Origin of the sequence: Staphylococcus sp. KUGN1 (assembly GCF_045984185.1) — a bacterium.
GTDB lineage: Bacteria > Bacillota > Bacilli > Staphylococcales > Staphylococcaceae > Staphylococcus > Staphylococcus warneri_A.
This window is the reverse complement of the sequence record NZ_JBJQIL010000002.1, coordinates 1-115,343: the sequence shown is the minus strand read 5'-3', so window position 1 is coordinate 115,343 and position 115,343 is coordinate 1. Positions and strand designations below refer to the sequence as shown.

Sequence of the window (115,343 nt, the reverse complement as noted above, 5' to 3'; positions counted from 1 at the left end):
GTGGGGGCTTCAACATCAAACTTATGAATATAAAGAAAAACCATATGAAAAAGATTATGGTCCATTCTATCGCTATGATCCAAACCAATGTATTTTATGCGGACGTTGTGTTGAAGCATGCCAAGATATTGAAGTAAACGAAACAATCAGTATTGATTGGGATCGAGAACATCCTAGAGTTATTTGGGATAATGATGTACCTATTAACGAATCATCATGTGTATCATGTGGCCAATGTGCAACAGTTTGTCCATGTAATGCCATGATGGAAGTCAATATGGAAGGTAACGCTGGCTATATGACTGATACTGAACCAGGTTCATTAGCTGCAATGATTGATTTAACTAAAAAGGCTGAGCCAGGTTACGGTCCATTATTTGCCATTTCTGATTCTGAAGCGGAAATGCGTAAAGAGAGAATCAACAAAACCAAAACAGTTTGTACATACTGCGGTGTAGGTTGCTCATTTGAAGTATGGACTAAAGATAGAGAAGTATTAAAAGTACAACCTTCACATGATTCTCCGGCTAATAAAATTGCATCATGTGTGAAAGGAAAATTCTCTTGGGGACATATTAATTCTGATCAACGTTTAACGAAACCACTTGTGCGTAAAGATGGTCAATTCCATGAAGTTGAATGGGAAGAAGCGTTAGATGTTATTACAAATAATTTCAAACAAATTAAAGACAAATATGACGCTGATCATTTGGCATTCATTTCCTCTTCAAAAGCAACAAATGAAGAGTCATATTTAATGCAAAAACTTGCACGACAAGTCATTGGAACGAATAATGTTGACAACTGCTCAAGATATTGCCAAGCACCAGCGACTAAAGGATTATTCAGAACTGTTGGACATGGTGGTGATTCAGGTAGTATTGAAGACCTTGAAAAAGCAGCAATGACTGTATTAATCGGAACAAATACTGCTGAGGCACACCCTGTTATCGCATCACGAATGAAACGAGCTCAAAAATTATTTGGTCAAAAATCACATGTATTTGATATTAGAAAACATGAAATGGCTGAACGTGCAGATGAATTTTATCAACCGAAACCAGGTACAGACTTAGTATGGTTAGGTGCTGTAACGAAATATATTATTGATCATGATCTGCATGACAAAGCATTCCTAGACGAATGGGTAGATGATTTTGAGAAGTATTATGAATCATTAGCACCATTTACGATGGCATTTGCAGAAGAAGCTACAGGCATCCCTCAATCACGTTTGATTAACTTTGCTAAAGAAGTAGCTAAAGCAGAATCAGTATCTATTTGTTGGGCAATGGGTATCACACAACAAGATATCGGAAGTGATTCAAGTACTGCCATTTCAAATTTATTACTCGTAACAGGTAACTATAGAAAACCAGGTACAGGTGCTTATCCGTTACGTGGTCATAACAATGTTCAAGGTTGTAGCGATATGGGTAGCATGCCTGACCAATTTACAGGTTATCAAAAAGTAGTTGATGATGATGTTCGTGCGAAATTCGAAAGAGAATACGGCGTCGAATTAAATAAGAAACCAGGTCGAGATAATCATCAAATGATTGAAGGTATTCATAATGGTGAAATTAATTCACTATATTTATATGGTGAAGATACAGGAATAGTTGATTCAAATATCAATTTCGTTCAAGCTGCCTTTGAAAAATTAGACTTTATGGTTGTTCAAGACGAATTCTTAACCTATACAGCAACTTATGCAGATGTTGTATTACCAGCAAGTCCATCACTAGAAAAAGATGGCACATTCACAAATACTGAACGTCGAATCCAAAGATTATATCAAGCACTCGATCCTAAAGGTGACTCTAAACCAGACTGGAAAATTTTCCAACTTATTGCAAATCGTTTAGGTTTTAACTGGAACTACAAACACCCTAGCGAAATTATGGATGAAATTGCACGTGTGACACCATTATATGAAGGTGTAAGTTACGACTTATTAGAAGGCTTTAATAGTTTACAATGGCCAGTGCATAAAGATGGCACAGATGAGCCATTACTTTATTTAAATGGATTTAACTTTGATAACGGTAAAGCAAAACTTTATCCGTTAACATTCGATAATTTCTTCAAAGAAGATGAAGTGTATGACTTACATGTTAATAACGGTAGATTATTAGAACATTTCCATGAAGGAAACATGACATATCAAACTGAAATGATTAAATATAAAGTGCCTAATGTCTTTGTAGAAATTTCACCAGAACTTGCTGAAGATAGAGGCATTCACGAAGGTGCACAAGTTAAATTAATTTCTGAAACTGGCGAAGCTACATTAACGGTACATGTTACTGACCGTGTTAGTGGTAAACAAATTTACATTCCATTAAATAATGATGCTTTAGAAAATGGTAATATGGGTGCAATCAACTTACTTACAAATAGTGATGTAGATCCATACACAGATACACCATCGTATAAACGCACAAGTGCAAGAATGGAAGTGATTACTAAACGTGGTAAATCACCACTAAACCCAACCAACTTCCGTGTAGATAAACAACGTAATCCACAATATAGTGTCAGAGTTGATAAAAAATGGGCGCGTCCAGACTATATTTTCCCAGGAAATCAGGTGAATGACTCATGGCAGAAAGAATAACTCAAATTAAACGCATGGAAAAGTCAGATGAACAAGTCAAAGCAGATAATCTCAATGAAGTATTAGATGCAATATCTGAGAATAAAGATAGTATCATGAAAGCAATTCGATTAGTTAAAGTTTTAGACGAAGCGAAATTATTAGATGCACTATCTGGTGGTATTAAAGGTAGACAAGTCATTATTAATAAATTTGCAGTCGAATTAAATAAAGATATTTATACTGGATTATTATCTAATATGGCATCTTTAGTATTTTTACTTGGCGACTTAAATGTTAAAGACTTAAGCGAGATGCTTAATAGACTTAATAAAGGTATGCATGTAGCTAATCAAGCAAGTAGCCATTCCAAAACGAATGTTCGGAGCTTGCTAGGGGTTCTTAAAGATGATGATATGAATAGAAGTATCACATATATGCTTAATTTATTAAAAGGTATGTCTCGAGAAGACTAGAAATAAGAAGAGGTCAGAACAAACAACTTTTGATGAACAGTCTTTGTCAAAAGCGTGTCGGATAAGTCATTTTCCGTCACAAGTTCTGACCTTATTTCTTTATGTCGACATAAACAATTTAAATCATGTATCATGGTAGGATAAGTATTATTATAAGTGAATAGAGGTGTCATATGATTAATCCCAATATATTAAAGGCTATGGCTATCGTATCTAATGTTTTATTAGTAATTGGAATCATCTTTTTAATCATGTTGAAGTTGATATTAGCTATTACATTTTTTGCGGTATCGTTGGCTATTAGTTTAGTAATATTTAATGTGCTATTTCGTGATAGAACAGGTATGAAGATCGCAATTAATGTGTCATTCTTTATTGTTGTCATAGCAATTGTAATCGCATATGTCATTTTATCTAAATAGATATAAATAAATAGGAGCTTTTATTGAATGAAGAAATTGAGTAAAGCCCGATTAAGTACTATTATCATCATCTTACTTTTGATCATTTTCGGTATACTGTATATCATTTTTGATACTAATTTATTTAATAATGATAAACGTGTGTCATTTAATGAAGCAGTCTCACGCCAACAAAATAAAGGTGTACTAAATATGAAAGAAGATCATGGTGAGTTTAAAAAAGCAAATGAAGCGGATATCAAAAAGGCTATGGCGATTCATCATAGCGATAATAAACTCAAATATATGGATATTTCTGAAAAAGTACCGATGTCAAAGGAAGAAGTTAATAAAATGCTTAAAGGGAAAGGCGTTTTAGAGAATCAAGGGCAAAGTTTTATAGATGCTCAAGAAAAATATGAAGTTAATATTATTTACCTAATCAGCCATGCAATTGTGGAAACTGGAAATGGTGACTCTGAATTGGCGCATGGTATCAAAGATGGTAAACACAATTACTATAATTTTTATGGTATCGGAGCATTTGATGAGAATGCGGTGCATACTGGTAAAAGTTATGCTAAAAAGGAATCATGGACATCGCCACGGAAAGCGATTTTAGGTGGGGCAAAATTTGTAAGAAATCAATACTTTGAAAATCAACAAATCTCACTTTATCAAATGAGATGGAATCCGAAAACACCAGGACAGAATCAATATGCTAGTGACATCCACTGGGCTGATAATATAGCAAAAATAATGAAGAAATATTATGAGCAATTTGGAATCAAAAAGGACAAAATTCGCAAAGATTATTACATTTAAACATAGAGAGAGAAGAGTATCTGCTTGTAAGAGAGCAGCATACTCTTTTTATTGTGGCAAACATATCTTTAGGTTACTCAATTTTGTAAATGTATGAGATGTGATAAAATATATAAGAATCACAATGTTGAGGTGGAATCATATGAAAATCGCAATTGTCGGTGCAGGAATCGGTGGATTAACAGCGGCTGCACTACTAGAAGAACAAGGTCATCAAGTTAAGATATTCGAAAAAAATGATGCAATAAGAGAATTAGGTGCAGGTATAGGTATAGGTGACAATGTCATTCAAAAATTACACAACCACGATTTAGCGAAAGGTATTAAAAATGCGGGTCAGAATTTAACATCAATGCAAACACTTGATGAGTATAACAAACCATTGATGACTGCTCATTTAAAGCGAGATACACTTAATGTTACATTATCTCGTCAAACACTAATTAGTATTATTCAATCTTATGTACAACAAGATAGTATTTATTTAAAACATGATGTAACAAAAATAGATAATAGTAATTCCAAAGTTATACTTCATTTTAAGGAACAAGAAAGTGAAGCCTTTGATTTATGTATTGGTGCAGATGGCATACATTCAACGGTTAGAGAAGCTATTGATAGTCAAAGTAAGATTCAATATCAAGGTTATACATGCTTCCGTGGGTTAGTCGATGATATTCATTTAGATGAAACGGATGTCGCTAAGGAATTTTGGGGTAAACAAGGACGCGTTGGTATTGTTCCATTAATTGATAACCAAGCATATTGGTTTATAACAATCAATGCCAAGGAAAGAGATGCTCAATACCAATCATTTGGTAAGCCGCATTTACAAGCACGATTTAATCATTATCCTAATGTTGTAAGACAAATTTTAGATAAACAGAGTGAAACTGGTATTATATTAAACGATATTTATGATATGAAACCGCTAAAGTCTTTTGTCAAAGAGCGTACTATTTTACTAGGTGACGCAGCACATGCAACAACACCTAATATGGGTCAAGGCGCAGGGCAAGCCATGGAAGATGCCATTGTCTTAGCGAATTGTTTAAAATCATATGACTTTAATGAGGCATTAGAAAGATATGATAAATTAAGAGTAAACCATACAGCAAAAGTGATTAAAAAATCACGTAAAATTGGTAAAATTGCGCAATATCATAACGGTTTAATGATTAAATGCAGAAATGCAATGATGAAAATATTACCGAATAAAATTGTTTCAAACCAAACTAAGTTTCTTTATAAATCAAAGGAAAAATAATATGTAAGTAAAAAGGCAATCCAAATCACATTATTGATTTGGATTGCCTTTTTTATTATTGAGGATTAACTATGAATTGCGGCGTTTTACCGTTTAATTTTTTAATCGTATCATTTGCCACAATTTTAGCCATCATATCTCTTGCTTCAAATGTTGCGTTACCAATATGTGGTGTAAGTACAACATTTTTGAATGATTTTAATTCATCTGTAATTTTAGGTTCAAATTCATATACATCTAATGCTGCACCTTCAATTTCTTGCTCTTTTAAGGCTTTGACAAGTGCTTGTTCATTGATAATTGGACCACGACCGGCATTGACAATATATGCCGTAGATTTCATTTTTTTGAATTGTTCAGTATCAATTAAGTGGTGTAAATCAGGATTATAGGCAGCATTAATAGTGATGAAGTCTGCATTTTCAAGTAATGTATCTAAATCCACATATTTAGCGCCGATATCTCTTTCTTTTTCCTCTTTACGATGAGGACCAGTATATAAAACATCCATATCGAATGCACGTGCACGTTTTGCAACTGCGCCACCAATTTCTCCTAAACCAATAATGCCGATGGTTTTCTCAGAAACTTCTCTACCTCTAAAGAATAGAGGTGCCCAACCATCAAAGCCCTTAGTACGAGATAATTCATCACCTTCAACAATACGTCTTGCGACACTTAAGATAAGACCAATGGTTAAATCAGCTGTAGCATTAGTTGAAGCTTTCGGTGTGTTTGTCACGTCAATACCTTTTTCACGTGCATAGTCTATATCTACATTATTAAAACCTGCACCATAGTTCGCAATAATTTTTAGATTTTTACCACTATCGATAACATCTTTATCTACATTAGTTGATAATAAACTTACTAATGCAGTGGCATCTTTGACACCATTAATCAGTGCTTCTTTACTAATTAATCCTTCATCATTGTACATTTCTACTTCGAAATGTTGTTTGAGAAGGTTTAAACCAACCTCTGGAATTGCGCCTGCGATAAATACTTTTTCCATCCTAATCACTCCTTTTATCAACAGTATATATAAAGATAATATACTAAACAATGAATAAACATATTAGATGAATTGCATATTAATTGATTAAACGTAATCCTATGACTGATCCTAGTATAAGTAGAATACAAAGGACTCGCATGATATTTTTTGATTCATGATAAAAAATCATACCAATAATCGTACCTCCAGCTGTACCTATACCTGTCCAAATGGCATAAGCAGTCCCCATAGGAATATCTATCATTGATAGTTTTAATGTACTAAAACTACAAATAAAGGCAATGCCAATGAGTAAAATGAAAATTTTATGTTTAGTTCTAGACCATTCATTCATTAATATAACACCAATCACTTCTAAACAACCTGCTATTAATAGATACACCCAAGCCATTAATTGCGACCTCCTTCAACATCATCCGTTGTAGAAAGTTTCAAACCTATAATACCTAATATTAATAATGTTACTAATAATATTTTCATAAATGTAAAAGGTTGATTGAAAAATAGCATATCAACAATAACTGTACCAGCAGCTCCGATACCCACGAATATCGCATATACCGTTCCAACAGGTAAAGATTTTGTAGCATCGATGACGAGATAAAAGCTTAAAATGATAAAGCTAAGTGTAAATAACCAACTGAATATTGAATCAGCATTATTCAGTCCAGTAACCCATATGATTTCAACTAGTCCTGCTAGAATGACTTTTAACCATTTCAATGTAACGGTCCTCCTTATCAAATAACAATAAGAATATTCTCTCAAATTTAAAGATATAGGGCAAAGTTTGAAATTGATGTCGTTAAGATACATTTTCAAAATAAGCTTTATTATATATGTATTTCAATATTAAGGAAGCATATTCTAAAAAAGAATGTGAATAGGGGGAATAATTTATAGAAAGAAAAAAGCCTGTAAATGCTTAATTAAAAGCATCTACAGACTTTAAATGTCTATTTCATATATGAATTAGATATGAATATAATTATATGAGCTTGCTTCACCTGCAGAAATAGTACGTGTACTTACTGAGAAAGGTCCACCGCTATAGTTCATTTCAGACACTGTAACTGAACCGTCAGAACCAACGCTTTCAACATAAGCAACGTGACCATAGCCACCTGCTGATGATTGTAAAATTGAACCAGCTTTTGGTGTGTGGTTTACAGTGTAACCAGCTTGTTGTGCAGCTGATGCCCAGTTTCTAGCGTCTCCCCAAGTTGAACCAACTTTTCCACCAACTTTGTCATAAACGTACCAAGTACATTGACCAGCTGTATATAAGTTACCAGAAGCAGATCTTTCTGATGTAGTATTGCTAGTAGATGTTTGAGTTGTATTATAATTATATGATTGATTATTAGATTGATTAAATTCTGCAGCATCTGCGTGATGATCAGTTGTACCGAAATATGCAGCGCCAATGCCTGCTGTTAATGTAGTAATAGTTGCGATTTTTTTCATGATAAATATCCTCCCGAATTTTGTTTGGTTTTATTATGTAAGAAGATACGGCGTAGCGAACCGGACATCATCTTCATTTACCAATTTAAGTTTTATCGTTTTTACGACAAGAGTAACTTTAACAGAAAATCATCATCTTGTGCGGAATGTTACATCATCGTAATTAAATTAAAAAAACCATGACGCTCGTTGTAATAATCGAGTATCATGGTAATAAAAGTTTGTAGCGCTTACAAAGTGCATCTACACTGATTTATAATTAATTTAATATATGACCAACAATCATAAATATTACAAAGAGTTGTAATAAATGAATTATAGATTATTTGAAAAATCTAATACTAAGTGGAATTAGGTATTCATTGCCATTATAGTATTTAACACATGCAATAATAGTAAAAATAAATGAAACAAAGGCTAAAATCATCATAATAATAAAGCCAATGAAATAAATAATAAAACCTACAGTCATAGAGGTATCAGTACCCATACTTAATCCGATAAAAAATGGAACTAACATAACAACTAATATAATTATTGTCCAAATTGTATAGGAAATAACAAAGTTTAAGTAATTTTTACCAGCTTTATTGACGAAACGAGATTCTTTATGTTTGATTATCCAAATGATAAGCGGACCAATAAAACCACTGAATAAACTTAATAAATAGATTAACATAGCCATTAATCGAGATTCTTGGTTATCTGAATCAACTACTTCAGATGTTTGATCATGTAAAACATCATTCTGATTGTACTCTGTCATGCTATTACCTCCATTTTATATGTAAAATAAATTTATTACTTCTTTACTATATCAAACAATTATAAATTGATAAATAAGTTTTTAGATTTACTTATAACATGATATACGTTATTGTTCATTTAAAGGTTTAATTCATTTAAAATAAGGATATATAAAATTATTACAAGTTCATGAGTTGAAAGTTAGTGAGACGCTAATCAAGTTGAATTCAAATATTCAAACGTCATTGTCCAATTAAAAATGATTGTTACATCTTCAATTATGATTTTACACGTAGGATTTGTAGCAAGATTGAAAAATAGGGTGGGACTAAGAAATCTTTTTAATAAAAGTCATTTCAGTCCCGCTTTTTTAATGAAAGAAAATGATTAAGAAAGAGAGAGGATTTTAATGAAAATAGCAATTATTGGTTCTGGTAATGGTGCTGTTACAGCTGCACTAGATATGGTTGATAAAGGTCATAAGGTTAAATTATATTGTCGTAACCAATCTCTAGAAAAATTCAATAAAGCAATAGAAAAAGGCGGATTTGATTTTAACAATGAAGGAGAAGAAAAATTCATACAGTTCACAGATATTAGTGATGATATTGAATATGTGATGAAGGATGCAGATATTATACAAGTTATTATTCCATCTTCATTCATTGAATATTATGCAAAAGTGATGTCTTATCATGTCACAAATGATCAACTTATATTCTTTAACATTGCTGCATCAATGGCATCTATACGCTTTATGAATGTGCTTGAAGATAGACATATTGATGTAAGGCCTCATTTTGCAGAAGCAAATACATTAACGTATGGAACACGCGTTGATTTTAATGAAGCACGTGTAGATTTATCGTTGAATGTGCGTAGAGTATACTTCTCTACATTTAATCGAGAAGAATTAAATGATAGTTATGATAAAGTATCACAAATTTATCCCAACTTAGTTAAAGAGGAAAGCTTGCTTAAAACAAATCTCGAAAATGGTAACCCAGAGGTACATCCAGGGCCAACGTTATTAAATGTTGGACGCATTGATTATGCAGATGAATTCTCACTGTATAAAGAAGGAATTACAAAACATACAGTTCGTCTACTTCACGGTATTGAATTAGAACGACTAAATCTAGGACGTAAATTGGGATTTGAATTAGAAACTGCTAAAGAATCTAGAATTCAAAGAGGTTATTTAGAACGTAAAGATGAAGATGAACCATTAAATCGTTTGTTTAATACGAGTCCAGTATTCTCCCAAATTCCTGGCCCAAATCATGTAGAAAATAGATATTTAACAGAAGACATTGCATATGGCTTAGTACTATGGTCTAGCTTGGGACGTGTCATTGATGTACCAACACCTAATATTGATGCAGTGATTGTCATTGCTTCTACTATTTTAGAACGTGATTTCTTTGAAGATGGTCTAACAGTTGAGGAACTAGGATTAGATAAATTAGATTTAGAATAGTGATTTAAAAATAATGAAAGGAAAGAGGTCTTGTTTCAAAAAGAAAAATAAAGGGGTTTAGATATATGAAAAGACAGCCAACTTTTTTAGAGTCTATATCTACAATTATTGTCATGGTCATTGTAGTAACAACAGGATTTGTTATTTTTAATATACCTATTCAAGTTTTATTACTTATCTCTTCAGCTTATGCAGCGTGCATTGCTTATAGAGTAGGCTTACGTTGGGAAGATTTGGAAGAGGGGATATCAAAACGCTTAAATACAGCTATGCCCGCGATTTTTATTATTTTAGCAGTGGGTATTATTGTAGGTAGTTGGATGTTCTCTGGTACTGTACCTGCACTAATTTATTATGGTCTTAATTTTTTAAATCCGAGTTACTTTTTAGTTTCTGCTTTTATCATTAGTGCAATTACGTCAGTAGCCACTGGTACGGCTTGGGGCTCAGCATCAACTGCTGGTATTGCATTAATATCAATCGGAAACCAATTAGGTATTGAAGGTGGCATGGCTGCAGGCGCTATTATTGCTGGTGCGGTGTTTGGTGATAAAATGTCACCACTATCAGATACGACAAACTTAGCCGCATTAGTGACAAAAGTAAATATCTTTTCACATATTAGATCGATGATGTGGACGACGATACCTGCTTCCATTATTGGATTAATCGTTTGGTTTTTTGCAGGATTAAAATATCAAAGTCATACGAATCCTAAGCAAATTAAGCAATTACTTAATGAATTAACACAAGTGTACAACATTAACTTGTTTGTATGGATTCCATTAATCGTGATTATAGTGTGCTTACTATTAAAAATTTCTACAGTTCCTGCGATGTTAATATCAAGTTTAAGTGCGCTTTTAGTAGGGACATTTAACAACCATTTCAATATTGTTGATGGTTTTAAAGCAACATTTAATGGTTTTAGTCATACGATGGTCAATCAAAGTCATGTTTCAAATAGCGTCAAATCACTCATCGAACAGGGTGGCATGATGAGTATGACTGAAATTATCGTGACCATTTTCTGTGGTTATGCATTTGCTGGTATCGTTGAAAAAGCCGGTTGTCTAGATGTTTTATTAAAAACAGTATCAAAAGGTGTGCATTCGGTTGGTACACTTATCTTAGTAACTGTCGTATGTTGTCTTATGTTAGTTTTTGCAGCTGGTGTAGCATCTATCGTTATTATTATGGTAGGGGTACTAATGAAAGAAATGTTCGAAGAGAGACATTTATCCCAAACTGTATTATCTCGAACATTGGAAGACTCAAGTACAATGGTATTACCGCTAATACCATGGGGAACATCAGGTATATACTATGCTCATCAATTGAATGTCAGTGTTAACGACTTCTTTATTTGGACAATACCTTGTTATATATGTGCAATCATTGCCGTTATTTATGGTTTTACAGGAATAGGAATTAAAAAAATTAATAAAAGTGAAGTTTAAATTAATGAAAATGTGGAAAGTATTAAATATGTTAAAACAATTACATAGATATAAATTGTAGCGATTATATCTGAAAGATGTTTTAACTGATAAATATCCTTCTAATTAGAGTAGTGATTGAGTTTTGTAGCGGAATTTAATCGTGAAATATTAGACTAAACGAATTCTTTTAAACAACATTTAATAAATTGCCAATTATTATGTAGAAAAAGCGAATCAAGAAAGATTATTTGAATTTGTTTGTAACCAATGAACCGGGTAAGGTTGTAGCGATGTTACCTGGTTTACTTGGTTATTAACGAGACAGTCTTTTAGATATTTGTCTCAATTAAATCGTTAATATAATAGTTGCAATCATATAAAGAAACCGAGTATAACATTCACAAATTTGTGAATGTTATACTCGGTTTTTGAATGTAATTAAAATATTAGTGAATATAGTTATATGAACCAGCTTGGCTAGCTGAAATAGTACGTGATGTTACAACACCAGGACCATGTCCATAGTTCATTTCTGAAACGCGAATTGAACCGTCACTATTAACACTCTCAACGTAAGCGACATGACCAAATCCACCTTGAGTTGTTTGTAAAATAGCACCTGCTGCTGGACGATTATTTACAGTGTAACCTGCAGCTGCTGCAGCGTTTGCCCAGTTATTAGCGTTACCCCAAGTTGAACCAACTTTTCCACCTACACGGTCATATACATAATATGTACATTGTCCAGCAGTGTATAAGTTACCTCCATTTGAAGTTGCTCTTGATAATGAAATACCATTTGAAGATGGTGCAGATGTTGTAGTTACATGTACGTTATGGCTTGTTGCTGAATAACTTGCACCTAAACCACCTGTACGTTGTGGTGTGTTATAAGATTGAGTGTTATACCCATAATCATAATTATTATAATTGTAGTTATTGTAATTGTTGTAAGCTTGAGTATTGTAACCATAATCGTAGCTGTTATTATGATTTACTTTGTCTGGGCTCCAGTTACCTTGCCAAGTGTAGTGGTAGTTACCTTGTTGATCGATTGTGTATGAATAGCTATATGAAGTTGGATCATTTGGGTTATATCCACCATTATTATTCTCTGCTGCTTGAGCATCATGGTTTGCAAAAGCGAAAGTAGCGATTCCTGCAGTAGCGATTGTAGCTGTAGCGATTTTTTTCATTTGATAAATATCCTCCAATTTATTTTTATAATTTTAATAGCATGTAAGCTATGTTTTTAAGTAATTGAATTCGTTCTTAACGACAAGCAATACTTTACCAAAAAAAATTGGATTTGTGGGCGTTGTTATGGATTTGTAATTTTTTGCTAATATTGTTACACAACTTAAATTAAAAATAATAGGGCAAAGATTTTGTTAAAATATGATGGTTAAGCTATTTATTGAATGAAATTAAAATATTACGAAAAAATGTGTTACATATCTGTAAACTTACAGAAAATTTAAATTGTATTATATTTTAAAGGATGAATAATAAATTAAAGCGTGGGACAACATCATTTAATATTACATGTAAAAAGTTTACTAATCTTGATAATATGATTGGCCTCATCAAGGGATAAAATATATAGAAAAATGGATAAAGTAACAATTAGTCTAAAACATGCTATTTTAATATAAATAAAAATTGATATAATTTTTAAAAGAATTGATACTATAGGATGTTAAATCAGTATAAAATTGACTGTGAAGATAGAGGTTATCTAATTAAGAGATATTTATTAAATCAATACATAAAGTTATATGGATGATGTTATTGTAAGCAGCGTGAGGAAACAACATGATAGAAAACTATTCAGTCCGAATATTTCAGAATTTAATTATAAATAATAGCAAAGAATCAAATATCAAACTTATTTATTGGTTAAAAGGGACAGGTAAAGTGTTCATTAACTTAAAAGAATATGAGTTATGTCCTGGGCGTGTTTTACTCGTTATGATGAATGATGTATATCAAATTAAAAGTGAAAACCAAGCTATAGCATGCTTAATAGAAGTTTCAACTAAGGATTTCTTAAGATTCGTAACCCACCGTACAAGATTAGAAGGTGGAGAAATACAAACGGCGAATTACTCGAAAATTATTGATTTAATAGCAAAGCTAATTGAATTAAAATGTATAAACCAAACAGAAGAAATGATGATTGATAAAGTTATCAAATACTTATGTATTGAATTATGCTCAATCGCCTCAGATATAAAGGAAAAACAAGGCGTGTCACTTATTTCAGAACCTATTCATAATTATTTAGTAGACAACCACTCAAGAAAAATAAATAAAAATGAATTAGTGAATGCAACAAATGTGCCAAGCCATCAATTAACTCAAATGTTTCAACATACACCTTATTATAGTTTTAACCAATATTTAAATCATATTAGACTTAAATTTTGTTTGATTGACATTTTATCAAAAGATCAATCAATCGAGTATATTGCTATAAAACACGGATTTAATCATTATTCTAGGTTTATAAAGCTATTTAAAGATGCTTACGGTCAAACTCCCAAATTAATTAGAAAACAATATATAGAGACATCTATCTCTAATAATCAAACGAAAGAAATTAAATTGGACGAGAGTATATTAAGACTTTTAAACCACGTTAATAAAGATAAACAACATACATCTATGTTCATCGATATTGACTTTCCATTAAATCAACAGTGTAGGGCGGTTCTCCCTTATCACTTGTATATAGAAATAAATAAATTAATGACACTTAGTCATTTTGATTTGTTGAAATTAAAAGAAAAATTGAATTATAGATGTAATCCTATTCATATCATTATAGAAGTCGAATTCAATTTACTTATAAAGCAAATTAAAGTATTTGAAGGTCATTTAAATCAACTTTTGAAGATGCTAAATGATGTTAATATGATTCCCGTTTATAAAATTAAAACAGAACAGTCAGAGAAATTGACTTCATTGGAAAAAATAGCTATCCAGAAATTGATTAAAATATTGTTTAATATAACGAGGCGTTTTAAAAATGAAAAATTAGAATTTTTAATTCAAGGGTGCAATATTGATGGAATTAAAACGTTTAAACAATTATTGCATTTATATTTTGATGATTATCTTTTAATTTGGGCTCCTAATCACCACCACTTAAAGCAGCTTCATAGAGTGGAAAGTCTAGTGGATATGATTATGGTACCTTTAAATCATATGAGAGAGTTAAATTTAAATAACAATGAAAATTTAATGATTAGCAATTTAATACAGGATAATCATACAAGTTTTATCAAACAATCGGATTTTAAACATTTTAAGGAAATTTTTAATCAACTAAAAAATATTAATTCTGTTTATTTACATTGGGATGATATAGACATGAAAGATATACAACCATCTCAAATTACAAGCGCGCTTTCTACTTTATTTTTATTAGATGCATACAATCAATTGCGTGGTAATGTTATTTATGAGAATGATTACTTGATAGTGTCACATTATAGAAATGAATATCAGTGTATTGCACTCTTAGATATACCTATGACTAAAAATCCTAATATTGATGTTGTTCAATTAAATTTCGCAAATATAACTAATATCAATCATGCTGAAATTAACATGATAGACTATCAAACTTTTATGAAGTCAATTAAAGGAGATAGGCAATTAATCACCAGTGAGGTAAAAACAGAAAATTTATATTGGATTGGTGAAATTTGTAAAAGAGAAACAGGCGAAAACATTATACAACTTCCAAGTATAACAATTGTTCATATTAATATTTTAGTTTAGTTAATGACGTATGGCTGGTATGAAAAGGGGAAGGTTTATCATGTCAAATGTAAAAATAGAGCTCTTTATTGCACACTACATGATTATTAAAGGAGCAAATGATTATTTAAAATATTCATACCATTTAACACTTGATCATATTAAATTACTTTATTTCTTAGTCAACGAGAATAACAACGAGAAATATATTGATCTTAACCATCTTACAAAGTTCGAACAGAAAACAAAGATACTACAAATGTTAAAATACTTATACCAACATCATTGGATATTGAAAGAACGTAAGGATGAAGACCAGCGCAAACTGAGTATTACCATAACTGAATTACAAAAAGAAAAAATACATTTTTTGTTTAGTGAACTACTTGAGATCATCAGTTCTAATCAATTAATAATAAATGCTAGAACAAAACATTCTATTCAGTATTATATAACCTGTAATGAAATGATGAGTTATATTAATCAATGCCTAAATGAATATAATCTTACAATAGAAGAACTATATGTGTTAGCGACTTTACTTATTAATGAAAATGAAATGACGATAAAGTATATGAGATATCAAACGCAAAGAGGCGTTGGAGCTTTAAGCCCAAATATAAAAAAATTGAAACAAAAAGGGTATATAATAAAAGAAAGATGTGTTGAAGATGAACGGTCTATCATACTTAAAATAAAACATTGTAATATGAGCTTAGTAGTTTCTATTATCGAATCATGTTACGAAATTTTAAAAGAGGGAATTAAAGATATATAAATAGGTGAGTAAAAGATAGAAGGAGTTTGTGTATGATTTTAGATAATGTCAATCCTAATGATTTATTTCCAACAGAGAAGAAAGGTCCTTCAGTATTAGGAATTATGGATTACCAAGTTCAAGGACAATCTCAATTTGAGGGTGCATTTATAGCTACATCTGAGCGTTTAATTATGAATGTAGATATGAATGGTCAATTCTATTATAGAAATATTGGTTACGATGAAGTTAACAATATTGAATTCGATGGTGAAACAATTTTATTTGAGTTTAATATTGGCCAAATTCCAATGCATGATTTTAAATCTAACGATGTTCAAGCGTTTGTAGATTTCGTAAAAGAAAAAATACAAGCTTAATCGAACATATTTATGAAGTATTTGAATTAGATATTAACAATACTGTTAATTATATATAACGATATGCCATTACAATTCGCATTATTATGGCATATCGTTATTTTTATATTTATATTGCTTGCCAATTTATTATTTTTAAAAAACCAACTAATCAAATAGGAATTATAAAATATTTAAAATATACACTTTCAGAATAAGTGGTAAAATTGTGATATATTTAATTTAATAACCTTGAAAAAAGTTAAATAAATGTTTGAGAAAAGAAATAAATATATAAATGCAAATTCGAGTAATAAAATTATTGAATTTTTAAACTTGTTTGTTTAAAATGAACTTTGTAACATGGGTGGAGATCAATTCAGTAAGATGAAATTATGTGAACCTTGCTACAACAAGATGTGCATCAGAGGAGTGGTTTTAGAATGGCAAAAATAAAAAATATTAATGATTTAGTTGACGCTACATTTCAAGTGAAAAAATTCTTTAGAGATACTAAAAAGCAATATAATCTTAACTATGAAGAAATTTATATTCTGAATTACATATTAAAAAGTGAATCTAATGAAATATCGTCTAAAGAAATTGCAACATGTTCTGAATTTAAACCATATTACTTAACTAAAGCATTACAAAAATTAAAAGAGTTAAATTTATTATCTAAAAAGAGAAGCGTGCATGACGAACGTACAGTAATAGTTTTTGTTACAAAAGAACAAAAGGATAAAATTAAGCAACTCATTGATGAATTAGAACAATATATCTAAGTGACTTGTTTTATTATATTTTATATTTAATGGTTCAAATTCAGATAATTAATTGTGATGGAAAGTAAGTTTTGGAATTGAGTAAGAAAGTGGAGCATTAGTTGTTACGCTTTTATCGTGTAGCTAGGGAATTATAGGTGTTTATCATTATAAACTTATTGGAAAATGGGTGTGTTTCAAGGTTAATGAATGTTTTCTTATTGTAGATACGATAAAAATGATCCATTAACCACAAACTGAATAGCATCTTAATTACATAATTTAGCTTCGCCCCTTATTTTTCAAATAAAGAAAGGCTTGGTTACCAAATGGCAACCAAGCCTTTTTAAATTTTAATCATTTTGACACTTGATTCATATTAATATTTTCTTAAGAAATTTAAATTTCTATCATACAGCATATTAGCGATATAAGCTTGAACTGTTTCAAGGATCTTTTCAATATACTGTGTACGGTTAGATAAAATTCTAATCGATAGCCCGTGTGTTGGTAATTGTGAAATGCCAAGTCGACAATTTAATTCTTTCTCAAAATGTTTAATTTGATCATAAACCTCATCGATAAATCTTTGATTTACATTAGGATGAATAAAATAAGCTGATCCTAAATGAGTATAATTTTCCATATAACCAATAGAATCTATTGAATTTTTTTCGGGATTTAACATAAGGTTATCATAAGTTACTAATTCATCATCAATGTATATTTCATTTACTAAATGCATATATTTATAAGAAAAATTTTTATCTTCTGATGAGTAGCCAGGTGTAAGGATATCGGTATAAAACATGGCACTTGTTTGATCTAAGTCAAAGCGATTGTATTGATAAAATTTAGCATTTTCATATGCAATAATTGGATCTGCAATATATTCCATGTATGCGTTTGGTTTTAAATGGAATGTTTGATATTGTTCAACTCGGTCGTTTAATGTTTTATAAATTTTGGTTGCACCTTGAGAAGTCAACGTGACACTTGCATTATCTTCAATATTGAAATTCATTGAATAACGGTCACCGTCTAGATAACCTCCACCTACGTTAACAATATAGAAAGTAGGGATGTTTGATCCGTTTAAATATACAGGACGAATAACCTTTAATGCTTTTTCAAAAAAGATATCACGTGCAACTGAACGACTGCCATTATTAAATACGGTTAAATCAAGTTGACCTGTCCAAGCTTGTTGAGACATTACGATAATCCTTTAAGTAATGTATCTCGTTCAATCCACTCAATCACTTCATCAAGACCTTCATCTGTTTTCAAGTTAGTAAACGCGAATGGTCTGTCGCCTCTAAATACTTTTGTATCTTCAGCCATTTGTTCTAATGACGCGCCAACATGTGGTGCTAAATCCGTTTTATTGATGATGAAGAAGTCTGATTTAATCATACCTTGTCCACCTTTACGAGGGATTTTTTCACCTTGAGCTACGTCAATGATATAAATTGAAAAATCAACAAGTTCAGGACTGAATGTCGCTGCTAAGTTATCGCCACCAGATTCAATAAAGATTAGTTCAATATCATCATTACGTTCTAATAACTCATCAATAGCAGCAAAGTTCATAGAAGCATCTTCACGAATTGCTGTATGAGGGCAACCGCCTGTTTCAACACCGATAATTCTATCTTCAGGTAAGACACCTGTATTAACTAAGATTTTTTCATCTTCTTTTGTATAAATGTCATTTGTTATAACGCCGATACTCATGTCTTTAGATAAACGTCTGACTACTTTTTCTATTAATTGGGTTTTACCTGCACCAACAGGACCACCAATTCCAATTTTAATTGGTTCAGTCATACTGATACCTCCTATGAAATAAAGATTCTTACATTAACATTTTCATGTTCCATTTGGTTTAATTCTAAACCAGGTGCTGTCATACCAAAGTCGCTTTCATCAAGTGATAAAATATGATTTCTCGTTTCTTCTATATATGACACCATTTGTGTAACCACTTTTTGACCCGCTGTTTGTCCTAAAGGGATAGCTCTCACTGCATTTTGTGTTAAACTTGATACATTTTGATAAAGGTAATAATCAATGATTGTTTCTATATCAACACCTAAGTGATAGCCAAGCATAGTGAAGCAAATAGCTGGATGTAATTTGGCTTTTTTACTTTTCATTTGTTCATGATACCAATTAATCCATTCGCTATTGTATAATTCCATCGCTAATTTCACCATACGAGTTCCCATTTGTTTTGCACCAACACGTGTTTCTTTAGGAATACTTTGTACGAATATAAGTTGATCCATACGTAAAATCTTATCTAAGTCATTTGCTTCAAGAGCTTCATAAACGATTCTCATCGCAAGACCATCCGAATACGTTAGTTGTTCATTTAAAAATAGTTTTAACCATTGCACAAAAGTGACATCATTATTGACTGATTCACGTTGTATATAGGTCTCTAATCCGAATGAATGGCTGAAAGCACCCGTCGGAAATTGTGAATCACAGAACTGAAATAAACGTAAATTTTGATGATCAATCATGAGAATGACCTATATGTCTAAATGCTTGATTTACTTTTCTATCTTCGTGACTATATGGAATGCCTAAAGATTTTAGTAAATCTTCAACAAGATAGTCATATTGAACTAACATTTCAGTTTCTGTGAACTGTGCTGGTAAATGACGGTTACCAAGTTGATGGGCGATATCTCCCATTTCTTTTAAATTACGTGGTTTAATCACTAATAAATCTTCAGAATTAACATCTACGATAATCATATTGGTTTCATCTTGATATAAAATATCACCATATTGTAAGTCGATAGGTTGTTTTAATCGGATACCTAATTCGTTACCGTGATCTGTTTTAACACGTTGAATACGTTTAACTAGATCAGAATTTTCTAGATAAACTTTCTCAACATGCTTATTTTTTTCTTCAGCTGATAAATTGGCTATATTGCCTTGAATCTCTTCGATAATCATTAATTTGCATCCTCCTAGAATAAGAAGTATCTTTGAGTTAATGGTAACTCAGTTGCTGGTTCACTTGTAATTTTTTCCCCATCAACATAAACTTCATATGTTTGTGGATCAACATCTAATTTAGGTGTCGCACTGTTATTCTTCATATCTGCTTTAGTCAAGTTACGGATATTTTTAACAGGTCTTACCATACGTTGTAAATTAAGTTGTCTGTAAATACCATTTTCATAAGCAGTATTAGAGACAAATGTCATAGCTGTATGAGTAATATTACCGCCATATTGTCCATACATTCTACGATATTTCATAGGTTCTGAGGTTGGGATAGAACCATTAGCATCACCATTAACTGCTACATTTATTAAACCGCCTTTTACTACAAGCTCAGGTTTAACACCAAAGAAAGCAGGATCCCATAATACTAAGTCAGCTAATTTACCAGATTCAATTGAACCAACATAGTCAGAAATGCCATGTGTAATAGCAGGGTTAATTGTATATTTCGCAATATAACGTTTAATACGATTATTATCGTTATACTCTGAATCGCCTTCTAATGGACCACGTTGTTCTTTCATACGATGAGCAGTTTGCCATGCACGCGTGATGACCTCACCGACACGTCCCATCGCTTGTGAGTCAGAACTAATCATACTGAAAACACCCATATCTTGTAATACATCTTCAGCAGCAATGGTTTCTTTACGAATACGTGAGTCTGCAAATGCAATATCTTCTGGAATTGAAGCATTTAAATGGTGTGTAATCATAACCATATCTAAATGCTCATCTACAGTATTATGTGTATAAGGTAGTGTAGGGTTAGTAGATGAAGGTAAAATATTTGAATAAGAAGCTGATTTAATTAAGTCTGGTGCATGTCCGCCACCAGCGCCTTCAGTATGATACATGTGTAAGACACGATTATTGACAGCTTTCATTGTATCTTCCATAAATCCAGATTCGTTTAATGTATCGGCATGAAGTGCAATTTGAACATCGAATTCATCTGCTACGTCTAACGCATGACTTAATGCTGATGGTGTAGCACCCCAGTCTTCATGCACTTTTAAGCCAATGACACCCGCGTGTATTTGTTCGATAAGTGCTGTATGATTGACTGCTTGACCTTTACCTGTGAAACCAACATTGATAGGTAATGCTTCTGCAGCTTCTAACATACGATGAATATGCCAAGGGCCAGGTGTTACAGTTGTTGCTTTTGCACCTTCTGAAGCACCAGTACCACCACCGATATGTGTTGTAATACCGCTTTCTAAAGCAACTTCGGCTTGCTCAGGATTGATAAAGTGAACATGAGTATCGATACCACCAGCTGTTACGATTTTTCCTTCAGCAGAAATGATATCTGTTGTACTACCGATGATGATATTCACATTATCCATAATGTCTGGATTACCCGCTTTACCGATTGCAAAAATATAGCCGTTTTTAATTCCGATATCCGCTTTAACAATCTTGTCATAATCGATAATCATTGCGTTCGTTAAAACTAAATCGGCTACATTTTTATCATCACGAGTTACGTTAGGATTCTGTGCCATACCATCACGAATAGATTTCCCACCCCCGAAAGTAGCTTCGTCACCATAATTAGCATAATCTTTCTCAACTTCTGCAAATAGGTTAGTATCACCTAATCTTACAGCGTCACCAACGGTTGGACCGTATAAACTTGTGTATTGTGATTGTGTCATTTTAAAGCTCATTATTTCGTACCACCTTTTTTATTGACATTATCATGGCCTTCGTCATTGAATACGCCTGCATATTTATCGTCTTCGCCAGTTGGACGATATACACGGGAACCATCGATTGGACCATTTACAAATCCGCGGAAGCCATAAATTCTACGATTACCTGCATACTCTACAAGTTGGACTTGTTTGACATCTCCAGGTTCAAATCTGACAGCTGCACCAGCAGGAATATCTAAATGTTTACCGTAAGCTTTGTTGCGTTCAAAGTCCAAAGCTAAGTTAGCCTCAAAAAAGTGGAAATGTGAGCCTATTTGAATAGGGCGATCTCCAGTGTTTTTTACTTCAAGTACCGTTTCTGGTGAATTTGGATTAATTTCAATATCTGTATTTTTAATTCTAATTTCTCCAGGAATCATATTAACGTCCTCCTTAAACTATTGGATGATGGACAGTGATTAATTTAGTTCCATCTGGGAATGTTGCTTCGATTTCGATTTCAGTAATCATACTTGCAACACCATCCATTACATCTTCTTCATTTAAAATTGTTTTACCAAAGCTCATTAATTCAGCTACTGTTTTTCCATCTCTTGCGCCTTCTAATAATTCGTCACTAATTAAAGCCAGTGCTTCTGGATGGTTTAGTTTAAGGCCTCGTGCTTTTCTGCGACGAGCAACTTCTGCAGCCACAACAATCATTAATTTATCTTGCTCTCGTTGTGTAAAATGCAAAATAATCCCTTCTTTCAAATATTTATAATTGCAAAATAAACTTGCAAATTTTATATTAGGACGATTTTTAATAATTAACAAGTATAATGAGTCGATAAGTTTCAAATTTTAAATAAAAGGCACAAAATATTTGATTTTTAGAATGCAATTATAAAAAACATTTAATTTTATTTATACGTATATTATATAAAAAGAGTAAATAACATATTTATACACATTTTTTAAAAAGTGATGTATCATGATAATTATGAAATTAGGGGGCATATGTCATGAAAGCAGTAAGTATTATTTTAAAGAATATATCCCAAGTGTTATTAATTAATAATCATTACACAGGATTATTAGTGTTAATTGCTTTATTTATTGGTAATTGGAAAGTGGGATTAAGTGCACTCGTTGGAAGTATAATCGCATATGTATTAGCGCCACATGTTAACTATTCCGAACAAGAAATTAATGATGGTTTAGCGGGTTTTAGTCCAGTGTTAACTGCCATTGCATTAACTTTGTTTTTAAATGAAAATTGGGCAGGTATTTTGATAACGATTGTGGCTACTGTGTTAACTTTACCAATTGGTTCAGCTATTAGAGAATGGTTAAAGCCTTATGGTATAGCAATGTTAACAGCACCATTTGTTATTGTAACTTGGTTTGCTATTTCAATATCAGAACAAGTGAGAGCGGTCAAAACACCGTTGAATATTATTCCGGGAACTGTAGAATCCATTGTGAAGAACCATAGTTCTGAACATGTAAATATCATTAAAACCACTTTAGAAGGATTTAGTGAAGTGTTTATCTTACCTAGTATATGGGCAGGTTTGCTCATATTAATTGGGATCTTAATCGATTCTAGAAAAGCAACGGTATATGCCATTTTAGGTAATGTACTCGGTTTTGTTATTGTAGCTATGTTAGGTGGTAATGTGAATGACATTAATCAAGGTTTATTTGGTTATAATTTAATATTAACAGCAATAGCATTAGGTACCACATTCAAGACGAGTATCAATACATATTTCTCAACATTCCTCGGTTTATTATTAACTGTTTTATTGAATTTAGGTTTGAATACAATGCTTGAACCCATTGGTTTGCCATCATTGACGATGCCATTTATTCTAGCAACATGGATCATGTTATTTGCTGGTCGTCCTCATAGAGAGATTGAGAACAAGAATTAATTAAAAACTCTGGTGCACGCTTATTAAAAAGCGCGTTCCAGAGTTTCATTTTATGACACTAAATAATGGGTTGTATGGAGTTCTAACTTATGGAAGATGAGCTCAATAATAATCGCTAATGCCCAATAAAATATTGCAGCGACAGTATAAACTGGTACAAATTGATAGCCTTCATTAGCCATTTCAGTACTAATTGCCATTATTTCTGTTACTTGGACAGAGAAAGCAAGGGAAGTCCCTTTTAATAACATAATAAATTGGTTTTCAATATTAGGTAGTGCATATCCAAATGCTTGTGGAAATACAATACGTCGATAAACATTCCATTTTGATAATCCTACAGTTTGTGCGGCTTCAATTTGCTTTGTATCTACTGAAAGTAAACCACCTTTAATTGATTCGGATAAGTAAGCCGTTGCATGTAATGAAAAAGTGATAGCTGCAATCAATAAAGGAGGGACCATATCTGGATTCATAGATGTATGACATATGGCGTTAAACCAAAGAATGAATGCTGGGACGCCATAATAAAACACAAATAATTGTACTATTAATGGTGTACTTCTAAAAAATGAATTATAGATAACTACAAATTGAGATAGTACAGGAATTTGATGTAAACGAATCAGAGCAAATATGGATCCAATTAGTATACCTACACACATGGCAATTAAAGTTACTGCTAAAGTGTTAGGTACACCTTTTAAAACTTCAATAATAGTATGGAAAATAAAAGTCACTTGAATGTCCCCCTAAACTTGATAAGGCTTTTCTGAAATTTTACTGATAATTGTAAATGTTCCCTGAATAATTAATGCAAGTAACCAATAGATAATAGAAATCACAACATATACTTCTAACATACCTAACCCATAATTATTTCCAATAATCAGTTGAACTTGTCCCATCATATCTATAATGCCAATAGTGAAAGCTAATGATGTATCTTTTATGAGTTCAATGATTTGAGTTGTTAAATTGGGTATGCTGTTTCTTAATGCTTGCGGTATAATGATATCCTTTAAGATTCTTGGATAACTTAATCCTACTGAAAGCCCAGCTTCAATTTGACGATAATCTACCGATGCATAACCTGCTCGAAATACTTCAGATAAATAGGCTGCACTATGTAGACTGAATGCTAAAATAATAAAAAATAATCGATCGAAATGATTAATATTGATCTGAAATATTAATAGAAATTGAGGTAAGGCAAAGTAAACTAAAAATAATTGAAGAAGAAGTGGTGTACTTCTCATAAATGATTGATAGACTCTTACACATGTTGATAGATAGGGCACTTGCTTTATACGAATCATAGTAAGTATTAAACCTAATATAGTGGCTAATATGAGTGCGCATATTATCATGACTAAAGTAATGGGCAATTGTTGGACAACTTGTTTAAATAAATCTAACCATTGTGTAGCAGACATTTAGCTATTTCACCTCCAATTGATCTTTGTGATGATTGATCTTGTTTAAATCATCGAACACATTGATATCAAAGTATTTTTGAGATAATTGTTGAAGCTTGCCTTCTTTTTTTAATTCACGTGTCGCTTGATCGATATCATCATGTAATTGTTGGTTATCTTTATTGTAAACAATATGAAGCGGTTCTTTTTTAACGATGCCACCAATCTTAACGTCTTCGTGAACTTTGTCTTGAATAGCTTTATATGTATTCCAATTTAGAAACATAGCGTCACGACGTCCATTACCAACCATCTTCAAGTTGTCACCGTTAGAAGGTGATTGAATCGTATCTATATCTATCTTTTTATCATGAGTCTGATTATATTGCTTTAATATTGAAAATAAACCGCCACTCGGAGCCATAGGTGTTAACCTTTTTTGAGTTAAGTCACTGAGTTGATGTATATCATTATTCTTCTTATTAACTGCGAGCATAGGTAGTGCGTAACTATACGGCACATCTTGGTATAAAAACTGCTTCTCTCTTTCAGGCGTTTTAAAGAACCAATTAATGCCCATATCAAACTTTTTAGAACCAATACCTACTAAATTAGATTCTTCTTCGCCAACCTCATATTTAAAATCATACTGCGGTAATTTCTTTTCTAATAGTTTCATATATTCCATATCTAGCCCTATAAAATGATTGTTTTTATCGGTATACAGATAGGGTGGGTTAACTTCAGCTGAAAGTGCGACTTTAACTTCTTTGGGATGTGATTTCGTTGCGTGCTGTGCTTTGTCATTTGAGCATGAATAAAGAAGAGAGACACTTAATATGAGAATGGTTAATATGAAATACATTCTAATATGTTTCAAGTTACATCCTCCTCTGTTTTAATTCGTTGAATAAAACGTTGGATGCGTTCGTTACTTGGTTGGTGTAGTACATCGTTAGGTGTGCCTTGTTTAATTAATTCACCGTTATCAATAAACAAAATTTGATCGGCAATCGCTTGTGCAAAGCTAATTTCATGCGTCACTATAACCATCGTCATACCTTGTTGTGCGATACTTTTGATTAAGTTTAAAATACTTTGAATAGACTCAGGATCTAATGCTGAAGTAGGTTCATCTAATAGTAAGACTTTGGGCTTAAGTGCAAGTGCGCGTACGATGCCTACACGTTGGCTTTGACCTCCGGAAAGTTGAATTGGGTATTTATCCTTATGTGCAATTAAATTAACCATACGCAAATGTTCTTCAGCAATATGTATAGCTTCCTTTTTACTCTTACCTTGGCCATAAATAAGACCTTCAGTTATGTTTTCAAGCACAGTTTTATTTTTAAATAGTTGATAGCTTTGAAAGACCATTGCTGATTGTTGTCTCAGGTGTGAAATATCTTTTTTATTGTGTTGCTCGGCATTGAACTGGCACTCATCAATTGTGATTTGTCCTTTTGAAGGAATAGCAAGAGCATTCAATGTACGGAGTAAAGTGGTCTTCCCAGAACCACTTGGACCTATAATAGCTGTCACTGTTCCCCTTTGCTGTGAAAAATTAATATCTTTAAGCACTTGATTTGAATGGTAAAAATGAGATAAATGTTCTACTTTGATCAAGTTGCTAACCTCCCTTTTTCATTAAAATTAACTTATCACATTAATTCTTATCGGTAAAGTAGGGATTCTGTGATTTCGGTACTTTTAATTAATAATGTCGAGTGTTAAACTAAGAATAATTAAGCTAAAAGTAATACGTTAATGAGGTGAAGAAATGGGACAATCATTATTAGTCCAAACTGAGTTGCAACGAAAATGGATAGAAAAATTTAAATCAGTAGAAGATCAATTTAAATCGTATGTAGAAAACAATGATATTGAATCACGTTTTCCATATGAAAATGTACAATGGCTTATTGATGAAGGATATACATTATTAACCTTACCTAAAGCATATGGTGGTGAGGGTGGAACAATTGAAGATATGGTGATACTACAAACATATTTAGCAAGTATTGACGGTGCAACTGCACTATCTATCGGTTGGCATTTAAGTGTAGTTGGTCAGCTTTATGAACAACAAATGTGGGCACAAGATTTGTTAGATGAATTTGCTGAAGAAGTGAAGAAGGGTGCACTTGTTAATCGTGCAGTGAGTGAAGCAGAAACTGGTAGTCCTACACGAGGTGGTCGTCCTGCTACAAACGCAGTCAAAGTAGATGACGGATATGTCTTAAATGGTGTCAAAACTTTTACATCAATGAGTAAGGCGTTAACACACTTTGTGGTTGGTGCTTATGTAGAAGAACTAGGACAAGTGGGTTTCTTTTTGGTTCCTAGAGACTTTGAAGGCGTAGATATTGCTGATAATTGGAATATGATAGGTATGCGAGCAACTGAAAGTCATGATTTAGTATTAAATGATGTGAAGATACCTGAACAATATTTTGTAGAACATCAACGTAAGCCATCATTGAATGGATGGATATTGCATATTCCAAGTGTATATTTAGGTATTGCTCAAGCAGCAAGAGACTATGCAGTAGATTTTGCAAAAACATATAGTCCTAATAGCATAGATGGAACAATTGCTGAAATTCCGACAGTACAACAAAATCTAGGTAAAATGGAATCACTTTTATTATCTGCAAGACATTTTCTATGGAGTACTGCTCATGGATATCAATTATATGAAAAAGATACGGATATTTGGAATGAGACATCTGCAAGTAAAGTCCTAGTATTAAATCAAGGATTGGAAGTGGTAGATTTAGCAATGAGAATTGTTGGTGCTAAGAGTCTGGAGATGGAGAGACCACTACAAAGATATTATCGTGATATACGAGCAGGACTTCATAATCCACCAATGGAAGATATGGCATATACTAATATTGCTAAAAGTATTACTGGTTTAATGTAAGTTAGGTTGACATTCATTGTAAAATATCAAATTAATTATTATAAAATCTTATTGTAAAACTACATGCAATCTTGTATAATTTTAATGAAATTGATAATCGTTTTCATTAGGAGGAAAATATGAAAAAATTATTATTACCTTTAATAGCGCTCGTGTTGTTATTAGCTGCATGTGGTAACAATTCAGGGAATGGCTCTAAAGAGTCTGATAAAAAGGCAGAAACAAAATCTTACAAAACGGATGACGGGAAAAAAATTGATATTCCTAAAAATCCAAAACGTATTGCTGTTGTTGCACCATCATATGCTGGTGGCGTAAAAAAATTAGGTGGTAACGTCGTAGCAGTAAGTAACCAAGTTGATCAAAGTGATGTTTTAAAAGATAAATTTAAAGGTGTTACTAAAGTTGGTGACGACGATGTTGAGAAAGTTGCCAAAGAAAAACCAGATTTAATTATCGTATTAGATCAAAATAAAAATATAAAAAAATACAAGAAAATTGCAGCAACTGTTCCATTTAACTATGCAAAACACAATTATCTAGAACAACAAGAGGAATTAGGTAAATTACTAGGTAAAGAAGATGCAGTTAAAAAATGGGAAAAAGACTGGAAAAATCAAACTGCTAAAGATGGTAAAGAAATCAAAGATAAAATTGGTAAAGATAAAACTGTAACCATTTTTGATGAATTTGATAAGAAATTATATACTTACGGCGATCATTGGGGCCGTGGTGGCGAAATTCTTTATCAAGCATTTGGTTTGAAAATGCCTAAAGCAGTTGATGATTTAACTAAAAAAGCAGGATTTGCTGAAGTAAAACAAGAAAAAGTTGATAAATACGCTGGCGATTACATTGTTTCAACAAGTGAAGGCAAAGCGACACCAGCTTATGAAAAAACTAATATGTGGAAAAACTTGCCGGCAGTTAAAAATGATAAAGTCATTAAAGTGAAAGCAGAAACATACTGGTACAATGATCCATACAGTTTAGACTTTATGCGTAAAGATTTAAAGAAAAAATTAATGGATACTAAATAATCAATATCAATAAAGATGAAGTTGAGTCATGGTCGATGGCTCAACTTCTTTTTGTTCTTTTGTGTAATCTTTGTAATTATTAGATATAATGAAATAACTCATAATTATAATATGTTTAAATACAATTAAAGGAGAATCATCTATGAAAAAAGTTTATTTTAATCATGATGGTGGCGTCGATGATCTAGTATCATTATTTTTACTTATACATATGGAGAATGTAGAACTAGTAGGAGTTAGTACAATTGGAGCAGATTGTTACTTAGAGCCATCTTTAAGTGCATCTATAAAAATAATTAACCGTTTTTCGAAGCAAAAACTTGATGTTGCACCATCTTATGAAAGAGGCAAAAATCCATTTCCAAAAGATTGGAGAATGCATGCTTTCTTCATGGATGCATTACCTATTTTAAATGAAAAAGTGGCCAGTGCTGAGTCAAAAGAAAACACACTTGAAGCTTATGAAGATATTATAGATAAACTTAAAAAAGCAGAAGATAAGCTCATTCTACTATTTACTGGACCATTAACAGATTTAGCAAAGGCTTTAAAAACTGATCCAACAATCGAAAATAAAATTGAAAAACTTGTTTGGATGGGCGGAACATTTCTAGAAAAAGGGAACGTTGAAGAACCCGAACATGATGGCACTGCAGAATGGAACGCTTTTTGGGATCCAGAAGCAGTTAAAATAGTATTTGATAGTGAAATTAAAATAGACATGGTTGCACTAGAAAGTACAAACCAAGTCCCATTAACTTTAGATGTAAGACAACGTTGGGCTGATGAGCGTCATTTTACAGGTATTGATTTCTTAGGTGTTAGTTATGCAGCAGTCCCACCATTAACTCATTTTGTTACTAATTCAACGTATTTCTTATGGGATGTACTTACGACAGCTTATGTTGGAAATCCAAAATTAACTAAATCAGTAAAACTAAATGTAGATGTAATTGCTCATGGTCCGAGTCAAGGTAGAACTGTTCAAAGTGATAATGGTAGAGAGATTAATATGATCAATTACGTAGAACGCAATAAGTTCTTTAACTATATAGGCGATTTAGCAAAACGAGCAAAATAATGTAAACTATATATTCACTTAGGTTTACATTAGTGGTATAATCATCTTCATGTAAGGAGGATGAACATATTGAGTACAAAAGATTTAGTATACACAGCACTAATGGCTGCAATCATTTGTGTTTTAGGATTAGTACCTGGGGTTCCGTTACCAATCATGCCAGTTCCAATTGTATTACAAAATATTGGTATATTCTTAGCAGGTATCATTTTAGGTAGAAAATTAGGTACATTAAGCGTAGTTATCTTTTTATTACTAGCTGCAGTAGGATTACCAGTTTTATCTGGTGGACGTGGCGGTATAGGTGCATTTGCTGGTCCATCTGCAGGATTTTTATTCTTATATCCATTTGTTGCTTTCTTTATCGGATGGGTTAGAGATAAATATTTACATAAAATCAATTTTATTATCTTATTCATTGTGACTTTAGTGGTAGGTGTCCTTGCTTTAGATATTTTAGGAACAATCATTATGGGAATCATTACACATATCCCAGTGAAAGAATCTATTAAATTATCGTTAGCATTTATGCCTGGTGACATTATTAAAGCAATCATAGCAAACTTAGTAGGGGCAACGATATTGAATCATTCTCGATTCAAACAGTTGATTAAATAAAATGACTGTAAGACAATGTTTCATATAAGAAAGATAAACGATTCTAATTATCAACAGGGATGGGATAAGGATGAAACATTTGACGATATCAGACATTTATTTAGAAGGAAATATGCTATCAGAAGATGCACGTAAAACCATTTATTTAACACCGACTGATGCACTGCAATATTCCAATAATACATGGTTATATCATCAGTGTCCGACACAAGTGCAATGGCTAACAGATATTGAAACTCAAAAAGAAATGCATGTTGCACAAGGATCTGACCATTTATCCTTCTATTTCCCAGAAAATGAGTATCTTAATGAAGCTTGGTTTGATTTATTTAAAGAACTAGGATTTAAATTGGGTGTCTTAGAATTTTATCTGATAGAAGGACATGATTTAGCTCAATTAAACAAAAGAAATGACGTCACATTAGTCAAAGTTAATAAGGGGAACTTGCAAGACTATCTTGATATTTATTATCAATTTTCTTTACCATTTGGTAAAAAATATGCGGAACAAAGCGTTAAGAATGTTAAACAAAATTTTAATACTAATAGAGCAACACCAATGATTAGCTATTTAAACGCTCAACCTGTTGGTATTGTAGACATCATTGAAAATAAAAACTCGGTTGAAATAGATGGTTTTGGTGTCTTAGAGGACTACCAAAGAAAGGGTATCGGACAAACGATGCAATCATTTGTAGGTGAACTAGCCGGTGACCGACCAGTGATGTTAGTTGCCGATGGTGAAGATACAGTTAAAGACATGTATTTGAAACAAGGGTATGTATATCGTAGTTTTAGATATCAAGTTTTAAAAGAAAAAATATAACAATAGCTGCTAAAGATTCGACTTATTCGGTAGAATCTTTAGCAGCTTTAATACGTTCAGGGTGGCTATATATATTGAAATTACCATCTCTAATAAAACCTACTGCTGTGATGTTTAAATCATGTGCAAGTTGAATCGCAAGTGTAGTAGGCGCTGACTTAGATAATATAACACCCACGCCAATTTTAGCAGCCTTGATTAAAATTTCTGACGAAATACGACCGCTGAATATTAAAACTTTATTTCTAACAGGTATATGGTTTTGAATACAAAAACCATATAGCTTATCTAGTGCATTATGACGTCCAATATCTTGTCGATGTTCAAAAAATGCATCACCATCACTAATTGCTGCATTATGCAAACCACCTGTTTGTTTGAATATCGTACTTGCACTTTGTAAACGAGTCATCATATTCAGTACTTGTTGAGGTGTGATTGTAATTTTAGAAAGCGATGTCTTAGCAGTAGCGGCATCATTTTGAAAATAAAATTCGCGACTTTTACCACAACATGAAGCAATCATGCGCTTAGTGGAATACTCGAAGCGGTCATTTAGAGACTTTGTTAATTCGACATGGGCAAAGCCTTTGCTATCATCAATTTGAATGGACTTTAATTCATCTTTTTTTAATAAGGCACCTTCAGAAGCTAGAAAGCCCAAAACTAATTCTTCCATATTAGTAGGGCTACAAATAACAGTGGCAAATTCTTCGCCATTTACCATAATAGTTAATGGGAATTCAGTTACATATGTGTCAACACTATGCTGAAGTTGACCATTTTCATACCGTACAATTTTCTGATTAGATGATATATCTCTATTCATACCTATACTCCCTTTATCTCTATAATTAATATATTAAAGGGTTAGTAGCATATTTTAAATCATTATGTTCTATAGATTTAAGAAAAGTTTTAAATTAAAATTGATATCAAATGTTTACACGAAAATGTCATAATAAATTATATATAACTTGAAGTATAATAGAGATTAAGGAGGTTCTATAATGAAATATAAAAGTATTTTTGTAGTGATGTTAATGAGTTTACTTGTGTTAGGAGGATGTTCGAATTCATCTACTGACAATGGTAAAAAAAGTGACAAGGCTGATAATGGTAAGAAACAGGAATTACAAATTTCAGCAGCAGCAAGTTTAACAGATGTAAGTAAAGAATTGAAAAAAGAATTTGAAAAAGAACATAAGGAGGCGAAAGTTGACTTCAACTATGGCGGTTCAGGTGCCTTAAGACAACAAGTTGAATCAGGTGCACCTGTTGATGTCATTATGTCAGCTAATACCAAAGATGTTGATATCTTAAAAAATAAAAAGAAAGCACATAATACATATAATTATGCTAAAAATAACTTAGTACTTATTGGTGAAAAAGACAAAGACTATCATTCTGTTAAAGATTTAAAAGAAAATGATAAATTGGCTTTAGGCCAAATCGAAACAGTACCAGCAGGTAAATATGGTAAACAATATTTAGAAGAAAACAACTTATGGAATACTGTTAAGGACAAAGTCATTTATGCAAAAGATGTTAAACAAGTGTTGAATTATGTACAAAAAGGTAATGCGCAACAAGGATTTGTATATAAAACAGATTTATATAAAAATAAGAAAAAAATTGATAATGTAAAAGAAATTAAACAAGTGAAGCTACCAAAACCAATCACTTATAAAGCGGGAGCTACTTCTGATAAAAAATTAGCTAAAGAATGGATGGACTTCTTAAAAACAGATAAAGCTAAACAAATTATCAAAGACTATCAGTTCTCAGCATAGGAGTTGTCTTTCATGCCTGACTTAACTTCATTCTGGATATCTATCCGTGTAGCAACAATGAGTACGATCATCGTCATGATATTAGGTATCATAGTATCTAAATGGCTATACCATCGTAAAAAGCGATGGGTAAAAATAGTGGAGAGTTTCATCTTATTACCTATCGTCTTACCGCCAACAGTGATGGGGTTTATATTACTTATTGTTTTTTCACCACGAGGAATTATAGGTCAATTCTTCAATAATATATTACATTTGCCAGTAGTATTTACACTAACAGGGGCGGTTATCGCTTCAGTGATAGTAAGTTTTCCGCTTATGTACCAACATACGATTCAAGGCTTTAATAGTATTGATAAACGTATGTTAGATACTGCACGTACAATGGGCGCAAGTGAAAGTAAAATATTTTATCGTATTGTACTTCCGTTATCGAAACGCTATATATTATCTGGTATCGTGATGAGCTTTGCGAGAGCAATTGGAGAATTTGGTGCAACATTAATGGTAGCAGGTTACATTCCTAATAAAACAAATACATTACCATTAGAAATTTATTTCTTAGTAGTTGAAGGTAAAGAAAATCAAGCTTGGCTTTGGGTCTTAGTACTTGTAGCATTCTCTATTGTAGTTATCATGACGATCAATTTAATGAATTATGATAAATTCAGGGAGCGTGATTAAATGTTGAAAATTGACATCTCACACAAGATTAATCAGCGCAATATTGAGATTCATATAAATGATGATGTTCCTAAGATTTATGCTATACAAGGACCATCTGGAATAGGAAAGACTACTATATTAAATATGATTGCGGGTCTGAAAAAAGCGGATCAAGCTGAAATTGAAGTGAATCAACGGTTGCTTACTAGTACATCTAAACGAACACAGATGAAAATTCAACAGAGATGTATTGGTTATTTATTTCAAGACTATCAATTATTTCCACATCTAACGGTGGAACAGAATATTACTTTTATGGCACAATATTCCGATCATATCAATTATGTTATGGATACACTTAACATTACACATATAGTTAATCAATATCCTATCACATTATCTGGAGGGGAAGCACAACGTGTAGCATTAGCTCGAGCATTAAGTATTAAACCCGACTTATTACTATTAGACGAACCTTTCTCTAGTTTAGACGACAACACTAAGAGAGAGAGTATGAACCTAGTCCATAAAATTTATGAATTATGGAACATACCAATTATTTTTGTTACACATTCAAATGAAGAGGCACATACGCTTGCTGATGAAATAATAATGATTTCTTAAACTTAACGTAAATCATTTTGGCGAAACTATATTTAGATGATATTCATCATTATAGTTTCGCTTGTTTTATGTATGGTTTTTGTCACTTTGTCCAACAAGTTTTATAATAGAAGCAATACTATTTAAGGGAGATTCAAAGATGGATCAAGAGAGATATTCAAGGCAAATCTTATTTAAACATATTAAAGAAGAAGGACAACATCTTATTGGTCAAAAACATGTCATGGTTGTAGGTATGGGTGCATTGGGAACTCATGTGGCAGAAGGTTTGGTCCGAGCAGGTATTCAACCCCTGACAATCGTTGATCGTGATTACATTGAGCTTAGTAATTTACAGAGACAAACCTTGTTCACTGAACACGACGCAAAAGATATGTTACCAAAAGTCATTGCAGCTAAGAAGCATTTAGAAGCGATTCGTCATGATATTGTTATTAATGCTTATGTATCACATGTTGATGCATACTTTTTAGACACCTACACAACGCATATCGATTTAATCATTGATGCAACTGATAACTTTGAAACACGACAACTCATTAATGATATTGCATATCAAAAATGTATACCATGGATATATGGGGGTGTTGTTCAAAGTACATATGCTCAAACAACCTTCATACCTGGCAAGACGCCTTGTTTTAATTGCTTAGTCCCACACTTGCCTTCAATCAATTTGACTTGTGATACAGTCGGAGTTATACAACCTGCTGTAACAATGACAACTAGTTTTCAACTTGTTGATGCTTTAAAAGTTCTAACCAATCAGACCACAGATATCAAATTGAAATATGGTGATATTTGGGAAGGTTACCATCATGCCATTGGTTTTAAAAATATGCAAAATGATACATGTCCGACTTGTGGAAAAACACCTCATTATCCATTCCTGAAGAATAGACAACGTCAATATACAACGTTATGTGGAAGAGATACAGTACAATACAATAATTCGATGATTTCCCAGGAAATGTTAGAAAGATTTTTAAAGACGCATCATATTCAATATAAACAGAATCCATATATGATCGTTTTTTCATTCAATGGTTATCGTATCGTTGCATTTAATGGTGGAAGATTACTTATTCACGGTATGAATAACCCTAATGAAGCTACAAAATTAATTAATCAATTATTTGGTTAATCATTGTTAGGAGGACTTAAATGATGCATACAAATGTAAAATTAGATAGAAATATAGAAGTTGCAGTACTTACAGTTTCAGATACTAGGAATTATGAAACAGATAAGGGAGGTCAACTGATACAAACGCTATTAAAAGACGAGAATGTAAATATCAAAAAGGAAAATTATCAAATTGTAAAAGATGATCAAGAGGCTATCTACAATCAATTACAAACATGGTTACAACAAAAACATATTGATGTCATTATAACAACTGGTGGTACAGGGATTGCGCAAAGAGATGTAACTATTGAAGTTGTGCGACCTTTATTAGACAAAGAAATTGAAGGATTTGGAGAATTGTTTAGGTATTTAAGCTATACAGAAGATGTAGGTACGAGGTCATTATTATCAAGAGCAGTAGCAGGCACACATGATAAAACATTGTTATTTGCGTTGCCTGGATCTACAGGTGCCATTAAATTAGCTATTAACAAGCTTATTAAACCTGAACTTAATCATTTGATACATGAAGTAACGAAATGAAAATAAGTAGGCTGGGACGTAAATTTTAAAATTTAAATCTTATATTGTCAGTAGTTGACTCTATATTATTTATGTCCCATTGCCTCTCTTAACTATTGAATTTAAACTAATTTGATCGATGATAATCGCCTGATTTTCCACCGGATTTAGATGTTAGATAAGTTTGGCCTATTGTCATTCCCTTATCAACTGCTTTGGTCATATCATAGATGGTTAAAGCTGTTACAGAAGCAGCAGTTAAGGCTTCCATTTCTACACCAGTTTTACCTGTTGTAGATACTGTAGCTTGAATATTCAGTTCGAAATGATTTGACGATGTTGTATTCCATTCAAACGAAACATCTATACCCGTTAATGGAAGCGGATGGCACATTGGAATAATCGTTGAAGTATTTTTAGCAGCCATAATTCCAGCAATTTGAGCAGTATTTAATACGTTACCTTTAGCGTTCGTATTTTGAACAATTTGTTGATAAATTGTTTCATTCACTATAATACTTGAATGTGCAATAGCTGTTCGTTTAGTAACTTCCTTATTAGAAACATCGACCATTTTAGCGTTACCTTGTTGATTAATGTGTGTAAATTCTGACATGTTAATCCTCCTTCTTATCGACACAAGTATATCATGAAAAATTATTTATGGAGATGATCATATGACATTTGAAAAAAGAAGTCCAATTCCTGTAAAAGAAGCTATTCAACGAATTGTAAATCAAAATATTCGTTCAAATAAGACCACTGTGGCATTAGAAGAAAGTATTGGGCATGTATTGGCGAATGACATTATAGCTACCTATGATATTCCAAGATTTGATAAGTCACCTTATGATGGGTTTGCAATTAGAAGTAAAGATTCTATAGGTGCTAGTGGTGAGCATAGAATTAAATTTAAAGTGATAGATCATATTGGTGCTGGTTCAATGTCGCAAAAAGAAGTTGGGCAACACGAAGCGGTACGTATTATGACAGGTGCACAATTACCAAAAGGCGCAGATGCAGTGGTGATGTTTGAGCAAACAGTTGAGGAAGAAGATACATTTTCGATTAGAAAATCTTTTGAACATCATGAGAATGTATCCTTAAAAGGTGAGGAAACACAAACAGGTGACATTGTATTAACAGCTGGGCAACGTATTAACCCAGGTGCTATCGCAGTCTTGGCAACTTATGGTTATACAGAAGTTGAAGTTTATGAAAAACCTAGTATCGCAGTTATCGCTACTGGTAGTGAATTGTTAGAAGTTGGTGATGAACTTCAACCAGGTAAAATTAGAAATTCAAATGGACCTATGATTAAAGCACTAGCTGAACAACTTGGTATCAACGTAGGGTCTTATCAAATACAACAAGATGATTTAAAAAGTAGTATTGAAGTTGTTAAACATGCAATGGAGAAACATGACATGGTCATTACGACAGGTGGCGTATCTGTTGGAGATTTTGATTATTTACCTGAAATTTATCGAGCTTTAGATGCCAATGTATTATTTAATAAAGTCGCTATGCGTCCAGGTAGTGTAACAACCGTTGCCGTAGCTGATCAAAAATATTTGTTTGGTTTATCAGGTAATCCGTCTGCATGTTTTACAGGATTTGAATTATTTGTGAAACCAGCGATGAATCATTTGATGAATGCCAAAGCGATGTATCCTCAAATTGTGAAAGCAACACTGATGGAAGATTTTACTAAAGCAAATCCGTTTACAAGATTTATACGAGCTACTGCAACATTAACTTCTGCTGGTGCAACTGTTGTACCTTCTGGTTTTAATAAATCGGGTGCAGTAGTAGCCATAGCACATGCAAATGCCATGATTATGTTGCCAGGAGGGACACGTGGATTTAAACAGGGACATACTGTTGATGTTATACTCACAGAGTCAGCGGCTTACGAAGAGGAATTAAATATATGATATTACAAATGATTGGATATAAAAATGTTGGAAAAACGACATTGATGACACATGCAATATCATTTTTAAAAGAGCGAAATTTTAAAGTTGCAAGCATCAAACATCATGGTCATCAAGGTGAAGATATTCAATTACAACATCAGCACGTAGACCATATGAAACACTTTCAATCTGGTGCCGATCAAAGTATTGTACAAGGTCATGCCTATCGTCAGACAGTCACTAGATCGACTGAACAAAGCCTTTCTAATATTATTAAGGAATCTGTTACAATTGATTGTGATGTTGTTTTAGTTGAAGGCTTTAAACATGAAAATTATGACAAGATTATTGTTTATGAGAATGAAAAACAATTACGTGAGTTAAATCATTTAAACAATATATGTTATAGGATAAAATTAAATGAACCAAATGCTTATCAAAAATTTGATGAATGGTTAATAAATAAAGTAACACATAAGGATTGAGCAAAATGAAGCAATTTGAAATCGTAACAAAGCCGATTCAAACCGAGCCTTATCGTGAATTCACGTTAAATGAACATCAAGGTGCAATGGTCATGTTTACTGGACATGTACGTGAATGGACGAAAGGTGTTAAAACAGAGTATTTAGAATATGAAGCATATATTCCAATGGCAGAGAAGAAAATGGCTCAAATTGGTCAAGAGATAGAAGAAAAGTGGCCCGGAACCATCACAACCATTGTTCACAGAATAGGCCCATTACAAATATCAGACATAGCTGTCTTAATTGTCGTATCTTCACCACATCGTAAATATGCATATCAGGCAAATGAATATGCAATAGAGCGAATTAAAGAAATTGTTCCAATTTGGAAAAAAGAAATTTGGGAAGATGGATCAGAGTGGCAAGGGCATCAAAAAGGTAGCTACGATGAAAGCCATAGGGGGAAGTAAAATGAAAGTACTCTACTTTGCAGAACTTAAAGATATAATCAATCAACAATCGGAATCAATCGATTTGTCAGAAAGGGTTAGGGTTGCAGATTTTAAAGACTTACTATTGCAACGACATCCTGAATTAACACATAAGCAATTTCAAATTGCAGTAAATGAAGAATTTGTTAAAGATACAGATATGATAGGAACTGGTGATACAGTGGCACTCATCCCACCAGTCAGCGGAGGATAAGATAAATGAAAGCAATTATACTTGCTGGAGGAGAGTCCAGACGCTTTGAACGTCCTAAAGCATTTGCCGAAGTTGAAGGGCAAATGTTTTATCAGCGAATTATCAAAGTATTGGAATCAACAAATATGTTTAATGATATTGTTATTAGTACAAACAATCAACTGAAAAATCAATTTGCACATCCAAACGTGGTTGTTGATACCGATAAACATAAAGGGAAAGGCCCATTAGCAGGTATATTAACAGCTATGCAAGAGTATCCAGATGAAGAATTATTTTTCGTAGTGTCAGTAGACACACCTATGATTAATGAAAGAGCTATTAATCAACTCTATCAGTTTATGGTGTCACACTTAATAGATGATCAAATAGATATCGCAACGGTAAAAGCAGCAGGACATTATATTCCAACAATTGGTTTTTACAGTCCTAAGACGAAAGCCATGATAGAAACTATTTTAGAGTCCGATGATTATAGTTTTAAACAATTATATAATCAAATGAATATAGATTGGATTAAAGTAGAAGATATCAAAGCACCGTCATATTGGTATTACAATATCAATTCTCAACAAGACTTGGACACTTTAAAACAACAGTTAAGTTAATAAGGAGGGTCCATGATGGTAGAGCAAATTAAAGATAAATTAGGTCGACCGATAAGAGATTTAAGATTATCTGTCACTGATAGATGTAATTTTAGATGTGATTATTGCATGCCAAAAGAAATCTTTGGTGATGACTTTGTCTTTTTACCTAAAGAAGAGTTATTAACATTTGAGGAAATGGTTAGAATATCTAAACTATATGCTCAATTAGGTGTCAAAAAAATTAGGATTACTGGTGGTGAGCCACTCTTACGCAGAAATCTTTATCAACTCATAGAGCAACTGAATCAAATTGATGGTATAGAAGATATAGGATTAACTACGAATGGTTTACTATTAAAAAAACATGGTCAAAATCTATACAATGCAGGTTTAAGACGAATTAATATTAGTTTAGATGCGATAGATGATGAAGTCTTTCAAGCGATTAACAATCGAAATATTAAAGCATCTACAATTCTAGAACAGATTGATTATGCAATATCTATAGGCTTTAAAATTAAGGTGAATGTAGTCATTCAAAAAGGCGTCAATGACGACCAAATCATTCCAATGATAGAATACTTTAAATATAAAGGCATTGAGATAAGGTTTATAGAATTTATGGATGTAGGGAACGATAATGGTTGGGATTTTAGTAAAGTCGTTACGAAAGATGAAATGTTAAGTATGGTAGAAGAACATTTTGATATAGAACCAGTAGAACCTAAATATTTTGGTGAGGTTGCAAAGTACTATAGACATAAAGATAATCAAGTGAAATTTGGATTAATTACAAGTGTTTCACAGTCATTTTGTTCAACTTGCACGAGAGCACGTTTATCTTCAGATGGAAAATTTTATGGTTGCTTATTTGCAGAAGTAGAGGGTTTTGATGTCAAAGCGTTAATGCGATCAGGTGCATCAGACGAAATGTTACTAGAGCAATTTAAAGCATTATGGCATATTAGAGACGATCGTTACTCTGATGAACGAACTGAACAAACTGTACGAAATAGAAAGCGTAACAAAATTAATATGAATTATATAGGCGGATAACATTAAACTGTCAAACTAATTATGAACAAAAGAAGACTCATATTTTAGAAACAAATATTCATTTAATGGATTAAAAATGTATTGCGATATCTGTTCTTTTACATTTAATTACTTTTCAATATTAAAAGCGTACTTTAAAATGATGTATTTCTAAACCAATTTTAGACTTAAATTTAATATTTGTAATAGATAAAATTCTAACTTTGTTATATAATAAAGTTAAGCAATTTAATTGTACAATACAAACATCACATCTAAGAATCAACATAGGAGGCATTTTATTATGACAAATAAAGTACAAGGTTTTATTGCATCTGAAAGAGAGCTAAGTCAACTTAAGCATTGGTTAAAATCAACCTATCGTATTTCAATTGAAGAATTTGTTGTATTATACAAAGTCTTTGAAGGTGAGAAAATAAGTGGTAAAGAATTAAGAGATACATTACATTTTGAAATGCTTTGGGATACAAGTAAAATTGATGTCATTATCCGTAAAATCTATAAAAAAGAACTTATTTCAAAATTGCGTTCTGAAACAGACGAACGACAAGTGTATTATTTCTTCAATGCGTCACAAAAAAAATTAATAGATAAAATGATTAATGAAATAGAAGCGATTAGTATCGCAAACTAACAATATATTAAAAAAGAAAAGCTAGAGAAGCCTTATTAAAGAGGTTTCTCTAGCTTTTTTAATTTAGTAAAATTTGTTAGATTTTGTCATTATTCATAAGAATAGGAATGTCTAACTTTTTTGCCATGTACCAAGAAGTAAACGGCTGTAGTCAATAGTCCTAATATCGCCATTGCTCCATAAATTTGACCATATGAAACCATATGCGTAAATAATCCTAAGAATGAAGGTCCAAAGCCTACGCCGATATCTAGACCAATAAAATAAGTTGAAGTGGCTAAACCATATTTGGATGATGGTGATACTTTAATGGAAATAGCTTGCATAGATGAAGAAAGATTTCCATAACCGATACCTAGTAAAATACCAGCAAGTAATAATAAGCCACTATTATAACTGAAAACTAAACAAATAAAACATAATATCTGTGCAATGAATGCTGGATAAACCACAACATTTTCATTTTTATTATCCATGAGACGGCCTGCTATAGGTCGAGTGACTAATGAAGCAATAGCATAGAAAATAAAGAAGTAACTTGCGGCATTAACTAAGTCACGTTGTTCTGCAAACACTTGTAAATAAGTTAAAATAGCTGCATAAGTCACACCAATTAACATCATCACGATGGCTACTGGAACTGCCTCTTTAGCGATGAAGTTGTGGATACTGAAACCTTTATGTCCTGAATCATTATGACTAGGTTTAACAGTTTCAAAGTCAATTTTAATGAATAACGATAAAAGTAAACCAATGATACCTAATATAATACATAAAGTGAATAGAACAGTTATTGAAAAGGCATTAAGTAGTAGAATACCAAAGAAAGGTCCTACGGCAGTTCCTAAAACTAAACTTAATGAAAACAAACTGATACCTTCACTTTTACGAGTTTGTGGCGTTACGTAAGCTGCTATAGTACCAGTGGCTGTAGTAGCAATTGCTGTAGCAATACCATTAATCAAACGTACAAACATTAAGAAATAAATATTACTCGGAATAAAATAAAGTGCTTGAGTTACTATTAAACAACTTAAACCAAATATTAATATCTTTTTAGGACCAAATAAATTTACATATTTACCTGTTCCAAAACGACCGATTAATGATCCCACAATAAATAAACCAACGACAAGGCCGGCTAAACTATCTGAGGCATGATATTCAGATTTACTATATCCAGCAATTACAACAATCAACAAATACATACATAAGTATACGAAAAAGTTTATGATGAAATTTAGATTGAAGCGTTTGGTAAAAATAGGTGCTTTAGTTGCTGACGATTCATTCATTCTTGACTCTCCTTTAGTATTGTTTCATAAATGATAGACATTGACTCGATAATTTTTGATAATTGTTGCTCATTAATACCTGATTTTTTAATAATTTCACTTTGTATCTCATTAACCTCATTATTTATCGCGTTATATAATTGCATGCCTTCTTTTGTTAAGCTCAACCATTTTTGACGCTTGTCATTACCCGTTGTAAATGTGATCAATTCTTTTTCTAATAATACTTTGATGAACTTTCGTGTTGTTGGTTTCTCTATAGAACGGCGATACGAAATATTAACTAACGTTGTCGGTTGGAATTGAGCTATGTCTTTTAAAACAAGCCATTGACCAGTATGAATGTCATATCGGTCTAATATTGGTTGCGTTAATTTAATATAAGGTCGGTAAATACTTATAAAACTATTAAAAAAATCATTACTAATCATGAGTACACCCCAAAACATTTGTTAATTAGTTAGCTTAGCTAACCTTTTTAAAACGCAAGCATTATTATAGGACTAATAGCTATATTTTGCAATACTTTTTTGCTAGGTTTTAGAAGTAAATTATTGCTACATTTGTTAAAATAAGAATTAAGAAATGCAAAAAGGAGCTCATAACATGGATTTGAAATTTGATCATATCATTCATTACATTGATCAATTAGAGCAATTTAAGTTTCCAGGTGAGGTAGTTAAACTCAATTCCGGAGGTAAACACCATAAATTTGGAACATTTAATAAGTTGTCCTATATAAATGAAAATTACATAGAATTTTTAGATGTAGAAGATCAAGAGAAATTGCAAAAATTAGCGAAAACTGAAGAAGGAAGAGTATCATTTGCAACAAAAATCGCTCAAGATAATTTTAAACAGGGGTTTAAAACAATATGTTTAAGAACTAGTAATATTGATGCGATTAAACAGACTTTAGAAGAAAGAAACATAGATGTCATTGGCCCTGTAAATATGGAAAGAGAAACTAAAAAGGGTGAAAAAATAACTTGGCGTCTTCTCTATATTGCTGATCCTAGTTATATGGTCAAACCTCCATTTTTTATTCAATGGGATCAAGGGGACGCAAATCGACATGAACAACTTAAGTCGTTGTATCAAACTCAATTTTCTATTGATATGATTATGGTTTCAAGTAGTAAGAGAGCTCAGACAGTGAATAACTGGCAAAATTGGTTTGATATGGAAATAGTTGAAGAGACTGAAAAATATACGGATTTAATTTTGAAAGAAGATCAGATTTATTTCCGTATTGAAGATGGTAAACAATCGGGTTATCATACCGTAGTTCTTAAAGATACTGAAGCGACAGCACCATATTCACTATATATTAGAGGTGCTAAATATCGATTCGAGCCGATTCATTAATAAAGATAATTATAAGCACTTTGAATAATAAAAGAGATATGAATGCAAGCAATGATAACTGATAAAATACTCAAGTAATTACTTAATGATGTAGTTCTAATTAATAAAAATAGTATAGATAATACTAAAGTGAATGCTGCTATAATGACTTTCAGACTAAAGTAGTCGATGGAAAGTCCACTTTGTACAGAAGTGAAAATAGCAATCAGATTTAAAAAAATTAACAAAACGATAAGTGTTGGACGCATAAAACACACTTCTTTCCTTTAAAATTAGGTAATATATTATATCAATATTAATATAATTTTAAAGACAAATTCAACTTGATAGATATACGCATCAAATATTGATGGAAATAGAATTAAATATTGAAGTTTAATCGTTAATGTGTTTTGTCGACACTTATATCCAGACGATGTATAATTATAGGTATTGTTAATATAAAGGAGATATTATAAACCATGGAAAAGATGAATATCACTAATCAAGAACATGACGCATTTGTAAAATCTCATCCAAATGGCGATTTACTGCAACTCACGAAATGGGCAGAAACTAAGAAATTGACTGGATGGTATTCAAGAAGAATTGCGGTTGGTGAAAATGGTGAAATCAAAGGTGTTGGACAATTATTATTTAAAAAGATTCCTAAACTACCATTTACATTATGTTATGTTTCAAGAGGATTTGTAACAGATTATGATAACAAAGATGCGTTATCACAATTATTAGAAGAAGCGAAAAAAGTAGCTAAAGACGAAAAAGCCTATGCTATTAAAATAGATCCAGATGTTGAAGTAGAAAATGGTACTGAAGCGTTGAAAAATTTACGTAACCTTGGCTTTAGACACAAAGGATTTAAAGAAGGCTTATCTAAAGATTATATTCAACCTAGAATGACTATGATTACACCAATAGATAAATCAGACGAAGAGATTATTCAAAGTTTTGAAAGACGAAATCGATCTAAAGTAAGGCTTGCCCTTAAACGTGGGACAAAAGTTGAAAGAGCTGGCAGAGACGGCTTGAAAACTTTTGCATATTTAATGCAAATTACTGGTGAACGTGACGGTTTCTTAACACGTGACATTAGCTATTTTGAAAATATTTATGATGCATTACACTATGATGGTGATGCAGAATTATTCTTAGTTAAACTAGAACCTAAACCAGTACTTGAAACGGTAAATTCAGAAATTAAAGACTTAGAAAATGAAATTGAAAAGCTTCAAAATAAAAAGCAAGACAAAAAAACATTAAATAAAATTAATGATGCAAATAGCAAAATTAAAAAGTCTCAGGATTTAAAAAATGATTTACTAGAACTTGAAAAAGAGCATCCAGACGGTATTTATCTATCAGGTGCATTATTAATGTTTGCAGGAAATAAATCATATTACTTATATGGCGCATCATCTAACGATTTCCGTGATTTCCTACCAAACCATCATATGCAATATACAATGATGAAATATGCACGTGATCATGGTGCAACAACTTATGACTTTGGCGGAACTGATAATAATCCAGACAAAGAGTCTGATCACTATGGATTATGGACGTTCAAAAAAGTATGGGGCACTTATTTAAGTGAAAAAATTGGTGAATTTGACTATGTTTTAAATCAACCATTGTATCAACTTATCGAACAAGTGAAACCTAAATTAACTAAAGCTAAAATTAAACTTTCACGAAAATTAAAACGTAAATAAATTTAACCATTTTATCTGAACGATTCTATTTATAAAAGAACGTTCAGATTTTTTTGAATGAACATTGCAATTTATGAGTATCGAACTAATACTAGAAATTAATAAAAGGGGACACTTGATAAATGATAAAAAAACTATTGCAATTTTCTCTTGGTAATAAATTCGCCATCTTCCTTATGGTATTACTTGTAATTTTGGGAGGCGTATATGCTAGCGCGAAATTAAAACTTGAATTATTACCAGATGTTGAAAATCCTATGATTTCTGTCCAAACAACAATGCCAGGTGCAACACCGCAAACGACACAAGATGAAATTAGTAGTAAAATTGATAGCCAAATGAGATCGATGGCTTATGTTAAAAGTGTCAAAACAGAATCTATTCAAAATGCTTCTATAGTGACTGTTGAATATAACAATGACACAGATATGGATAAAGCAGAGGAACAATTGAAGAAGGAAATAGACAAAATCAAATTTAAAGATGGCGTCAGTGATCCTGAATTAACACGTAATTCGATGGATGCCTTTCCTATTATCGCATATTCTTTAACTGATAAAGATAATGATCTAAAATCGGTGACGAAAAAGTTAAATCAACAACTTATTCCTAAATTACAAACGATTGATGGTGTTCAAAATGCACAATTAAATGGTCAAACCAATCGTGAAGTGACATTGAAATTTAAACAAAAAGAGTTAGATAGTAAAGGTGTTACGGCAGACGATGTTGAAAACTATCTGAAGACTGCCACTAGGGAAACACCTTTAGGTTTATTCCAATTTGGAGATACAGACAAATCGATTGTTGTAGATGGACAATTTACATCTGTTAATGCATTTAAGAATTTAAAGATACCAGCGACAATTGCTGGTCAAGGACAAAGTAGTGACAGTGGAAGTGATGATAATCAGGATAGTGAAAGTTTAATGCCATCAGAGCCATCATCGGCAAGTAGTTCAAAGCAAGGTTCGTCTAGCTCAATGCCATCATTTAAATTAAAAGATGTAGCGGATATATCAGTTGGTGATGAACGTACATCTATTTCTAAAACAAACGGCAAGGACGCAGTTAACTTACAAATTACTAAAGCACAAGATGCTAATACTGTTCAAGTTGCCAAAGATGTACAGAAAAAAGTAGATGAATTTGAAAAAAATAATAGTGAAATGAAAGCCATTAAAACAATGGATACAGCAAAACCTATTGAAGATTCATTATATACGATGATTGAAAAAGCAGCTTTAGGTACCATTGTAGCGATAGTAGTTATACTTCTATTCTTAAGAAATATAAGAACAACGGCTATTTCAATTGTTTCAATACCAATGTCAATCTTAATAGCATTAGTTGCACTTAAATTATCTAATGTATCATTAAATATACTGACATTGGGTGCCCTAACAGTAGCAATTGGACGTGTAATTGATGATTCCATTGTTGTTGTAGAAAATATATATAGACGTTTATCAGATAGAAATGAACAACTTAAAGGTGATTCACTTATTGTCAGTGCTACAACGGAAGTGTTTAAACCTATTCTATCTTCAACTCTTGTGACTATCATCGTATTCTTACCACTAGCATTCGTATCAGGATCAGTTGGTGAGATGTTCAGACCATTTGCATTAGCGATCACTTTCAGTTTATTAGCGTCATTATTAGTATCTATTACTGTTGTTCCGGCATTAGGTTCAACATTGTTTAGAAAAGGAATTCAAACTAAACCTGAGAAACAAGCGCAAGGTGTAATCAGCAGTGGTTATAAAAAGTTACTCTATTGGTCTCTCAATCATAAATGGATAGTTATTATCATTAGTATTGTGCTACTAGTAGGCAGTATTGGTCTAGGTGCAGCTAAACTAGGTACAAGCTACATTTCATCAGGTGATAATAAATTCATGGCGTTAACTTATACACCAAAGCCTGGAGAAACTGAAAAATCCGTACTTGAACATGGTGAACAAGTTCAAAAATATCTTAAAACAAAAAATAAAGTGAAAACAGTACAATATTCAGTAGGTGGACCAACACCTTCCGATCCTACAGGAAGTACAAATAGTATGGCCTTGATGGTAGACTATGATAAAGACACACCTAACTTTGAAGAAGAACCAGATAAAGTTCTTAAGCATGTGGACTCCTTTAAACATCCAGGACAATGGAAGAACCAAGATCTAGGTACCGGTGCAGGAAATGATTCAATTGAAGTGACAGTTCAAGGACCTTCAACAGATGCGATTAAAGGCACAGTTCATAAAATAGAAAGTACTATGAAAGATGTTAAAGGTATCAATAATGTCAAATCCGACTTGTCAGAAACATATCAACAATATGAAGTTAAAGTTGACCAAAATAAAGCAGCTGATAATGGTATATCAGCTAGTCAATTAGCTATGAATTTAAATGAAAACTTACCTGAAAAAACAGTTACGACAGTAAAAGAAAATGGTAAGAAAATTGATGTGAAAGTAAAACAAAACAAACAGACAGATTGGTCTCAAAATAAATTAGAAAATATCAAATTGAAGAAACCGACGGGTGGAACAATTAAATTAAGTGAGATTGCCAAACTGGAAAAATCATCAACACCAAGTAAACTAACACAAGAAGATGGTGACTATTCAACAACTGTTTCTGGTAAGATTACAAATAGCGATGTCGGCGGCACTTCTCAAAAAGTCATGTCAAAAGTGAATAAGATGGATAAAACTCACGGCGTAAAAGTAAACGTAGGTGGAGCAACAGATGATATTAATTCTGCTATGACTCAACTTGCGATAGCCATGTTAGCTGCAATTATTATTGTATATCTTATCTTAGTGATTACGTTTAAAGGTGGTTTAGCACCATTTACCATTCTATTCTCGTTACCGTTTACAATTGTTGGTGTTGTACTGTCACTTGTAATTACTGGTGAAACAATTTCAGTACCAAGTCTAATTGGTATGTTGATGTTAATTGGTATTGTAGTGACCAACGCTATTGTATTGATAGATAGAGTAATTAATAACGAAAAATCTGGAATGGATATGAAATCTGCATTGATAGAAGCAGGTGGCACAAGAATACGACCTATTTTAATGACAGCTATTGCAACGATAGGCGCGTTGGTACCATTACTCTTTGGAGAAGACAGTTCTATACTCATTTCTAAAGGTATGGCTGCAACAGTTATTGGTGGACTTATTTCTTCAACGATATTAACACTTATCGTTGTTCCAGTAATTTATGAAATATTATTTACACTTAAAGATAAAATATACCGAAAATTAAATAGAAAATAGTATGTAAAAAGCCTCTTATCCCAACTAAGGGATAAGAGGCTTAACTATTAATATAAAATTAAAGTAAGAATAATATAAATTACGAATAATCCGATGGATAAGATGTTTAATATGTTTACACCTTTAATATCATTTTTAAGTGATTTAAATGCTGTTACTTCAACATTACCAACTAATAGTAACAAGACTATGAATACCCACCAATTTTCATTTGGGAATTGCATTGTCGTAATAGCAACTACAAATAATAATAAAACAGCCATGATTATTCTTAAAATTCTAGTAAATATAGAATTCATTTTGAATATACTTATGTAACTTACAATTAAGTATAGTAAAGGTAATAAGATTAAGTATAATTTCATGAATTGACATCCTTTCTATTTCGAATTTATATTAGCACGTTCTTTTATTTATGACTAGGATGTCTATAATAAAAATGTAATGATATTGTGACACTACAAACACTATTGTTCATTTATTTGCTTTCTCACCTTAGCCATCTCTTTTTCGATTTCTTCTAGTTGATTAACTAGTGGATCGATATTTTGATTTAATGACTCACGTTTTTCCAAGTCACCTTGAAGACGCGTATAATCATATTTTAGTTCAGCTAATTTAGATTCTAACTTCATTCAAAGACAACTCCTTTATTTATTATTTTACAGAGTATTTAAATTATATCATGAAACAAAGTGGTTCTAAAATTTATAGCAAATGTGTTAAAGTTATCAATTGTAAGAGTTGAGATACGTGAAAGAAGGGTTGGTATGACGGAGCAATTTGTAATGATTATTCTTTTAATCGCTTTAGGGTACTTTTTAAAGCGAATTAATTACTTAAAAGCAACGGATAGTCAAGTACTTTCCACTTTAGTTTTAAATGTAACCCTACCTTCTTTAGTGATTGTTAATTTGAATCATGCTGATTTAAATCCATCGTTTTCGATATTGCCTGTTATGATGATTATTTACGGAGTATTAGCTAAAATTATTGTTATTTGGTGTTTTCGAAAATATAATAATCAAATGCGTGGTTCAGTAGGTATGATGATTGGTTCTATGAATATTGGATTATTTGCTTATCCACTCGTAGATGCTATTTGGCCGGGAACGGGTATGGTTTATTTTGGAATGGTTGATATTGGTGGAGCAGTAATTATGTTCGGTTTAACTTACTTTGTTGGTAGTTACTATAGTGAGGGAAGCGACCAATTTAACTTTAAATTTTTAGGTCTAAAACTCGTTCAGTCCGTTCCACTTGTTACATATATTGTTATGTTTACACTAAATATGGCTAACATTCATTTACCAAAAGTAGCCATAGATTTCTTTTCAATTTTAGATAAAGCCAATATGCCAATGTCTATGATTTTATTAGGTGTTATGTTGAGTTTTACAATTGATCGAGCTTATTTACCTATTGCAATCAAATACCTATGCCTACATTATGGTATTGGTTTAGGTGCAGGACTACTGGTACATTATTTCTTACCGGTATCTGATCAAATGATTAAAACGACATTATTAATCACATGGTTATTACCTGTAGGTGTGGCGATAATACCTTATTCAATCCAATTTAAATACAAAACGTTACCTTTAATAGGTATGGTTACTAATTTAACGATTGTCATTAGTATTATTATATTATATATGTATCAAGCATTCTTTGTTTCATAGTCATTTTGTCATAGAGTTAAATAAAAAAACCATGCAATACATGCGGCCATAATGTTATTAAATAACATATACTATGCATGTATATTGCATGGTTTATTTTTTCGATTTAGCCTTTACCACCCATAAATGCAGGATAGTTTGTCATGCCACCATCAACATAAATGGTAGTACCGTGAATATAATGAGCTAAATCTGATGCTAAGAATAATGCTACATTAGCAATGTCTTGAGCATCGCCAATTTCTTTTGCAGGAATCATTTCTAATGTTTCCGCACTTGTTTTTGGATCAGAGAATTTTTCTTTAGTATGTTCAGTTACAATAGCACCAGGAGAAATATTGTTTATTCTAATACCAAACTGAGCATATTCCATCGACATTGTTTCCATCATTAATTTTAATCCACCTTTACTAGAAGCGTAATGGACGTAATTAGGCCATGGAATTGTATCGTGAACACTTGAAGTATTAATGATAACACCTTGTTTATCTTCATCTCTGAATTGTTTTATTGCTTCTCTTGAACCGATAAATGCGCCAGTTAAGTTAATATCTATAACTTTTTGCCATTCTTCAAGCGTCATTTCATGAGTTGGTGTTGGTTTTTCAAAACCAGCATTATTAATCATGATATCTAATGTACCAAAATGCTCAACGGTCTGTTTAATTAAATTGATAACATCTGCTTCTTTTGATACATCACCTTGAACAAGTAGGGCATCTCCTCCAGCTTGTTTGATGATATTAACAGATTCTTGTAAAGAATCATCATGTTTATCAGAGCGATAGTTAAGTACAACTTTGGATTTAGCTTTACCAAAGTTTTCTGCAAAGGATTTTCCGATACCACTACCGGCTCCTGTAATAATGACTACTTTATCTTCTAAGTCTTTAAACATTTAAGAGCCTCCTAAAATATGAATTATTTCAGATTACCTAAAATAATAGCAGCAATGATAATAAGGATAATACCTGACCATATGCCTGTCATCTGACGACTGTCTTTTTTCTCTCCTAAGATAAAGATACCGCCAAGTGTAGATACGATAACTAATAATTGAGATAATGAAAAACTAGTTGCAACACCTACTTTAGGTTGTGAATAGAACATGAATAAGTTACCGATTGCCCATACTACACCAGGAATAAGGTTTAAGGCAGTAGACTTGATTGATGTTTTATGATTCATGGATAAGATGAAACCACCAATAGCCATTCCGACTGATTGGAAGAATAACGCCTTAGTACCACTAACATTAAAGATATCTCCTAATACAACATAGCCAACGTAACCAACTGTTGAAATTAAAAGAATACCCATTGCTTTTTTGAACTCTGGATCGTCAGATTTTCCTTCGTTTTTAGCTTTTAATGATGTTAATGCAATACCTGCGACTAATAGCACCATGGATAATAGACCAAAAACAACCTGTACCATAGTACTCCATTCACCAAGGAAAATAACACTAAATAATGTAGTACCGACCAATTGCATACCTGTTGAGATAGGCATTGTTTTAGATACTCCAATTAAGTTAACAGATTTTAATTGGTTGCCTTGACCAAATGCCCATAGAGCACCAGAGAATAATCCCACTATAATGACTGTTAAATCGTCAAATGCTGCATTACCACTTAGAAGTAAACAAATACCTACAATAAGCGCACCTAAAGTAGTACCTCTGATTTGATTATAGGGGCCACCACCAACGAAAACATTGATTATAACAACACTACCCCAAAATAGTGCTGGTAACAATGCGATTAAAATATCAAGAAACTGCATATGTTTCTCACTCTCCTAAATTACGAATTAAGTGCTCCCCTTAATAACACTTGGAGTTAATTTTAAAACAAATTGGTAGAATAGTAAAAAACATCGCTCGAATTTTGTTTTGATGCGATAAAAAATACATCACCCAAGAATAGGGAGATGTATAATAGACATTTTTAATTGTCATTAGTATTAACTGTTTCATGTATATGTTGTGGTTCTAATTTATATTTTTTATATTCATAATTAGTTTTAAAACCTAATTCGTTAAAACGTTCAACAAGTTTACTGTTTTTATTACGTATTTTGAAATAAACTTTACGCAAATCGAAATGAGTAAATGCATAATTTAATGCGTATTCTAATAAATCAAAGGCGATACCTTTCATACGATAATCAATATGTGAACTGAAATATTTTATTTCAGCACTAGCTTGTTGCTTATTGACGTCTAAATATAAATAACCTTTTAATAAACCTTCACTAACGAATAGAAATAATCGATGTGTTTCATCAATACTATTTAAAATGTCATTTGCATCCATAGCATCATGTCTAAATGTTTTCTGATGCATACGCGAAAATGCACGGTAAAATCCTTTTTGGTATTCAATAATATTTTGCTCACTATTAAGTTCTCCTATATCTTGATGAGCTTCTAAATAATAGTCCGTGAAATTATAACTGGCTTGTATTTGTTTAACGAAAGGTTTATATGTTTGTACACCTTCTTCAAATGAAAAATGATATACTGCATGATCAGGTTGCCCAGCTATCATAGCATCAAATAATTGTTGGAATAATTCCGGGGTCAATGTGAAATTTGTTTCTATAAAGGGGCCAATCACTTTGAATTTATATGTTTCACATGGAATTGCAAAAATCAGTGCTTTGATTTGGCTATCTTCAGTGATGGCAAATGCGCCAGGATTATCTATTGCTTCTTCTAATAATTGATCAAATTCAGTAAATTGTTGAGGTATCTTATATAAATAGGAAGTTACTTGGTAATCAGAAGTCTCAATGAAAGATTTTATTTCTTTAGGGTCATTCAATTGAATAATGTCCATAATCCTACCTCCGTAACATTGTGATTAATATAATTATATGGGTAATTACAAATAATTGAAAGTTAATTGATACATGTACATGTTACAATTAATGTAATCCATTAAACATAATCATTATAGACATTAAATAAACTTAAATCTATATTTATTATAGTTAAATAAGAAAGGGAGTTATCACAAATGCAATCATTAATTTTAGCAGAAAAACCTTCAGTAGCACGAGATATCGCAAGTGCACTTAATATAAATCAGAAAAGAAATGGTTATTTTGAAAATAATCAATATATTGTAACTTGGGCATTAGGTCATCTAGTTACGAATGCTACTCCAGAACAATATGACAAGTCGTTTCAGGAATGGAAGCTTGAAGATTTACCAATCATTCCGAAACAAATGAAAACAGTAGTGATTGGTAAAACCAGTAAACAATTTAAAACAGTAAAGTCACTTATGCAAAGAGACAATGTTAATGAAATTATTATTGCTACAGATGCTGGTAGAGAAGGGGAACTTGTTGCAAGACTTATTTTAGATAAAGTTGGAAACAAAAAACCTATTAAGCGTTTATGGATAAGTTCGGTAACTAAGAAAGCTATTAAAGACGGTTTTAACCATCTAAAAGATGGCCGTCAATACCAACACTTATACGATGCAGCTTTAGCAAGAAGTGAAGCCGATTGGGTAGTTGGTATTAATGCAACAAGAGCTTTGACAACTAAATATGATGCACAATTATCTTTAGGTCGGGTACAAACGCCTACTATACAATTGGTTCAATCACGTCAAAATGAAATTAATGAATTTAAACCGCAAACATACTATACATTAATAATTAAAGTAGACGGGTTTGAGTTTAGCTTTGATTCTGGACAACGTCGAATCACTGACCAGAAAGAACTTAAGTCAATTGTAGATGAAATTAAAAATAAAAAAGGCCAAATTGAAAAAGTAGTGTCTAAACATAAAAAAACTTACCCTAGATCTTTATATAACTTAACAGATTTACAACAAGATGCTTATCATCGCTATAAGTTGGGACCAAAAGAAACGTTGAATACCTTACAGAATCTATATGAAAGACATAAGTTAGTTACATACCCACGAACTGATTCTAATTATTTAACGACCGATATGGTGTCGACTATCAAAGAAAGATTACAAGCTTTACTGCCGACAGAATATAAAGAAAATATAAGAGAATTAATGTCTCACTCTTATTCCACTAAAATGAATATATTTAATAACCAAAAAGTTTTTGATCACCATGCGATTATTCCTACCGAAATAAGACCAGACTTATCTCAATTAAGTAATAGAGAAATGAAAATCTATATGTTAATAGTAGAAAGATTTCTTGAAAGTTTAATGCCACCCTATGAATATCAACATATTAAAGTGCATTTAGCAGTAGGTCAGTTCAAATTTGTATTAAACGAAAATGTCACAACTCAATTAGGGTTTAAAGCATTGAAACAACAAGAAAATGAAATTGTAACTCAGAATCCTTTTAAAAATAATCAAACAGTTAACATACAACACACCGATATAAAGTCACATCAAACAACACCGCCAGATTATTTTAATGAGGGTACGTTATTAAAAGCTATGGAAAGTCCTCAGAATTATATACATTTGGATGATAAAAAACACGTTCATACACTAAAAGAAGCGGGTGGTATTGGGACTGTAGCAACACGAGCTGATATTATTGAGAAACTCTTCAATATGAATGCAATTGAATCAAGGGATGGCAAAATTAAAGTAACATCAAAAGGTAAACAAATTTTAGAACTTGCACCTTCAAAATTAACTTCACCATTATTAACGGCTGAATGGGAAGAAAAATTAATACTAATTGAAAAAGGAAGATACAATAAACATCAATTTATAAAAGAGATGAAGGCATTTACAACTGATATTGTTAATATTATTAAAAATAGTGAACAGAAATACAAACATGATAATTTAACTACTACTGAATGTCCAACATGTGGCAAATTTATGATTAAAGTCAAAACCAAAAATGGTCAAATGTTAGTATGCCAAGATCCTACATGTAAAACAAAGAAAAATATTCAAAGAAAAACAAATGCACGTTGTCCAAATTGTAAAAAGAAAATGACTTTATTTGGTAGAGGAAAAGATGCAACTTATAGATGCGTATGTGGTCATTCAGAAACCCAAGCACAAATGGATAAACGTATGAAAGAAAAGTCGAGTGGTAAAGTGTCTAAAAAGGAAATGAAGAAATACATGAATCAACAAGAAGAACTTGATAACAATCCGTTTAAAGATGCTTTAAAAAATCTAAAATTGTAAATAAATTCGAACAAAAACGAAGTAAAATTTATGAAAGTTCGTATTTAGTATTGTCTTTTTAGAAAATTGGTATTAAAATATTAAAGTATTTCAAAAAAAGGAGCATTAGCCGTGAAAAAATACTTCAAGTTCGATGAATATGGTACTAACTTCAAAAGAGAAATCTTAGGTGGTATCACTACTTTCTTATCAATGGCTTATATTTTAGCAGTAAATCCACAAGTTTTAAGTTTAGCAGGCGTTAAAGGTGTATCTGAAGATATGAAGATGGACCAAGGGGCCATTTTTGTAGCTACCGCTTTAGCAGCATTTGTAGGTTCATTATTTATGGGCCTTATTGCAAAGTACCCTATAGCATTAGCACCTGGAATGGGACTAAATGCCTTCTTCGCATTTACAGTTGTTTTAACAATGGGCATTCCATGGAAAGTCGGTTTAACAGGCGTTTTATTCTCAGGTATATTCTTCGCGATTTTGACCGTCACAGGCCTTCGTGAGATTATAATTAACGCAATACCTTATCAGATGAAAATGGCCGTCTCAGCTGGAATAGGGCTGTTTATTACCTTTGTTGGTCTGCAAAGCTCAGGTATCATTGTTAAAAATGACTCAACATTAGTAACACTAGGTCATTTAACTAAAGCCCCAGTGTTATTAGCAATATTCGGTATTGTTATTACAGTTGTGTTATATGCGAAAAAAGTACCAGGTTCTATATTTATTGGTATGATCATTACTGCTATCGTTGGTATGATAACAGGTCAAATTCACACACCAACAGGCGTTGTAGGTCATATTCCAAGTATTAAACCAACATTTGGCGCAGCATTTGAAGCATTTAAAGACCCAGGACAATTATTTACGATACAATTCTTAATCGTCATTTTAACTTTCTTATTTATTGATTTCTTTGATACTGCAGGTACTTTAGTTGCAGTAGCAACACAAGCCGGCATTATGAAAGACAACAAGTTACCTAGAGCAGGTAGAGCTTTATTCTCAGATTCACTAGCAACAATTGTAGGTGCTATTTTCGGTACTACAACAACTACATCATACATTGAATCAACTTCAGGTGTGGCAGTAGGAGCTAGAACAGGCTTTGCTAGTATTGTAACTGGATTCTGTTTCTTATTAGCACTATTCTTTAGTCCATTAATCGCTGTAGTTACAAGTGCAGTTACAACGCCAGCACTTGTAGTCGTGGGTGTGTTAATGGCAGCAAATTTTGCTGAGATCAATTGGAAACGATTCGAAGTTGCAGTTCCTGCATTTATTACAATTATCATGATGCCGTTATCATATTCAATAGCTACTGGTATTGCATGTGGATTTATTTTCTATCCAATTACCATGTTAATTAGTAAAAGACATAAAGAAGTACATCCGATTATGTATGTATTAATGGTATTATTCATTTTATACTTCATCTTCGTACATGGCTAAATATAAAAAAGACGTTCACACCATCATAAGTGTGAACGTCTTTTCTTATTACGAAGCAATATAATCGCTATTTAGATTTATGACCATCTTTATATTGTGTATAGATAACTCTTGCGTTTTTATTCGGGATATAAGTTGGCGCAGCTAGAACAATAAAAACAAAGAAAATCATCAATACAAACAATGCCCAATGAATAATCATGCCTACAAAAGGAATAAATGCTACAAACGAACCAATAATTCCAAGTATTGGAATTATCACCATAGGTTTAATAGTATTTTGAGTGTCAACTAATAATATTATAGTAAGAATTAGATAAAGAAACGCATTAAATAATAATGGTTGCCATCCAAAGCTTACAATAACGCTACCACCTAAAAATGGAATACCATAAAAGAATTCACAAATGATTAAGAAAACACCAATTATTGCTAGGGTAAGTTTAATACCGTTTTTCATTTAATTCACCCCCGTTCTCTTCTATTATAATAAAAAGGAACCGAAGTTAGTATTAAAAAGATTAGGTTAAAGAAATGAAATTAAAAATAAAGTAAAAAAATTCCCTAAAACGGTTGAATAAGCAATACATTTAAAGTACAATAACAAAGTATGTGTTAGACAGAACAGAAAAAGTTAGTGGAAACCATTGATTTATCAATGATTTTCATGTAACATATCTAATGTTGGACTTTAAGAAACGCGATGAAGCGAAAGGTTACTGACACACCCGGCCGCTTTGCCATGGCGCTGTGTGAGATAGTTTTCGTGGAGAAGTCTATCACTTAAATGTAGACGAATAAGGAGGGAAAATTATGGCAAAACAAAAAATCAGAATCAGATTAAAAGCTTATGATCACCGCGTGATTGATCAATCAGCAGAAAAAATTGTTGAAACTGCTAAACGTTCTGGTGCAGATGTTTCTGGACCAATTCCGTTACCAACAGAAAAGTCAGTTTATACAATCATCCGTGCCGTGCATAAGTACAAAGATTCACGTGAACAATTCGAACAACGTACTCATAAACGTTTAATCGATATTGTTAACCCAACACCAAAAACAGTTGATGCTCTTATGGGCTTAAACTTACCATCTGGTGTAGACATCGAAATCAAATTATAATAGAAAAATTTAGGAGGTGGACTTTCGATGACCAAAGGAATCTTAGGAAGAAAAATCGGGATGACACAAGTGTTTGGAGAAAACGGTGAATTAATCCCAGTAACAGTAGTAGAAGCAGGACAAAACGTTGTATTACAAAAGAAAACTGAAGAAGTTGACGGTTACAACGCAATCCAAGTAGGATTCGAAGACAAAAAAGCATATAAAAAAGGTTCTAAAACTAATAAATATGCTAATAAACCAGCTGAAGGTCATGCTAAAAAAGCTGACACAGCACCTAAGCGCTTCATTCGTGAATTCAGAAACGTTAACGTTGATGAATACGAAGTAGGTCAAGAAGTCTCAGTTGATACATTCGAAACTGGTGACATCATTGATGTTACAGGCGTTTCAAAAGGTAAAGGTTTCCAAGGTGCTATTAAACGCCACGGACAAGCTCGTGGACCAATGGCTCACGGTTCTCATTTCCACAGAGCACCAGGTTCTGTAGGTATGGCTTCAGATGCTTCAAGAGTATTTAAAGGTCAAAAAATGCCAGGCCGTATGGGTGGAAACACAGTTACTGTACAAAACCTAGAAGTAGTACAAGTTGACACAGAAAACAGTGTGATCTTAGTAAAAGGTAATGTACCTGGACCTAAAAAAGGTTTAGTAGAAATTTCAACTTCAATTAAATCAATTAAAAAAGGTAATAAATAATTAATAAGTGAAAGGAGGAAAATGCATAATGGCTAATTATGATGTTTTAAAAGTAGACGGATCAAAAAGTGGTTCAGTTGAATTAAGCGATGCAGTATTTGCAATCGAACCAAATAATAGCATTCTATTTGAAGCTATTAATTTACAACGTGCTTCATTACGTCAAGGTACTCATTCTGTTAAAAACCGTTCAGCAGTACGTGGCGGTGGACGTAAACCATGGAGACAAAAAGGAACAGGTCGTGCTCGTCAAGGTACAATCCGTGCTCCACAATGGCGTGGCGGTGGCGTTGTATTCGGACCAACTCCAAGAAGTTACGGTTACAAAATGCCTAAGAAAATGCGTCGTTTAGCATTACGTTCTGCATTATCATTCAAAGTTAAAGAAAATGGATTCACAGTTGTAGATGCATTCGGTTTCGATGCTCCAAAAACAAAAGAATTCAAAAATGTTTTAACTACATTAGAACAACCTAAAAAAGTCTTAGTAGTTGTTGAAAACGAAGATGTAAACGTTGAATTATCAGCACGTAACATCCCAGGTGTTCAAGTAACAACTGCTCAAGGTTTAAATGTATTAGATATCACAAGCGCTGACAGTGTAGTAATCACTGAAGCTGCTGCTAAAAAAGTTGAGGAGGTGCTCGGATAATGGAAGCTAGAGATATTCTTAAGCGCCCCGTAATCACTGAGAAATCTTCAGAAGCAATGGCAGAAGATAAATATACATTCGATGTTGATACTCGTGCTAACAAAACACAAGTTAAAATTGCTGTTGAAGAAATCTTCGACGTAAAAGTTGATAATGTTAACATCATCAACTACAAACCTAAGAAAAAACGTATGGGCCGTTACCAAGGCTACACAAATAAAAGAAGAAAAGCGATTGTAAAACTTAAAGAAGGTTCAATCGACTTATTCAACTAAAAAACATTACCAATAAGGAGGTAAACGACAATGGCTCTTAAAAAGTATAAGCCAATAACTAATGGTCGTCGTAATATGACTTCATTAGATTTCGCTGAAATTACGAAAACTACACCAGAAAAGTCATTATTACAACCGCTACCGAAAAGAGCGGGACGTAACAACCAAGGTAAATTGACTGTTCGTCATCATGGTGGAGGACATAAACGTCAATACCGTGTTATCGATTTTAAACGTAACAAAGACGGTATCAACGCTAAAGTTGATTCTATCCAATACGATCCAAACCGTTCAGCTAACATTGCATTATTAGTATATGCTGATGGTGAAAAACGTTATATCATCGCACCTAAAGGATTACAAGTAGGTCAAACAGTTGAAAGTGGTGCTGAAGCAGATATCAAAGTAGGTAATGCTTTACCATTACAAAACATTCCTGTAGGTACAGTAATCCACAATATCGAGTTAAAACCTGGTAAAGGTGGACAAATTGCTCGTTCAGCTGGAGCTAGCTCTCAAGTGTTAGGTAAAGAAGGTAAATATGTATTAATCAGATTACGCTCTGGTGAAGTTCGTATGATTCTTTCAACTTGCCGTGCTACTATTGGTCAAGTTGGTAACATCCAACACGAACTAGTAAACGTTGGTAAAGCTGGACGTTCAAGATGGAAAGGTATCCGCCCTACAGTTCGTGGTTCTGTAATGAACCCTAACGATCACCCACACGGTGGTGGTGAAGGTCGTGCACCTATCGGTAGACCATCTCCAATGTCACCTTGGGGTAAACCTACGCTTGGTAAGAAAACACGTCGTGGTAAAAAATCATCAGACAAACTTATCGTTCGTGGACGTAAGAAAAAATAATAAAATTAACTTATTTGGGTGTGCGGCGTAACAGCTGCACGCACAGAATAAGAAGGGAGGCGCCCAAATGGCTCGTAGTATTAAAAAAGGAGCTTTCGTCGATGATCACTTAATGAAAAAAGTTGAAGCACAAGACGGAAGTGAAAAGAAACAAGTAATTAAAACATGGTCTCGTCGTTCTACAGTTTTCCCAAATTTCATTGGTCATACTTTCGCAGTATACGATGGACGTAAACATGTACCTGTATATGTAACAGAAGATATGGTAGGCCACAAATTAGGTGAATTCGCACCAACTCGTACATTTAAAGGTCATGCTGTTGACGATAAAAAAACAAGAAGATAATTTTTAATAAGTAGAGGAGGAAATCCTAATGGAAGCAAAAGCGGTTGCTAGAACAATAAGAATCGCACCTCGTAAAGTAAGATTAGTTCTTGACTTAATTAGAGGTAAAAATGCTGGAGAAGCTATTGCAATTTTAAAATTAACTAACAAAGCTTCATCACCAGTTATCGAAAAAGTATTAATGTCCGCTTTAGCTAACGCTGAACATAACTACGACATGAACACAGATGAATTAGTAGTTAAAGAAGCTTACGCTAATGAAGGACCAACTTTAAAACGTTTCCGCCCACGTGCGCAAGGACGTGCAAGTGCGATTAATAAACGTACAAGCCACATTACAATCGTCGTAAGTGACGGTAAAGAAGAAGCTAAAGAAGCTTAATAACTTTCTAAGGAGGGAATACTGTGGGTCAAAAAATTAATCCAATCGGACTTCGTGTTGGAATCATCCGTGATTGGGAAGCAAAATGGTATGCTGAAAAAGATTTCGCTTCACTATTACACGAAGATTTAAAAATCCGTAAATTTATTGATAATGAATTAAAAGAAGCATCAGTTTCTCACGTAGATATCGAACGTGCTGCAAACCGTATTAATATCGCAATTCATACTGGTAAACCTGGTATGGTAATTGGTAAAGGCGGTTCAGAAATTGATAAACTTCGTAACAAATTAAACGCTTTAACTGATAAAAAAGTACACATCAACGTAATTGAAATTAAGAAAATTGATATTGATGCAAGATTAGTTGCTGAAAATATCGCACGTCAATTAGAAAACCGTGCTTCATTCCGTCGTGTACAAAAACAAGCTATTACAAGAGCTATGAAACTTGGTGCTAAAGGTATTAAAACTCAAGTATCAGGTCGTTTAGGCGGAGCTGATATTGCTCGTGCTGAACAATATTCTGAAGGAACTGTTCCACTTCATACATTACGTGCTGACATCGATTATGCACACGCTGAAGCAGATACTACTTATGGTAAATTAGGCGTTAAAGTATGGATTTATCGTGGAGAAGTTCTTCCTACTACTAAGAACACTAGTGAAGGAGGAAAATAATCATGTTACTACCAAAACGTGTTAAATATCGTCGTCAACATCGTCCTAAAACAACTGGTCGTTCAAAAGGCGGTAACTATGTAACATTTGGTGAGTATGGTTTACAAGCGACAACAACGTCTTGGATCACTTCTCGTCAAATCGAATCAGCTCGTATTGCAATGACTCGTTATATGAAACGTGGTGGGAAAGTTTGGATCAAAATCTTCCCTCATACACCATATACTAAAAAACCTTTAGAAGTACGTATGGGTGCCGGTAAAGGTGCGGTTGAAGGCTGGATTGCAGTCGTTAAACCTGGTAGAATTTTATTCGAAGTCGCTGGTGTACAAGAAGAAGTTGCACGCGAAGCACTACGTTTAGCAAGTCACAAACTTCCAGTGAAAACTAAGTTTGTAAAACGTGAAGAATTGGGTGGTGAAACAAATGAAAGCTAAGGAAATTAGAGACTTAACCACTTCAGAAATCGAAGAACAAATCAAATCTTCAAAAGAAGAGCTTTTTAACCTACGCTTTCAGTTAGCTACAGGTCAATTAGAAGAAACTGCACGTATTCGCACAGTAAGAAAAACGATTGCACGTCTAAAAACTGTTGCTCGTGAAAGAGAAATTGAACAAAGTAAGGCTAATCAATAATTAATTGAAAGAGGAGGTTACAAAAGTGAGCGAAAGAAATGATCGTAAAGTTTATGTAGGTAGAGTTGTTTCTGACAAAATGGACAAGACTATTACAGTACTTGTTGAAACTTACAAAACACACAAATTATACGGCAAACGAGTAAAATACTCAAAAAAATACAAAACTCATGATGAAAACAATTCAGCTAAATTAGGAGACATTGTTAAAATTCAAGAAACTCGTCCTTTATCAGCAACAAAACGTTTTCGTTTAGTAGAAATTGTTGAAGAGTCAGTAATTATTTAATTCAAGATTAGAGATAAGGGAGGTTTAACTAATGATCCAACAAGAGACACGTTTAAAAGTAGCAGACAACTCTGGTGCTCGTGAAGTTCTTACAATTAAAGTATTAGGTGGATCTGGTCGCAAAACAGCGAACATCGGCGATATTATCGTATGTACTGTTAAAAATGCAACACCAGGTGGCGTTGTTAAAAAAGGTGATGTTGTCAAAGCTGTTGTAGTACGTACTAAATCAGGTGTACGCCGTAACGATGGTTCATATATCAAATTTGACGAAAATGCATGTGTTATCATTCGTGATGACAAAGGCCCACGTGGTACTCGTATCTTTGGTCCTGTTGCTCGTGAATTACGTGAAGGTAACTTCATGAAAATCGTATCATTAGCACCAGAAGTACTATAAAATCAAATAACCAAAATATATAAGGAGGTGCCCACATGCATATCAAAAAAGGTGACAACGTAAAAGTTATCGCAGGTAAAGACAAAGGTAAAGAAGGTAAAGTAGTAGCTACTGAACCTAAACGTGACCGTGTCGTTGTGGAAGGTGTTAACGTTATTAAAAAACACCAAAAACCAACTCAATTAAACCCTGAAGGTGGAATTTTAGAAACAGAGGCAGTTATCCATGTTTCTAACGTACAATTATTAGACCCTAAAACAAACGAACCAACTCGTGTAGGTTACAAATTTGTTGATGGTAAAAAAGTTCGTATTGCAAAAAAATCTGGCGAAGAAATTAAATCTAATAATTAATTACTAGTTGAAAGGAGGATCCACTTTGAACCGTTTAAAAGAAAAATTCAATTCTGAAGTTACTGAGAACTTAGTAAAGAAATTTAACTATAGTTCAGTAATGGAAGTACCAAAAATTGACAAAATCGTAGTGAACATGGGTGTAGGTGACGCTGTTCAAAACTCTAAAGTGTTAGATAATGCTGTTGAAGAGTTAGAATTAATCACTGGTCAAAAACCATTAGTAACTAAGGCTAAAAAATCAGTTGCAACATTCCGTTTACGTGAAGGTATGCCAATCGGTGCGAAAGTTACACTTCGCGGAGAAAGAATGTATGAATTCTTAGATAAACTTATTTCAGTATCACTACCACGTGTACGTGACTTCCAAGGTGTTTCTAAAAAAGCATTCGATGGTCGCGGTAACTACACATTAGGTGTTAAAGAACAATTAATTTTCCCTGAAATCGATTATGATAAAGTAAGCAAAGTAAGAGGAATGGATATTGTTATCGTAACTACTGCTAACACTGACGAGGAAGCTCGTGAATTGTTATCAAACTTCGGTATGCCATTTCGTAAATAATCTCTAAAAGGAGGCTAATTAAGTGGCTAAAACTTCAATGGTTGCTAAGCAACAAAAAAAACAAAAATTCGCAGTTCGTGAATACACTCGTTGTGAACGCTGTGGTCGTCCACATTCTGTATATCGTAAATTTAAATTATGCCGTATTTGTTTCCGTGAATTAGCTTACAAAGGCCAAATTCCTGGCGTACGCAAAGCTAGCTGGTAATAAACAAGAGTCTGAAAGGAGGCAACAATCAATGACAATGACAGATCCAATCGCAGATATGCTAACTCGTGTAAGAAACGCAAACATGGTTCGTCACGATAAATTAGAATTACCTGCGTCTAATATCAAAAAAGAAATTGCTGAAATCTTAAAAAATGAAGGTTTCATTAAAAACGTTGAATACGTAGAAGACGATAAACAAGGTGTTATTCGTTTATTCTTAAAATATGGTCAAAACAATGAACGTGTTATCACAGGATTAAAACGTATTTCAAAACCAGGTTTACGTGTTTATGCTAAAGCTAACGAAGTACCAAAAGTACTTAATGGTTTAGGTATTGCATTAGTATCAACTTCTGAAGGTGTTATCACTGATAAAGAAGCAAGAAAACGTAATGTTGGTGGAGAAATTATCGCATACGTTTGGTAATAAATAATAAGGAGGTGCCATAACATGAGTCGTGTTGGTAAGAAAATTATTGACATCCCTAGTGACGTAACAGTAACTTTTGACAAAAATAATGTAACTGTTAAAGGTCCAAAAGGTGAATTATCAAAAACATTAAACGAAAGAATGACATTCAAACAAGAAGAAAACACAATTGAAGTTGTAAGACCATCTGATTCTAAAGATGACAGAACAGATCATGGTACAACTCGTGCTTTATTAAATAATATGGTACAAGGTGTTTCTCAAGGTTTCGAAAAAACACTTGAACTTGTTGGTGTAGGTTACCGTGCTCAAATGCAAGGTAATGATTTAGTACTTAACGTTGGTTACTCTCACCCAGTTGAAATTAAAGCCGAAGACGGAATTACTTTCGCTGTAGAGAAAAACACAACTGTTAAAGTTTCTGGTGTATCTAAAGAGCAAGTTGGAGCAATCGCTTCTAACATCCGTTCAGTAAGACCTCCAGAACCTTATAAAGGTAAAGGTATTCGTTACCAAGGCGAATACGTTCGCCGTAAAGAAGGTAAAACTGGTAAATAATAGATAACACTCTACAGAAAGGAGTATTGAAATGATCAGTAAAATTGATAAAAATAAAGTGCGTTTGAAAAGACATTCACGTGTTCGTACTAAATTATCAGGTACAGCTGAAAAGCCACGTTTAAATGTATATCGTTCAAACAAACACATTTACGCACAAATCATTGATGATGTTAAAGGCGAAACATTAGCTCAAGCTTCATCTAAAGATAAAGATATTGCTAACGAATCAGCAACTAAAGTTGATTTATCTACAAAAGTTGGCGAAACAATTGCTAAAAAAGCAAGTGATAAAGGAATTAAAGAAATCGTATTCGATCGTGGAGGTTACTTATACCACGGACGCGTTAAAGCATTAGCAGAAGCTGCTAGAGAAAACGGTTTAGAATTTTAATTTAAAGGAGGGACAAATACATGGCTCGTAGAGAAGAAGAAACGAAAGAATTTGAAGAACGCGTTGTTACAATCAATCGTGTTGCTAAAGTTGTTAAAGGTGGACGTCGTTTCCGTTTCACTGCATTAGTAGTAGTTGGAGACAAAAATGGTCGTGTAGGTTTCGGTACTGGTAAAGCACAAGAGGTACCTGAAGCAATCAAAAAAGCTGTAGAAGCAGCTAAAAAAGATTTAGTTGTAGTTCCACGTGTTGAAGGTACTACACCTCACACAATCACTGGCCGTTATGGTTCAGGTAGTGTATTCATGAAACCTGCAGCTCCTGGTACTGGTGTTATCGCTGGTGGACCAGTTCGTGCGGTATTAGAATTAGCAGGTATCACTGATATCTTAAGTAAATCATTAGGTTCAAACACACCAATCAACATGGTTCGTGCAACTTTAAATGGTTTACAAAACCTTAAAAACGCTGAAGATGTTGCGAAATTACGCGGCAAAACAGTTGAAGAATTATATAATTAAGGAGGGAAAATAAGTTATGGCTAAATTACAAATTACCCTCACTCGTAGTGTTATTGGTCGTCCTGAAACACAACGTAAAACTGTTGAAGCTTTAGGTCTTAAAAAGACTAATAGCTCAGTAGTTGTTGAAGATAACCCTGCTATTCGTGGGCAAATCAACAAAGTTAAACATTTATTAACAGTAGAAGAAAAATAATTAAGGAGGTGCCGACATGAAATTACATGAGTTAAAACCAGCAGAAGGTTCACGTAAAGAACGTAACCGTGTAGGTCGTGGTGCAGCAACTGGTAATGGTAAAACAAGTGGCCGTGGACATAAAGGTCAAAAAGCACGTTCAGGTGGTAAAGTAAGACCTGGATTTGAAGGTGGACAATTACCATTATTCCGTCGTTTACCAAAACGTGGTTTCACTAACATAAATCGTAAAGAATATGCTATTGTTAACTTAGACCAACTTAATCAATTCGAAGATGGTACTGAAGTAACTCCAGCTTTATTAGTAGAATCTGGTGTTGTTAAGAACGAAAAATCTGGTATTAAAGTACTAGGTAACGGCTCACTAGATAAAAAATTAACAGTGAAAGCTCATAAGTTCTCAACTTCAGCAGCAGAAGCTATTGATGCTAAAGGTGGAGCACACGAGGTGATCTAATGTTTCAAACGCTTGTGAGCTTCTTTAAAACTAAAGAAGTTCGAAACAAGATTTTCTTCACTCTAGCAATGTTAGTGATCTTTAAGATTGGGACTTATATTCCAGCTCCTGGAGTAAATCCTAATGCTTTTGATCAAGCAGCAAAAGGTTCTCAAGGTGTCACTGATTTACTTAATACTTTCGGTGGTGGAGCCTTGAAGAACTTTTCAATATTTGCGATGGGAATCATGCCATACATTACCGCATCTATCGTAATGCAATTATTACAGATGGATATTGTTCCTAAGTTCTCTGAATGGGCTAAACAAGGTGATGTAGGTAGAAGAAAAATCAACAATGTAACACGTTATTTCGCTATTATATTAGCATTCATTCAGTCAATAGGTATGTCGTTCCAATTTAATAACTTATATGGTGGTCGCTTAATTGTAAGTCATTCTGTATATAGTTATTTATTGATTGCACTAACTTTAACAGCAGGAACTGCATTCTTGATATGGCTTGGTGACCAAATCACTCAGTTTGGTGTTGGTAATGGTATTTCACTTATCATCTTTGCAGGTATTTTATCAACGTTACCATCAAGTATTATTCAAGCAGGCCAACAAGCTTTTGTGGGCCAAGAAGATACGTCTTTAGCTTGGTTAAAAATAGTAGCACTCATTGTTGCATTAGTACTGTTAACAGTAGGTGCAATATTTGTACTTGAAGCGAAACGTAAAATTCCTATTCAATATGCAAAGAAACAAACAGCTCAACGATTAGGTTCACAAGCAACTTATCTACCTTTAAAAGTTAACTCAGCTGGTGTTATTCCTGTTATCTTTGCGATGGCATTTTTCTTATTACCAAGAACGTTGACGCTATTTTTCCCTAAAGCTGAATGGGCACAACAAATAGCTGATACAGCAAATCCATCAAGCAACATAGGAATGGTTATCTATATTGTATTAATCATTGCATTTGCATATTTTTATGCATTTGTTCAAGTTAATCCAGAAAAAATGGCTGACAACCTTAAGAAGCAAGGTAGTTATGTCCCAGGAATTCGTCCTGGTGAACAAACGAAAAAATATATTACTAAAGTGCTTTATCGATTAACATTTGTTGGCTCTATTTTCTTAGCTGTCATTGCAATTTTACCGATTTTAGCGACTAAGTTTATGGGATTACCAAGATCAATTCAAATTGGTGGTACAAGTTTACTAATCGTTATTGGTGTTGCTATTGAGACTATGAAATCATTAGAAGCACAAGTAAATCAAAAAGAGTATAAAGGCTTTGGTGGTAGATAATTTGTAGGAGGGCACTTATGAATATCATTTTAATGGGCTTACCTGGTGCAGGTAAAGGAACTCAAGCGAGTGAAATTGTTAAGAAATTCCCAATACCACACATATCTACTGGTGACATGTTCAGAAAAGCGATTAAAGATGAAACTGATTTAGGTAAAGAAGCTAAATCATACATGGATCGTGGAGAATTAGTCCCTGATGAAGTTACTGTGGGTATCGTTAAAGAAAGAATTTCTGAAGACGATGCAAAAAAAGGATTTTTATTAGATGGTTTCCCTAGAACAATCGATCAAGCAGAAGCTTTAAATTCAATTATGGCTGAACTTGATAGAAATATTGATGCTGTCATCAATATCGAAGTTCCAGAGGAAGAACTAATGAATCGTCTTACAGGTCGTCGTATCTGTGAGAATTGTGGTACAACTTATCATCTTGTATTTAATCCTCCAAAAGTTGAAGGTATTTGTGATTTTGATGGCGGTAAATTATATCAACGTGAAGATGATAATCCGGAAACTGTTTCAAATCGTTTGAAAGTCAATGTTAAACAATCAAAACCTATATTAGAATATTATGATAATATAGGTGTATTGAAAAATATTGATGGTTCAAAAGATATTGAAGAGGTTACTACTGATGTCATTGATATCTTAGACCAATTACAATAGATCAACTTTTACGATCTATGTTGATGTGAATGTTTACTAACACTGTAATATACAATTTAATATGAGTGACAAATAACGATAATTAATTCCCGTAATTTTTGTTAAACTTATTAAAGCTAGTCACTAATAGATTCGTATCGTTGAAGTTGTCTATTGACGATAACCTTACTATTGCAAAAAGGGGGAAGTTAATCAATGGCTAAACAAGATGTTATTGAATTAGAAGGTACTGTATTAGATACTTTACCAAACGCAATGTTTAAAGTAGAATTAGAAAATGGTCATGAAATTTTAGCACATGTAAGTGGAAAAATTAGAATGAACTACATTCGAATTCTACCTGGCGACAAAGTAACTGTTGAGATGTCTCCGTATGATTTATCACGCGGTAGAATTACTTATCGTTATAAATAATCGTCACTCCATAATATAGGGAGGTATTAAAATGAAAGTAAGACCATCAGTAAAACCAATTTGCGAAAAATGTAAAGTCATTAAACGTAAAGGTAAAGTAATGGTAATTTGTGAAAATCCAAAACACAAACAAAGACAAGGTTAATAAAAGAGAGGTGTAAATGTATATGGCACGTATTGCAGGAGTGGATATTCCACGTGAAAAACGCGTTGTTATTTCTTTAACTTATGTATATGGTATTGGTACTTCTACAGCGAAAAAAATCGTTGAAGAAGCTAACGTATCAGCTGACACTCGCGTAAAAGATTTAACTGACGATGAATTAGGTCGCATTCGTGAAGTAGTTGATAGCTACAAAGTAGAAGGTGACTTACGTCGTGAGCAAAACTTAAACATTAAACGTTTAATGGAAATTTCATCATACCGTGGTATTCGTCACCGTCGTGGCTTACCAGTTCGCGGTCAAAAAACTAAAAACAACGCTCGTACGCGTAAAGGCCCAGTTAAAACTGTAGCGAACAAGAAAAAATAATCGGTAAAGGAGGCAAATAATAAATGGCACGTAAACAAGTATCTCGTAAACGTAAAGTGAAAAAGAATATTGAAAGTGGTGTTGCACACATCCGTTCAACATTCAATAATACAATTGTAACGATTACTGATGAATTCGGTAATGCATTATCATGGTCATCTGCTGGTGCATTAGGATTCAAAGGATCTAAAAAATCAACACCATTCGCAGCGCAAATGGCGTCTGAAACAGCTTCTAAAACAGCTATGGAACATGGTTTAAAAACTGTAGAAGTAACAGTTAAAGGACCTGGACCAGGCCGTGAATCAGCTATCCGTGCATTACAATCAGCAGGACTTGAAGTAACAGCAATCAGAGACGTTACTCCAGTACCACATAATGGTTGTCGTCCACCAAAACGTCGTCGCGTCTAATTTATGGTTGTGTTGTTACAGGTCACTGAGCAAACAGTATAAATCAAGTCGACGTATTTAAGGAGGATATTTGTAAATGATAGAAATCGAAAAACCTAGAATTGAGACAATTGAAATTAGTGAAGATGCTAAATTCGGTAAGTTCGTTGTTGAACCACTTGAACGTGGCTACGGTACTACACTAGGAAACTCCTTACGTCGTATCCTACTATCTTCATTACCAGGATCAGCAGTTAAGTACATCGAAATTGAAGGCGTGTTACACGAATTCTCAGCGGTAGATAATGTTGTTGAAGATGTATCTACTATTATTATGAACATCAAAAAGCTAGCATTAAAAATCTATTCTGAAGAAGATAAAACTTTAGAAATCGATGTTAAGGATGAAGGTGAAGTTACTGCAAGTGATATTACTCACGACAGTGATGTAGAGATTTTAAATCCTGAACTTAAAATTGCTACTGTTTCTAAAGGTGGACATTTAAAAGTTCGTCTTGTTGCTAATAAGGGTAGAGGTTACGCATTAGCTGAAACAAATAATACTAGTGATTTACCAATTGGTGTAATTCCAGTAGATTCACTATATTCACCTGTAGAACGTGTTAACTATACAGTAGAAAATACACGTGTAGGTCAAAGTAGTGATTTTGATAAATTAACTTTAGATGTTTGGACTAATGGTTCAATCACTCCTCAAGAATCAGTATCATTAGCAGCAAAAATAATGACTGAACACTTGAATATCTTTGTAGGTCTAACTGATGAAGCACAAAATGCTGAAATCATGATTGAAAAAGAGGGAGATCAAAAAGAAAAAGTATTAGAAATGTCTATTGAAGAATTAGACTTATCTGTACGTTCTTATAACTGCTTGAAACGCGCAGGAATCAATTCTGTACAAGAGTTAGCTGATAAATCTGAAGCTGACATGATGAAAGTGCGTAATTTAGGTCGTAAATCTCTTGAAGAAGTAAAATATAAATTAGAAGATTTAGGATTAGGATTAAGAAAAGAAGATTGATAAAGGAGGTTAACTCATGGGTTACAGAAAATTAGGTCGTACTTCTGATCAACGTAAAGCTATGTTACGTAACTTAGCTACTTCACTTATCGTAAGTGAGCGTATTGAAACTACAGAAGCTCGTGCAAAAGAAGTTCGCAGTGTTGTTGAGAAATTAATCACTTTAGGTAAAAAAGGAGATTTAGCTTCTCGTCGTAATGCAGCTAAAACATTACAAAATGTTGAAATCTTAAACGAAGATGAAACTACTCAAACTGCTCTTCAAAAATTATTCGGTGAAATCGCTGAACGTTATACAGACCGCCAAGGTGGTTATACTCGTATTCTTAAAGAAGGCCCTCGTCGTGGTGACGGTGCTGAATCAGTAATTATCGAATTAGTATAATTTAACTATAAATACACTAACTACTTATATATAAAGCAAATGAGTGCAACGATAATGTCTGCCACATACAGACATTGTCTAGCTCAGAGTACCCCATCAAACTAAATATTAAATTAAAGCGTGAACTCAACAAAACTGATGGGGTGCGCGCTTTTTTATTTTTAAGCTGAGATATTCATATCTTCAGCTTTTTTTAATACATTATAGTTCTACATACAAAATACTTTTAATCATTATGAACACGTATACATATGATATTAAATAATGTAAAATGTTAAAGGTAATTAAAATTAAAAGGGGGAATAAAAGTGAAGGAAGAAGATAATATTATTGAATTTAAAAATGTATCATTTAAATACCAAAGTGATTCTGCCTTCACTTTAAATGACGTATCATTTCATATTCCTCGAGGTCAATGGACGAGTATAGTTGGTCACAATGGTTCAGGTAAATCAACTGTTACTAAACTAATGGTAGGTATTGAAGAATCCGATGAAGGGCAAATCTTGTTTAATAATCATAAAATTAATAAAGATAATATAGCCCAAATAAGAAAGCAGATTGGCATTGTTTTTCAAAATCCAGATAATCAATTTGTAGGAGCAATTGTTAAGTATGATGTTGCCTTTGGTCTGGAAAATCATTCAGTACCTTATCATGAAATGCAGGAAAAAGTAACAACTTCACTTAAACAAGTTGATATGTTAGATTTAGCAGAATATGAACCACATTCATTATCAGGAGGTCAAAAACAAAGAGTAGCTATTGCTAGTGTTTTAGCATTAAATCCGTCAGTTATCATTTTAGATGAAGCTACATCAATGTTAGATCCTGTAGCTAAATCATCATTATTACAATTAGTAAAAGAACTTCAAAAGGAACAACAAATTACTATCATTTCTATTACCCATGATTTATCTGAAACGATGAACGCAGATAATATTATTGTTATGAATCACGGAAGAATTTATAAACAAGGTAAACCAAGTGAAATCTATAATGATGTTGATCAACTCATGAAAATAGGGCTTGAACTACCTTTTTCTATGAAAATGAATCAATTATTGTTTGAAAGTTCATCATTTGTCACATATGAAGGGTTGGTTAATCAATTATGAGTTTAAATATGAATAATGTGAGTTATATTTACCAACCTAAAACACCATATGAGTTCAAGGCTTTAAATAATATTTCACTTAGATTTAAACAAGGCCATTATTATGCCATTGTGGGACAAACTGGTAGTGGCAAATCAACATTGATTCAACATATAAATGCGCTTCTAAAACCTACAAGTGGTTCAATAGATTTTAATGAAAAGCATATAGACAGTAAAACAAAAGATAAGTTTTTAAGACCCATACGTAAACATGTAGGTATGGTATTCCAGTTTCCAGAATCACAGCTTTTTGAAGATACTGTAGAAAAGGAAATTGAATTTGGACCGAAAAATTTCAACATGAATGTACAAGAAGTGAAAAATAATGCTTTTGATATGTTATTAGAACTTGGTTTTTCACGAAATGTCATGTCTCTATCACCGTTTCAAATGTCGGGTGGCCAAATGAGAAAATTAGCATTAGTTTCTATTTTAGCTATGGATCCAGATATTATCGTTGTCGATGAGCCAACAGCAGGTTTAGACCCTAAAAGTAGACATCAAGTTATGACTTTACTAAAAAAATTACAATTAGAGCAGCATAAGACAATTATACTAGTGACTCATGATATGAATGATGTTGCTAAATACGCTGAAGAAATCATTGTAATGCAAAAAGGTGAGGTACAGGCAATTGAAAATCCTAGAACGCTTTTTAGTCAACCTGACATACTTAACCAATGGCATATCACCTTACCGGATGTTGTTTGTTTACAAAAAGACTTTGAAACAAAATATCAGACAAAATTACCATCCACTGCTTTAACAGAGGAAGAATTCGCTGAGTTGTACAGGGAGTGGCAAAATGAAAAATAAATTAATAATTGGACGATATCTTCCTAGCAATTCATTTATACACCATTTAGATCCAAGATCAAAACTAATATTTGTGTTCGTTTTTATTATTTTTATCTTTTTATGCCATTCCTTTGGTACGTATGCATGGTTGTTTATATTGATTTTATTAATTGTGAGAATGGCTAAAATTAATTTTATGTTTTTAATTAAAGGATTAACACCAATATTTGTCTTTTTAATATTTACATTTTTAATGCACGTATTTTTTACAAAAGGTGGAGCAATCCTTTTACATTGGCACTTTATATCTATTGAAAGTAAGGGGATTTTAGAAGGCGTTTATATTTCTTTACGTTTAATCTTTATTGTTATGATAGCGACTGTAATGACGCTTTCAACAAGTCCTATTGATTTGACAGATGCGTTTGAAAAATTATTAACACCTTTAAAATGGTTGAAGCTACCTGTACATCAATTAAGTATGATGATGTCTATCGCGTTAAGATTTATACCAACACTTATGGATGAATTAGACAAAATTATTTTAGCGCAAAAGTCTAGAGGCTCAGAAATAAGTTCTGGAGGCGTCATAACAAGAATTAAAGCATTTATTCCATTGATGATTCCATTGTTTATTTCTGCCTTTCAAAGAGCAGAGGAATTAGCGATTGCTATGGAAGTAAGGGGTTATGATGCACATGCAGAAAGAACGAGCTACAGACTCCTTCAGTGGCGTCTGAGAGATACATTGATATTGTTACTATTAATTCCTATATTGGGTGTATTATTGTTAATTAAATTTATGGGAGTGTAAATGATTGCGTATTTTAGTAGAAATTGAATATCAAGGTAACCAATTTTTAGGATTTCAAATTCAACAACAAGGTAGAACTGTACAACAACAATTTGAAAAAATACTAAAAAGAATGCATAAACGGCACATAAGTATACATCCTTCTAGTCGTACTGATAGAGGTGTACACGCGTACCAACAATATTTTCATTTTGATACAGAATTACAAATTGAAAATAGCAAATGGCAATATGCAATGAATAGTGCCTTACCAGATGATATATATGTTAAATCTGTTAAACAAGTCGATGAAGATTTTCATTGTAGATATGATTGTGTAGGAAAACGGTATCGATATAAAGTTTATCAAGCTAAGCATCGCGATCCATTTCAAAGTGGATTGAAAACGTATATAGCAGATTCATTAGATTTAAATCAGATGAATGAAGCTGCAAAACTATTTATAGGTACCCACGACTTTACTGGATTCTGTTCACAAAAAACAGAAGTAGAGAGTAAGGTGAGGACCTTATACCAAAGTGAAATAGTTAAAACTGATGAAGGCTTTGATTATATCGTTACCGGATCAGGCTTTTTATATAATATGGTTCGTGTACTAGTTGCCTTTTTAATAGAAGTAGGAAAAGGTAAAAGAAGTCCAGAAGAAATCCCCCAATTACTAGAAGAGAAAAATAGGAATAAAATACCTTTTACAGCACCATCCGAAGGGCTATATTTAGAAAAAGTGTATTTATCAGATAAAGCACTAATTAAAGACTTTGGAGACCAAATTAAAATACATTATAAAAAATCATTACAAAATGATTGAATTGCATTGACAAAAGGCCTATGAAATTATAAGATTATTAACGGTATTGTTTTATATCCACCCCACGATAAGCCCCGGAATCTTATTGTGTTACAAGATATATAAGCAAAATAGAACAACAGTTAACAAAATAAATGAAATCTACGCTTTAAATCGTAACAATTTTTAAATCAAACCAAATAGAATATAGACATTACGGAAGTAACGATTGTTAATCAAGTTTGTCTAGAGTCTAAAACGAAGCATTTATTTTTAGGAGGACAATTATTATGCGTCAAACATTTATGGCAAATGAATCAAACATTGAGCGCAAATGGTATGTTATCGATGCTGAAGGCCAAACATTAGGTCGTTTATCATCAGAAGTAGCATCTATCTTACGCGGTAAAAATAAAGTAACTTATACACCACACGTTGATACAGGTGATTATGTAATCATTATCAACGCTTCAAAAATTCAATTCACTGGTAATAAAGAACAAGACAAAATGTATTACCGTCACTCAAATCACCCAGGTGGTTTAAAATCAATTTCTGCTGGTGAATTAAGAAGAACTAACCCAGAACGTTTACTTGAAACTTCAATTAAAGGTATGCTACCAAGTAGTCGTTTAGGCGAAAAACAAGGTAAAAAATTATTTGTATATGGTGGCGCTGAACATCCACACGCTGCACAACAACCAGAAAACTACGAGTTACGTGGTTAATTAGAAGGAGGAAATTACATTGGCACAAGTTGAATATAAAGGCACAGGCCGTCGTAAAAACTCAGTAGCACGTGTACGTTTAGTACCAGGTGAAGGTAACATCAAAGTTAACAACCGTGACGTACGTGACTACTTACCATTTGAATCATTAATCTTAGACTTAAACCAACCATTCGATGTTACTGAAACTAAAGGTAACTATGACGTTTTAGTTAACGTTCACGGTGGTGGATTCACAGGACAAGCACAAGCTATCCGTCACGGAATCGCTCGTGCATTATTAGAAGCAGATCCTGAATACAGAGGTTCTTTAAAACGCGCTGGATTATTAACACGTGACCCACGTATGAAAGAACGTAAAAAACCAGGTCTTAAAAAAGCTCGTCGTTCACCTCAATTCTCAAAACGTTAATATTGCCAAGATTGTTGCGAACTTGTTCGCAAACCAATTGGTTTACACTTAATAGAGCAAAAAGCACTTCTCGAAACATCGAGAAGTGCTTTTTTGTGTTATTTAAAGTTAATATTAATTATAAATATTTCTTGAAAGTAACGTTACGTTATCCCTTATGTTAGTTGTAAGGAGGTAAAAATCATATGTACAATATAAAATTAATTAGATCTGATGAAGTATACAGACAACTTGTTAGTATGGAAAAAGATAAACGAAACAAATATTTTAAAGAGAAAGTACTTAGAGAGTTTGAAATGAAGTTTCAAATACAGCAGATACCTTTTGATAAAGAGAGCAGTAATAATTTTGATATATTTTCATATTTAGGACAATCGCATATTATTCCTAGTGAGATTAAATTAAATGACATAGACAAGATAAAAGAAATGGATAAGCATTTTTGGAATGATTGTGAACATTCAATAAAGCGTGCAATAAATCGATTTGAAATGTCTGATGTTCAACCTAAAATAAAAGAATATATATTTACAGCTTTATTAGGTGATGAAAATAAACCCACTATGTTCTTGAATCAAAATTATGTTGGGGATGGGGGCATACCAGGGTACATTATTTTATCGTTAGTACCTAATAATTATACATTAAGTAGAGTTAAAAGTGCAATTGCTCATGAAATTAATCATAATATTAGATATCAATATGTTGATTGGGATGGTGGTTCATTAGCAGAATTAATTGTAGCTGAAGGTTTAGCAGAAAATTTTGTGGAATCATTATATGGTACAGATTATATAGGTCCATGGGTAACATCAACAGACTGGAATAAGAACCAAAAATTAATCAAAAATCTTATAAAGAATAATTTAACTATTAATAATATTTTTGAATCAATCCCTTATTTATATGGTGATGAAATTTCAAAATCATATGGTGGCAAATCTAAGGGGATACCATACGCTGCTGGTTATACATGTGGGTATTACTTAATAAAATATTATTTAGAAAAAACAAAATCTAGTATTGAAAAAGCAACAATAATGTCAGCAAATGAAATTTTAAATGAGGTGGAAGCATTTTGGAATACCAATATAGTTTAAAAGACATTATGAAAATAACAGGGGTAACCAAAAGAACACTACATTATTATGATGAAATTGCATTACTAAAAGTTAAAAAGAATGAAAGCAATCATCGTATATATTCTCAGAAAGATTTAGTAAAGTTACAAAAAATAATGTTATTAAAAAACATGGATATGAGTATTAAAGATATAAGTAAATTTATCAATAAAAATGATAGTGAATTGAAATTAATATTACAAAATCAGAAAGAAATTTTAAAGAGAAAAATAGAAAGTTTAGAAAATACAAAGAGTGCAGTTGAAAAGTATATTAAAGATGTTCCAATTACTGAAATTGAAGAATTAAATAGTATACCTTTAGAGCAATATCGAGAAGAAGCAAAATTAAAATATGGACATACAGATACTTATAAAGAATTCATTATATCTAATGGTGAAACTCTATTTAATGAAGAAAAAATGAAAAAGTTTGAAGAAATCTTTCAAAAATTTAATAATCTGTCTTTACATAAAGTGAATGCTAGAAATGCGTATGATGTCGTATATGAGTGGAAAGATTTTATGAACCAAATTGGAATTTTTGATAATCAAATGCTTTGTTTAATAGCAGATACATATCAAAATGATGAAAGGTTTAATAATTATTTTAAACGATACAAAAATCCATATATTACAGAATATATTTCTCAAGCAATTAACTATCATTTATCATAATGAGTTTAGAGTAAATCAAGCACTTCTCGAAATATCGAGAAGTGCTTTTTTTGTGTTATTTATTTAATTCTGAAACAACATCTATCATGTCATCATTAATGACTAAAGAAGCATAAGAGTCATAAGGGGTATTATCTTTATTGATAATAATTAAATTGTCACCTTTGAAATTGGATATGAGACCAGCAGCAGGTTGCACCACTAAAGAAGAGCCTAGTACAACTAATGTGTCTGCATTTTCAATTTTCTGTATTGCACGCATTATAACATTTTGATCCAACATTTCCCCGTATAATACGATGTCAGGTCGAATAGTTGCGCCGCAGATATCGCATTGCTTTAATTGTCTTTCAATGACGTCTTTTTTAGAATATTGTTGATGACATTGATTGCAATAAAAGGTGTTAAGTGACCCATGCAACTCATCTACGTGCTTGCTACCTGCATCCGAATGGAATCCATCGATATTCTGTGTAATGACACCTAAAGATTTTTCCTCATCTTCTAATTGGGCGATCCATTGATGAACAGTATTTGGAGCCTTATCTATGTACATTAATCTTTTATGACAAAAATTAATAAAACCTTCTGGATCATCTTGTAAATAATCGCGACTTAATAAATATTCTGGAGAATAACCTTCTTTAGATATTTCATCAAATAATCCTCCCATAGAGCGAAAGTCAGGTACACCGCTTGCTACCGAAACACCTGCACCTGTAAAAAATACAATGTTACTAGATTGATTTAGTATATTTTTTAAAGATTCAATTTTATTCTTCAAAAAGACACCCCATTTTCATAAAAATTTATCTATACTTTAACTTTATCTCAATCACAAAAACACTTTACAATGATATTATAATAATAAAGCTATTGATATTGAAGACGCCTGTAATTTAATAAAGGGTCAATATAAGATGGAATTTACATAAAACTAGCATGTTAAACATTAGTAGAGACATAGTGAGTAATATTTATGTTTAAATATCATTATATTACAATCAATAATATATTGTAGAGCCTAATTAAGGAGGCAAAATAAAGTGAATAAGCACGACCGTTTAGATGCGATTGCTAAATTAGTAAATAAAAAAGGAACTGTGAGAACCAATGAAATAGTAGATGGATTAAATGTTTCCGATATGACTGTAAGAAGAGATCTAGTAGAACTTGAAAACCAAGGTATATTGACGAAAATACATGGTGGTGCACGAAGTAACTCTACTTTTCAGTATAAAGAGATGTCACATAAAGAAAAACACACACATCAAATGGAAGAAAAAAGGTATATAGCTAAAAAAGCAATTTCATTAATTGAAGATGGTGATACTTTATTTTTAGGACCTGGAACTACTGTAGAAATTTTAGCAGAAGAGATTAATCATCATTCACTTACAGTCATTACGAATTGTTTACCTGTATACAAAATACTATTAGAAAAACAAACCACTAATTTCCGTGTCTACTTATTAGGCGGGGAAATGAGACATTTGACCGAAGCATTTGTAGGTGAAATGGCCAATACGATACTTGAAAAACTACGTTTTAGTAAAATGTTCTTTAGTAGCAATGGTGTTAAAAATGGTGTTGTCATGACTTCTTCAATGGATGAAGCATATACACAACAACTTGCATTAGAACATTCTATTGAGAAGTATTTGCTCATCGACCATTCGAAAGTTGGAAAAGAAGATTTCACATCTTTTTGTCATTTAGATGACTTGACAGCAGTCGTTATGGATGTAACGGATAATGAAAAGTTAGATCAAATAAAATCATATATTGAAGTCGTAGAATAATATTAAAATTAACAAAAACCTTGAATCAATCGATTCAAGGTTTTTATTTTGTTCATAAATTCAACAGTTTTAATCAATTTCCCAAACATTAATGTGTGATAATCACACAATTTAATTATAAATGTTTGAATAAACTATGAATTCAAACAAAATAGCAACATATTATGTTGAATTAATGTTTGATTACGTTTATAATTTAAACATGAAGATTTGAAAGCCTTTTCTCTAATTTTTGAAAGTCGCTTTTAATTAATAAATCAAAAAGGAGATTTTTTATGACAATCATTATTGGATCAGATGTTGATGGTAAACGTTTAAAAGATTTAATTAAAACATACCTAGTTGAAAAGAATTTCGATGTTTTAGACGTAACAGAAGGTAAAGAATTAGATTTCGTTGATTCTACACTTGCCATAGCGAAAGAAGTACAAAAGAACGATGACAATTTAGGAATTGCAATCGATGCTTTTGGTGTAGGTAGCTTTATGACTGCTACAAAAATTAAAGGCATGATTGCTGCAGAAGTATCGGATGAAAGATCTGCTTATATGACAAGAGGTCACAACAATTCAAAAATGATCACTATGGGTTCAGAAATTGTAGGGGATACTTTAGCTAAAAATGTAGTTAAAGGATTCGTTAATGGTCACTATGATGGCGGACGTCATCAAATACGTGTAGATATGCTTAATAAAATGTGCTAATTAAAGGAGGATAAAAAATGAAGATAGCTTTAGGTTGCGATCATATAGTAACTGATACAAAAATGGAAGTTTCACAATTCTTAAAATCAAAAGGTCATGAAGTCATTGACGTTGGGACTTATGATTTTACAAGAACACATTATCCAATCTTCGGAAAAAAAGTAGGAGAACAAGTCACTAGTGGAAATGCAGATTTAGGTATTTGTATTTGCGGAACAGGTGTAGGGATAAACAATGCAGTAAATAAAGTCCCAGGCGTTAGAGCAGCACTTGTACGTGATATGACATCAGCACTATACGCTAAAGAAGAACTCAATGCAAATGTCATTGGTTTTGGTGGGAAAATCATTGGTGAACTTTTAATGTGCGATATTATCGAAGCATTTATCGATGCTAAATATAAACCAACAGAAAAAAATGAAAAGTTAATTGCAAAAATTAAACATTTAGAAACGCATAATGCAGATCAAGCTGATCCTCATTTCTTCGATGAATTTTTAGAAAAATGGGACAAAGGCGAATATCACGATTAAAGGATGACGCATATGATATTAACACTAACATTAAATCCATCAGTAGATATTTCATATGCAATTGAAGCGTTTCATCTCGATACAGTTAATCGAGGATCAAATATTGATAAAACAGCAGGTGGTAAAGGTCTTAATGTGACACGTGTATTAAGTCAAGTAGGTGAGCCAGTTACTGCTAGTGGATTACTAGGTGGTCCATTAGGAGATTTTATTGAAAATCAATTAGACGATTCACAAATTAAACATTCATTTTTCAAAATTAATGAGCTAACGAGAAATTGTATTGCAGTACTACATCAAGGAAAGCAAACAGAAATTTTAGAACAAGGTCCTACGATTAGTAAAGAAGAAGGGGCTAATTTTTTAAAACACGTTGATACATTAATTAAAAAAATAGATGTTGTAGCCATATCAGGTAGCTTACCAAAAGGATTAAATCAGGATTATTATTCAAAGATTATTGAGAAATGTCATGAACATCAATTACCAGTCATACTAGATAGTTCTGGTGACACATTAATGACATCTATACACTCGTCATTCAAACCAACAGTCATAAAACCTAATATAGATGAACTATATCAACTTTTAAATCAACCAGTGGATGAAAGTATAGAAGGACTTAAGAAAGCACTTAACAATCCCATTTTCAATGATATTGAATGGGTTATTGTGTCATTAGGTGCTAAAGGTATGTTTGCTAAGCATCATAATCAATTCTATAAAGTTAATATTCCATCTATCGAAGTATTAAACCCAGTTGGTTCAGGTGACTCTACAGTAGCTGGTATCGCTTCTGCATTGTTAAATCGTGAGAGTGATGAGCAACTACTTAAAAAGGCGAATACATTAGGTATGTTGAATGCTCAAGAATCACGTACTGGATATGTCAATTTAAATAATTATGATGATTTGTATCATCAAATTGAATTATTAGAGGTGTAAATAATGGTAAAAACTCAAAATAAAACGGCAGCAATTTCACAATTAAGTAATGAACAAGGTGTTATTTCAGCACTTGCATTTGACCAACGTGGTGCTTTAAAACGTATGATGGCTAAATATCAAACTGGTGAGCCGACAGTTGAACAAATTGAACAATTAAAAGTTTTAGTAGCAGAAGAATTAACTCAATATGCTTCATCTATCTTACTTGACCCAGAATATGGCTTACCTGCAACAGAAGCAAGAAATAAAAAGTGTGGTTTATTATTAGCTTATGAAAAAACTGGTTACGACGTAAATGCTAAAGGCCGCTTACCAGATTGTTTAGTTGAATGGTCAGCAAAACGACTAAAAGAACAAGGCGCAGACGCAGTTAAATTCTTATTATATTATGACGTTGATGATGAAGAACAAATCAATATTCAAAAGCAAGCTTATATCGAAAGAATCGGTTCAGAATGTGTTGCAGAAGATATTCCATTCTTCTTAGAAGTTCTATCATATGATAACAATATTGCAGATAACGGTAGTGTTGAATTTGCAAAAGTGAAACCTAGAAAAGTGAATGAAGCTATGAAATTATTCTCTGAACCTCGTTTCAACGTTGATGTATTAAAAGTAGAGGTACCTGTAAATATGAAATATGTTGAAGGCTTTGCAGATGGAGAGGTTGTTTATACTAAAGAAGAAGCGGCACAACATTTCAGAGATCAAGAGGCTGCAACAAATTTACCATACATTTATTTAAGTGCTGGTGTATCTGCCGAATTATTCCAAGAAACATTAAAATTTGCACATGAAGCAGGTGCCAAATTTAATGGTGTACTTTGTGGACGTGCTACATGGGCAGGTGCTGTTCAAGTATATATTGAACAAGGTGAAGCAGCAGCTCGTGAGTGGTTACGTACAACTGGATTTAAAAATATCGATGATCTTAACAAAGTACTTACTAAAACAGCAACATCTTGGAAATAAATGACATTGATTTGAGGGGAGTATAGCGCTCATGAATAGAGAAGAAGTACAATTAATTGGATTTGAAATTGTGGCATTTGCGGGAGATGCACGTTCTAAGTTTTTAGAAGCATTAACAGCCGCACAAAATAAAGATTTCGACAAAGCTGAAGCTTTAATTGAAGAAGGCAAAAGCCTTATTGCAGATGCGCATAAAGCACAAACTAGTCTTTTAGCTAAAGAAGCTCAAGGAGAAGATATCGCATATAGTGTGACAATGATGCATGGTCAAGACCATTTAATGACTACGATTTTATTAAAAGATGTCATGTCACATTTAATAGAATTATATAAAAGAGGGTGAAGACCTTGATGAAAAAGTTAATTGCCCAGATTGAGAAGGGTAAACCATTTTTTGAAAAGTTATCAAGAAACATTTATTTAAGAGCTATTCGTGATGGGTTTATTTCAGCAATGCCTGTCATCTTATTCTCAAGTTTATTCTTACTAATCGCTTTTGTACCTAATGTATTTGGATTCAAATGGGATAAAGAGATGGAAGGCATCTTGATGAAACCATATAACTATACAATGGGACTTGTAGCATTACTTGTAGCTGGTACGACAGCTAAATCACTTACAGATTCGTATAACCGTAAGCTAGAAAGTACAAACCAAATCAACTTTATTTCAACTATGCTTGCGTCAATCTGTGGTTTCTTATTCTTAGCAGCCGATCCTGCTAAAGAAGTTGGATTTTTAAATGCGTTTTTAGGAACTAAAGGATTATTAACAGCCTTTATTTCAGCATTTATCACTGTGATTGTTTATAACTTCTTTATTAAACGTGACATTACTATCAAAATGCCTAAAGAAGTACCACCGAATATTTCACAAGTATTCAAAGATATTTTTCCATTTTCAGCAGTTATTTTAATATTATATGGTATTGATTTAACAATTAGAGCAACTATTAAAACGAATGTAGCAGAAGCGGTACTTAAAGTATTTGAACCGTTATTTACAGCAGCTAATGGTTGGATTGGAATCACAATTATCTTTGGTGCCTTTGCATTATTCTGGTTTGTAGGTATCCACGGTCCTTCTATCGTAGAACCTGCAATTGCTGCTATTACATATGCAAATATTGAAGCTAACTTTAAGTTAATTCAAGCAGACGAACATGCTAATAATGTAATTACATCTGGTACACAAATGTTTATCGTAACAATGGGTGGTACAGGTGCTACATTAGTTGTTCCATTTATGTTTATGTGGGTAGCTAAATCTAAACGTAACAGAGCTATTGGTAGAGCATCTGTTGTACCAACATTCTTTGGTGTAAATGAGCCGATCTTGTTTGGTGCGCCATTAGTTTTAAACCCAGTATTCTTTATACCTTTTGTATTAACACCAATTGTAAACGTATGGATCTTTAAATTCTTCGTTGATGTTTTAGGAATGAATAGTTTCTCAGTTAACTTACCATGGACTACACCTGCACCATTAGGTATTGTCATGGGTACGCAATTTGCACTGTTATCATTCGTGCTTGCAGTAGTATTAATCGTCGTTGATATCATTATCTATTATCCGTTCTTAAAAGTTTATGATAATGAAATTCTAGAAGAAGAAGCCGGCATTAAGGAAAGTAATAGTGAGTTACAAGATAAAGTTGCAGCTAACTTTGATACTAAAAAAGCAGATGCTATTTTAGCATCACATTCAAACAAAGGTACTGAAGCTACAACAGACTTAGCAAACAACATTAAACAACAAACAAATGTATTAGTTCTATGTGCAGGTGGAGGAACAAGTGGATTATTAGCCAATGCATTAAATAAAGCAGCTGAAGAATTTAATGTTCCTGTCAAAGCTGCAGCTGGTGGCTACGGTGCACATATGGATATTATGAAAGATTATCAGTTGATTATTTTAGCCCCTCAAGTGGCTTCAAACTATGAAGATATCAAACAAGACACTGACAAATTAGGTATCAAGTTAGTTAAAACTCAAGGTGTTGAGTATATTAATTTAACGCGTGATGGACAAGCAGCACTAGCATTTGTACAAAAACAATTTGAAGATTAGATAGGAGCGTTTTTCATAATGACTAAAAAATTACCTGAAGATTTTATTTTTGGTGGAGCGACTGCCGCATATCAAGCTGAAGGAGCAACTCAAACGGATGGTAAAGGACGTGTCGCATGGGATACTTATTTAGAAGAAAATTACTGGTATACTGCAGAACCTGCAAGTGATTTTCATCATCGTTATCCAGTAGATTTAGAATTAAGTGAAAAGTTTGGTGTGAATGGTATTCGTATATCTATCGCCTGGTCTAGAATTTTTCCAAATGGATATGGTGACGTAAATCCTAAAGGCGTTGAATATTACCATAAACTATTTGCCGAATGTCATAAACGCCATGTAGAACCATTTGTAACGTTACATCACTTCGATACACCTGAAGTACTTCATAAAGATGGTGACTTTTTAAATCGTAAAACGATTGACTATTTTGTAGATTATGCAGAATTCTGTTTTAAAGAATTCCCTGAAGTAAAATACTGGACAACATTTAATGAAATTGGTCCTATTGGTGATGGTCAATACTTAGTTGGTAAGTTTCCTCCAGGTATAACATATGACTTTGGAAAAGTATTTCAATCTCATCACAATATGATGGTGGCACATGCCAAAGCAGTAAAGCTATTTAAAGATGGTGGATATAACGGTGAAATTGGCGTTGTACATGCATTACCTACTAAATATCCTTTAGATCCTAATAATCCAGAAGATGTTAAAGCAGCAGAATTAGAAGATATCATTCATAATAAATTTATTTTAGATGCAACATATTTAGGTAAATATTCAAGAGAAACAATGGAAGGTGTTCAACATATACTTTCTGTGAATGGTGGCAAGTTAGATATCACAGATGAAGATTACCAAATTTTAGATGCAGCTAAAGATTTAAATGACTTCCTAGGTATTAACTACTATATGAGTGATTGGATGAAAGCTTACGATGGAGAATGTCTAATTACGCATAACTCAACTGGTGATAAAGGCGGATCAAAATATCAATTAAAAGGTGTCGGACAAAGAGAGTTTGATGTCGATGTTCCAAGAACAGATTGGGATTGGATGATTTACCCACAAGGTTTATATGACCAAATTATGCGTGTTGTCAAAGACTATCCTAATTATCATAAAATCTATATCACTGAAAATGGTTTAGGTTATAAAGATGAATTTATAGAATCTGAAAAAACAGTTCATGATGATGCACGTATTGATTATATTAAACAACATTTAAATGTTATATCAGATGCAATTGCAGATGGTGCTAATGTTAAGGGTTATTTCTTATGGTCATTAATGGATGTGTTCTCATGGTCAAATGGTTATGAAAAACGATATGGATTATTCTATGTAGATTTTGATACACAAGAACGTTATCCAAAGAAAAGTGCTTATTGGTACAAACAATTAGCTGAAACAAGAGAAATCAAATAAAGTATTTTTTACAAGGTGTGTCATCTTGATGCACCTTGTTTTTTATGTGCGTGATTTGAAAAAATACTATATACTGAATGAAATATATGAAAAAGAGGTAATTTGATGAAGTCAAAATGGCTACTAATGATTAGTATTTTAATCATCGCATTGATTATAGTCGCATTAGCGATAGTTGTACGTCAACAACATGCAACGAAAGTAGATACACAACATTTTAAACAATCATATACTGGTACAATATTTGTGCATGGTTATGGTGGGAGTGCAAACTCAGAAAAATATATGGTAAATCAAGCTGTAAAGCAAGGTGTAACTAATAATGTCATCACAGCTAGGGTATCTAAAAATGGAAATGTCAATTTTAAAGGGAATCTAAAAGACAATGCTGTCAATCCTATAATCAAGGTAGAGATGGAAGATAATAAAAATGGTGACACAGAACAAAACGCTAAAAATATTAAAAATGTATTAGCAAACCTTAAATCAAAATATAAGATTGAAAAGTATAATTTTGTAGGTCACTCAATGGGGAATTTATCATTTGCATACTTTATGAAAATGTATGGTACAGATAAAGACGTACCTCAATTAAATAAAGAAGTTAATATTGCTGGGACATTCAATGGCGTTTTAAATTTAAATGAAAAGGTAAATGAAATTACGGTTGATCATAATGGTAAGCCAAGTAAAATGACTGATAATTACAAAGCATTATTATCTCTTAAAGATAGTTATAAAAATAAAGATATTAAAGTATTAAATATATTTGGAGACTTAAAAGATGGAACACATTCTGATGGGCGTGTTTCAAATGCTTCATCTCAATCTTTAAAATATTTAATAGGAGATTCGGTGAGTAGTTATAAAGAATCTAAATATATTGGAAAGTCAGCACAACATAGCCAATTACATGAAAATAAACAAGTAGCCAATGAAATAATAGAATTTCTTTGGTCTAAATAATTAAAAGGTACAATTTCCATACGTTCAAATCGAGTATTTCTTTTCATTTATAGATTGAAAGAAACGATAATGTAACTTAGTTGGATATTGTACCTTTATTTGTATAGTTTCTTATGATTCACAGTATTCCATTACTAATTCTAATAGCCTTTTTCGATTCGCTTCTCCATATACATGTGGCAAAATCATTATTTCGTCAACATTATAATCATTTTTTAGTTGTTTCAACTGAGCATTTACTTGATAAGGTGACCCACTAATCACACGGTTTGCGTTGGATGACATCTTCTTAAGTTCTCTATCAGACCATTGTCGATTTTTAGCTGTATCAATTGAAGGATAAGATTTAGGTTGATTAGCATAAAAAATCCGTATTAACCATAAATGAAAGGCATTTAGTAATTGATTAGTTTTGTCTTGATTTTCTGCGGTAATGACAAAGGTTGCTAATATAACATATGGTTTTACTTGTTCCCCATAGTGTTGATATATAGTAGATTTATATGTTTCAATAGCCGCTTGAAGTTGCTGTGGTTCTTGTCCCATTTGCGCTATTACAAAAGGTAAGCCTATTCTACCTGCAAGTTTCGCACTTCGTTCACTCATTCCGAGTATAAACATATCAGGATAACTATCTATTTGTGGGGTTGCAATTAAAGTTTGAAATCGATGTGGTTTAGTAACTTCATCAGTAAAATATTTTTGTAAGTCATTTAATTGAGTTTCGAATTGTAGTGGTTGATTTTTATTTTCGTTCAATGCTGCAAAAACATTTGGATAGCTTTTAGAGCGACCTAAAGCCAAATCTACACGTTTTGGATGTCGTGCTTCCATAATTTTAAACTGTTCTGCTACTTTATATGGACTATAGTGTGGCATCATGATACCACCGCTTCCAATACGTATATGATTCGTTTGTTCTAACAGAGACATCATAATCATCTCTGGTGCACTTGATGCTACTGATAAAACTTGGTGATGTTCTGCTACCCAATATCTTTCATATCCCAACTGTTCTGCAAGTTGTGCTAATTCGATACTATGATTCAGTGCATCAGAAGCATTTCTATTTTCAAAAATAGGCACGTAATCTAAAATACTTAGTTTCATAATTGAATGCATCTCCAATTTTGATCTCATTTATTGATTCATATTATACAGTTCAGACGAAATGATTGCGACATCTTGAACTGAGGTATTATGGTAGTATTAATAAATTGAAAAAGGATGATTCGATGAATAATGAACAAATTATTTTTAATAAATATCCTGATGGTATGCCACAGGACGATACATTTAAATACGAAGAAATAGAAACTAAAGATCCACAGAGTGGTGAGATACAATTAAAAACATTGTATATTTCAGTTGATCCGTATATGCGAGGTAGAATGTCACAAGGTGACTCCTATGTTCAACCATTTGAAGTAGGACAACCAATTATAAGTCATATCGTTGCTCAAGTAACTACTTCAGAAGCGGATGGTTTCCAAGAAGGCGATATCGTTACAGGTATGCTACCTTGGAAAAAATATAATACAGTTACTAGTGACAAAGTTAATGTTGTGCCATCTACAGAAGTACCACTTGAATTGTATTTAAGTGTACTAGGTATGCCAGGCCAAACAGCTTATCATGGTTTATTAGATATTGGACGTCCACAAGAAGGTGAAACAGTTGTTGTTTCAGCAGCTTCAGGTGCCGTAGGTTCTGTGGTAGGTCAAATTGCTAAGATCAAAGGATGTCGTGTGGTAGGCATCGCTGGTGGACCTGATAAAGTCAATTATTTAACTGATACATTAGGTTTTGATGCCGGTATTGATTACAAAGATGAGTATTTCGCTGAGAATTTAGCACAAGCATTACCAGATGGCGTGGATGTATATTATGAAAATGTTGGTGGAGCTATTGCAGATGAAGTATTTAAACATCTTAATCGCTTTGCACGTGTGCCTGTGTGTGGTGCTATTTCTTCATATAATCACCCTGAAGACGACATTGGTCCAAGAATACAAGGCACGTTAGTTAAAAAACAAGCTATGATGAGAGGTTTCTTGGTAGCCGAATTTGCAAATGATTTTAAAAATGCGAGTGAAGCATTAGCAGAATGGGTTCGTGAAGATAAAATAAAAACGCAAACAACTGTGGCTAAAGGGTTTGACAAAGTACCAGAAGCATTTAGAAATCTTTTTACAGGTGACAATTTTGGGAAGCAAGTGATTAAAGTAGCAGACCCTGAATAAAAAAGTATATATTAATAACGAGGTAGATCGTTTAATTTAAACCAATTTGAGGTGATTGCAGCATGAAAGCATTAGGATTTGAACAACCATTTAACTTAGGTGAAGGGAACCACTTTAAAGCATATGACATAGACCTACCACAACCTAGGGACACTGAAATTTTAGTGAAAGTAAATAGTATTAGTGTAAATCCCGTAGACACTAAACAAAGGCAATTGCCAGTATCTCATTCACCAAGAATTTTAGGATTTGATGCTATTGGTATAGTTGAATCAATTGGAAAGAATGTGTCTATGTTTAAAGAAGGAGATAGAGTGTTTTATTCAGGTTCACCTATCCAACATGGTTCAAATGCTGAATATCAATTAATAGATGAACAGTTAGTCGCTCATGCACCTGAAAATGTTTCAGATGAACAAGCAGCGAGTTTACCATTAACTGGAATTACCGCATCAGAAACTTTGTTTGATTGCTTCAATATTTCAGAACGTTCAAAAGACAATGAAGGTAAATCTATATTAATTATTAATGGTGCTGGTGGTGTAGGTAGTATTGCAACACAAATTGCACATCACTATGGTTTACAAGTCATTACAACTGCGTCTAGAGATGAAACAAAGAAATGGTGTTACGACATGGGGGCAGACATTGTAATCAATCATAAAAAAGATTTAAAACAGCAAATATCTCAACAAGGCATTGAAGAAGTGGATTATATATTCTGTACTTTTAATACGGATATGTATTATGAAACGATGATTGATTTAATAAGACCAAGAGGACATATTGCGACAATTGTAGCTTTTAATGAAAAACAAGATTTAAATCTACTTAAGTCAAAAAGTATTTCATTTTCTCATGAGTTTATGTTTGCGAGACCTGTTCATCAAACTAGAGATATGATTAAGCATCATGATTACTTAAAAGATATTGCAATAAAAATAGAGCAGGGTGTCTATCAACCTACAACTACTAAGGTGATTGAAGGTTTAACAGTAGACAATCTTTATAAGGCACACCAAATATTAGAAAGTCATACAATGATAGGTAAGTTAGTAATCAACATTTAATTATTTATGGGAAGTTATTTCGAAAAATTGAATCATAGAGTAAGAAGCAATTTAATTAGGACGAAATGAATAGATATTAAACGTCGAATTAACTGGAATTATTAAGCAACAAAATAGGTATATATGATTAAAACCTGAGACATCGTGTCTCAGGTTTTTTAATTTATCTATAGATCAATCTAAATTTAACAAATTATTAAAATATTAATTGATACAAATTGAAAATAAATAAAATATGATTGGGAGTAAGTAGCTAGGGTATATGAAAGATATAAAAAAGGGGAGTGTTTTACATATGAAGGATAAATCTATTAGCATCGTATTTTGGGTTGCATTATCCATTTGTACGCTATTCGTTATTTATGGTGCAATATTACCAAAACAATTAGAAACCGTTACTAAAAATATTACTTCATTTATAGCGGTTAACTTTTCATGGTATTACCTATTATTAGTGCTACTAATCTTAATAGTATGTGTGTATTTACTATTTTCTAGGTATGCATCAATTACTTTAGGTAAAGAAGGTGAAGATCCAGAGTTCTCATTACCATCATGGTTTGCAATGTTATTCAGTGCTGGTATGGGAATTGGTTTAGTATTTTGGACAACAGCTGAACCTATTAGTCATGCTTTTAAACTAACACCTTTGCATAAAGCAGGTACACAAACTGCAATCAACGATGCCATGCAATTTTCATTTTTCCATTGGGGTATTCATGCATGGGCAGTATATGGCATTGTTGCACTAGTCTTTGCTTATTTTAGCTTTCATAAAGGCTATCCAGGTTTAGTAAGTGCAACTCTAGTCCCAATATTTGGAGAAAAGGCCATGAAAGGTCCTATAGGAGGTGCCATTGACGTATTAGCGGTGATCGCTACTGTAACAGGCGTAGCTGCGACATTAGGTTTTGGTGCTTTACAAATTAATGAAGGACTTCATTTTCTATTTCATCTACCAAATAATTTTGGTACACAAGTGGTCTTAATTGTGATTGCAACAGTTTTATTTACTTGGTCTGCCTGGTCAGGTATCGATAAAGGTATTAAAACACTAAGTAACATTAATATGGCGTTAGCGTTTATTGTATTAGTTGGTTTATTTATTGTGGGTCCAACACTTTATATTTTAAATACGTTTACGAACGGATTAGGTAATTATATAGCCCATTTCTTTAGTATGAGTTTAAGAATCCCATCAAGTCAGCAAAAATTCCAATGGTTACAAAATTGGACGATCTTTTATTGGGCATGGTGGGTATCCTGGGCACCATTTGTAGGAATATTTATTGCACGTGTTTCAAGAGGTCGTACTATTAAAGAATTTATTTTGGGCGTATTGTTTGTCCCGGCATTAGTTTGCTTTATATTCTTTGCAGTTTTCGGTGCATCTGCAATGTATTTGCAAGACAATAAAATTGCTAACATTGCAAAAGAAGCAACTGAAACTGCTACATTTGCCACACTAGAACATTATCCACTTGGATTTATTTTAAGTATTATTACGTTAATCGTAATTATGATTTTCTTTGTTACATCTGCAGATTCAGCGACTTACGTATTAGGAATGCTCAGTTCACAAGGCGATATTAATCCATCTTCAATTGTAAAGGTCAGTTGGGGAATCATTATGGCTTTATTTGCCATTATCATGATTTATACAGGTGGAACACAAGCAATACAGAACTTACTTATTATAGCAGCGTTGCCGTTTTCAATTGTCATTATTTTAATGATATGGTCATTATTTAAATCACTAGGTGAAGAAAAACCACGACCAAGTAATAAAATATTAGTCAAAGATAGAGATTCCGATGTATTAGAATATAAAAGTTCGAAAGATAAAAAAAGTTTTTAGATTTTTTTAAATAAATGTTTTCGATTGCAATTAAATGGGAATAAACCATATAAGTAGTACTTAATTAAATATAAAAACTGATTATTAAATTTTAAATTATTGGTTTTGATTTATTTATAATAGGGTACTCATTTTGTGTGATACTAAAAAAATATAATACTAATTGAGGAGGTGTCATACGAGGTGAAAAGACTTAAAAACTTTATCCTTGGCCTACTTATTGTAGTCATCGTTGGTTTCCTATTGTTTATGTATATTAAAGATAGTCGTATTTCTCAATACCAAGATTACTTCTTACAATTCAATTGGTTCCAACCACTATTGATTGGCCTAGCAGGATTGCTAATATTAATTGGTTTAATATTAGTACTAAGCATATTTAAACCTACGTATAGAAAACCTGGATTGTACAAAGAATTTGACGATGGTCATGTCTATGTATCAAGAAAAGCCGTTGAGAAAACAGTTTATGACACGATCGCTAAATATGATCAAGTTAGACAACCTAACGTTGTTACTAAAATGTACAACAAGAAGAAAAAATCATTTATTGATATTAAGGCAGATTACTTTGTTCCAAACAATGTTCAAGCAACATCATTAACAGAAAGTATTCGTGCTGATATTAAACAAAATGTTGAACACTTTACTGAAATGCCAGTAAGAAAATTAGAAGTAAACGTCAAAGATCAGAAAACTTCTGGTCCAAGAGTGTTGTAAGGGAGGGATATCATGGCTAATAATAATAACCAAAATGGACAAGACTCTACGCAACAACTTATTAACATATTGAAAACTTTCAAATGGAGAATCATCGGATTTTTAGCATTTTTACTTATAGCTATATTATTCCTAACTTTAGGTTTCTGGAAAACCATTTTAATTATTGTTTTATGTTTAATAGGAATTGGAATTGGGTATATTAAAGACCGTACACAAGACTTTTTGAATTTTCTAAATAGATGGAGTTAATTTAACTTTAATTTCTAAGATGTTCATTGAAAGTTTTAAAAAGATTAAAGAATAACAATTTTATTTAAAAAGGAGAATGCAAAATGGCAGTAGATAACAATAAAGCAAAACAAGCGTATGATAACCAAACAGGTGTTAAAGAAAAAGAAAGACAAGAACAACAAAAACAACAGCAACAACAAGAAAATCAACAACCTCAATTTGAAAACAAATTAACTTTCTCTGATGAAGTTGTTGAAAAAATTGCTGGTATCGCAGCTCGCGAAGTTAAAGGTATCTTAGATATGAAAGGCGGCTTCACTGATAGCTTTACTAATGCTTTCTCAAGCGGTAACAATGTAACTACAGGTGTTTCTGTTGAAGTTGGAGAAAAACAAGCTGCAATCGACTTAAAAGTTATTTTAGAATATGGTGAATCTGCACCAAAAATCTTCCGTAAAGTAACTGACTTAGTTAAAGAACAAGTGAAATATATCACTGGTTTAGAAGTTGTAGAAGTTAACATGCAAGTTGATGATGTTATGACTAAAAAAGAATGGCAACAAAAACATGAAAAAGAAAACAACCAAAACAACAACAATAACGAAAGACAAGGTTTACAATAATCTGTCCATTTAGTTATTTAGTTTTATAATTAAGAAACCGTGAGATACTTTAAAGCGTATCTCACGGATTTTTTATGTCTTATTATCATGTATTAAGAATGTAAGGGGTTGTTTACTTTAATATATGTGTATTCATGCGCTTCATCTTCTAAGCACATGGTAGTCACGCACTTATAATCAATTGATTTAGCAAATATTACATTTTGAATTTCAGAGATTCTTTCATTAGAAACATCGGTAATTGTATCTAAAATTTGGTGTATGATGTTCGCTATATCGTTCCAAATTAAATCTTCTAAATCATCTTGATTAGCAGATTGTACAACGTTTAATATTAATTCACCTAAATGATTTTGGACAGTTGAATAAAATGCTTTATTGAAAACAGAGTCTTTAGATTCTGTCAAAATACGAGATTTCTCGTGAAATTGATTTGTAGCATAACCCATGCTATTTAATCTAGCTTGATCGATTCGTAATCCTTCAAAATCTCTTACATATAAATGATTTAATGAACCATCTTCGTTAAAATGTGCTATTGCGTTCTGTAGATGTGCTTCAAGTGCAATGCCATACTTAGTTAATAGAGGCACTACTAAGCCTAATAGGGCATGACTATAATCTTTCATCCAAGCTTGGGCAGCTTCATCGTATGAAGTGAAGTCATTGTGATTTTGGTATAACTTAATTAATGACACAATTGGCGGCTCAGGGTGATATGGATATTGGGCAACTAGACTTGATGGAATCATTGATGTTAACCCTTTTTCCTTAAGATGAATGTTAATATTGGTTCTAAACAAAGTACCTAATTGTTCACTACGCTCTGTTTGTATCGGGTCTTGGTCGTTTCCATTATAAAAATGGATACCAGCTAATTCATCAATGACCGATGATGCATATGGTTTGAATGTCATGTCATTAACTAATATTTGATTTAAAATGTGGGTCACTAATGGACCGTTATGTGTGGTTTGTTCCGATAATGTTCTAATCTCTCCTGTAATATGCACATTAGTTGATAATTTAATATGAGGATCTTCATTAGGTGCTTTTGGCATCAATGTTCTAAATGATAACCCAGCATAATACGGTAAAGTACAATGTGTCTTTATGATCAAATGTTGATCAAGTTCTTTACTATAATCACGAGCAAGCACTTCATCATATTGCCAAGGATGCACAATCATCACATGATAATCATCTAGACTGATATCATGATATTCTTTTACTTCATCCTGAAGTTGTTGATACATTTTAGGGAAAAGTTGGTTCATCATGTCATTATAAGATTTAGCTAATGATTGAACTCTACTAAATTGATGATGTATCAAAATAATTTTCAAATTAATGGGTTGCGCAAATTCAGGAGAATATTTAAATGTCTCACTAGAATTCATACCTTTTCTTAACTTTGCTCCTGGATGTAGGGGATGACCTTCAATAACAGATTGTTCTGAACGTAAATAGCTATCGTCATGATTTTTAATAATATCAAACAAAGGTCGTGACTCATCTTTCATACTATAGGCTTGATAGCTAATAGCAAAAATCATATTTGCAGCGCTGTTAGTTAAATCATCTTTAAATTGATCGCTCGCCTCGTTGTCTAACTCCGGTGCTTCAATTAAAACCCATTCTAAAATATCATTCGGATGTTCTACTCGATAAAATATTGAATCATTTATGGATTGATAATAAAAAGGACCTTCAACATCTACACGATTAAATGCATGTTTACCACTTATAGGTGCATATAACTTTTTGTGAGATGCTTTAAATTCTATTTCTAAAACTTCAGGTCGATGGCTTGATAAACCTTCAATATCTTTACTTTTTAATATTCTGCTATGATCATTGCCATTTACCAAATTTTCTCTATGTATGGATGTGACTAATCTTTGTGTCACTTTATCGCGACCGATATTTACATTTTCAATAAAGTATTGAGACCATTCTGGATGGGATTGACTTAAAAATTGATAAGCATCTTGCTCATCTTTGGTCAAATTAAATTTATTGTCTTTTGCAATTTTAATTGAATTCATAATTCACCTCTAAAAAAATATTTTACAAAAATTAATAAGATTTGTATAATCCATATTAATGATAATGATTATTATTATCAATTAAAAAGACAGGTGAAATTTATGGCTAAATTTTTCTTTTCCAGTTCATTTCTTCTGTTTTTAGGGAATTGGATTGGGCAAATCGGGTTAAACTGGTTTGTACTTACTACATATCATAACGCAGTTTATTTAGGTTTAGTTAATTTTTGCCGGCTCGTACCCATTTTGTTACTAAGTGTATGGGCAGGCTCTATAGCTGATAAATATGATAAAGGAAATTTACTGCGTATTACAATAACTTCATCATTCTTAGTGACGGCAATACTATGTGTGATGACATACTCATTTAATCAGATTCCAGTATATATTGTATTAATATATGCGACATTACGAGGAATGTTAAGTGCTGTTGAAACACCTGTGAGACAAGCGATCTTACCAGATTTATCTAATAAAATCACAACAACACAAGCAGTATCATTTCACTCATTTATAATTAATATTTGTCGTTCTATTGGTCCAGCCATAGCAGGTGTTATTCTAGCAGTTTATCATGCACCAACGACATTTTTAGCTCAAGCTATTTGTTATCTCATAGCGGTAGCTTTATGTTTCCCTATACATATCCAAGCTACTCATATGGGGGATCATCAAAAAGAGATGTCAATAAAAGTAGTGATGGATTATTTCAAACGCAATTTAGAAGGCAGTAAGATTTTCTTTACATCACTATTAATTATGGCAACCGGCTTTTCATATACAACTATATTACCGGTACTGACTAATCATGTATTCCCAGGACAATCTGAAATATTTGGTATTGCAATGACTTGTTGTGCCATTGGAGGCATTATTGCTACTGTGATATTACCTAAAATTCTCGATTATATCGATGCTGTTAAAATGTATTATCTTAGTTCATTACTATTTGGCATCGCCTTATTAGGTATCATTGTTCATAATTTAGTAATCATGTTTATCTGTATTACTTTAATTGGATTATTTAGCCAATGGGCGAGAACAACAAATCGCGTATATTTCCAAAATAGTGTTAAAGATTATGAAAGGGGTAAGGTATTAAGTATTGTAATGATGGACCGAGGCATGATACCGTTAGGAAGTTTAATTATGAGTTTCTTTGCTGACAAATTTGGCGTATTAAATACATTTTTAATTATGGGAATAAGTACAGTAGCCATTTCGATCATATTTTACTTAATGCAACGAGTTCATAAAATTGGAGGAATTTCACAATGACACGCAATGAGTGGTTACTTGCGGATAAAAACATTCAACATAGAATGTTAAATGCAATTTTAAAAGAGCAAATATGTCCTGAGGACGCAAAAATAAATAAAACAACAGAAAAAATTGAATTACAATATCATGGACGAGTTCTAACTGCCTATGTTTTAAGAAAAAGTATGTTAGAAAGATATGTATTTGATGGAGCATTCACCTATCAATGTGGTGATGAACGCATTCAAATTACAAGTTTAGAAAGTTTACTTAACATATTGAATGATGCTTTTGATATTGAAATATCTGAGCGTTTATATCATGAGCTTATCCATAGTAGGGATAGCTTTGTAGAATCATATAAACAATTTAATAATAGAGCATCATTAATTCATCAAAGTATGACATTTTCAATGTTGCCAGACACGATTAATTTTTTTACGTGGTTACAACATATAAAAGATAATGGTGCTACAAATGATTTAAGTTACTCTGAAAGTTTAGTATTAGAAGGACATCCTACACATCCTTTAACTAAGACGAAGTTGCCATTAACGACAGAGGAAATACGTCGCTATGCACCAGAATTTGAAAAAATTATTCCATTACATATTATGCTCGTTTCATCATCACATATCATCACGACATCAATGGAAAATGATGAACAGTATATCGTTAATCAAGTTATTCCAGAACTAAAAGATAAATTACAAGCTTTTCTTAAACCACTCGATTTAGATATCAATGATTACCGGGCAATCTTTGTTCATCCTTGGCAATATGACCATGTGATTGGGGAACGTTTTAAAACATGGATTAGCGACAAAATATTAATACCAACCCCATTTACAGTTGAATCTAAAGCCACATTGTCATTTAGAACGATGGAGTTATTGCATCATCCATTTCATATTAAATTGCCAGTCAATGTACAAGCAACAAGTGCTGTACGTACGATATCTACTGTAACAACGGTTGATGGCCCTAAGTTAAGTTATGCATTGCAAGATATGTTGAATATATATCCTGAATTAAAAGTGGCTGCGGAGCCATTTGGTGAGTATGTTGATGTGGACCCTGACTTAGCTCGTCAATTAGCATGTATCGTAAGAGAAAAGCCAGTGTTAACTCAAGAAGGTTCAACTATAGTAAGTGCGAGTTTAGTGAATCGTAATCCAGTTGATAACGATGTCGTGGTTGATAGTTATATTAAGTGGACTTATAACGAGCTCACTTCAGAATCGATAGAACGATTTATTCGTCAATATACTAGTACATTAGTAAGACCATTAATAGCGTATATTCAAGATTACGGTATTGCCTTAGAAGCACATATGCAAAATACTATTGTTAATCTTGGCCCTAATTACCAAATGAACTTTTTAGTCCGTGATTTGGGTGGTTCACGTATTGATTTGCAAACATTGAAATATAAGTTACCAGATGTTGAGATTACGAATGAAAGTTTAATTGCAGATTCAATTGAAGCAGTGATAGGTAAGTTTCAACATGCCGTTGTTCAAAACCAACTTGCAGAATTAATTCATCATTTTAATCAATATGACATGGTGAATGAACAGGCATTATTTAAAATAGTTCAACAAGAAATTGAAACTGCGATTGATGACAATAAAAATCATGCCGAAGCTTTACATCGTGTCTTATTTGGACAAAAGATTTCAGTTAAAGCATTATTAAGTATGAGAATGGAAAATAAAGTGAAGAAATATTTGAATACAGAATTGGAAAATCCAATAAAAAAAGAGGTGTAAGTACATGGCAAATATAAATATAAATTTATCCAAAATACAATACAATGCCAAAGTACTTCAAACAATTTTAGATGCTAAACACATACAATTTACACCTGTTATTAAATCTATCGCAGGTGATCGTCAAGTTGTTCAAAAATTAATTGATTTAGGTATCACTCATTTTGCAGATTCACGATTAGAGAATATAAGACAATTAACTGATTTTGATTGTTCATTCACGATACTACGATCAACACAATTATCACAGTTAGATAATATGATTAAAAATGCACAAATCAGTATTCAAACCGAATTAAATACAATTTTAGAGCTTAATCGTATAGCAGAACAATTAAATTTAAAACATCAAGTAATATTAATGGTTGATTGGAAAGACGGTAGAGAAGGTGTTCTAACATACGATGTTGTTAAATATATAGAAACCATATTAAATTTATCTCATATTCAATTAATAGGTCTGTCATTTAATTTTATGTGTTTTAAATCAGGAACACCTATCGAAGATGACGTCTTTATGATTAATAAATTTGTGAGTGCCATAGAGAGAGAAATAGGTTATCGCATGAAAATTGTATCTGGTGGAAACTCAAGTATGCTACCGTTAACAATGTATAATGACTTAGGTAAAATAAATGAATTACGAATTGGTGAAACATTATTTAGAGGTGTCGATACAACTACAGACAAGCCTGTTTCACATTTGTATCAAGATGCGATAGTATTGGAAGCGGAAATATTAGAAATAAAACCACGTATGAATAGCCATACGAAACAGTCATATTTGCAAGCGATTGTTGATATAGGGTACATTGATACTGATACAACTCATATAAATCCTATAGCCAATGATATCCAAATTATTGGCGCCTCTAGTGATCATTTAATGATCGATTTAAACAATCAGGATCATTATCAAATCGGTAATAAAATTCAATTTCAATTAAGCTATGAAGCCTTATCTCGTTCGATGTATAATAAAAACTTAGAAAAAGTTTATGCCACTGATATGAAAGTTGAAACGATGATACATTCTTTTAATGAACCCTTTTGTTCAATTCATAATATAAAATCAAATATTTAAACAGCGGGGCACCGACAACAGCGATCTTATATGAGATTGAGAAAAAACGTTAGGTGCTCCTTTTTAATATCTTAAATAATTAAAATTCAAATCAATGATAAAATCATTACGTATTATATAAGATAAAAGTATTCAGAGGTCTCAAATTAATTATAAAATTTATAAAAATCATATTGACAATGAGAATCGTTATCAATAAACTATATATGTAAGCATATACATAGTTAAGGAGTGGAAAAATGAAAGGTATCAAGTTTTTGAGCATACTCGGCTTAATGTTAGCTTTAGTTTTAGTGACTGCATGCGGTAGCGTAAGCAATAACGGGTCAGACGACTCTAAAAATAAATCAGCATCTAAAGATGGGGTTGAAATTAAACATGCTGAGGGAACAACAAAAGTTCCTAAACATCCTAAACGTGTGGTCGTTCTTGAATACTCGTTTGTAGATGCATTAGCAGCGTTAGATGTTAAACCTGTAGGGGTTGCAGATGATAATAAAAAAGAACGTATTATTAAACCATTAAGAGATAAAATCGGAAATTATACTTCAGTAGGTGCTCGTAAGCAACCTAATTTAGAAGAGATTAGTAAGTTAAAACCAGATTTAATTATTGCTGATAGCAACAGACATAAAGGAATTTATAAAGATTTAAACAAAATTGCACCAACAATCGAACTAAAAAGTTTCGATGGTAACTATGATGATAATATCGATGCATTCAAAACAATTTCTAAGGCATTAGGTAAAGAAGACCAAGGTAAAAAGCGTCTAAAAGAACATGATAAGAAAATTGCTGAATACAAAAAAGACATCAAATTTGATAAAGATGAAAAAGTATTACCAGCTGTAGCAGCAAAATCAAGTTTCTTAGGACATCCTAGTGAATCATATGTTGGTCAATTCCTAACACAATTAGGATTTAAAGAAGCATTATCACCAGATGTTACAAAAGGATTAAGTAAATACTTAAAAGGACCTTATTTAGAAATGAATTCAGAAACATTGTCAGACGTTAATCCAGGTCGTATGTTTATTATGACTGATAAAGCAAGTCCGGACGAACCAACATTCAAGAAAATGCAAAAAGATCCAGTTTGGAAAAAACTTGATGCAGTAAAAAATAATCGTGTAGATGTTGTAGATCGTGACTTATGGGCAAGAGCTCGTGGTTTAATTTCTTCTGAAGAAATGGCAAAAGAATTAGTTGAGATTTCTAAAAAGGATCACAATAAAGACGATAAGTAAGGTGGAAAACGATGACTATGAAAGAACAAAGTAGTCAATCCGCTATATTACAAGAAAAAAGAAAACGCACTACACTCGCATATATTGTGAGTGTGTGCTTTCTTTTTATTTGTATTTATTTAAATTTAGCGATTGGTTCTTCTCATATTGAATTTAAAGATATCTTTCATTATATTACAGGGCATACTGATACGAAGCAGTCATTCTTGATACATAATTCAAGAATGCCACGCATGTTAGCAGGTTTATTAATCGGTGGTGCACTGGCACTTGCAGGTTTACTAATGCAATCTATTACAAGAAATCCATTGGCTTCACCGCAAATATTTGGTGTGAATGCTGGTGCTTCTTTTGTAATTGTATTAATAACGGTTCTAATACCATCACTTGAAAGCTATTCCATGATTTTAGCAATGATAGGTGCATTTTTAGGTGGATTAACGGTCTATACACTTTCAGGTTCAACAAAGGCAATGACTCCAGTTAAATTAGCATTAGCAGGTATGGCAGTTCATTTATTCTTTAGTAGTATGACCCAAGGGGTAATATTGTTAAATGAGGATTCCAACTCATCAGTGATGTTTTGGTTAGTAGGTTCATTGTCAGGTGTTAAGTGGCCAGAAGTGATTGCTATTACACCATGGTTAGTTGTGGCTATGATAGTTACAATGCTTATGGGACGACAATTAACAATAATGGAACTAGGCGACGATATTGCTAAAGGATTAGGTCAAAAAATTCAAGTTGTTCGAATGCTCTTAGGATTATTAGTCATTATTTTAGCGGGTTTATCAGTTTCAATCGCAGGTCCTATAGGATTTGTAGGCTTGATCGTACCTCATATTGTTAAACGTTATATCAAAAATAATTATATCTTGATGATTCCACTCACTATTATAATTGGTGCCGATTTATTATTATTTTCTGATGTTTTATCACGACTTGTCACACATCCTTTTGAATCTCCAGTTGGTATCGTGACTTCTTTCGTAGGTGCATTTTACTTCTTATTTATCACAGTTAAAGGGGTGAAACGCGTATGACAAGGAAGAAGCATATGATTAGATATAGTATTGTTACAATATTATTAGTTATTAGTGCCATTTTTAGCTTATGTATTGGCTCAGTAATCGTGAATCCTATCGAGGCGATTAAAGGCATCTTCACACATGATAATTTTATTTTAAATGAATATAGAATCCCTAGAACATTATTAGGACTGATTATCGGTAGCAGTTTAGCGATATCTGGGGCAATTATCCAAGGTGTTGTTCGAAATCCACTTGCCTCTCCAGATGTGATAGGCATCTCTAAAGGTGCTAGTTTAGCTGCTGTCATTATCATCATGTTATTTCCATCTGCACCATTAGCTATATTGCCTATCGGTTCGTTTATCGGGGCGTTAATGATTAGCCTAATATTATCTTTTTTAATTTCTAAATTTGATGTTAAAGGTTCTAATTTAGCTTTAATTGGTTTGGCAATTGGAGCAATATGTACGGCGATTGTGCAGTTCTTGTTAATTCGTAATCCTATGGATGCTAATAATGCACTCGTTTGGTTAACCGGTAGTTTATACGGTCATAATATTTCAAACTTTTTATCTGTATTACCTTGGTTCATTATTACTATTCCGATAATTTTAATGTTGAGCCATCAATTAGATATCCTAGGATTAGGAGATAACGTCGCTGTCGCATTAGGTACTAGAGTTAAAAGATTAAAAATGGTATTACTCATTTTATCAGTAATGTTAGCCGGTGCTTCCATTTCAGTCGTAGGTGGTATTAGCTTCTTAGGATTAATTTCACCTCATATTGCAAGACAAATAGTTGGTCATAAAACAATGCATGTCGCAATGATGTCCGGTTTAATTGGAGCGATATTATTAACATTTGGTGATGGTTTAGCAAGAGGTATTCATCCCCCATTGGATATCCCAGTAGGTGTCATTATTGCTATTATCGGGGCACCTTACTTCTTATTCTTATTAAGAAAAATGTAATCATAAGTTGTACGGCTAATGGACATATGATGCATCAAGACACAGGATATTGTGTTTCTTGGTGCATTTTATATGTCATAAAAATGTTTAAGCGAGTAGCTATGAAATTCTAAAATTATTTAACTTATAGCCATTGCACTTTGAATGTAAATCGCGTATAGTATTAAATACTTAATTATTCATAAAAATGTATATATATGAGATGACGTTTAGAAAGAAATATAAATGTAATTTGAGTATATATAATTGTATTTTAAATAGATAGAAATGGATGACGGAAGATGAATAGATATACTAAGCAAGAAATCATTAAAGGTCGAATTAAATTTATTACAATGTCACTTATCGGCATCATTTTATTCTTAATTCCTATACCAGTAGAACAAGATGGTAAAAAGCAAACGACACTACCTGTTGCATTTTTAGCTAATTGGTTAAAAGATATTGTGGGTGGGGCGATGCCATTTATCATTGTGACAATTATAACATTATCGGCGATTTTAACACTCATTTGTTCTACGATTTTAAAAGATAAATTAGATCCAAAGGGCTTATTGTATAATGCGTTTAATGAAAATGTGAGTTGGATAATATTAAGAGTTTTAGCCGTTATCTTTGCATGGATGACGTTACTAAAAGTCGGACCTAAAATGATATATTCAGAAGATACTGGTGGACTTGTGTTTTCTAGTTTATTACCAACTTTAGTAGCTGTATTTTTATTTGCGGCTTTATTTTTACCATTACTTATGGAATACGGTCTATTAGAGTTGTTAGGACCTTTATTTAGACCTGTCATGCGACCATTGTTTACATTGCCTGGCCGTTCAACAGTAGATAATTTGGCATCATTTATTGGTGACGGAACTGTTGGTGTATTAATTACAAGTCGCCAATATGAAGAAGGTTTTTATTCAAGAAGGGAAGCAACGGTGATTTCCACGACTTTTAGTGTGGTATCAATTACCTTTGCAATTATTATTGCAGATACTGTTAAAATGCAAGATCAATTTTTCTTATTCTATTTAAGTGTTATCATTTCATGTTTAATCGCGGCAGTAATCATGCCAAGAATATGGCCATTGAATAAGATACCAGATGAATATGCGAAAGACGTATCGAGTGATGCAAGAACAGAGCAACTTCCTGAAAGTAAGACGGCGATTGGTCATGGATTTGATATGGCTACCGAAGTAGGGATTAAAGCACCAGGTGTGAAAGACTTCTTTAAATCTGGATTAAAAACAGTTGTAGATATGTGGTTTGTGATACTACCTGTAGTGATGAGTATTGGTACGATTGCGACTATTATTGCAAACTATACACCAATCTTTGAATTGATTGGTAAACCATTCGTTCCGTTTTTACAATTATTACAAATCCCTGAAGCTACTCATGCATCCCAAACTATTTTAATTGGCTTTGCAGATATGTTCTTACCATCTATATTAATTGAAAGTGCACATAGTGATTTAACTCGATTTGTTATTGGTGCATTGAGTATTACACAATTAATATATTTATCAGAAGTAGGCGGCGTCATTTTAGGCTCAAAAATACCAGTTAACATTGGCAAACTATTCGTTATCTTCTTAATCAGAACAATTATTACATTACCTATTATTACTTTAATCGCACATCTATTTTTATAATATAAAAGCCAAGATGACTTATTTGTTGCTATAACAATTGCTCATCTTGGCTTTTTATTATTTTAACTTTTTGGGTAATATTATGGATTTAAAACAGATAGCACATTTGCTTTTACAATTTGGTTGCTTATAACTGGAGATGGTTCATCACTTTTGGAATCTTTAGGTCGTTGATGTGCCTCTTTAAATGCATCACTTTTTACCCAGTTATTAAAATCCTCTTCTGTTTCCCACCATGTATTAACGTACATATCCTCAGTGTCATCGTCTTCGTTATTAACTTGCCAAACTTCGATTTTATGAAATCCTTTTAACGATTCAATCTTCCCGCCTTGTGTAAATCTTGGCGTCATTTTTTCTGCAAAACCTTGTTTTACAGTAATGCGATTTGTAACAACAAACATTAAAAATCACTCCTTATATATTTGTATTAGTCGTAATTGTGTTCTAATTAAATTATAGTCTTTCAACAGTACTATTAAAAATAAAAAGAGACAATGAATATTGCACTTTTTAGCAATACCATTGTCTCTCTTATGTTTATTGAAACTTTATTATTAAAAGATTATTTTGTTAGTTCGTTATACACTTTTTGATCATTTTGAGTATAAATAATGTATTCATGGTCATCTGTATCAATAATAACGCGATTTGTTTTACCAAATGTAGAACCAATTCTAGAAACTTCTCTACCTTCAACGTTAGGTACTGCATGAATATCTTGGTCTTGAGAGATATTTTTAATTTCATTCGTTGGAATTTTGATATCTGCTACTCTCCATTGGATTCTAACCTCATTATTATCTTTTTTTACTGTCATTGCCATGATCCAATACACATCCTTTAATTAATTTTGTATATATATCATAAATCATTTTGTAACCGTTTTCAAGATAAAATGTGATACTTTTTAAAATTAAGTCATACTAATTGATATTTAGTTTAATATTGCTCAGACCGAAAATACGTTCGTATAAATAAGGAGAATATGATAAAATATTGCTATTAAAGGAGAGGTAATTATGACTGGAAAGACACATGCATCTTGTGGACTATTAGTAGGTGCACTAACAACTCAATATTTTCATACAGATTTATTTTCATCAGTGACAGTTATTGTATTGTCGGTCATTTCTAGTTTATTACCTGATATTTGTCATACTCAAAGTAAAATAGGTAGGAAATTTAAAATACTTAGTTTTTTAATTCGACTCTTATTTGGTCATCGGACATTTACCCATTCATTATTATTTATAGGAATCATAGGGATTTTACTTCATATCATAGATACACCTATATATTATGAAGTAGCAATTATCATAGGATTGATTTCACATGTTATACTAGACATGGTAACACCCAAAGGGGTTAAATTATTGTATCCATTGCCAATAACAATTAAAACGCCATTGAATTTTAAAACAGGTGGACTTGTAGATTTATCACTTGCGACTGCTTTAACAGTTGGAGCCATTTATGTGTTTTTTCAAAGTGAAGTAAATGATATCATACATCATTGGGGATACCTATTTACGCAATATTAAAAACAAGATACATAAATTCGAACTTGAAATCGAGTGAAATTATAATTTACATAAGGAGACAAATTGATGTTAGAGAAAAATAAATTAGAGAAATTTAATCAACAACATTTATACGAATATGAAAAATTAATGAGTAGTAATGAAAAACAAGCACTTGAAGATAAAATTGAATCATTAGATTTAGAAGAAATTCAAGAGATGTATAAAAACTTATATGTTAATAGACAAACGATTGAAGATGCATCAGATGTTTCGGAAGTTAAATATACTGTTAAGTCTGAACTTGACGAACAAAGGAAAGATGAATATAGAAATCAAGGTATTGAAGCTATAAGAAATGGACAGTTTGCAGTAGTATTAATGGCTGGAGGACAAGGGACTAGATTAGGTTATTCAGGTCCGAAAGGCTCATTTGAAATTGAAGGCGTGAGTTTGTTTGAATTACAAGCACGTCAATTACTCGAATTAAAGAAAGAAACAGGACATACGATGGATTGGTATATCATGACAAGTGATATCAACCATGAAGCAACATTAGCTTATTTTGAACAGCAACAGTATTTTAATTATGATGTAGACAAAATTCATTTCTTTAAACAAGATAATATCGTTGCATTAAGTGAAACAGGACAGCTTGTGTTGAATGAAGCGGGCCATATTATGGAAACACCAAATGGTAATGGTGGTATCTTTAAATCACTTAAAAAAGCTGGCTATCTTGATAAAATGAAACAAGATAATGTTAAATATATATTTTTAAATAATATCGATAATGTATTAGTTAAAGTTTTAGACCCAATGTTTGCAGGATTTACAGTCTCAAATAATAAAGATATTACGTCTAAGACAATAAAACCTAAAAAAGGTGAAAGTGTTGGGAGACTTGTAAATAAAGATAGTAAAGATACAGTTCTCGAGTATTCAGAACTTGATCCTAATGTTGCAAATCAATTTGATAACGCAAACATTGGTATCCATGCATTTAAATTAGGATTTATTATGAGTGCAGTTGATAGAGAATTACCTTATCATTTAGCAATTAAAAATTTAAAACAACTAGATGAAGACTTTGGAGTAGTTGAACGACCAACACTTAAATTCGAGTTATTCTATTTTGATATTTTCCGTTATGGTACTAGCTTTATTACGTTACAAGTATCAAGAGAAGAAGAGTTTTCACCATTGAAAAATAAAGAAGGAAAAGACAGCGTAGAAACGGCAACGGCTGATTTGAAACGAATGGGAATGATTTAAACTAAGGTGGTCCATATCATGTCAAATACAGAACAACATATTGAATCAAATCATAGTTCTTTTAAAGATATTATGCCTTTGTCATTTGGTGAGGAAGTTGGTAATACTGTCACACATGGCTTTGCATCATTTTGTACAATGATTATATTACCATACGCTGCAGTGCATAGTTTTAATAAGGGCGGCACATTATTGTCGACAAGTATTTCAATATTTGTCATAAGTTTATTTTTAATGTTCATATCATCAACGGTCTATCATGCTATGGCGAATCATACAGTACAAAAATATGTATTGCGAATTATAGATCATAGTATGATATATGTTGCGATATCAGGTACATATACACCAATACTTTTAAATGTAGTTGGTGGTTGGTTAGGTTGGACTGTGTTTATTCTATTATGGGGGACAACAGTGTGGGGCATTTTGTATAAGTCAATTGCCACTCATGTTAACCATAAGCTAAGTCTAATAGTTTATTTAGTTATGGGGTGGGTAGGTGTTATATTTGCACCTATTATCGTTTTACGAACATCATGGATATTTATACTATTTATTGTATTAGGTGGTTTATCTTATACTATTGGTGCTTGGTTTTATGCACAAAAAAACCGACCATATTTTCATATGATTTGGCATATATTTATTTTAATAGCTTCATTTTTCCATTTAATAGGCATACTATTTTTTATGTCTTAAACAGAAAATATAAGGTAACTAGGGATATTACGATGATGTCTCTAGTTACTTTTTTAATTAATTAGAAATCATTTAAAAAAGAGATATCTTTTTTTACAGGTAGAAAAATAAGATAAAATATAACTAATTGAAAAAGTCATACTAATTAATGATTGTTTTATTAAATGAAAGTCTATAATATAGATTGAGTTGTAAGAAAAATTAAGTTGGAGGACAACTAAATGAGATTAAAATCGATGATAACGGTATTAGCGTTAATTTTGATAATGTTTATGGCTGCAATTGAAGCGTCAATTATTTCACTAGCAATGCCGACCATTCGTCAAGATTTAAATGCTGGAAGCTTTATTTCTTTAGTATTTACAGCATATTTTATTGCTTTAGTTATAGCAAACCCGATTGTTGGTGAACTGATGTCGCGATTTAAAATTATATATATCGCTATCACAGGGTTAGTTTTATTTGCCATTGGTAGTTTTATGTCAGGTACAAGTGAAACTTTTACGATGCTCATTATATCTAGAGTCATTCAAGGATTTGGTGCTGGTGTGATGATGTCGTTATCACAAATTGTTCCAAAACTTGCCTTTGAAATTCCATTAAGATATAAAATTATGGGCATTGTAGGTAGTGTTTGGGGCGTATCAAGTATTATAGGCCCACTTTTAGGTGGAGGTATTCTTGAAATAGCAACTTGGCATTGACTTTTCTTCATTAATATCCCCATTGCACTTATTGCGATTATATTAGTCATTTTTACATTCCATTTTCCAGAGGAAGAAATCGTATCTAAAACAAACTTTGATGTTAAAGGTTTAAGTTTATTTTATGTATTTATTGGTTTATTAATGTTTAGTTTGCTTAATCAGGGTCAGGTTGTATTGAATGTTTTATCACTACTACTTGCACTATTGGTAGGGTTTATTTTATATAAAGTTGAAAAAACAACTGATCACCCATTTTTACCAATTGTAAAATTTAACAAATCGATTGCTTTAGTATTTATTACAGATTTATTAATTGCCATTTGTTTAATGGGCTTTAATTTATACATTCCTGTATATTTACAAGAACAATTAGGTTTATCACCACTTCAAAGTGGATTTGTTATTTTTCCATTATCTGTGGCATGGATAATATTAAACTTTAACCTAGCTAAATTAGAAGCAAAATTTTCTAGAAAAGCATTGTATATTGGTGCATTTACGTTCCTAATTATTGGAAGTATCATTATTATTTTCGGTATAAAACTACCTTTACTTATAGCGTTTAGCGTTATTCTTGCTGGCTTAAGTTTTGGGTTTGTGTATACAAAAGACAGTGTCATTGTTCAAGAGGAAACGTCACCACATCAAATGAAAAAGATGATGTCATTTTACGCTTTGACTAAAAACCTAGGGTCATCAATTGGATCAACTGTTATGGGCTATATGTATGCTATGAAATCAGGGTTGTTCGGTAGCAACTTGCATAATGTATTAGGATTAGCCATTGTTATTGCAATTGTATTAGTGGCGATATGGAGTTTCATTTATAAAAACAAACCGGTGACTAACTAATAAAATTTAACAAATCGTTTAGAACGCCTACATGAATTGTGGGCGTTTTTATAATTTTATAAGGTCATCGATTAATGGTAAAATACTTTATGTATTCAAAATAGGAGGAGGATAAGTGTAATGAAGTTTTTTAGAAATAAGATGTATAATTTAATATCTACACTTATTGTTCTTACTATTTTTATTATTTCAGGAACGATTTTTTTAATGTTTTTAGGGTTTGGTTTATATGGCTTAAGTAGGATTTTGATATATTTTAAATTAGGTTATTTTGGCTATAATAAAAGCTTTTACGACAATATTTTCTATTATGGAAGCTATATTGTTTTAGGATATTTCACTTTATTCGCAGTAGAACATCTTATGGATTACTTTAGAAAACGCTTGCCACAAAACCCATACTTTCAAGGAGTTACTTATCATTTAATAGGATACTCTGTTACGACAATATTGTTTTACTTTATAATACATGTCCATTACACATATATAGATATTAAGTTTTGGGTGATTATGGTAATTATAGGATTTTTATATATTTGTAAAGAAATTTTCTATCCAGATAGCACAAATTTAAATAATAAAAAGTAATGAGCACTAAATTTGAATAGTTTTTCGTAGTTTGTTTGAATGAAATACTATTATTGAATAAAGGAGATTATGTTCATGAGCAATATAGAAATTAATAAAAGACGAAGGAATTTAATTGTTTCTGTAATGCTAATTAGTGCTTTTGTAGCTATTTTAAATCAAACATTATTGAATACAGCTTTACCGCATATTATGAGAGAATTAAAAATCGATGAAAGTACATCTCAGTGGTTGATAACGGGATTTATGTTAGTTAATGGTGTTATGATTCCGTTAACAGCATATTTAATGGATCGAGTTAAAACGAGACCATTATATTTATCTGCAATGGGTACCTTTTTAATTGGATCGATTGTAGCTGCCATTGCACCTAATTTTGGTGTCTTAATGACTGCGAGAGTTATTCAAGCTATGGGTGCAGGTGTATTAATGCCTCTTATGCAATTTACATTGTTTACACTGTTTTCTAAGGAAAGACGTGGATTTGCAATGGGATTAGCTGGTTTAGTAATTCAATTTGCACCTGCAATCGGACCTACGTTCACAGGTTTAATTATTGATCATGTGAGTTGGAGAGTACCATTCATAATTATAGTTGGTATCGCATTAATTGCACTTGTCTTCGGTTTTATATTTATTTCAAGCTATAACGAAACTAAGCAAACTAAGCTCGATAAACGTTCTATATTATATTCAACAGTTGGATTTGGTATGATGTTATATGCATTCAGTAGTGCGGGTAGTTTAGGCTTCGCGAATCCAATTATCATAGTTACATTAATAGTAAGTTTGATAATCATATTGATATTTGTTAGACGTCAATTAACAATTTCCAATCCATTACTTAATTTAAAAGTGTTTAAGACGAGAACTTTTTGTTTTAGTACGATTACTTCAATGATAGTGATGATGTCCATGGTTGGACCTGCATTATTAATTCCATTATATGTACAAAATGCTTTAGCATTGTCCGCATTATTATCAGGTCTAGTCATCATGCCTGGTGCGATAATTAATGGCTTAATGTCTGTGTTTACAGGTAGTTTTTATGATAAATATGGTCCAAGGCCTCTTATCATTTCCGGTTTTACTATTTTAACCGTATGCACATTTTTATTGTGTTTCTTAAAAGCAGACACATCCCATATGTATTTAATTATTATATATGCAATAAGAATGTTTGCAGTTTCTTTATTAATGATGCCTATTAATACAGCTGGTATTAACGCACTAGAAAATAAAAACATTTCCCATGGTACAGCCATTATGAACTTTGGACGTGTTATGGCTGGATCTTTAGGAACAGCTTTAATGGTTACATTTATGAGTATGGGCTCAAAATGGTTAGGATCTACAATAGCAACATCAGAAAGTAAAGAAATGATACAGCGACAAACCGTTGCTGCAGGTGTAGATGTATCATTTGCGTTAGTAACATTATTCGTAGTAGTTGCATTTAGTTTCGCATTATTCATCAAAGAACCTAGAAATAAGAATAAAAATATTAGAGAAGTATAAAAATCATGAAATCATAGAAGTTAGCTATTTATTTAAAGCTAACTTCTTTTTTTATTACATAAAAAGTCTTATACTAAAAAAGATAGACTAGGTAATAGCACAGTATAGTTATTTAGTTGAGACAATATAAATAAGGGGGATTTACTTTGTTAACGGTAAATCAAGTCAAAGAATTAGTTGGAGAAATAAAAGATCCAATTATTGATGTACCTTTAAAAGAAACTAACGGAATAGTTGATGTTTCTATTAAAGAAGAAATTGAACATGTTAGTGTTAAAATTGCTATGGCACAATTAGGTGGACAACCTCAACTAGACTTACAAATGGCTGTAGTTAAAACGCTAAAAGAAAATGGAGCGAAAACAGTAGGTATTAGATTCGAAGAGTTACCTGCAGGTACAGTTGAACAGTATAGAGGTAAAGGTACTGAAAAGCCTAAAACGATAGAAGGATTATTATCAAAGAATAATTCTGTTGAATTTATAGCAATTGCGTCAGGTAAAGGCGGCGTTGGAAAATCAACAGTTGCAGTTAATCTAGCAGTTGCTTTAGCTAGAGAAGGAAAAAAAGTTGGACTAGTAGATGCTGATATTTATGGATTTAGTGTACCTGATATGATGGGCATTGATGAAAAACCTGGTATCGAAGGGAAAGAAGTTATCCCAGTTGAAAGATATGGCGTTAAAGTTATTTCTATGGCTTTCTTTGTTGAAGAAAATGCACCAGTCATTTGGAGAGGACCAATGTTAGGTAAAATGCTTACTAACTTTTTCACGGAAGTAAAATGGGGTGATCTAGATTACTTATTATTAGATTTACCTCCAGGTACTGGTGATGTTGCGCTAGATGTTCATTCTATGCTTCCTTCTAGTAAAGAAATTATTGTCACTACACCTCATCCAACTGCAGCATTTGTTGCTGCGAGAGCAGGTGCTATGGCTAAACATACAGACCATTCAATTTTAGGTGTAATTGAAAACATGAGTTATTTTGAAAGTAAAGAAACTGGCAATAAAGAATACGTGTTTGGTAAAGGTGGCGGAACGAAACTAGCAGATGAGTTAGAAACTCAATTGTTCGGTGAATTACCATTAGAACAACCAACATGGGACCCTACAGATTTTTCTCCGTCTATCTATCAACCTGAAGATAGATTAGGCAAAATCTATCAGACAATTGCTCAAAAAGTAATCGCAAGTACACAAAAGTAACAAAAAGTTATTAAGCGTATAAAATTAACTATAATTTTATACGCTTTTTCTATTGCATTTTAGAAAAATCCTGTTAGAATATTTTCTTGTGAGTTATTCAACTCCAAAATATCAATAAAAAAACTTTGATTTTATTATTGACTTCAAAACATTAAATTGATATTATATAAAAGTCGTCAAAAACGACAAGTTAAGTTTAATAAAATTTCGTTAAGAAAGTGTAAAACTTACTATTGCAAAGCGGAAACAAATCGTTTAGACTTAATAAAGTAATCTTAATTAAATATTGACTTCGAATTAAAGAAGTTATATAATAATGAAGATTGTTTCAAATGAACATTGAAAACTGAATGACAATATGTCAACGTTAATTCCAATAATGTAACGAAAGTTACAACAATTAATTTAGTTTTATGAGCTAATCAAACATCATAATTTTTTATGGAGAGTTTGATCCTGGCTCAGGATGAACGCTGGCGGCGTGCCTAATACATGCAAGTCGAGCGAACAGATAAGGAGCTT

The 115,343-nt window shown here is 32.4% G+C and carries 132 protein-coding genes, 1 rRNA gene and 1 pseudogene (1 of these 134 running past the window's edge); 102 read left to right on the top strand and 32 right to left on the bottom strand.

The genetic code is table 11. From position 1 onward, the window contains the following. From fdhF to ACJQQZ_RS06995, 5 genes are all read left to right on the top strand, one after another. Positions 1–2,620, top strand: partial view of a formate dehydrogenase subunit alpha gene (gene fdhF, locus ACJQQZ_RS07015; protein ID WP_145505476.1) — the 3' portion only. The gene continues 350 nt to the left of window position 1, outside the view; 2,620 of the gene's 2,970 nt are visible here — the last part of the coding sequence; its start codon lies off the left edge, out of view; its stop codon occupies positions 2,618–2,620. After that, on the top strand, positions 2,605–3,075 hold the full coding sequence (locus tag ACJQQZ_RS07010) for a helical membrane plugin domain-containing protein (protein WP_002450262.1): 471 nt from the start codon (positions 2,605–2,607) through the stop codon (positions 3,073–3,075). The genes fdhF and ACJQQZ_RS07010 overlap by 16 nt, the downstream gene beginning before the upstream one ends. Positions 3,076–3,248: 173 nt before the next feature. After that, entirely contained in the window at positions 3,249–3,497 is a 249-nt protein-coding gene (locus tag ACJQQZ_RS07005) for a hypothetical protein (protein WP_002450263.1), read from the top strand. 27 nt (positions 3,498–3,524) lie between these two features. Continuing rightward, on the top strand, positions 3,525–4,301 hold the full coding sequence (locus ACJQQZ_RS07000; RefSeq protein ID WP_002450264.1) for an N-acetylglucosaminidase: 777 nt from the start codon (positions 3,525–3,527) through the stop codon (positions 4,299–4,301). Between the two features lie 142 nt (positions 4,302–4,443). Then, positions 4,444–5,568 (top strand): FAD-dependent monooxygenase, encoded by a 1,125-nt coding sequence (locus tag ACJQQZ_RS06995; RefSeq protein WP_145505473.1) that lies wholly within the window; start codon positions 4,444–4,446, stop codon positions 5,566–5,568. 55 nt (positions 5,569–5,623) lie between these two features. On the opposite strand, the gene ACJQQZ_RS06990 is transcribed toward ACJQQZ_RS06995, so the two are convergent. From ACJQQZ_RS06990 to ACJQQZ_RS06970, 5 genes are all read right to left on the bottom strand, one after another. Continuing rightward, positions 5,624–6,583, bottom strand: coding sequence for a 2-hydroxyacid dehydrogenase family protein (locus ACJQQZ_RS06990; protein ID WP_002450266.1), 960 nt, complete (start codon positions 6,581–6,583; stop codon positions 5,624–5,626). Positions 6,584–6,662: 79 nt separating this feature from the next. Next, positions 6,663–6,977 (bottom strand): DMT family transporter, encoded by a 315-nt coding sequence (locus ACJQQZ_RS06985; protein ID WP_002450267.1) that lies wholly within the window; start codon positions 6,975–6,977, stop codon positions 6,663–6,665. Beyond that, positions 6,977–7,309: a DMT family transporter gene (locus ACJQQZ_RS06980; protein WP_075778204.1), complete on the bottom strand. Its 333-nt coding sequence runs from the start codon at positions 7,307–7,309 to the stop codon at positions 6,977–6,979. The genes ACJQQZ_RS06985 and ACJQQZ_RS06980 overlap by 1 nt, the downstream gene beginning before the upstream one ends. Positions 7,310–7,558: 249 nt before the next feature. Continuing rightward, the gene (locus ACJQQZ_RS06975; protein WP_002450269.1) at positions 7,559–8,053 is read right to left on the bottom strand and encodes a CHAP domain-containing protein; all 495 of its coding nucleotides are present in this window, start codon (positions 8,051–8,053) and stop codon (positions 7,559–7,561) included. Between the two features lie 322 nt (positions 8,054–8,375). Further along, a complete protein-coding gene (locus ACJQQZ_RS06970; protein ID WP_002450270.1) occupies positions 8,376–8,819 on the bottom strand; it encodes a DUF4870 domain-containing protein in 444 nt (147 codons plus the stop codon). A gap of 390 nt (positions 8,820–9,209) precedes the next feature. Here ACJQQZ_RS06970 and ACJQQZ_RS06965 point away from each other — a divergent pair, with 390 nt between their 5' ends. Together ACJQQZ_RS06965 and nhaC are read left to right on the top strand one after the other, a co-directional pair. After that, complete coding sequence (locus tag ACJQQZ_RS06965) at positions 9,210–10,280, top strand: NAD/NADP-dependent octopine/nopaline dehydrogenase family protein (RefSeq protein ID WP_002450271.1); 1,071 nt, start codon at positions 9,210–9,212, stop codon at positions 10,278–10,280. Between the two features lie 65 nt (positions 10,281–10,345). Beyond that, a complete protein-coding gene (nhaC, locus tag ACJQQZ_RS06960; RefSeq protein ID WP_002450272.1) occupies positions 10,346–11,740 on the top strand; it encodes a Na+/H+ antiporter NhaC in 1,395 nt (464 codons plus the stop codon). Between the two features lie 428 nt (positions 11,741–12,168). Here the strand turns inward: nhaC and ACJQQZ_RS06955 are convergent, their stop codons facing one another. Next, positions 12,169–12,918 (bottom strand): CHAP domain-containing protein, encoded by a 750-nt coding sequence (locus ACJQQZ_RS06955; RefSeq protein WP_002450273.1) that lies wholly within the window; start codon positions 12,916–12,918, stop codon positions 12,169–12,171. A 619-nt stretch (positions 12,919–13,537) separates the two neighbouring features. On the opposite strand from ACJQQZ_RS06955, the gene ACJQQZ_RS06950 reads away from it, so the two are divergent. The 4 genes from ACJQQZ_RS06950 to ACJQQZ_RS06935 all read left to right on the top strand — a co-directional run bounded on the left by ACJQQZ_RS06950 (position 13,538) and on the right by ACJQQZ_RS06935 (position 17,391). Beyond that, entirely contained in the window at positions 13,538–15,511 is a 1,974-nt protein-coding gene (locus ACJQQZ_RS06950; RefSeq protein ID WP_145505469.1) for a helix-turn-helix domain-containing protein, read from the top strand. A 40-nt stretch (positions 15,512–15,551) separates the two neighbouring features. After that, positions 15,552–16,268: a transcriptional regulator, SarA/Rot family gene (locus ACJQQZ_RS06945; protein ID WP_002450275.1), complete on the top strand. Its 717-nt coding sequence runs from the start codon at positions 15,552–15,554 to the stop codon at positions 16,266–16,268. 32 nt (positions 16,269–16,300) lie between these two features. Continuing rightward, entirely contained in the window at positions 16,301–16,627 is a 327-nt protein-coding gene (locus ACJQQZ_RS06940) for a hypothetical protein (protein ID WP_002450276.1), read from the top strand. Between the two features lie 422 nt (positions 16,628–17,049). Next, positions 17,050–17,391: a transcriptional regulator, SarA/Rot family gene (locus ACJQQZ_RS06935; RefSeq protein WP_002465419.1), complete on the top strand. Its 342-nt coding sequence runs from the start codon at positions 17,050–17,052 to the stop codon at positions 17,389–17,391. A 358-nt stretch (positions 17,392–17,749) separates the two neighbouring features. Here the strand turns inward: ACJQQZ_RS06935 and ACJQQZ_RS06930 are convergent, their stop codons facing one another. From ACJQQZ_RS06930 to ACJQQZ_RS06900, 7 genes are read right to left on the bottom strand one after another with little or no spacing between them, the layout of a single operon-like run. Beyond that, a complete protein-coding gene (locus ACJQQZ_RS06930) occupies positions 17,750–18,586 on the bottom strand; it encodes an urease accessory protein UreD (RefSeq protein ID WP_002450278.1) in 837 nt (278 codons plus the stop codon). After that, complete coding sequence (gene ureG, locus ACJQQZ_RS06925) at positions 18,586–19,200, bottom strand: urease accessory protein UreG (protein ID WP_002450279.1); 615 nt, start codon at positions 19,198–19,200, stop codon at positions 18,586–18,588. Before ureG ends, ACJQQZ_RS06930 begins: the two co-directional genes overlap by 1 nt. An 11-nt stretch (positions 19,201–19,211) precedes the next feature. Beyond that, entirely contained in the window at positions 19,212–19,901 is a 690-nt protein-coding gene (locus tag ACJQQZ_RS06920; protein ID WP_145505466.1) for an urease accessory protein UreF, read from the bottom strand. After that, on the bottom strand, positions 19,894–20,346 hold the full coding sequence (gene ureE / locus ACJQQZ_RS06915) for an urease accessory protein UreE (RefSeq protein ID WP_002450281.1): 453 nt from the start codon (positions 20,344–20,346) through the stop codon (positions 19,894–19,896). Before ureE ends, ACJQQZ_RS06920 begins: the two co-directional genes overlap by 8 nt. Positions 20,347–20,360: 14 nt before the next feature. Further along, positions 20,361–22,076 carry an urease subunit alpha gene (ureC, locus tag ACJQQZ_RS06910; protein ID WP_145505463.1) on the bottom strand — a complete coding sequence of 572 codons (1,716 nt, stop codon included), beginning with the start codon at positions 22,074–22,076 and terminating at the stop codon, positions 20,361–20,363. Further along, positions 22,076–22,483 carry an urease subunit beta gene (locus ACJQQZ_RS06905; protein ID WP_075778745.1) on the bottom strand — a complete coding sequence of 136 codons (408 nt, stop codon included), beginning with the start codon at positions 22,481–22,483 and terminating at the stop codon, positions 22,076–22,078. Before ACJQQZ_RS06905 ends, ureC begins: the two co-directional genes overlap by 1 nt. Before the next feature lie 13 nt (positions 22,484–22,496). Further along, the gene (locus tag ACJQQZ_RS06900; protein WP_002465430.1) at positions 22,497–22,799 is read right to left on the bottom strand and encodes an urease subunit gamma; all 303 of its coding nucleotides are present in this window, start codon (positions 22,797–22,799) and stop codon (positions 22,497–22,499) included. Positions 22,800–23,068: 269 nt separating this feature from the next. Here ACJQQZ_RS06900 and yut point away from each other — a divergent pair, with 269 nt between their 5' ends. Continuing rightward, a complete protein-coding gene (gene yut / locus ACJQQZ_RS06895) occupies positions 23,069–23,983 on the top strand; it encodes an urea transporter (protein WP_002450285.1) in 915 nt (304 codons plus the stop codon). A gap of 50 nt (positions 23,984–24,033) precedes the next feature. Here yut and ACJQQZ_RS06890 read toward each other — a convergent pair whose 3' ends face one another. Genes ACJQQZ_RS06890 through ACJQQZ_RS06875 form a run of 4 tightly spaced genes read right to left on the bottom strand, consistent with a single transcriptional unit; the run spans position 24,034 to position 27,027 of the window. Continuing rightward, entirely contained in the window at positions 24,034–24,723 is a 690-nt protein-coding gene (locus ACJQQZ_RS06890; RefSeq protein ID WP_145505460.1) for an amino acid ABC transporter permease, read from the bottom strand. A 12-nt stretch (positions 24,724–24,735) separates the two neighbouring features. Next, on the bottom strand, positions 24,736–25,419 hold the full coding sequence (locus tag ACJQQZ_RS06885; RefSeq protein ID WP_145505457.1) for an amino acid ABC transporter permease: 684 nt from the start codon (positions 25,417–25,419) through the stop codon (positions 24,736–24,738). Between the two features lie 4 nt (positions 25,420–25,423). After that, positions 25,424–26,281, bottom strand: coding sequence for an amino acid ABC transporter substrate-binding protein (locus ACJQQZ_RS06880; RefSeq protein WP_145505454.1), 858 nt, complete (start codon positions 26,279–26,281; stop codon positions 25,424–25,426). Continuing rightward, positions 26,278–27,027, bottom strand: a complete 750-nt coding sequence (locus ACJQQZ_RS06875) for an amino acid ABC transporter ATP-binding protein (RefSeq protein ID WP_002450289.1) — start codon at positions 27,025–27,027, stop codon at positions 26,278–26,280. Before ACJQQZ_RS06875 ends, ACJQQZ_RS06880 begins: the two co-directional genes overlap by 4 nt. Positions 27,028–27,181: 154 nt before the next feature. Between ACJQQZ_RS06875 and ACJQQZ_RS06870 the strand changes: the two genes are divergently transcribed. From ACJQQZ_RS06870 to ACJQQZ_RS06850, 5 genes are all read left to right on the top strand, one after another. Continuing rightward, on the top strand, positions 27,182–28,327 hold the full coding sequence (locus ACJQQZ_RS06870; protein WP_145505450.1) for an acyl-CoA dehydrogenase family protein: 1,146 nt from the start codon (positions 27,182–27,184) through the stop codon (positions 28,325–28,327). Between the two features lie 119 nt (positions 28,328–28,446). Next, positions 28,447–29,367, top strand: coding sequence for an ABC transporter substrate-binding protein (locus ACJQQZ_RS06865; protein ID WP_145505447.1), 921 nt, complete (start codon positions 28,447–28,449; stop codon positions 29,365–29,367). A gap of 142 nt (positions 29,368–29,509) precedes the next feature. Continuing rightward, on the top strand, positions 29,510–30,448 hold the full coding sequence (locus ACJQQZ_RS06860; protein ID WP_107533125.1) for a nucleoside hydrolase: 939 nt from the start codon (positions 29,510–29,512) through the stop codon (positions 30,446–30,448). A gap of 69 nt (positions 30,449–30,517) precedes the next feature. Next, positions 30,518–31,066: a biotin transporter BioY gene (locus tag ACJQQZ_RS06855; RefSeq protein ID WP_145505444.1), complete on the top strand. Its 549-nt coding sequence runs from the start codon at positions 30,518–30,520 to the stop codon at positions 31,064–31,066. A gap of 70 nt (positions 31,067–31,136) precedes the next feature. Then, positions 31,137–31,892 (top strand): GNAT family N-acetyltransferase, encoded by a 756-nt coding sequence (locus ACJQQZ_RS06850; RefSeq protein WP_002450294.1) that lies wholly within the window; start codon positions 31,137–31,139, stop codon positions 31,890–31,892. Positions 31,893–31,914: 22 nt separating this feature from the next. On the opposite strand, the gene fdhD is transcribed toward ACJQQZ_RS06850, so the two are convergent. Further along, positions 31,915–32,721: a formate dehydrogenase accessory sulfurtransferase FdhD gene (gene fdhD / locus ACJQQZ_RS06845; protein WP_002450295.1), complete on the bottom strand. Its 807-nt coding sequence runs from the start codon at positions 32,719–32,721 to the stop codon at positions 31,915–31,917. A gap of 181 nt (positions 32,722–32,902) precedes the next feature. Here fdhD and modA point away from each other — a divergent pair, with 181 nt between their 5' ends. The 5 genes from modA (at position 32,903) to ACJQQZ_RS06820 (ending at position 36,646) form a co-directional block, all read left to right on the top strand. After that, positions 32,903–33,685 carry a molybdate ABC transporter substrate-binding protein gene (modA, locus tag ACJQQZ_RS06840; protein ID WP_145505438.1) on the top strand — a complete coding sequence of 261 codons (783 nt, stop codon included), beginning with the start codon at positions 32,903–32,905 and terminating at the stop codon, positions 33,683–33,685. Between the two features lie 12 nt (positions 33,686–33,697). Further along, a complete protein-coding gene (modB, locus tag ACJQQZ_RS06835) occupies positions 33,698–34,369 on the top strand; it encodes a molybdate ABC transporter permease subunit (protein ID WP_002450297.1) in 672 nt (223 codons plus the stop codon). Then, the gene (locus ACJQQZ_RS06830; protein WP_002450298.1) at positions 34,370–34,975 is read left to right on the top strand and encodes an ATP-binding cassette domain-containing protein; all 606 of its coding nucleotides are present in this window, start codon (positions 34,370–34,372) and stop codon (positions 34,973–34,975) included. It abuts the gene before it with no gap. 139 nt (positions 34,976–35,114) lie between these two features. Next, positions 35,115–36,119: a ThiF family adenylyltransferase gene (locus tag ACJQQZ_RS06825; protein WP_145505435.1), complete on the top strand. Its 1,005-nt coding sequence runs from the start codon at positions 35,115–35,117 to the stop codon at positions 36,117–36,119. Between the two features lie 23 nt (positions 36,120–36,142). Further along, entirely contained in the window at positions 36,143–36,646 is a 504-nt protein-coding gene (locus tag ACJQQZ_RS06820) for a MogA/MoaB family molybdenum cofactor biosynthesis protein (protein ID WP_037551748.1), read from the top strand. A gap of 106 nt (positions 36,647–36,752) precedes the next feature. Here ACJQQZ_RS06820 and moaC read toward each other — a convergent pair whose 3' ends face one another. Further along, entirely contained in the window at positions 36,753–37,241 is a 489-nt protein-coding gene (moaC, locus tag ACJQQZ_RS06815) for a cyclic pyranopterin monophosphate synthase MoaC (protein ID WP_002450301.1), read from the bottom strand. 61 nt (positions 37,242–37,302) lie between these two features. On the opposite strand from moaC, the gene ACJQQZ_RS06810 reads away from it, so the two are divergent. The 7 genes from ACJQQZ_RS06810 to ACJQQZ_RS06780 all read left to right on the top strand — a co-directional run bounded on the left by ACJQQZ_RS06810 (position 37,303) and on the right by ACJQQZ_RS06780 (position 41,996). Beyond that, positions 37,303–38,562, top strand: a complete 1,260-nt coding sequence (locus ACJQQZ_RS06810; RefSeq protein WP_145505432.1) for a molybdopterin molybdotransferase MoeA — start codon at positions 37,303–37,305, stop codon at positions 38,560–38,562. After that, the gene (mobB, locus tag ACJQQZ_RS06805) at positions 38,559–39,029 is read left to right on the top strand and encodes a molybdopterin-guanine dinucleotide biosynthesis protein B (RefSeq protein WP_002450303.1); all 471 of its coding nucleotides are present in this window, start codon (positions 38,559–38,561) and stop codon (positions 39,027–39,029) included. Before ACJQQZ_RS06810 ends, mobB begins: the two co-directional genes overlap by 4 nt. A 5-nt stretch (positions 39,030–39,034) precedes the next feature. Then, a complete protein-coding gene (locus tag ACJQQZ_RS06800) occupies positions 39,035–39,481 on the top strand; it encodes a molybdenum cofactor biosynthesis protein MoaE (protein ID WP_002450304.1) in 447 nt (148 codons plus the stop codon). 1 nt (position 39,482) lies between these two features. Further along, positions 39,483–39,716 (top strand): molybdopterin converting factor subunit 1, encoded by a 234-nt coding sequence (gene moaD / locus ACJQQZ_RS06795; RefSeq protein WP_002450305.1) that lies wholly within the window; start codon positions 39,483–39,485, stop codon positions 39,714–39,716. Positions 39,717–39,721: 5 nt separating this feature from the next. Continuing rightward, complete coding sequence (gene mobA / locus ACJQQZ_RS06790; RefSeq protein ID WP_002450306.1) at positions 39,722–40,324, top strand: molybdenum cofactor guanylyltransferase MobA; 603 nt, start codon at positions 39,722–39,724, stop codon at positions 40,322–40,324. A 15-nt stretch (positions 40,325–40,339) separates the two neighbouring features. Further along, complete coding sequence (gene moaA, locus ACJQQZ_RS06785; protein ID WP_037551734.1) at positions 40,340–41,362, top strand: GTP 3',8-cyclase MoaA; 1,023 nt, start codon at positions 40,340–40,342, stop codon at positions 41,360–41,362. Between the two features lie 283 nt (positions 41,363–41,645). Further along, positions 41,646–41,996: a SarA family transcriptional regulator gene (locus ACJQQZ_RS06780; RefSeq protein WP_002465440.1), complete on the top strand. Its 351-nt coding sequence runs from the start codon at positions 41,646–41,648 to the stop codon at positions 41,994–41,996. An 89-nt stretch (positions 41,997–42,085) separates the two neighbouring features. Here ACJQQZ_RS06780 and ACJQQZ_RS06775 read toward each other — a convergent pair whose 3' ends face one another. Both ACJQQZ_RS06775 and ACJQQZ_RS06770 read right to left on the bottom strand, forming a co-directional pair. Then, entirely contained in the window at positions 42,086–43,291 is a 1,206-nt protein-coding gene (locus ACJQQZ_RS06775) for an MFS transporter (protein ID WP_049425433.1), read from the bottom strand. Continuing rightward, complete coding sequence (locus ACJQQZ_RS06770; RefSeq protein ID WP_002450310.1) at positions 43,288–43,722, bottom strand: MarR family winged helix-turn-helix transcriptional regulator; 435 nt, start codon at positions 43,720–43,722, stop codon at positions 43,288–43,290. The genes ACJQQZ_RS06775 and ACJQQZ_RS06770 overlap by 4 nt, the downstream gene beginning before the upstream one ends. Before the next feature lie 175 nt (positions 43,723–43,897). Between ACJQQZ_RS06770 and ACJQQZ_RS06765 the strand changes: the two genes are divergently transcribed. The 3 genes from ACJQQZ_RS06765 (at position 43,898) to ACJQQZ_RS06755 (ending at position 49,658) form a co-directional block, all read left to right on the top strand. Continuing rightward, the gene (locus ACJQQZ_RS06765) at positions 43,898–44,659 is read left to right on the top strand and encodes a VOC family protein (RefSeq protein WP_107546533.1); all 762 of its coding nucleotides are present in this window, start codon (positions 43,898–43,900) and stop codon (positions 44,657–44,659) included. Between the two features lie 461 nt (positions 44,660–45,120). Further along, a complete protein-coding gene (locus ACJQQZ_RS06760) occupies positions 45,121–46,371 on the top strand; it encodes a lipid II:glycine glycyltransferase FemX (protein ID WP_145505429.1) in 1,251 nt (416 codons plus the stop codon). Positions 46,372–46,493: 122 nt separating this feature from the next. Beyond that, positions 46,494–49,658 (top strand): efflux RND transporter permease subunit, encoded by a 3,165-nt coding sequence (locus ACJQQZ_RS06755; RefSeq protein WP_145505425.1) that lies wholly within the window; start codon positions 46,494–46,496, stop codon positions 49,656–49,658. A gap of 47 nt (positions 49,659–49,705) precedes the next feature. Here ACJQQZ_RS06755 and mspA read toward each other — a convergent pair whose 3' ends face one another. Beyond that, positions 49,706–50,023, bottom strand: coding sequence for a membrane stabilizing protein MspA (mspA, locus tag ACJQQZ_RS06750; RefSeq protein ID WP_037551736.1), 318 nt, complete (start codon positions 50,021–50,023; stop codon positions 49,706–49,708). Positions 50,024–50,125: 102 nt separating this feature from the next. Then, on the bottom strand, positions 50,126–50,293 hold the full coding sequence (locus tag ACJQQZ_RS06745) for an SE1832 family protein (RefSeq protein ID WP_002450315.1): 168 nt from the start codon (positions 50,291–50,293) through the stop codon (positions 50,126–50,128). Positions 50,294–50,428: 135 nt separating this feature from the next. Here ACJQQZ_RS06745 and ACJQQZ_RS06740 point away from each other — a divergent pair, with 135 nt between their 5' ends. Then, positions 50,429–51,340, top strand: coding sequence for an AEC family transporter (locus tag ACJQQZ_RS06740; protein WP_145505422.1), 912 nt, complete (start codon positions 50,429–50,431; stop codon positions 51,338–51,340). A gap of 106 nt (positions 51,341–51,446) precedes the next feature. On the opposite strand, the gene ACJQQZ_RS06735 is transcribed toward ACJQQZ_RS06740, so the two are convergent. From ACJQQZ_RS06735 to ACJQQZ_RS06725, 3 genes are all read right to left on the bottom strand, one after another. Then, on the bottom strand, positions 51,447–52,238 hold the full coding sequence (locus ACJQQZ_RS06735; RefSeq protein WP_408023101.1) for a glucose 1-dehydrogenase: 792 nt from the start codon (positions 52,236–52,238) through the stop codon (positions 51,447–51,449). A gap of 23 nt (positions 52,239–52,261) precedes the next feature. Beyond that, positions 52,262–53,125 (bottom strand): GRP family sugar transporter, encoded by an 864-nt coding sequence (locus ACJQQZ_RS06730; RefSeq protein ID WP_002450318.1) that lies wholly within the window; start codon positions 53,123–53,125, stop codon positions 52,262–52,264. Positions 53,126–53,289: 164 nt separating this feature from the next. After that, positions 53,290–54,183 carry a GNAT family N-acetyltransferase gene (locus ACJQQZ_RS06725; protein ID WP_145505419.1) on the bottom strand — a complete coding sequence of 298 codons (894 nt, stop codon included), beginning with the start codon at positions 54,181–54,183 and terminating at the stop codon, positions 53,290–53,292. A gap of 180 nt (positions 54,184–54,363) precedes the next feature. On the opposite strand from ACJQQZ_RS06725, the gene ACJQQZ_RS06720 reads away from it, so the two are divergent. Then, positions 54,364–56,502, top strand: a complete 2,139-nt coding sequence (locus ACJQQZ_RS06720) for a DNA topoisomerase III (RefSeq protein ID WP_002450320.1) — start codon at positions 54,364–54,366, stop codon at positions 56,500–56,502. A 111-nt stretch (positions 56,503–56,613) separates the two neighbouring features. Next, on the top strand, positions 56,614–57,948 hold the full coding sequence (locus ACJQQZ_RS06715; RefSeq protein WP_002450321.1) for an NCS2 family permease: 1,335 nt from the start codon (positions 56,614–56,616) through the stop codon (positions 57,946–57,948). Between the two features lie 67 nt (positions 57,949–58,015). On the opposite strand, the gene ACJQQZ_RS06710 is transcribed toward ACJQQZ_RS06715, so the two are convergent. After that, complete coding sequence (locus tag ACJQQZ_RS06710; RefSeq protein WP_002450527.1) at positions 58,016–58,408, bottom strand: hypothetical protein; 393 nt, start codon at positions 58,406–58,408, stop codon at positions 58,016–58,018. A gap of 353 nt (positions 58,409–58,761) precedes the next feature. Between ACJQQZ_RS06710 and rpsJ the strand changes: the two genes are divergently transcribed. The 37 genes from rpsJ to ACJQQZ_RS06525 all read left to right on the top strand — a co-directional run bounded on the left by rpsJ (position 58,762) and on the right by ACJQQZ_RS06525 (position 79,203). Then, positions 58,762–59,070, top strand: a complete 309-nt coding sequence (gene rpsJ, locus ACJQQZ_RS06705) for a 30S ribosomal protein S10 (protein WP_001118667.1) — start codon at positions 58,762–58,764, stop codon at positions 59,068–59,070. Between the two features lie 27 nt (positions 59,071–59,097). Continuing rightward, complete coding sequence (gene rplC / locus ACJQQZ_RS06700) at positions 59,098–59,769, top strand: 50S ribosomal protein L3 (RefSeq protein ID WP_002450526.1); 672 nt, start codon at positions 59,098–59,100, stop codon at positions 59,767–59,769. 28 nt (positions 59,770–59,797) lie between these two features. Further along, on the top strand, positions 59,798–60,421 hold the full coding sequence (gene rplD / locus ACJQQZ_RS06695; protein ID WP_408023100.1) for a 50S ribosomal protein L4: 624 nt from the start codon (positions 59,798–59,800) through the stop codon (positions 60,419–60,421). Further along, on the top strand, positions 60,421–60,696 hold the full coding sequence (gene rplW, locus ACJQQZ_RS06690) for a 50S ribosomal protein L23 (protein ID WP_002450524.1): 276 nt from the start codon (positions 60,421–60,423) through the stop codon (positions 60,694–60,696). Before rplD ends, rplW begins: the two co-directional genes overlap by 1 nt. Positions 60,697–60,726: 30 nt before the next feature. Beyond that, positions 60,727–61,560, top strand: a complete 834-nt coding sequence (gene rplB / locus ACJQQZ_RS06685; protein WP_002450523.1) for a 50S ribosomal protein L2 — start codon at positions 60,727–60,729, stop codon at positions 61,558–61,560. A 67-nt stretch (positions 61,561–61,627) separates the two neighbouring features. Then, a complete protein-coding gene (gene rpsS, locus ACJQQZ_RS06680; protein WP_145505416.1) occupies positions 61,628–61,906 on the top strand; it encodes a 30S ribosomal protein S19 in 279 nt (92 codons plus the stop codon). A 28-nt stretch (positions 61,907–61,934) separates the two neighbouring features. Then, positions 61,935–62,288: a 50S ribosomal protein L22 gene (gene rplV, locus ACJQQZ_RS06675; RefSeq protein WP_001829734.1), complete on the top strand. Its 354-nt coding sequence runs from the start codon at positions 61,935–61,937 to the stop codon at positions 62,286–62,288. 23 nt (positions 62,289–62,311) lie between these two features. After that, a complete protein-coding gene (rpsC, locus tag ACJQQZ_RS06670; protein ID WP_002450521.1) occupies positions 62,312–62,968 on the top strand; it encodes a 30S ribosomal protein S3 in 657 nt (218 codons plus the stop codon). Between the two features lie 2 nt (positions 62,969–62,970). Continuing rightward, positions 62,971–63,405: a 50S ribosomal protein L16 gene (rplP, locus tag ACJQQZ_RS06665; protein ID WP_002450520.1), complete on the top strand. Its 435-nt coding sequence runs from the start codon at positions 62,971–62,973 to the stop codon at positions 63,403–63,405. After that, positions 63,395–63,604 (top strand): 50S ribosomal protein L29, encoded by a 210-nt coding sequence (gene rpmC, locus ACJQQZ_RS06660; RefSeq protein WP_000644737.1) that lies wholly within the window; start codon positions 63,395–63,397, stop codon positions 63,602–63,604. Before rplP ends, rpmC begins: the two co-directional genes overlap by 11 nt. Before the next feature lie 25 nt (positions 63,605–63,629). Next, entirely contained in the window at positions 63,630–63,893 is a 264-nt protein-coding gene (rpsQ, locus tag ACJQQZ_RS06655) for a 30S ribosomal protein S17 (protein ID WP_002432741.1), read from the top strand. Positions 63,894–63,924: 31 nt separating this feature from the next. Then, a complete protein-coding gene (rplN, locus tag ACJQQZ_RS06650; RefSeq protein WP_002432661.1) occupies positions 63,925–64,293 on the top strand; it encodes a 50S ribosomal protein L14 in 369 nt (122 codons plus the stop codon). A 35-nt stretch (positions 64,294–64,328) separates the two neighbouring features. Further along, entirely contained in the window at positions 64,329–64,646 is a 318-nt protein-coding gene (rplX, locus tag ACJQQZ_RS06645) for a 50S ribosomal protein L24 (protein ID WP_145505410.1), read from the top strand. A 25-nt stretch (positions 64,647–64,671) separates the two neighbouring features. After that, positions 64,672–65,211 (top strand): 50S ribosomal protein L5, encoded by a 540-nt coding sequence (gene rplE / locus ACJQQZ_RS06640; RefSeq protein ID WP_002466470.1) that lies wholly within the window; start codon positions 64,672–64,674, stop codon positions 65,209–65,211. A 22-nt stretch (positions 65,212–65,233) separates the two neighbouring features. After that, a complete protein-coding gene (locus ACJQQZ_RS06635; RefSeq protein WP_001829713.1) occupies positions 65,234–65,419 on the top strand; it encodes a type Z 30S ribosomal protein S14 in 186 nt (61 codons plus the stop codon). Positions 65,420–65,450: 31 nt separating this feature from the next. Next, on the top strand, positions 65,451–65,849 hold the full coding sequence (gene rpsH, locus ACJQQZ_RS06630) for a 30S ribosomal protein S8 (protein ID WP_002450517.1): 399 nt from the start codon (positions 65,451–65,453) through the stop codon (positions 65,847–65,849). 24 nt (positions 65,850–65,873) lie between these two features. Next, complete coding sequence (gene rplF / locus ACJQQZ_RS06625) at positions 65,874–66,410, top strand: 50S ribosomal protein L6 (RefSeq protein ID WP_002450516.1); 537 nt, start codon at positions 65,874–65,876, stop codon at positions 66,408–66,410. 31 nt (positions 66,411–66,441) lie between these two features. Beyond that, the gene (gene rplR / locus ACJQQZ_RS06620) at positions 66,442–66,804 is read left to right on the top strand and encodes a 50S ribosomal protein L18 (RefSeq protein WP_002450515.1); all 363 of its coding nucleotides are present in this window, start codon (positions 66,442–66,444) and stop codon (positions 66,802–66,804) included. A gap of 20 nt (positions 66,805–66,824) precedes the next feature. Then, complete coding sequence (gene rpsE, locus ACJQQZ_RS06615) at positions 66,825–67,325, top strand: 30S ribosomal protein S5 (protein WP_002450514.1); 501 nt, start codon at positions 66,825–66,827, stop codon at positions 67,323–67,325. Positions 67,326–67,341: 16 nt separating this feature from the next. Next, positions 67,342–67,521 carry a 50S ribosomal protein L30 gene (gene rpmD / locus ACJQQZ_RS06610; RefSeq protein WP_001096576.1) on the top strand — a complete coding sequence of 60 codons (180 nt, stop codon included), beginning with the start codon at positions 67,342–67,344 and terminating at the stop codon, positions 67,519–67,521. Positions 67,522–67,537: 16 nt separating this feature from the next. Then, on the top strand, positions 67,538–67,978 hold the full coding sequence (rplO, locus tag ACJQQZ_RS06605) for a 50S ribosomal protein L15 (RefSeq protein ID WP_002450513.1): 441 nt from the start codon (positions 67,538–67,540) through the stop codon (positions 67,976–67,978). Then, entirely contained in the window at positions 67,978–69,273 is a 1,296-nt protein-coding gene (secY, locus tag ACJQQZ_RS06600) for a preprotein translocase subunit SecY (RefSeq protein WP_002466482.1), read from the top strand. Before rplO ends, secY begins: the two co-directional genes overlap by 1 nt. A 17-nt stretch (positions 69,274–69,290) precedes the next feature. Further along, a complete protein-coding gene (locus ACJQQZ_RS06595; RefSeq protein ID WP_145505406.1) occupies positions 69,291–69,941 on the top strand; it encodes an adenylate kinase in 651 nt (216 codons plus the stop codon). Positions 69,942–70,136: 195 nt separating this feature from the next. Further along, positions 70,137–70,355: a translation initiation factor IF-1 gene (gene infA / locus ACJQQZ_RS06590; protein ID WP_001829792.1), complete on the top strand. Its 219-nt coding sequence runs from the start codon at positions 70,137–70,139 to the stop codon at positions 70,353–70,355. 31 nt (positions 70,356–70,386) lie between these two features. After that, entirely contained in the window at positions 70,387–70,500 is a 114-nt protein-coding gene (gene rpmJ / locus ACJQQZ_RS06585) for a 50S ribosomal protein L36 (RefSeq protein WP_000868342.1), read from the top strand. 22 nt (positions 70,501–70,522) lie between these two features. Next, the gene (gene rpsM / locus ACJQQZ_RS06580) at positions 70,523–70,888 is read left to right on the top strand and encodes a 30S ribosomal protein S13 (RefSeq protein ID WP_002450510.1); all 366 of its coding nucleotides are present in this window, start codon (positions 70,523–70,525) and stop codon (positions 70,886–70,888) included. A gap of 23 nt (positions 70,889–70,911) precedes the next feature. After that, the gene (rpsK, locus tag ACJQQZ_RS06575) at positions 70,912–71,301 is read left to right on the top strand and encodes a 30S ribosomal protein S11 (protein WP_002450509.1); all 390 of its coding nucleotides are present in this window, start codon (positions 70,912–70,914) and stop codon (positions 71,299–71,301) included. Positions 71,302–71,377: 76 nt separating this feature from the next. After that, the gene (locus ACJQQZ_RS06570; RefSeq protein WP_408023099.1) at positions 71,378–72,322 is read left to right on the top strand and encodes a DNA-directed RNA polymerase subunit alpha; all 945 of its coding nucleotides are present in this window, start codon (positions 71,378–71,380) and stop codon (positions 72,320–72,322) included. Between the two features lie 16 nt (positions 72,323–72,338). Further along, complete coding sequence (gene rplQ, locus ACJQQZ_RS06565) at positions 72,339–72,707, top strand: 50S ribosomal protein L17 (protein ID WP_002466473.1); 369 nt, start codon at positions 72,339–72,341, stop codon at positions 72,705–72,707. Positions 72,708–73,015: 308 nt separating this feature from the next. Then, complete coding sequence (locus ACJQQZ_RS06560) at positions 73,016–73,825, top strand: energy-coupling factor transporter ATPase (protein ID WP_002450506.1); 810 nt, start codon at positions 73,016–73,018, stop codon at positions 73,823–73,825. Continuing rightward, entirely contained in the window at positions 73,822–74,682 is an 861-nt protein-coding gene (locus ACJQQZ_RS06555) for an energy-coupling factor transporter ATPase (RefSeq protein WP_107532941.1), read from the top strand. The genes ACJQQZ_RS06560 and ACJQQZ_RS06555 overlap by 4 nt, the downstream gene beginning before the upstream one ends. Further along, positions 74,672–75,478, top strand: coding sequence for an energy-coupling factor transporter transmembrane component T family protein (locus ACJQQZ_RS06550; protein ID WP_002450504.1), 807 nt, complete (start codon positions 74,672–74,674; stop codon positions 75,476–75,478). Before ACJQQZ_RS06555 ends, ACJQQZ_RS06550 begins: the two co-directional genes overlap by 11 nt. A 4-nt stretch (positions 75,479–75,482) precedes the next feature. After that, entirely contained in the window at positions 75,483–76,286 is an 804-nt protein-coding gene (gene truA, locus ACJQQZ_RS06545) for a tRNA pseudouridine(38-40) synthase TruA (RefSeq protein WP_002450503.1), read from the top strand. A gap of 269 nt (positions 76,287–76,555) precedes the next feature. Beyond that, a complete protein-coding gene (gene rplM / locus ACJQQZ_RS06540) occupies positions 76,556–76,993 on the top strand; it encodes a 50S ribosomal protein L13 (protein WP_002450502.1) in 438 nt (145 codons plus the stop codon). A gap of 19 nt (positions 76,994–77,012) precedes the next feature. After that, positions 77,013–77,405, top strand: coding sequence for a 30S ribosomal protein S9 (rpsI, locus tag ACJQQZ_RS06535; protein ID WP_002450501.1), 393 nt, complete (start codon positions 77,013–77,015; stop codon positions 77,403–77,405). 185 nt (positions 77,406–77,590) lie between these two features. Then, complete coding sequence (locus ACJQQZ_RS06530) at positions 77,591–78,505, top strand: DUF2268 domain-containing putative Zn-dependent protease (RefSeq protein WP_145505397.1); 915 nt, start codon at positions 77,591–77,593, stop codon at positions 78,503–78,505. Beyond that, entirely contained in the window at positions 78,484–79,203 is a 720-nt protein-coding gene (locus tag ACJQQZ_RS06525) for a MerR family transcriptional regulator (RefSeq protein WP_002450499.1), read from the top strand. The genes ACJQQZ_RS06530 and ACJQQZ_RS06525 overlap by 22 nt, the downstream gene beginning before the upstream one ends. A 55-nt stretch (positions 79,204–79,258) precedes the next feature. Here the strand turns inward: ACJQQZ_RS06525 and ACJQQZ_RS06520 are convergent, their stop codons facing one another. Next, the gene (locus ACJQQZ_RS06520) at positions 79,259–79,987 is read right to left on the bottom strand and encodes an NAD-dependent protein deacylase (RefSeq protein ID WP_002450498.1); all 729 of its coding nucleotides are present in this window, start codon (positions 79,985–79,987) and stop codon (positions 79,259–79,261) included. Between the two features lie 262 nt (positions 79,988–80,249). Between ACJQQZ_RS06520 and ACJQQZ_RS06515 the strand changes: the two genes are divergently transcribed. The 9 genes from ACJQQZ_RS06515 (at position 80,250) to ACJQQZ_RS06475 (ending at position 88,629) form a co-directional block, all read left to right on the top strand. Then, a complete protein-coding gene (locus ACJQQZ_RS06515; protein WP_002450497.1) occupies positions 80,250–81,005 on the top strand; it encodes a DeoR/GlpR family DNA-binding transcription regulator in 756 nt (251 codons plus the stop codon). A 275-nt stretch (positions 81,006–81,280) separates the two neighbouring features. Then, complete coding sequence (gene lacA, locus ACJQQZ_RS06510) at positions 81,281–81,709, top strand: galactose-6-phosphate isomerase subunit LacA (RefSeq protein WP_002450496.1); 429 nt, start codon at positions 81,281–81,283, stop codon at positions 81,707–81,709. A gap of 17 nt (positions 81,710–81,726) precedes the next feature. After that, positions 81,727–82,242 carry a galactose-6-phosphate isomerase subunit LacB gene (gene lacB / locus ACJQQZ_RS06505; RefSeq protein WP_002450495.1) on the top strand — a complete coding sequence of 172 codons (516 nt, stop codon included), beginning with the start codon at positions 81,727–81,729 and terminating at the stop codon, positions 82,240–82,242. Between the two features lie 12 nt (positions 82,243–82,254). After that, positions 82,255–83,187 carry a tagatose-6-phosphate kinase gene (gene lacC, locus ACJQQZ_RS06500; protein WP_145505394.1) on the top strand — a complete coding sequence of 311 codons (933 nt, stop codon included), beginning with the start codon at positions 82,255–82,257 and terminating at the stop codon, positions 83,185–83,187. A gap of 3 nt (positions 83,188–83,190) precedes the next feature. Continuing rightward, a complete protein-coding gene (gene lacD, locus ACJQQZ_RS06495; protein WP_145505391.1) occupies positions 83,191–84,162 on the top strand; it encodes a tagatose-bisphosphate aldolase in 972 nt (323 codons plus the stop codon). Positions 84,163–84,193: 31 nt separating this feature from the next. Continuing rightward, complete coding sequence (locus ACJQQZ_RS06490) at positions 84,194–84,505, top strand: PTS lactose/cellobiose transporter subunit IIA (RefSeq protein ID WP_002450492.1); 312 nt, start codon at positions 84,194–84,196, stop codon at positions 84,503–84,505. 5 nt (positions 84,506–84,510) lie between these two features. Then, the gene (locus ACJQQZ_RS06485) at positions 84,511–86,232 is read left to right on the top strand and encodes a lactose-specific PTS transporter subunit EIIC (protein ID WP_145505388.1); all 1,722 of its coding nucleotides are present in this window, start codon (positions 84,511–84,513) and stop codon (positions 86,230–86,232) included. 18 nt (positions 86,233–86,250) lie between these two features. Beyond that, entirely contained in the window at positions 86,251–87,663 is a 1,413-nt protein-coding gene (gene lacG, locus ACJQQZ_RS06480) for a 6-phospho-beta-galactosidase (RefSeq protein WP_145505384.1), read from the top strand. Between the two features lie 105 nt (positions 87,664–87,768). Then, positions 87,769–88,629, top strand: a complete 861-nt coding sequence (locus ACJQQZ_RS06475) for an alpha/beta hydrolase (RefSeq protein ID WP_002450488.1) — start codon at positions 87,769–87,771, stop codon at positions 88,627–88,629. Positions 88,630–88,740: 111 nt separating this feature from the next. Here the strand turns inward: ACJQQZ_RS06475 and ACJQQZ_RS06470 are convergent, their stop codons facing one another. Further along, on the bottom strand, positions 88,741–89,739 hold the full coding sequence (locus ACJQQZ_RS06470; protein WP_002450487.1) for an LLM class flavin-dependent oxidoreductase: 999 nt from the start codon (positions 89,737–89,739) through the stop codon (positions 88,741–88,743). 125 nt (positions 89,740–89,864) lie between these two features. On the opposite strand from ACJQQZ_RS06470, the gene ACJQQZ_RS06465 reads away from it, so the two are divergent. The 6 genes from ACJQQZ_RS06465 to ACJQQZ_RS06440 all read left to right on the top strand — a co-directional run bounded on the left by ACJQQZ_RS06465 (position 89,865) and on the right by ACJQQZ_RS06440 (position 95,377). Continuing rightward, positions 89,865–90,872 carry an NADP-dependent oxidoreductase gene (locus tag ACJQQZ_RS06465; protein ID WP_107533055.1) on the top strand — a complete coding sequence of 336 codons (1,008 nt, stop codon included), beginning with the start codon at positions 89,865–89,867 and terminating at the stop codon, positions 90,870–90,872. Between the two features lie 62 nt (positions 90,873–90,934). Then, positions 90,935–91,942: a zinc-binding alcohol dehydrogenase family protein gene (locus ACJQQZ_RS06460; protein ID WP_145505381.1), complete on the top strand. Its 1,008-nt coding sequence runs from the start codon at positions 90,935–90,937 to the stop codon at positions 91,940–91,942. Between the two features lie 295 nt (positions 91,943–92,237). Further along, positions 92,238–93,800 (top strand): BCCT family transporter, encoded by a 1,563-nt coding sequence (locus ACJQQZ_RS06455; RefSeq protein WP_145505378.1) that lies wholly within the window; start codon positions 92,238–92,240, stop codon positions 93,798–93,800. A 183-nt stretch (positions 93,801–93,983) separates the two neighbouring features. Further along, positions 93,984–94,520, top strand: coding sequence for an alkaline shock response membrane anchor protein AmaP (gene amaP, locus ACJQQZ_RS06450; protein ID WP_002450483.1), 537 nt, complete (start codon positions 93,984–93,986; stop codon positions 94,518–94,520). A 12-nt stretch (positions 94,521–94,532) separates the two neighbouring features. After that, positions 94,533–94,772 carry a DUF2273 domain-containing protein gene (locus ACJQQZ_RS06445; protein WP_002450482.1) on the top strand — a complete coding sequence of 80 codons (240 nt, stop codon included), beginning with the start codon at positions 94,533–94,535 and terminating at the stop codon, positions 94,770–94,772. Between the two features lie 83 nt (positions 94,773–94,855). After that, on the top strand, positions 94,856–95,377 hold the full coding sequence (locus tag ACJQQZ_RS06440; protein ID WP_002450481.1) for an Asp23/Gls24 family envelope stress response protein: 522 nt from the start codon (positions 94,856–94,858) through the stop codon (positions 95,375–95,377). A gap of 92 nt (positions 95,378–95,469) precedes the next feature. Here ACJQQZ_RS06440 and ACJQQZ_RS06435 read toward each other — a convergent pair whose 3' ends face one another. Beyond that, on the bottom strand, positions 95,470–97,425 hold the full coding sequence (locus ACJQQZ_RS06435) for an IucA/IucC family protein (protein WP_145505372.1): 1,956 nt from the start codon (positions 97,423–97,425) through the stop codon (positions 95,470–95,472). Between the two features lie 102 nt (positions 97,426–97,527). On the opposite strand from ACJQQZ_RS06435, the gene ACJQQZ_RS06430 reads away from it, so the two are divergent. The 7 genes from ACJQQZ_RS06430 to ACJQQZ_RS06400 all read left to right on the top strand — a co-directional run bounded on the left by ACJQQZ_RS06430 (position 97,528) and on the right by ACJQQZ_RS06400 (position 106,445). Next, the gene (locus ACJQQZ_RS06430; RefSeq protein ID WP_002450479.1) at positions 97,528–98,703 is read left to right on the top strand and encodes an MFS transporter; all 1,176 of its coding nucleotides are present in this window, start codon (positions 97,528–97,530) and stop codon (positions 98,701–98,703) included. Continuing rightward, on the top strand, positions 98,700–100,457 hold the full coding sequence (locus ACJQQZ_RS06425; RefSeq protein ID WP_002450478.1) for an IucA/IucC family protein: 1,758 nt from the start codon (positions 98,700–98,702) through the stop codon (positions 100,455–100,457). The genes ACJQQZ_RS06430 and ACJQQZ_RS06425 overlap by 4 nt, the downstream gene beginning before the upstream one ends. 4 nt (positions 100,458–100,461) lie before the next feature. Further along, the gene (locus ACJQQZ_RS06420) at positions 100,462–101,541 is read left to right on the top strand and encodes an alanine/ornithine racemase family PLP-dependent enzyme (protein ID WP_002450477.1); all 1,080 of its coding nucleotides are present in this window, start codon (positions 100,462–100,464) and stop codon (positions 101,539–101,541) included. Positions 101,542–101,780: 239 nt separating this feature from the next. Beyond that, positions 101,781–102,788, top strand: coding sequence for an ABC transporter substrate-binding protein (locus ACJQQZ_RS06415; protein ID WP_002450476.1), 1,008 nt, complete (start codon positions 101,781–101,783; stop codon positions 102,786–102,788). A gap of 11 nt (positions 102,789–102,799) precedes the next feature. After that, positions 102,800–103,831: a FecCD family ABC transporter permease gene (locus ACJQQZ_RS06410; RefSeq protein WP_145505369.1), complete on the top strand. Its 1,032-nt coding sequence runs from the start codon at positions 102,800–102,802 to the stop codon at positions 103,829–103,831. After that, positions 103,828–104,793: a FecCD family ABC transporter permease gene (locus ACJQQZ_RS06405; protein WP_145505366.1), complete on the top strand. Its 966-nt coding sequence runs from the start codon at positions 103,828–103,830 to the stop codon at positions 104,791–104,793. The genes ACJQQZ_RS06410 and ACJQQZ_RS06405 overlap by 4 nt, the downstream gene beginning before the upstream one ends. 281 nt (positions 104,794–105,074) lie before the next feature. After that, positions 105,075–106,445 carry a YjiH family protein gene (locus ACJQQZ_RS06400; RefSeq protein WP_145505363.1) on the top strand — a complete coding sequence of 457 codons (1,371 nt, stop codon included), beginning with the start codon at positions 105,075–105,077 and terminating at the stop codon, positions 106,443–106,445. 80 nt (positions 106,446–106,525) lie between these two features. Here ACJQQZ_RS06400 and ACJQQZ_RS06395 read toward each other — a convergent pair whose 3' ends face one another. Together ACJQQZ_RS06395 and ACJQQZ_RS06390 are read right to left on the bottom strand one after the other, a co-directional pair. Continuing rightward, positions 106,526–106,849 carry a heme oxygenase gene (locus tag ACJQQZ_RS06395; RefSeq protein ID WP_145505360.1) on the bottom strand — a complete coding sequence of 108 codons (324 nt, stop codon included), beginning with the start codon at positions 106,847–106,849 and terminating at the stop codon, positions 106,526–106,528. 161 nt (positions 106,850–107,010) lie between these two features. Then, on the bottom strand, positions 107,011–107,271 hold the full coding sequence (locus tag ACJQQZ_RS06390) for a SunI/YnzG family protein (protein WP_002450471.1): 261 nt from the start codon (positions 107,269–107,271) through the stop codon (positions 107,011–107,013). A gap of 196 nt (positions 107,272–107,467) precedes the next feature. Between ACJQQZ_RS06390 and ACJQQZ_RS06385 the strand changes: the two genes are divergently transcribed. The 8 genes and pseudogenes from ACJQQZ_RS06385 to ACJQQZ_RS06350 all read left to right on the top strand — a co-directional run. Further along, positions 107,468–107,989 carry a metal-dependent hydrolase gene (locus tag ACJQQZ_RS06385; protein WP_002450470.1) on the top strand — a complete coding sequence of 174 codons (522 nt, stop codon included), beginning with the start codon at positions 107,468–107,470 and terminating at the stop codon, positions 107,987–107,989. A gap of 66 nt (positions 107,990–108,055) precedes the next feature. Then, positions 108,056–109,243 carry a UTP--glucose-1-phosphate uridylyltransferase gene (locus ACJQQZ_RS06380; protein WP_145505357.1) on the top strand — a complete coding sequence of 396 codons (1,188 nt, stop codon included), beginning with the start codon at positions 108,056–108,058 and terminating at the stop codon, positions 109,241–109,243. 18 nt (positions 109,244–109,261) lie between these two features. After that, complete coding sequence (gene trhA / locus ACJQQZ_RS06375) at positions 109,262–109,945, top strand: PAQR family membrane homeostasis protein TrhA (protein ID WP_049424626.1); 684 nt, start codon at positions 109,262–109,264, stop codon at positions 109,943–109,945. Positions 109,946–110,166: 221 nt separating this feature from the next. Beyond that, positions 110,167–111,504 (top strand): annotated as a pseudogene (sdrM, locus tag ACJQQZ_RS06370) (multidrug efflux MFS transporter SdrM). 120 nt (positions 111,505–111,624) lie between these two features. Continuing rightward, positions 111,625–112,092 (top strand): SepA family multidrug efflux transporter, encoded by a 468-nt coding sequence (locus ACJQQZ_RS06365; protein ID WP_002450466.1) that lies wholly within the window; start codon positions 111,625–111,627, stop codon positions 112,090–112,092. A gap of 75 nt (positions 112,093–112,167) precedes the next feature. Next, positions 112,168–113,610: an MDR family MFS transporter gene (locus ACJQQZ_RS06360; protein WP_145505354.1), complete on the top strand. Its 1,443-nt coding sequence runs from the start codon at positions 112,168–112,170 to the stop codon at positions 113,608–113,610. A gap of 146 nt (positions 113,611–113,756) precedes the next feature. After that, positions 113,757–114,821, top strand: coding sequence for a P-loop NTPase (locus ACJQQZ_RS06355; protein ID WP_002450464.1), 1,065 nt, complete (start codon positions 113,757–113,759; stop codon positions 114,819–114,821). 438 nt (positions 114,822–115,259) lie between these two features. Then, positions 115,260–115,343, top strand: a 16S ribosomal RNA gene (locus ACJQQZ_RS06350); the annotation flags it as partial.

Bases quoted from the DNA above. Each gene is read 5' to 3' on its own strand.
- ACJQQZ_RS06950 (WP_145505469.1), top strand. From the start codon at position 13,538: ATGATAGAAAACTATTCAGTCCGAATATTTCAGAATTTAATTATAAAT.
- rpsK (WP_002450509.1), top strand. From the start codon at position 70,912: ATGGCACGTAAACAAGTATCTCGTAAACGTAAAGTGAAAAAGAATATT.
- ACJQQZ_RS06430 (WP_002450479.1), top strand. From the start codon at position 97,528: ATGGCTAAATTTTTCTTTTCCAGTTCATTTCTTCTGTTTTTAGGGAAT.
- ACJQQZ_RS06410 (WP_145505369.1), top strand. From the start codon at position 102,800: ATGACTATGAAAGAACAAAGTAGTCAATCCGCTATATTACAAGAAAAA.
- rpsM (WP_002450510.1), top strand. From the start codon at position 70,523: ATGGCACGTATTGCAGGAGTGGATATTCCACGTGAAAAACGCGTTGTT.
- ACJQQZ_RS06455 (WP_145505378.1), top strand. From the start codon at position 92,238: ATGAAGGATAAATCTATTAGCATCGTATTTTGGGTTGCATTATCCATT.
- rpsE (WP_002450514.1), top strand. From the start codon at position 66,825: ATGGCTCGTAGAGAAGAAGAAACGAAAGAATTTGAAGAACGCGTTGTT.
- ACJQQZ_RS06395 (WP_145505360.1), bottom strand. From the start codon at position 106,849: ATGTTTGTTGTTACAAATCGCATTACTGTAAAACAAGGTTTTGCAGAA.
- moaC (WP_002450301.1), bottom strand. From the start codon at position 37,241: ATGTCAGAATTTACACACATTAATCAACAAGGTAACGCTAAAATGGTC.
- rplV (WP_001829734.1), top strand. From the start codon at position 61,935: ATGGAAGCAAAAGCGGTTGCTAGAACAATAAGAATCGCACCTCGTAAA.
- rpsJ (WP_001118667.1), top strand. From the start codon at position 58,762: ATGGCAAAACAAAAAATCAGAATCAGATTAAAAGCTTATGATCACCGC.
- rplD (WP_408023100.1), top strand. From the start codon at position 59,798: ATGGCTAATTATGATGTTTTAAAAGTAGACGGATCAAAAAGTGGTTCA.
- ACJQQZ_RS06885 (WP_145505457.1), bottom strand. From the start codon at position 25,419: ATGTCTGCTACACAATGGTTAGATTTATTTAAACAAGTTGTCCAACAA.
- secY (WP_002466482.1), top strand. From the start codon at position 67,978: ATGTTTCAAACGCTTGTGAGCTTCTTTAAAACTAAAGAAGTTCGAAAC.
- lacD (WP_145505391.1), top strand. From the start codon at position 83,191: ATGGTAAAAACTCAAAATAAAACGGCAGCAATTTCACAATTAAGTAAT.
- rplX (WP_145505410.1), top strand. From the start codon at position 64,329: ATGCATATCAAAAAAGGTGACAACGTAAAAGTTATCGCAGGTAAAGAC.
- ACJQQZ_RS06920 (WP_145505466.1), bottom strand. From the start codon at position 19,901: ATGATTGATCATCAAAATTTACGTTTATTTCAGTTCTGTGATTCACAA.
- lacB (WP_002450495.1), top strand. From the start codon at position 81,727: ATGAAGATAGCTTTAGGTTGCGATCATATAGTAACTGATACAAAAATG.
- ACJQQZ_RS06775 (WP_049425433.1), bottom strand. From the start codon at position 43,291: ATGAATGAATCGTCAGCAACTAAAGCACCTATTTTTACCAAACGCTTC.
- mobA (WP_002450306.1), top strand. From the start codon at position 39,722: ATGAAAGCAATTATACTTGCTGGAGGAGAGTCCAGACGCTTTGAACGT.
- ACJQQZ_RS06965 (WP_002450271.1), top strand. From the start codon at position 9,210: ATGAAAATAGCAATTATTGGTTCTGGTAATGGTGCTGTTACAGCTGCA.
- ACJQQZ_RS06405 (WP_145505366.1), top strand. From the start codon at position 103,828: ATGACAAGGAAGAAGCATATGATTAGATATAGTATTGTTACAATATTA.
- ACJQQZ_RS06365 (WP_002450466.1), top strand. From the start codon at position 111,625: ATGAAGTTTTTTAGAAATAAGATGTATAATTTAATATCTACACTTATT.
- ACJQQZ_RS06735 (WP_408023101.1), bottom strand. From the start codon at position 52,238: ATGTTTAAAGACTTAGAAGATAAAGTAGTCATTATTACAGGAGCCGGT.
- rplQ (WP_002466473.1), top strand. From the start codon at position 72,339: ATGGGTTACAGAAAATTAGGTCGTACTTCTGATCAACGTAAAGCTATG.
- rpsH (WP_002450517.1), top strand. From the start codon at position 65,451: ATGACAATGACAGATCCAATCGCAGATATGCTAACTCGTGTAAGAAAC.
- rplF (WP_002450516.1), top strand. From the start codon at position 65,874: ATGAGTCGTGTTGGTAAGAAAATTATTGACATCCCTAGTGACGTAACA.
- ACJQQZ_RS06745 (WP_002450315.1), bottom strand. From the start codon at position 50,293: ATGAAGTTAGAATCTAAATTAGCTGAACTAAAATATGATTATACGCGT.
- ACJQQZ_RS06825 (WP_145505435.1), top strand. From the start codon at position 35,115: ATGGATCAAGAGAGATATTCAAGGCAAATCTTATTTAAACATATTAAA.
- ACJQQZ_RS06955 (WP_002450273.1), bottom strand. From the start codon at position 12,918: ATGAAAAAAATCGCTACAGCTACAATCGCTACTGCAGGAATCGCTACT.
- ACJQQZ_RS06445 (WP_002450482.1), top strand. From the start codon at position 94,533: ATGGCTAATAATAATAACCAAAATGGACAAGACTCTACGCAACAACTT.
- ACJQQZ_RS06945 (WP_002450275.1), top strand. From the start codon at position 15,552: ATGTCAAATGTAAAAATAGAGCTCTTTATTGCACACTACATGATTATT.
- rplB (WP_002450523.1), top strand. From the start codon at position 60,727: ATGGCTCTTAAAAAGTATAAGCCAATAACTAATGGTCGTCGTAATATG.
- mobB (WP_002450303.1), top strand. From the start codon at position 38,559: ATGATATTACAAATGATTGGATATAAAAATGTTGGAAAAACGACATTG.
- ACJQQZ_RS06460 (WP_145505381.1), top strand. From the start codon at position 90,935: ATGAAAGCATTAGGATTTGAACAACCATTTAACTTAGGTGAAGGGAAC.
- rpmC (WP_000644737.1), top strand. From the start codon at position 63,395: ATGAAAGCTAAGGAAATTAGAGACTTAACCACTTCAGAAATCGAAGAA.
- ACJQQZ_RS06970 (WP_002450270.1), bottom strand. From the start codon at position 8,819: ATGACAGAGTACAATCAGAATGATGTTTTACATGATCAAACATCTGAA.
- ACJQQZ_RS07005 (WP_002450263.1), top strand. From the start codon at position 3,249: ATGATTAATCCCAATATATTAAAGGCTATGGCTATCGTATCTAATGTT.
- ACJQQZ_RS06475 (WP_002450488.1), top strand. From the start codon at position 87,769: ATGAAGTCAAAATGGCTACTAATGATTAGTATTTTAATCATCGCATTG.
- ACJQQZ_RS06850 (WP_002450294.1), top strand. From the start codon at position 31,137: ATGAAACATTTGACGATATCAGACATTTATTTAGAAGGAAATATGCTA.
- lacC (WP_145505394.1), top strand. From the start codon at position 82,255: ATGATATTAACACTAACATTAAATCCATCAGTAGATATTTCATATGCA.
- ACJQQZ_RS06570 (WP_408023099.1), top strand. From the start codon at position 71,378: ATGATAGAAATCGAAAAACCTAGAATTGAGACAATTGAAATTAGTGAA.
- ACJQQZ_RS06800 (WP_002450304.1), top strand. From the start codon at position 39,035: ATGAAGCAATTTGAAATCGTAACAAAGCCGATTCAAACCGAGCCTTAT.
- ureG (WP_002450279.1), bottom strand. From the start codon at position 19,200: ATGACTGAACCAATTAAAATTGGAATTGGTGGTCCTGTTGGTGCAGGT.
- ACJQQZ_RS06990 (WP_002450266.1), bottom strand. From the start codon at position 6,583: ATGGAAAAAGTATTTATCGCAGGCGCAATTCCAGAGGTTGGTTTAAAC.
- rpsS (WP_145505416.1), top strand. From the start codon at position 61,628: ATGGCTCGTAGTATTAAAAAAGGAGCTTTCGTCGATGATCACTTAATG.
- ACJQQZ_RS06435 (WP_145505372.1), bottom strand. From the start codon at position 97,425: ATGAATTCAATTAAAATTGCAAAAGACAATAAATTTAATTTGACCAAA.
- ACJQQZ_RS06760 (WP_145505429.1), top strand. From the start codon at position 45,121: ATGGAAAAGATGAATATCACTAATCAAGAACATGACGCATTTGTAAAA.
- ACJQQZ_RS06740 (WP_145505422.1), top strand. From the start codon at position 50,429: ATGACGGAGCAATTTGTAATGATTATTCTTTTAATCGCTTTAGGGTAC.
- modA (WP_145505438.1), top strand. From the start codon at position 32,903: ATGAAATATAAAAGTATTTTTGTAGTGATGTTAATGAGTTTACTTGTG.
- ACJQQZ_RS06765 (WP_107546533.1), top strand. From the start codon at position 43,898: ATGGATTTGAAATTTGATCATATCATTCATTACATTGATCAATTAGAG.
- modB (WP_002450297.1), top strand. From the start codon at position 33,698: ATGCCTGACTTAACTTCATTCTGGATATCTATCCGTGTAGCAACAATG.
- ACJQQZ_RS06930 (WP_002450278.1), bottom strand. From the start codon at position 18,586: ATGTCTCAACAAGCTTGGACAGGTCAACTTGATTTAACCGTATTTAAT.
- rpmJ (WP_000868342.1), top strand. From the start codon at position 70,387: ATGAAAGTAAGACCATCAGTAAAACCAATTTGCGAAAAATGTAAAGTC.
- ureE (WP_002450281.1), bottom strand. From the start codon at position 20,346: ATGATTATCGAAGAGATTCAAGGCAATATAGCCAATTTATCAGCTGAA.
- rplC (WP_002450526.1), top strand. From the start codon at position 59,098: ATGACCAAAGGAATCTTAGGAAGAAAAATCGGGATGACACAAGTGTTT.
- ACJQQZ_RS06490 (WP_002450492.1), top strand. From the start codon at position 84,194: ATGAATAGAGAAGAAGTACAATTAATTGGATTTGAAATTGTGGCATTT.
- yut (WP_002450285.1), top strand. From the start codon at position 23,069: ATGAAAGCAGTAAGTATTATTTTAAAGAATATATCCCAAGTGTTATTA.
- ACJQQZ_RS06385 (WP_002450470.1), top strand. From the start codon at position 107,468: ATGACTGGAAAGACACATGCATCTTGTGGACTATTAGTAGGTGCACTA.
- rplO (WP_002450513.1), top strand. From the start codon at position 67,538: ATGAAATTACATGAGTTAAAACCAGCAGAAGGTTCACGTAAAGAACGT.
- rpmD (WP_001096576.1), top strand. From the start codon at position 67,342: ATGGCTAAATTACAAATTACCCTCACTCGTAGTGTTATTGGTCGTCCT.
- ACJQQZ_RS06440 (WP_002450481.1), top strand. From the start codon at position 94,856: ATGGCAGTAGATAACAATAAAGCAAAACAAGCGTATGATAACCAAACA.
- ureC (WP_145505463.1), bottom strand. From the start codon at position 22,076: ATGAGCTTTAAAATGACACAATCACAATACACAAGTTTATACGGTCCA.
- rplW (WP_002450524.1), top strand. From the start codon at position 60,421: ATGGAAGCTAGAGATATTCTTAAGCGCCCCGTAATCACTGAGAAATCT.
- ACJQQZ_RS06400 (WP_145505363.1), top strand. From the start codon at position 105,075: ATGAATAGATATACTAAGCAAGAAATCATTAAAGGTCGAATTAAATTT.
- ACJQQZ_RS06470 (WP_002450487.1), bottom strand. From the start codon at position 89,739: ATGAAACTAAGTATTTTAGATTACGTGCCTATTTTTGAAAATAGAAAT.
- nhaC (WP_002450272.1), top strand. From the start codon at position 10,346: ATGAAAAGACAGCCAACTTTTTTAGAGTCTATATCTACAATTATTGTC.
- ACJQQZ_RS06530 (WP_145505397.1), top strand. From the start codon at position 77,591: ATGTACAATATAAAATTAATTAGATCTGATGAAGTATACAGACAACTT.
- ACJQQZ_RS06550 (WP_002450504.1), top strand. From the start codon at position 74,672: ATGAAAAATAAATTAATAATTGGACGATATCTTCCTAGCAATTCATTT.
- ACJQQZ_RS06415 (WP_002450476.1), top strand. From the start codon at position 101,781: ATGAAAGGTATCAAGTTTTTGAGCATACTCGGCTTAATGTTAGCTTTA.
- ACJQQZ_RS06710 (WP_002450527.1), bottom strand. From the start codon at position 58,408: ATGAAAAACGGTATTAAACTTACCCTAGCAATAATTGGTGTTTTCTTA.
- ACJQQZ_RS06755 (WP_145505425.1), top strand. From the start codon at position 46,494: ATGATAAAAAAACTATTGCAATTTTCTCTTGGTAATAAATTCGCCATC.
- ACJQQZ_RS06865 (WP_145505447.1), top strand. From the start codon at position 28,447: ATGAAAAAATTATTATTACCTTTAATAGCGCTCGTGTTGTTATTAGCT.
- ACJQQZ_RS06390 (WP_002450471.1), bottom strand. From the start codon at position 107,271: ATGGCAATGACAGTAAAAAAAGATAATAATGAGGTTAGAATCCAATGG.
- lacG (WP_145505384.1), top strand. From the start codon at position 86,251: ATGACTAAAAAATTACCTGAAGATTTTATTTTTGGTGGAGCGACTGCC.
- ACJQQZ_RS06770 (WP_002450310.1), bottom strand. From the start codon at position 43,722: ATGATTAGTAATGATTTTTTTAATAGTTTTATAAGTATTTACCGACCT.
- ACJQQZ_RS06465 (WP_107533055.1), top strand. From the start codon at position 89,865: ATGAATAATGAACAAATTATTTTTAATAAATATCCTGATGGTATGCCA.
- ACJQQZ_RS06420 (WP_002450477.1), top strand. From the start codon at position 100,462: ATGGCAAATATAAATATAAATTTATCCAAAATACAATACAATGCCAAA.
- ACJQQZ_RS06870 (WP_145505450.1), top strand. From the start codon at position 27,182: ATGGGACAATCATTATTAGTCCAAACTGAGTTGCAACGAAAATGGATA.
- ACJQQZ_RS06905 (WP_075778745.1), bottom strand. From the start codon at position 22,483: ATGATTCCTGGAGAAATTAGAATTAAAAATACAGATATTGAAATTAAT.
- ACJQQZ_RS07000 (WP_002450264.1), top strand. From the start codon at position 3,525: ATGAAGAAATTGAGTAAAGCCCGATTAAGTACTATTATCATCATCTTA.
- ACJQQZ_RS06380 (WP_145505357.1), top strand. From the start codon at position 108,056: ATGTTAGAGAAAAATAAATTAGAGAAATTTAATCAACAACATTTATAC.
- ACJQQZ_RS06725 (WP_145505419.1), bottom strand. From the start codon at position 54,183: ATGGACATTATTCAATTGAATGACCCTAAAGAAATAAAATCTTTCATT.
- rplM (WP_002450502.1), top strand. From the start codon at position 76,556: ATGCGTCAAACATTTATGGCAAATGAATCAAACATTGAGCGCAAATGG.
- ACJQQZ_RS06360 (WP_145505354.1), top strand. From the start codon at position 112,168: ATGAGCAATATAGAAATTAATAAAAGACGAAGGAATTTAATTGTTTCT.
- ACJQQZ_RS06995 (WP_145505473.1), top strand. From the start codon at position 4,444: ATGAAAATCGCAATTGTCGGTGCAGGAATCGGTGGATTAACAGCGGCT.
- ACJQQZ_RS06595 (WP_145505406.1), top strand. From the start codon at position 69,291: ATGAATATCATTTTAATGGGCTTACCTGGTGCAGGTAAAGGAACTCAA.
- fdhD (WP_002450295.1), bottom strand. From the start codon at position 32,721: ATGAATAGAGATATATCATCTAATCAGAAAATTGTACGGTATGAAAAT.
- ACJQQZ_RS06935 (WP_002465419.1), top strand. From the start codon at position 17,050: ATGGCAAAAATAAAAAATATTAATGATTTAGTTGACGCTACATTTCAA.
- ACJQQZ_RS07010 (WP_002450262.1), top strand. From the start codon at position 2,605: ATGGCAGAAAGAATAACTCAAATTAAACGCATGGAAAAGTCAGATGAA.
- ACJQQZ_RS06425 (WP_002450478.1), top strand. From the start codon at position 98,700: ATGACACGCAATGAGTGGTTACTTGCGGATAAAAACATTCAACATAGA.
- ACJQQZ_RS06860 (WP_107533125.1), top strand. From the start codon at position 29,510: ATGAAAAAAGTTTATTTTAATCATGATGGTGGCGTCGATGATCTAGTA.
- ACJQQZ_RS06780 (WP_002465440.1), top strand. From the start codon at position 41,646: ATGACAAATAAAGTACAAGGTTTTATTGCATCTGAAAGAGAGCTAAGT.
- ACJQQZ_RS06985 (WP_002450267.1), bottom strand. From the start codon at position 6,977: ATGGCTTGGGTGTATCTATTAATAGCAGGTTGTTTAGAAGTGATTGGT.
- rplR (WP_002450515.1), top strand. From the start codon at position 66,442: ATGATCAGTAAAATTGATAAAAATAAAGTGCGTTTGAAAAGACATTCA.
- mspA (WP_037551736.1), bottom strand. From the start codon at position 50,023: ATGAAATTATACTTAATCTTATTACCTTTACTATACTTAATTGTAAGT.
- rplN (WP_002432661.1), top strand. From the start codon at position 63,925: ATGATCCAACAAGAGACACGTTTAAAAGTAGCAGACAACTCTGGTGCT.
- ACJQQZ_RS06720 (WP_002450320.1), top strand. From the start codon at position 54,364: ATGCAATCATTAATTTTAGCAGAAAAACCTTCAGTAGCACGAGATATC.
- rplP (WP_002450520.1), top strand. From the start codon at position 62,971: ATGTTACTACCAAAACGTGTTAAATATCGTCGTCAACATCGTCCTAAA.
- ACJQQZ_RS06555 (WP_107532941.1), top strand. From the start codon at position 73,822: ATGAGTTTAAATATGAATAATGTGAGTTATATTTACCAACCTAAAACA.
- ACJQQZ_RS06975 (WP_002450269.1), bottom strand. From the start codon at position 8,053: ATGAAAAAAATCGCAACTATTACTACATTAACAGCAGGCATTGGCGCT.
- ACJQQZ_RS06810 (WP_145505432.1), top strand. From the start codon at position 37,303: ATGACATTTGAAAAAAGAAGTCCAATTCCTGTAAAAGAAGCTATTCAA.
- ACJQQZ_RS06730 (WP_002450318.1), bottom strand. From the start codon at position 53,125: ATGCAGTTTCTTGATATTTTAATCGCATTGTTACCAGCACTATTTTGG.
- ACJQQZ_RS06820 (WP_037551748.1), top strand. From the start codon at position 36,143: ATGCATACAAATGTAAAATTAGATAGAAATATAGAAGTTGCAGTACTT.
- lacA (WP_002450496.1), top strand. From the start codon at position 81,281: ATGACAATCATTATTGGATCAGATGTTGATGGTAAACGTTTAAAAGAT.
- trhA (WP_049424626.1), top strand. From the start codon at position 109,262: ATGTCAAATACAGAACAACATATTGAATCAAATCATAGTTCTTTTAAA.
- infA (WP_001829792.1), top strand. From the start codon at position 70,137: ATGGCTAAACAAGATGTTATTGAATTAGAAGGTACTGTATTAGATACT.
- ACJQQZ_RS06940 (WP_002450276.1), top strand. From the start codon at position 16,301: ATGATTTTAGATAATGTCAATCCTAATGATTTATTTCCAACAGAGAAG.
- ACJQQZ_RS06830 (WP_002450298.1), top strand. From the start codon at position 34,370: ATGTTGAAAATTGACATCTCACACAAGATTAATCAGCGCAATATTGAG.
- moaD (WP_002450305.1), top strand. From the start codon at position 39,483: ATGAAAGTACTCTACTTTGCAGAACTTAAAGATATAATCAATCAACAA.
- moaA (WP_037551734.1), top strand. From the start codon at position 40,340: ATGGTAGAGCAAATTAAAGATAAATTAGGTCGACCGATAAGAGATTTA.